The 115,343-nt window shown below is 60.9% G+C and carries 95 protein-coding genes and 3 pseudogenes (2 of these 98 running past the window's edge); 35 read left to right on the forward strand and 63 right to left on the reverse strand.

The window, feature by feature from the left end:
- Positions 1 to 1,425, forward strand: the 3' portion of a protein-coding gene (gene glgB / locus E4T63_RS13295) for a 1,4-alpha-glucan branching protein GlgB (protein ID WP_135295708.1). Its footprint begins 807 nt before the window's first position; the window shows 1,425 of its 2,232 coding nt (coding positions 808-2,232); its start codon lies beyond the left edge, outside the window; the stop codon is at positions 1,423 to 1,425.
- A gap of 150 nt (positions 1,426 to 1,575) precedes the next feature.
- On the opposite strand, the gene E4T63_RS13305 is transcribed toward glgB, so the two are convergent.
- The gene (locus E4T63_RS13305) at positions 1,576 to 2,358 is read right to left on the reverse strand and encodes an endonuclease/exonuclease/phosphatase family protein (RefSeq protein WP_098963919.1); all 783 of its coding nucleotides are present in this window, start codon (positions 2,356 to 2,358) and stop codon (positions 1,576 to 1,578) included.
- 614 nt (positions 2,359 to 2,972) lie between these two features.
- Between E4T63_RS13305 and E4T63_RS13310 the strand changes: the two genes are divergently transcribed.
- Together E4T63_RS13310 and E4T63_RS13320 are read left to right on the forward strand one after the other, a co-directional pair.
- A complete protein-coding gene (locus E4T63_RS13310) occupies positions 2,973 to 3,344 on the forward strand; it encodes a DUF6124 family protein (RefSeq protein WP_135295709.1) in 372 nt (123 codons plus the stop codon).
- Positions 3,345 to 3,499: 155 nt separating this feature from the next.
- Complete coding sequence (locus E4T63_RS13320; protein ID WP_135295710.1) at positions 3,500 to 3,859, forward strand: DUF6124 family protein; 360 nt, start codon at positions 3,500 to 3,502, stop codon at positions 3,857 to 3,859.
- Positions 3,860 to 4,053: 194 nt separating this feature from the next.
- Here the strand turns inward: E4T63_RS13320 and E4T63_RS13325 are convergent, their stop codons facing one another.
- From E4T63_RS13325 to E4T63_RS28950, 18 genes and pseudogenes are all read right to left on the reverse strand, one after another.
- The gene (locus E4T63_RS13325; protein ID WP_135295711.1) at positions 4,054 to 7,179 is read right to left on the reverse strand and encodes a hypothetical protein; all 3,126 of its coding nucleotides are present in this window, start codon (positions 7,177 to 7,179) and stop codon (positions 4,054 to 4,056) included.
- Between the two features lie 255 nt (positions 7,180 to 7,434).
- Positions 7,435 to 8,193 (reverse strand): PIG-L deacetylase family protein, encoded by a 759-nt coding sequence (locus E4T63_RS13330; protein WP_095135586.1) that lies wholly within the window; start codon positions 8,191 to 8,193, stop codon positions 7,435 to 7,437.
- A 157-nt stretch (positions 8,194 to 8,350) separates the two neighbouring features.
- On the reverse strand, positions 8,351 to 9,037 hold the full coding sequence (locus E4T63_RS13335; protein ID WP_135295712.1) for a glycosyltransferase: 687 nt from the start codon (positions 9,035 to 9,037) through the stop codon (positions 8,351 to 8,353).
- A complete protein-coding gene (locus tag E4T63_RS13340) occupies positions 9,034 to 9,633 on the reverse strand; it encodes an SAM-dependent methyltransferase (RefSeq protein ID WP_049827864.1) in 600 nt (199 codons plus the stop codon). Before E4T63_RS13340 ends, E4T63_RS13335 begins: the two co-directional genes overlap by 4 nt.
- The gene (locus tag E4T63_RS13345; RefSeq protein WP_135295713.1) at positions 9,630 to 10,403 is read right to left on the reverse strand and encodes a PIG-L deacetylase family protein; all 774 of its coding nucleotides are present in this window, start codon (positions 10,401 to 10,403) and stop codon (positions 9,630 to 9,632) included. The genes E4T63_RS13340 and E4T63_RS13345 overlap by 4 nt, the downstream gene beginning before the upstream one ends.
- On the reverse strand, positions 10,400 to 11,398 hold the full coding sequence (locus tag E4T63_RS13350; protein WP_098963926.1) for an acyl-CoA dehydrogenase family protein: 999 nt from the start codon (positions 11,396 to 11,398) through the stop codon (positions 10,400 to 10,402). Before E4T63_RS13350 ends, E4T63_RS13345 begins: the two co-directional genes overlap by 4 nt.
- A 1-nt stretch (position 11,399) precedes the next feature.
- Complete coding sequence (glgX, locus tag E4T63_RS13355) at positions 11,400 to 13,559, reverse strand: glycogen debranching protein GlgX (RefSeq protein ID WP_135295714.1); 2,160 nt, start codon at positions 13,557 to 13,559, stop codon at positions 11,400 to 11,402.
- Positions 13,560 to 13,808: 249 nt separating this feature from the next.
- On the reverse strand, positions 13,809 to 14,144 hold the full coding sequence (locus tag E4T63_RS13360) for a DUF2934 domain-containing protein (protein ID WP_027612042.1): 336 nt from the start codon (positions 14,142 to 14,144) through the stop codon (positions 13,809 to 13,811).
- Between the two features lie 27 nt (positions 14,145 to 14,171).
- On the reverse strand, positions 14,172 to 16,940 hold the full coding sequence (locus E4T63_RS13365; RefSeq protein ID WP_135295715.1) for a malto-oligosyltrehalose synthase: 2,769 nt from the start codon (positions 16,938 to 16,940) through the stop codon (positions 14,172 to 14,174).
- Entirely contained in the window at positions 16,937 to 19,015 is a 2,079-nt protein-coding gene (gene malQ / locus E4T63_RS13370; RefSeq protein ID WP_135295716.1) for a 4-alpha-glucanotransferase, read from the reverse strand. Before malQ ends, E4T63_RS13365 begins: the two co-directional genes overlap by 4 nt.
- The gene (gene treZ / locus E4T63_RS13375; RefSeq protein ID WP_135295717.1) at positions 19,012 to 20,814 is read right to left on the reverse strand and encodes a malto-oligosyltrehalose trehalohydrolase; all 1,803 of its coding nucleotides are present in this window, start codon (positions 20,812 to 20,814) and stop codon (positions 19,012 to 19,014) included. Before treZ ends, malQ begins: the two co-directional genes overlap by 4 nt.
- 18 nt (positions 20,815 to 20,832) lie before the next feature.
- A complete protein-coding gene (glgA, locus tag E4T63_RS13380) occupies positions 20,833 to 22,419 on the reverse strand; it encodes a glycogen synthase GlgA (RefSeq protein WP_027612038.1) in 1,587 nt (528 codons plus the stop codon).
- A gap of 595 nt (positions 22,420 to 23,014) precedes the next feature.
- Positions 23,015 to 23,968, reverse strand: coding sequence for a D-2-hydroxyacid dehydrogenase family protein (locus E4T63_RS13385; protein ID WP_135295718.1), 954 nt, complete (start codon positions 23,966 to 23,968; stop codon positions 23,015 to 23,017).
- Between the two features lie 13 nt (positions 23,969 to 23,981).
- Positions 23,982 to 25,034 (reverse strand): alpha/beta fold hydrolase, encoded by a 1,053-nt coding sequence (locus E4T63_RS13390; RefSeq protein ID WP_135295719.1) that lies wholly within the window; start codon positions 25,032 to 25,034, stop codon positions 23,982 to 23,984.
- Between the two features lie 86 nt (positions 25,035 to 25,120).
- Positions 25,121 to 25,555, reverse strand: coding sequence for a YqaA family protein (locus E4T63_RS13395; RefSeq protein ID WP_135295720.1), 435 nt, complete (start codon positions 25,553 to 25,555; stop codon positions 25,121 to 25,123).
- A complete protein-coding gene (locus E4T63_RS13400) occupies positions 25,555 to 26,001 on the reverse strand; it encodes a DUF411 domain-containing protein (protein ID WP_135295721.1) in 447 nt (148 codons plus the stop codon). Before E4T63_RS13400 ends, E4T63_RS13395 begins: the two co-directional genes overlap by 1 nt.
- Before the next feature lie 164 nt (positions 26,002 to 26,165).
- Positions 26,166 to 26,693, reverse strand: a pseudogene (locus E4T63_RS28945) (methyl-accepting chemotaxis protein); the annotation flags it as partial.
- A 381-nt stretch (positions 26,694 to 27,074) separates the two neighbouring features.
- Positions 27,075 to 28,157: pseudogene (locus E4T63_RS28950) on the reverse strand (cache domain-containing protein); the annotation flags it as partial.
- 382 nt (positions 28,158 to 28,539) lie between these two features.
- Between E4T63_RS28950 and E4T63_RS13410 the strand changes: the two are divergent.
- Complete coding sequence (locus tag E4T63_RS13410) at positions 28,540 to 29,067, forward strand: hypothetical protein (RefSeq protein WP_098963937.1); 528 nt, start codon at positions 28,540 to 28,542, stop codon at positions 29,065 to 29,067.
- Between the two features lie 48 nt (positions 29,068 to 29,115).
- Here the strand turns inward: E4T63_RS13410 and E4T63_RS13415 are convergent, their stop codons facing one another.
- From E4T63_RS13415 to E4T63_RS28820, 6 genes are all read right to left on the reverse strand, one after another.
- On the reverse strand, positions 29,116 to 30,039 hold the full coding sequence (locus E4T63_RS13415) for a GNAT family N-acetyltransferase (protein WP_098963938.1): 924 nt from the start codon (positions 30,037 to 30,039) through the stop codon (positions 29,116 to 29,118).
- Complete coding sequence (locus E4T63_RS13420) at positions 30,039 to 31,328, reverse strand: phenylacetate--CoA ligase family protein (RefSeq protein WP_135295723.1); 1,290 nt, start codon at positions 31,326 to 31,328, stop codon at positions 30,039 to 30,041. The genes E4T63_RS13415 and E4T63_RS13420 overlap by 1 nt, the downstream gene beginning before the upstream one ends.
- 49 nt (positions 31,329 to 31,377) lie before the next feature.
- Positions 31,378 to 33,780 (reverse strand): aldehyde dehydrogenase family protein, encoded by a 2,403-nt coding sequence (locus E4T63_RS13425; RefSeq protein ID WP_135295724.1) that lies wholly within the window; start codon positions 33,778 to 33,780, stop codon positions 31,378 to 31,380.
- A 1-nt stretch (position 33,781) separates the two neighbouring features.
- Entirely contained in the window at positions 33,782 to 34,912 is a 1,131-nt protein-coding gene (locus E4T63_RS13430) for an acyl-protein synthase (protein ID WP_135295725.1), read from the reverse strand.
- Positions 34,909 to 36,165: an MFS transporter gene (locus E4T63_RS13435; RefSeq protein ID WP_135295726.1), complete on the reverse strand. Its 1,257-nt coding sequence runs from the start codon at positions 36,163 to 36,165 to the stop codon at positions 34,909 to 34,911. The genes E4T63_RS13430 and E4T63_RS13435 overlap by 4 nt, the downstream gene beginning before the upstream one ends.
- A 264-nt stretch (positions 36,166 to 36,429) precedes the next feature.
- Positions 36,430 to 36,564 carry a hypothetical protein gene (locus E4T63_RS28820; RefSeq protein ID WP_280818744.1) on the reverse strand — a complete coding sequence of 45 codons (135 nt, stop codon included), beginning with the start codon at positions 36,562 to 36,564 and terminating at the stop codon, positions 36,430 to 36,432.
- 157 nt (positions 36,565 to 36,721) lie between these two features.
- Here E4T63_RS28820 and E4T63_RS13440 point away from each other — a divergent pair, with 157 nt between their 5' ends.
- Entirely contained in the window at positions 36,722 to 36,910 is a 189-nt protein-coding gene (locus tag E4T63_RS13440; RefSeq protein ID WP_007961862.1) for a hypothetical protein, read from the forward strand.
- 18 nt (positions 36,911 to 36,928) lie between these two features.
- Here the strand turns inward: E4T63_RS13440 and E4T63_RS13445 are convergent, their stop codons facing one another.
- Positions 36,929 to 37,306, reverse strand: a complete 378-nt coding sequence (locus E4T63_RS13445; protein WP_027612026.1) for a fe2+ zn2+ uptake regulation protein — start codon at positions 37,304 to 37,306, stop codon at positions 36,929 to 36,931.
- 277 nt (positions 37,307 to 37,583) lie between these two features.
- Here E4T63_RS13445 and E4T63_RS13450 point away from each other — a divergent pair, with 277 nt between their 5' ends.
- On the forward strand, positions 37,584 to 39,929 hold the full coding sequence (locus tag E4T63_RS13450) for an acylase (protein ID WP_135295727.1): 2,346 nt from the start codon (positions 37,584 to 37,586) through the stop codon (positions 39,927 to 39,929).
- Positions 39,930 to 40,018: 89 nt separating this feature from the next.
- Here the strand turns inward: E4T63_RS13450 and E4T63_RS13455 are convergent, their stop codons facing one another.
- Positions 40,019 to 41,026 (reverse strand): FecR family protein, encoded by a 1,008-nt coding sequence (locus E4T63_RS13455; RefSeq protein WP_135295728.1) that lies wholly within the window; start codon positions 41,024 to 41,026, stop codon positions 40,019 to 40,021.
- Positions 41,027 to 41,178: 152 nt separating this feature from the next.
- Here E4T63_RS13455 and E4T63_RS13460 point away from each other — a divergent pair, with 152 nt between their 5' ends.
- On the forward strand, positions 41,179 to 41,448 hold the full coding sequence (locus E4T63_RS13460; protein WP_007961867.1) for a PepSY domain-containing protein: 270 nt from the start codon (positions 41,179 to 41,181) through the stop codon (positions 41,446 to 41,448).
- A 54-nt stretch (positions 41,449 to 41,502) separates the two neighbouring features.
- On the opposite strand, the gene E4T63_RS13465 is transcribed toward E4T63_RS13460, so the two are convergent.
- Complete coding sequence (locus E4T63_RS13465) at positions 41,503 to 46,329, reverse strand: hypothetical protein (protein ID WP_432431702.1); 4,827 nt, start codon at positions 46,327 to 46,329, stop codon at positions 41,503 to 41,505.
- 233 nt (positions 46,330 to 46,562) lie between these two features.
- On the opposite strand from E4T63_RS13465, the gene E4T63_RS13470 reads away from it, so the two are divergent.
- Positions 46,563 to 47,603, forward strand: coding sequence for an Ldh family oxidoreductase (locus E4T63_RS13470; RefSeq protein ID WP_098963945.1), 1,041 nt, complete (start codon positions 46,563 to 46,565; stop codon positions 47,601 to 47,603).
- Between the two features lie 142 nt (positions 47,604 to 47,745).
- On the opposite strand, the gene E4T63_RS13475 is transcribed toward E4T63_RS13470, so the two are convergent.
- Positions 47,746 to 48,063 carry a DUF883 family protein gene (locus E4T63_RS13475; protein WP_007961870.1) on the reverse strand — a complete coding sequence of 106 codons (318 nt, stop codon included), beginning with the start codon at positions 48,061 to 48,063 and terminating at the stop codon, positions 47,746 to 47,748.
- A gap of 153 nt (positions 48,064 to 48,216) precedes the next feature.
- Between E4T63_RS13475 and E4T63_RS13480 the strand changes: the two genes are divergently transcribed.
- Entirely contained in the window at positions 48,217 to 48,471 is a 255-nt protein-coding gene (locus E4T63_RS13480) for a hypothetical protein (protein WP_003224595.1), read from the forward strand.
- An 8-nt stretch (positions 48,472 to 48,479) separates the two neighbouring features.
- Here E4T63_RS13480 and E4T63_RS13485 read toward each other — a convergent pair whose 3' ends face one another.
- Positions 48,480 to 49,394: a LysR substrate-binding domain-containing protein gene (locus E4T63_RS13485; RefSeq protein WP_135295730.1), complete on the reverse strand. Its 915-nt coding sequence runs from the start codon at positions 49,392 to 49,394 to the stop codon at positions 48,480 to 48,482.
- 84 nt (positions 49,395 to 49,478) lie between these two features.
- On the opposite strand from E4T63_RS13485, the gene E4T63_RS13490 reads away from it, so the two are divergent.
- The gene (locus tag E4T63_RS13490) at positions 49,479 to 50,402 is read left to right on the forward strand and encodes a carbon-nitrogen hydrolase family protein (RefSeq protein WP_135295731.1); all 924 of its coding nucleotides are present in this window, start codon (positions 49,479 to 49,481) and stop codon (positions 50,400 to 50,402) included.
- Between the two features lie 133 nt (positions 50,403 to 50,535).
- On the opposite strand, the gene E4T63_RS13500 is transcribed toward E4T63_RS13490, so the two are convergent.
- The 3 genes from E4T63_RS13500 to E4T63_RS13510 all read right to left on the reverse strand — a co-directional run bounded on the left by E4T63_RS13500 (position 50,536) and on the right by E4T63_RS13510 (position 53,699).
- Positions 50,536 to 51,009, reverse strand: coding sequence for an LEA type 2 family protein (locus E4T63_RS13500; RefSeq protein WP_086791096.1), 474 nt, complete (start codon positions 51,007 to 51,009; stop codon positions 50,536 to 50,538).
- Between the two features lie 65 nt (positions 51,010 to 51,074).
- Positions 51,075 to 52,541 (reverse strand): nucleobase:cation symporter-2 family protein, encoded by a 1,467-nt coding sequence (locus E4T63_RS13505; protein WP_135295732.1) that lies wholly within the window; start codon positions 52,539 to 52,541, stop codon positions 51,075 to 51,077.
- A 264-nt stretch (positions 52,542 to 52,805) separates the two neighbouring features.
- Complete coding sequence (locus E4T63_RS13510) at positions 52,806 to 53,699, reverse strand: LysR family transcriptional regulator (protein ID WP_135295733.1); 894 nt, start codon at positions 53,697 to 53,699, stop codon at positions 52,806 to 52,808.
- Between the two features lie 99 nt (positions 53,700 to 53,798).
- Here E4T63_RS13510 and E4T63_RS13515 point away from each other — a divergent pair, with 99 nt between their 5' ends.
- The 5 genes from E4T63_RS13515 (at position 53,799) to E4T63_RS13535 (ending at position 58,858) form a co-directional block, all read left to right on the forward strand.
- Positions 53,799 to 54,890 carry a polyamine ABC transporter substrate-binding protein gene (locus E4T63_RS13515; protein ID WP_135295734.1) on the forward strand — a complete coding sequence of 364 codons (1,092 nt, stop codon included), beginning with the start codon at positions 53,799 to 53,801 and terminating at the stop codon, positions 54,888 to 54,890.
- Between the two features lie 16 nt (positions 54,891 to 54,906).
- Entirely contained in the window at positions 54,907 to 55,866 is a 960-nt protein-coding gene (gene speB, locus E4T63_RS13520) for an agmatinase (protein ID WP_135295735.1), read from the forward strand.
- A gap of 668 nt (positions 55,867 to 56,534) precedes the next feature.
- Positions 56,535 to 57,653, forward strand: a complete 1,119-nt coding sequence (gene zapE / locus E4T63_RS13525; protein WP_135295736.1) for a cell division protein ZapE — start codon at positions 56,535 to 56,537, stop codon at positions 57,651 to 57,653.
- A gap of 17 nt (positions 57,654 to 57,670) precedes the next feature.
- Positions 57,671 to 58,252, forward strand: coding sequence for a DinB family protein (locus tag E4T63_RS13530; RefSeq protein WP_098963951.1), 582 nt, complete (start codon positions 57,671 to 57,673; stop codon positions 58,250 to 58,252).
- A 108-nt stretch (positions 58,253 to 58,360) separates the two neighbouring features.
- On the forward strand, positions 58,361 to 58,858 hold the full coding sequence (locus E4T63_RS13535; protein ID WP_098968408.1) for a GNAT family N-acetyltransferase: 498 nt from the start codon (positions 58,361 to 58,363) through the stop codon (positions 58,856 to 58,858).
- An 84-nt stretch (positions 58,859 to 58,942) separates the two neighbouring features.
- Here E4T63_RS13535 and E4T63_RS13540 read toward each other — a convergent pair whose 3' ends face one another.
- Positions 58,943 to 59,152 (reverse strand): hypothetical protein, encoded by a 210-nt coding sequence (locus tag E4T63_RS13540; RefSeq protein WP_097089648.1) that lies wholly within the window; start codon positions 59,150 to 59,152, stop codon positions 58,943 to 58,945.
- Positions 59,153 to 59,357: 205 nt separating this feature from the next.
- The gene (locus tag E4T63_RS13545) at positions 59,358 to 61,604 is read right to left on the reverse strand and encodes a TonB-dependent siderophore receptor (protein WP_135295737.1); all 2,247 of its coding nucleotides are present in this window, start codon (positions 61,602 to 61,604) and stop codon (positions 59,358 to 59,360) included.
- On the opposite strand from E4T63_RS13545, the gene E4T63_RS28530 reads away from it, so the two are divergent.
- Both E4T63_RS28530 and gorA read left to right on the forward strand, forming a co-directional pair.
- Positions 61,591 to 61,761, forward strand: coding sequence for a hypothetical protein (locus E4T63_RS28530; RefSeq protein WP_167797076.1), 171 nt, complete (start codon positions 61,591 to 61,593; stop codon positions 61,759 to 61,761). The genes E4T63_RS13545 and E4T63_RS28530 overlap by 14 nt on opposite strands.
- A 40-nt stretch (positions 61,762 to 61,801) precedes the next feature.
- The gene (gene gorA, locus E4T63_RS13550; protein WP_047602277.1) at positions 61,802 to 63,160 is read left to right on the forward strand and encodes a glutathione-disulfide reductase; all 1,359 of its coding nucleotides are present in this window, start codon (positions 61,802 to 61,804) and stop codon (positions 63,158 to 63,160) included.
- Here gorA and E4T63_RS13555 read toward each other — a convergent pair.
- Positions 63,157 to 64,173 (reverse strand): DNA-binding protein, encoded by a 1,017-nt coding sequence (locus tag E4T63_RS13555; protein ID WP_103368981.1) that lies wholly within the window; start codon positions 64,171 to 64,173, stop codon positions 63,157 to 63,159. The genes gorA and E4T63_RS13555 overlap by 4 nt on opposite strands.
- A 177-nt stretch (positions 64,174 to 64,350) precedes the next feature.
- Here E4T63_RS13555 and E4T63_RS13560 point away from each other — a divergent pair, with 177 nt between their 5' ends.
- The 3 genes from E4T63_RS13560 to ahpF all read left to right on the forward strand — a co-directional run bounded on the left by E4T63_RS13560 (position 64,351) and on the right by ahpF (position 67,684).
- The gene (locus E4T63_RS13560) at positions 64,351 to 65,289 is read left to right on the forward strand and encodes a site-specific integrase (RefSeq protein WP_135295738.1); all 939 of its coding nucleotides are present in this window, start codon (positions 64,351 to 64,353) and stop codon (positions 65,287 to 65,289) included.
- 136 nt (positions 65,290 to 65,425) lie between these two features.
- A complete protein-coding gene (gene ahpC / locus E4T63_RS13565; protein ID WP_003224621.1) occupies positions 65,426 to 65,989 on the forward strand; it encodes an alkyl hydroperoxide reductase subunit C in 564 nt (187 codons plus the stop codon).
- A gap of 132 nt (positions 65,990 to 66,121) precedes the next feature.
- Positions 66,122 to 67,684 carry an alkyl hydroperoxide reductase subunit F gene (gene ahpF, locus E4T63_RS13570; protein WP_135295739.1) on the forward strand — a complete coding sequence of 521 codons (1,563 nt, stop codon included), beginning with the start codon at positions 66,122 to 66,124 and terminating at the stop codon, positions 67,682 to 67,684.
- A gap of 176 nt (positions 67,685 to 67,860) precedes the next feature.
- Here the strand turns inward: ahpF and gloA are convergent, their stop codons facing one another.
- On the reverse strand, positions 67,861 to 68,382 hold the full coding sequence (gloA, locus tag E4T63_RS13575; RefSeq protein WP_135295740.1) for a lactoylglutathione lyase: 522 nt from the start codon (positions 68,380 to 68,382) through the stop codon (positions 67,861 to 67,863).
- 139 nt (positions 68,383 to 68,521) lie between these two features.
- On the opposite strand from gloA, the gene E4T63_RS13580 reads away from it, so the two are divergent.
- Entirely contained in the window at positions 68,522 to 69,040 is a 519-nt protein-coding gene (locus E4T63_RS13580; RefSeq protein ID WP_135295741.1) for a DUF4946 domain-containing protein, read from the forward strand.
- Between the two features lie 217 nt (positions 69,041 to 69,257).
- Here E4T63_RS13580 and E4T63_RS13585 read toward each other — a convergent pair whose 3' ends face one another.
- Both E4T63_RS13585 and E4T63_RS13590 read right to left on the reverse strand, forming a co-directional pair.
- The gene (locus tag E4T63_RS13585; protein ID WP_003224630.1) at positions 69,258 to 69,623 is read right to left on the reverse strand and encodes a histone-like nucleoid-structuring protein, MvaT/MvaU family; all 366 of its coding nucleotides are present in this window, start codon (positions 69,621 to 69,623) and stop codon (positions 69,258 to 69,260) included.
- A gap of 234 nt (positions 69,624 to 69,857) precedes the next feature.
- Positions 69,858 to 71,393, reverse strand: coding sequence for an EAL domain-containing protein (locus E4T63_RS13590; protein WP_135295742.1), 1,536 nt, complete (start codon positions 71,391 to 71,393; stop codon positions 69,858 to 69,860).
- A gap of 459 nt (positions 71,394 to 71,852) precedes the next feature.
- Here E4T63_RS13590 and hppD point away from each other — a divergent pair, with 459 nt between their 5' ends.
- Positions 71,853 to 72,929, forward strand: coding sequence for a 4-hydroxyphenylpyruvate dioxygenase (gene hppD / locus E4T63_RS13595; RefSeq protein WP_135295743.1), 1,077 nt, complete (start codon positions 71,853 to 71,855; stop codon positions 72,927 to 72,929).
- A gap of 178 nt (positions 72,930 to 73,107) precedes the next feature.
- Here the strand turns inward: hppD and rarD are convergent, their stop codons facing one another.
- From rarD to E4T63_RS13620, 4 genes are all read right to left on the reverse strand, one after another.
- Complete coding sequence (rarD, locus tag E4T63_RS13605; protein ID WP_027611999.1) at positions 73,108 to 73,989, reverse strand: EamA family transporter RarD; 882 nt, start codon at positions 73,987 to 73,989, stop codon at positions 73,108 to 73,110.
- Positions 73,990 to 74,275: 286 nt separating this feature from the next.
- Positions 74,276 to 75,289 (reverse strand): aldo/keto reductase, encoded by a 1,014-nt coding sequence (locus tag E4T63_RS13610; protein ID WP_135295744.1) that lies wholly within the window; start codon positions 75,287 to 75,289, stop codon positions 74,276 to 74,278.
- 69 nt (positions 75,290 to 75,358) lie between these two features.
- Positions 75,359 to 76,258 (reverse strand): LysR family transcriptional regulator, encoded by a 900-nt coding sequence (locus tag E4T63_RS13615; protein ID WP_135295745.1) that lies wholly within the window; start codon positions 76,256 to 76,258, stop codon positions 75,359 to 75,361.
- 176 nt (positions 76,259 to 76,434) lie between these two features.
- Positions 76,435 to 77,745: an MFS transporter gene (locus E4T63_RS13620; protein ID WP_135295746.1), complete on the reverse strand. Its 1,311-nt coding sequence runs from the start codon at positions 77,743 to 77,745 to the stop codon at positions 76,435 to 76,437.
- Positions 77,746 to 77,917: 172 nt separating this feature from the next.
- Between E4T63_RS13620 and E4T63_RS13625 the strand changes: the two genes are divergently transcribed.
- The 3 genes from E4T63_RS13625 to E4T63_RS13640 all read left to right on the forward strand — a co-directional run bounded on the left by E4T63_RS13625 (position 77,918) and on the right by E4T63_RS13640 (position 82,266).
- Positions 77,918 to 79,036 (forward strand): sugar diacid recognition domain-containing protein, encoded by a 1,119-nt coding sequence (locus E4T63_RS13625; RefSeq protein ID WP_135295747.1) that lies wholly within the window; start codon positions 77,918 to 77,920, stop codon positions 79,034 to 79,036.
- A 215-nt stretch (positions 79,037 to 79,251) separates the two neighbouring features.
- Entirely contained in the window at positions 79,252 to 80,394 is a 1,143-nt protein-coding gene (locus E4T63_RS13635; protein ID WP_135295749.1) for a glycerate kinase, read from the forward strand.
- A 246-nt stretch (positions 80,395 to 80,640) separates the two neighbouring features.
- Positions 80,641 to 82,266 (forward strand): methyl-accepting chemotaxis protein, encoded by a 1,626-nt coding sequence (locus E4T63_RS13640; RefSeq protein WP_135295750.1) that lies wholly within the window; start codon positions 80,641 to 80,643, stop codon positions 82,264 to 82,266.
- 68 nt (positions 82,267 to 82,334) lie between these two features.
- On the opposite strand, the gene E4T63_RS13645 is transcribed toward E4T63_RS13640, so the two are convergent.
- Positions 82,335 to 83,066 (reverse strand): hypothetical protein, encoded by a 732-nt coding sequence (locus E4T63_RS13645; protein ID WP_098963962.1) that lies wholly within the window; start codon positions 83,064 to 83,066, stop codon positions 82,335 to 82,337.
- A gap of 232 nt (positions 83,067 to 83,298) precedes the next feature.
- Here E4T63_RS13645 and E4T63_RS13650 point away from each other — a divergent pair, with 232 nt between their 5' ends.
- The gene (locus E4T63_RS13650; RefSeq protein ID WP_135295751.1) at positions 83,299 to 84,486 is read left to right on the forward strand and encodes a pyridoxal phosphate-dependent aminotransferase; all 1,188 of its coding nucleotides are present in this window, start codon (positions 83,299 to 83,301) and stop codon (positions 84,484 to 84,486) included.
- A gap of 143 nt (positions 84,487 to 84,629) precedes the next feature.
- Here the strand turns inward: E4T63_RS13650 and E4T63_RS13655 are convergent, their stop codons facing one another.
- From E4T63_RS13655 to E4T63_RS13690, 8 genes and pseudogenes are all read right to left on the reverse strand, one after another.
- Positions 84,630 to 85,607, reverse strand: a complete 978-nt coding sequence (locus tag E4T63_RS13655) for a 2-hydroxyacid dehydrogenase (protein WP_098963964.1) — start codon at positions 85,605 to 85,607, stop codon at positions 84,630 to 84,632.
- Between the two features lie 21 nt (positions 85,608 to 85,628).
- A pseudogene (locus E4T63_RS13660) lies at positions 85,629 to 86,920 on the reverse strand (MFS transporter); the annotation flags it as partial.
- Positions 86,921 to 87,016: 96 nt separating this feature from the next.
- A complete protein-coding gene (locus tag E4T63_RS13665) occupies positions 87,017 to 88,024 on the reverse strand; it encodes a sugar kinase (protein ID WP_135295753.1) in 1,008 nt (335 codons plus the stop codon).
- Positions 88,017 to 88,799, reverse strand: a complete 783-nt coding sequence (locus tag E4T63_RS13670; protein WP_098963967.1) for a sugar phosphate isomerase/epimerase family protein — start codon at positions 88,797 to 88,799, stop codon at positions 88,017 to 88,019. Before E4T63_RS13670 ends, E4T63_RS13665 begins: the two co-directional genes overlap by 8 nt.
- 154 nt (positions 88,800 to 88,953) lie before the next feature.
- A complete protein-coding gene (locus E4T63_RS13675; RefSeq protein ID WP_135295754.1) occupies positions 88,954 to 89,979 on the reverse strand; it encodes a LacI family DNA-binding transcriptional regulator in 1,026 nt (341 codons plus the stop codon).
- A 165-nt stretch (positions 89,980 to 90,144) separates the two neighbouring features.
- Complete coding sequence (locus tag E4T63_RS13680) at positions 90,145 to 90,786, reverse strand: DUF1345 domain-containing protein (RefSeq protein WP_027611985.1); 642 nt, start codon at positions 90,784 to 90,786, stop codon at positions 90,145 to 90,147.
- A 371-nt stretch (positions 90,787 to 91,157) separates the two neighbouring features.
- Positions 91,158 to 94,256: an efflux RND transporter permease subunit gene (locus E4T63_RS13685; protein WP_135295755.1), complete on the reverse strand. Its 3,099-nt coding sequence runs from the start codon at positions 94,254 to 94,256 to the stop codon at positions 91,158 to 91,160.
- Positions 94,257 to 94,271: 15 nt separating this feature from the next.
- Positions 94,272 to 95,429 (reverse strand): efflux RND transporter periplasmic adaptor subunit, encoded by a 1,158-nt coding sequence (locus E4T63_RS13690; RefSeq protein ID WP_135295756.1) that lies wholly within the window; start codon positions 95,427 to 95,429, stop codon positions 94,272 to 94,274.
- A gap of 276 nt (positions 95,430 to 95,705) precedes the next feature.
- On the opposite strand from E4T63_RS13690, the gene E4T63_RS13695 reads away from it, so the two are divergent.
- Both E4T63_RS13695 and E4T63_RS13700 read left to right on the forward strand, forming a co-directional pair.
- Positions 95,706 to 96,407, forward strand: a complete 702-nt coding sequence (locus E4T63_RS13695; protein ID WP_003224662.1) for a response regulator transcription factor — start codon at positions 95,706 to 95,708, stop codon at positions 96,405 to 96,407.
- A 4-nt stretch (positions 96,408 to 96,411) separates the two neighbouring features.
- Positions 96,412 to 97,713, forward strand: a complete 1,302-nt coding sequence (locus E4T63_RS13700) for an ATP-binding protein (RefSeq protein ID WP_027611982.1) — start codon at positions 96,412 to 96,414, stop codon at positions 97,711 to 97,713.
- 113 nt (positions 97,714 to 97,826) lie between these two features.
- Here the strand turns inward: E4T63_RS13700 and pncA are convergent, their stop codons facing one another.
- From pncA to E4T63_RS13720, 4 genes are all read right to left on the reverse strand, one after another.
- Positions 97,827 to 98,453, reverse strand: coding sequence for a bifunctional nicotinamidase/pyrazinamidase (gene pncA / locus E4T63_RS13705; RefSeq protein WP_135295757.1), 627 nt, complete (start codon positions 98,451 to 98,453; stop codon positions 97,827 to 97,829).
- Positions 98,454 to 98,502: 49 nt separating this feature from the next.
- Positions 98,503 to 99,261 carry a transcriptional regulator gene (locus E4T63_RS13710; RefSeq protein WP_135295758.1) on the reverse strand — a complete coding sequence of 253 codons (759 nt, stop codon included), beginning with the start codon at positions 99,259 to 99,261 and terminating at the stop codon, positions 98,503 to 98,505.
- Positions 99,258 to 99,716, reverse strand: a complete 459-nt coding sequence (locus tag E4T63_RS13715) for a sigma-70 family RNA polymerase sigma factor (RefSeq protein WP_245223462.1) — start codon at positions 99,714 to 99,716, stop codon at positions 99,258 to 99,260. Before E4T63_RS13715 ends, E4T63_RS13710 begins: the two co-directional genes overlap by 4 nt.
- Before the next feature lie 90 nt (positions 99,717 to 99,806).
- On the reverse strand, positions 99,807 to 100,340 hold the full coding sequence (locus E4T63_RS13720; RefSeq protein ID WP_135295759.1) for a tetratricopeptide repeat protein: 534 nt from the start codon (positions 100,338 to 100,340) through the stop codon (positions 99,807 to 99,809).
- A gap of 175 nt (positions 100,341 to 100,515) precedes the next feature.
- Between E4T63_RS13720 and E4T63_RS13725 the strand changes: the two genes are divergently transcribed.
- The 3 genes from E4T63_RS13725 (at position 100,516) to nudC (ending at position 103,158) form a co-directional block, all read left to right on the forward strand.
- The gene (locus E4T63_RS13725) at positions 100,516 to 101,289 is read left to right on the forward strand and encodes a class I SAM-dependent methyltransferase (protein WP_135295760.1); all 774 of its coding nucleotides are present in this window, start codon (positions 100,516 to 100,518) and stop codon (positions 101,287 to 101,289) included.
- A gap of 219 nt (positions 101,290 to 101,508) precedes the next feature.
- Complete coding sequence (locus E4T63_RS13730; protein ID WP_098963974.1) at positions 101,509 to 102,321, forward strand: crotonase/enoyl-CoA hydratase family protein; 813 nt, start codon at positions 101,509 to 101,511, stop codon at positions 102,319 to 102,321.
- A gap of 6 nt (positions 102,322 to 102,327) precedes the next feature.
- Entirely contained in the window at positions 102,328 to 103,158 is an 831-nt protein-coding gene (gene nudC / locus E4T63_RS13735) for an NAD(+) diphosphatase (RefSeq protein WP_135295761.1), read from the forward strand.
- Here nudC and E4T63_RS13740 read toward each other — a convergent pair.
- A complete protein-coding gene (locus E4T63_RS13740) occupies positions 103,126 to 103,905 on the reverse strand; it encodes a TSUP family transporter (protein ID WP_027611974.1) in 780 nt (259 codons plus the stop codon). The genes nudC and E4T63_RS13740 overlap by 33 nt on opposite strands.
- A gap of 331 nt (positions 103,906 to 104,236) precedes the next feature.
- On the opposite strand from E4T63_RS13740, the gene sfnG reads away from it, so the two are divergent.
- Positions 104,237 to 105,319 carry a dimethylsulfone monooxygenase SfnG gene (gene sfnG / locus E4T63_RS13750; protein ID WP_135295762.1) on the forward strand — a complete coding sequence of 361 codons (1,083 nt, stop codon included), beginning with the start codon at positions 104,237 to 104,239 and terminating at the stop codon, positions 105,317 to 105,319.
- A 122-nt stretch (positions 105,320 to 105,441) separates the two neighbouring features.
- On the opposite strand, the gene E4T63_RS13760 is transcribed toward sfnG, so the two are convergent.
- Both E4T63_RS13760 and E4T63_RS13765 read right to left on the reverse strand, forming a co-directional pair.
- Positions 105,442 to 105,921 (reverse strand): DUF1348 family protein, encoded by a 480-nt coding sequence (locus E4T63_RS13760; protein ID WP_135295764.1) that lies wholly within the window; start codon positions 105,919 to 105,921, stop codon positions 105,442 to 105,444.
- A gap of 56 nt (positions 105,922 to 105,977) precedes the next feature.
- Positions 105,978 to 106,541, reverse strand: coding sequence for a TetR/AcrR family transcriptional regulator (locus E4T63_RS13765; RefSeq protein WP_135295765.1), 564 nt, complete (start codon positions 106,539 to 106,541; stop codon positions 105,978 to 105,980).
- Between the two features lie 215 nt (positions 106,542 to 106,756).
- Between E4T63_RS13765 and pssA the strand changes: the two genes are divergently transcribed.
- Positions 106,757 to 108,100: a CDP-diacylglycerol--serine O-phosphatidyltransferase gene (gene pssA / locus E4T63_RS13770; protein WP_135295766.1), complete on the forward strand. Its 1,344-nt coding sequence runs from the start codon at positions 106,757 to 106,759 to the stop codon at positions 108,098 to 108,100.
- Positions 108,101 to 108,222: 122 nt separating this feature from the next.
- Here the strand turns inward: pssA and efeO (E4T63_RS13775) are convergent, their stop codons facing one another.
- The 4 genes from efeO (E4T63_RS13775) to efeU are packed head-to-tail and all read right to left on the reverse strand — an operon-like array spanning position 108,223 to position 112,451.
- Positions 108,223 to 109,047: an iron uptake system protein EfeO gene (gene efeO / locus E4T63_RS13775; RefSeq protein WP_027611970.1), complete on the reverse strand. Its 825-nt coding sequence runs from the start codon at positions 109,045 to 109,047 to the stop codon at positions 108,223 to 108,225.
- Positions 109,048 to 109,072: 25 nt separating this feature from the next.
- The gene (gene efeB / locus E4T63_RS13780) at positions 109,073 to 110,371 is read right to left on the reverse strand and encodes an iron uptake transporter deferrochelatase/peroxidase subunit (protein WP_135295767.1); all 1,299 of its coding nucleotides are present in this window, start codon (positions 110,369 to 110,371) and stop codon (positions 109,073 to 109,075) included.
- 17 nt (positions 110,372 to 110,388) lie between these two features.
- The gene (gene efeO / locus E4T63_RS13785) at positions 110,389 to 111,588 is read right to left on the reverse strand and encodes an iron uptake system protein EfeO (RefSeq protein ID WP_135295768.1); all 1,200 of its coding nucleotides are present in this window, start codon (positions 111,586 to 111,588) and stop codon (positions 110,389 to 110,391) included.
- A gap of 8 nt (positions 111,589 to 111,596) precedes the next feature.
- Positions 111,597 to 112,451: an iron uptake transporter permease EfeU gene (gene efeU / locus E4T63_RS13790; RefSeq protein ID WP_135295769.1), complete on the reverse strand. Its 855-nt coding sequence runs from the start codon at positions 112,449 to 112,451 to the stop codon at positions 111,597 to 111,599.
- Between the two features lie 290 nt (positions 112,452 to 112,741).
- On the opposite strand from efeU, the gene E4T63_RS13795 reads away from it, so the two are divergent.
- Positions 112,742 to 113,758 carry an AraC family transcriptional regulator gene (locus tag E4T63_RS13795; protein WP_135295770.1) on the forward strand — a complete coding sequence of 339 codons (1,017 nt, stop codon included), beginning with the start codon at positions 112,742 to 112,744 and terminating at the stop codon, positions 113,756 to 113,758.
- Positions 113,759 to 114,111: 353 nt separating this feature from the next.
- Positions 114,112 to 115,343, forward strand: partial view of an AMP-binding protein gene (locus E4T63_RS13800; protein WP_135295771.1) — the 5' portion only. The gene runs 433 nt beyond the window's last position; the window shows 1,232 of its 1,665 coding nt (coding positions 1-1,232); the start codon lies at positions 114,112 to 114,114; its stop codon lies off the right edge, out of view.

Here is a 115,343-nt window from a genome sequence, read left to right on the forward strand (position 1 = left end):
GAACTGGACGATCTGGGCGAAGTCGCCCGCCAGTACACCTGGCCGGAACTGGCCGAACGGCTGATCCCTTACGTCAAGGAACTGGGTTTCACCCACATCGAACTGATGCCGATCATGGAGCACCCGTTTGGCGGCTCATGGGGTTATCAGTTGCTCTCGCAATTCGCCCCGAGTGCCCGATACGGCACGCCAGAGCAGTTCGGTGAGTTCGTCGACGCCTGTCACCGCGCCGATATCGGCGTGATCCTCGACTGGGTGCCGGCGCATTTCCCCACAGATACTCACGGTCTGGCGCAGTTCGACGGCACCGCACTGTACGAATATGGCAACCCGCTGGAAGGCTTTCACCAAGATTGGGACACGCTGATCTACAACCTCGGGCGTACCGAAGTTCACGGCTACATGCTGGCGTCGGCCTTGCACTGGTTGAAGCATTTCCATATCGACGGTCTGCGCGTTGATGCGGTGGCCTCGATGCTTTATCGCGACTATTCGCGCAAGGCCGGCGAATGGGTGCCGAACCGTCACGGCGGGCGCGAGAATCTCGAGGCGATCGATTTCCTTCGTCACTTGAATGACGTGGTCGAGCTGGAGGCCCCGGGGGCGCTGGTGATCGCCGAGGAGTCCACCGCATGGCCGGGCGTCAGTCAGAGCACCCAGCAGGGTGGTCTCGGTTTCGCCTACAAATGGAACATGGGCTGGATGCACGACTCGCTGCACTACATCCAGCAGGATCCGGTGTACCGCGCGCACCATCACAACGAACTGAGTTTTGGTCTGGTCTATGCCTGGTCCGAGCGCTTCATCCTGCCGATCTCCCACGACGAAGTGGTGCACGGCAAGCACTCGCTGATCGACAAGATGCCCGGCGACCGCTGGCAGAAATTCGCCAACCTGCGCGCCTATCTGAGTTTCATGTGGACCCATCCGGGCAAGAAGCTGTTGTTCATGGGCTGCGAATTCGGCCAGTGGCGCGAGTGGAATCACGATCAGCAACTGGACTGGTACCTGCTGCAATACTCGGAACACAAAGGCGTGCAGAAACTGGTCGGCGACCTCAACCGCCTGTACCGCGAAGAACCGGCGCTGCACGATCAGGACGATGCGCCGCAGGGTTTCCAGTGGCTGATTGGCGATGACGCGATCAACAGCGTGTACGCGTGGCTGCGCTGGAGCAAGGACGGCAAACCGGTGCTGGTGGTGGCCAACTTTACTCCGGTGCCGCGTCAGTCGTACCGGGTCGGGGTGCCGTTTGCCGGGCGCTGGGCGGAGTTGCTCAACAGTGATGCCGACACTTACGCCGGGTCCAACTATGGCAATGGCGGCGGGGCATTTACCGAAGAGGTGCCGAGCCATGGCCAGTCGTTGTCGCTGGAGCTGAATCTGCCGCCGCTGGCGGTGTTGATTCTCAAGCCGGAGGGTTGATCCAGACACCGCTAACCCTGTGGGAGTGAGCTTGCTCGCGAAGAGGTCGGAACATTCAACATCATCTGTGTTGCCTGATCCGCCGTCATCGCGGGCAAGCCTGCTCCCACAGGCGTTTTCGGTGATCCGGGGATCGCTGCCGCAGCAGGATTACAGGTGCACTTCCACCGCCAGCGGCAAATGATCCGACAAGTGTGTCCACGGCTTGTTGCCGAGGATCTGCGGGTCGTGGCTGCTGGCATTGCGCAGGTAGATGCGGTCCAGGCGCAGCAGTGGAAAACGCGCAGGGTAGGTCTTGGCCGGGCGGCCGTGGTGGCGTTCGAAGGCTTCGTGCAGGTAATCGCGGCGGGCGAGGGCGGCATTGCCCTGCAGCTGCCAGTCATTGAAGTCGCCGGCAATGATCACCGGTGCATCGTCGGGCAATGATTCGAGCAACTGGCAAAGCAGCTGCAACTGCAATTGGCGGTGGCTTTCCAGCAGACTCAGGTGCACGCAGATCGCGTGCACTTCGGCGTGGCCCGGTACGTCCAGCACGCAGTGCAGCAGGCCTCTGCGCTCGGGGCCGGTGATCGACACGTCGAGGTTGCGGTATTCGCGGATCGGGTATTTCGACAGCAGGGCATTGCCATGATGACCATCGGGGTACACCGCGTTGCGCCCGTAGGCAAAGTCGCTCCACATGCTGTCGGCGAGAAATTCGTATTGCGAGGTTTGCGGCCACTCGTGGTAGCGATTGGAATGTCGCTCGTGTTCGCCCACCACCTCCTGCAGAAACACCAGATCAGCCGAGGTGCTGCGCACCGCTTCGCGCAGTTCCGGCAGGATGAAGCGCCGGTTGAGGGCGGTAAAACCCTTGTGAGTGTTGACCGTCAACACGCGCAGGCGATGGATGACGGGTGCGTCGACGGCGTGACGCTTGGGATCGCTGGACACGTTCACTCCTCTGAAAAAACGGCTTCCTGTTCATGCGACTGGTCTGTGAGCGGGCAGTTCCTTCCAGATGCCTCAGGCCGTATTACAAATCACCAGAGCCGCCAGAAAACCTGTGGGAGCGAGCCTGCTCGCGAAAGCGGCCTCCCGATCGACCAATCTCTGACTGAATGCACTCGGTCAAACTGTGGGAGCGGGCTTGCTCGCGAAAGCGGCCTATCAGACAAAATCAAAACAACAGGGCAAACCCCGCAAATAAACATAACCCCGCAACCACGTTTAAAATACACGAACCGTTACGCCATAACGGCTACAACGCCTTGCGCCGTTACCTACGCGTACGCCAGAATCCGCCGGCTTACACGGCTATGCGTTGGGCTTATCGTTTCCCTGTCGCTGGAAAACAGTGATCGGGTTTGGTAGCCCATTTCGGTACGGTCGTATGGCGTCACCTTATGCAGCCTCTTTTTGGGGCTCAGTTTTATGGTGGACATGCGTGGGGCTCATTCGTGAGCGCCGGGTTCCGTATCGACCGGTCTACCAACCCGCGCATGGCCGCCACCCATCGTTTGGTAGCGAGGGTGATGGCTCCTATTTCTCGATACGGAGTTTCATCCATGTTCAAAGCCACACCCAACCCCCCGGATACCTCAATCCCGTACGACCCAGCCCTCGACCCGCAGAAGATAAAAGCGGCAACCGACCGCGCCATCAACTTCTACCTCAACCCCGGCGCATTGAAGATCTCGATCCCTTCAACCTCGTCATGCAAGGCGAACAGAATCTTCCTCATCGACCCCACCGTGGACGAAGAAACGTTGCTCGTCGAAGCCTGCGAATCATTAGCCGCCGCCAGCGACATGGCCCGCGATATTGGCGACGTCGTCGACCACCCACAGCGCCGGGCGATGCTGATGCTGCATCAGGTGATCATGCTCAGTGAACTGATGGTCAACCGGGTACTGGACGGCCGCCGCGTGCCGAACTAACTGCCCGATCCCCCTGTAGGAGCTGCCGAAGGCTGCGATCTTTTGACTTTGTTTTTTAAAAGCAACCTCAAAAGATCGTCCGAACGCGGCCCGAACCTGCGGCAGCGCCTACAGGTCATCATCCTTTCAAAGTACCTCGATCGGAGTTCCATCTGATGCCCGAACCCAAGCCCAACCCACCGACCACAGACCCGCTATCCCCCTACGAATCCCTCAACTCCAGAAAGCTCCACGAAGCCGCCGAACGCGCCCTCGACCACTACCTCGCACCCGCGCAAATCATGGCGACGCCATACACCCCCAGCAGCATGTTCCTCGTCAATCCACAAACCGACACCGAATCCCTGCTGGCCAACGCCTGCGAATCCCTGGCCTCGGTCACGGTCATGCTCGGTGACTTCGCCGGGACGCTGGACGGGCCCAGTCGCAATACGGCGCTGGGCATTGCGCAGGTAGTGATGCTGGGGGAGTTGGCGGTGAATCAGGCGCTGGATAATGTTGTGCCAAAGGAATAGCCGACAGCAGTAATGGCCTCTTCGCGAGCAAGCCCGCTCCCACAGTGGATCTGCGTTGGTCACTGGTTAAGTGCCCGGCAAGATCCATTGCATGAGCGAGCCTGCTCGCGATTGCCATCAGATAAATCCCTATCCTTATCCGTTGTATTCAGATTGTCCTGAATAGGTGACGGTTACGGGGTATCAAGCCCGGATTACCTGATGCCGTACCCGTGCGCCGTGTCGCCTCCAAAACCCAGATCTCTTAAAACCTTCGCTTCTCCTGTGGCCGGATAAATCGCCCAGCGTTTGCCAAGGCCGGCCGAATCAGCCGCCCAGCACCATACATGGTCTGTCGCTAAGCCCGCATAGGTGCTGATATATGAACGCCACTCCGCCAAGGACGGAATTCGCCCACGCTGATTAGCCGCCGCATTGCTGCATTGGGTATAGGTATTGAACGCGCCGGTTCCAAAGATTCGATATACGTTCGAGACTGAAACAGGGTAGGACACCGTCTGGTTTGCACTATCGCGAACCGTAATGACAGCGGTACCGTTGCCTTTGGAAATCACCCGACCATTGGTGATATTCACTTCTGCGGCCGCTGAGTTGCTTGATGAGTATTGATAGGGTGGGACGCCCCCGCTTGCCTGCCTGTCGACAAAACTGCCACCCGGAGGATTTGTGGGAGTGTGATCGGAACGGAAAATCCAGCCGCCAAGCGATACAGGCTCGGTATTGATAACCAGAGCAAGAGCCGCTTTGATCGTGTAAGTGCGCGCTGGAAACTCCACCGCCTCACTCTCCACCGTGCTCTGCCCAAGCGCCGCTTTAAACACCAGTGCCAGGCCGCTGCCATCCTGCAGAGCTTTGAGCTCATCGACTGGAAGCGAAACAGTGAAGAACCGGTCAGCGATCCAGTCGGGGTTGGTGCCGGCCGTCGGCGCGCTCCAGATCTCGCGCACGTAGGCGCTGCCGTCGGCATTGGTCCCGTGCAGGCGCAACCAGACGTATTGGTTGAGGGCGATCAGCGGCCAGTCACCCATGCGTACGGACGCTTCGGTCAGGTTGCCGGTATGCAGTTCCGGGCCGGCGCCGTTGTTGTCGGCCTGCTCGATGGTGGGGCCGGCCAACGCGCTCTGCGGCATTACTTGCACCGTCAGGTCAAATTCCCGGGACGGTGTTGGATGACCATCAATGATGACGACGTAGGAGATTTTTACCTGCTTACCCAGATTGAACGCCACCACGCTGTTGGGGATCGCAAACTCAAGCCCTTCGCTTACCGCGCGCGGCACTGAGGTGTGCGACCCGTCGGCCGGTGTGCCGTCAGCGCCAGTCCAGGTGACGCTGATTTCATGGTTTGGCAGCAACGCGCTGTTGTCCGGCACCACGATGGTCAAGGTGTCCCTGACCAGCAGCGGGTTGAGTGCGCTGTCGCCGTTGTTCTCCTTGATCGAGGGGGCGAGCAGTTCCAGCGCGACGCCCACGGTGAACACCAATGGATTCGAAAGGCTGGTCTCATCTGTGGCATGGCGCCAGAGCTGGTAGCGGACGGTGATCTTGCTGCCGCGGTTCGGTTCGATGTGCTGGGCGACGAAGGCGGCGTCCAGGTTGATGACCCAGTCTTGTTGGGCGGTTACGGCATTGAATGTGCGGGACCCGGGTTCCTCGCCGGAGATGTCGCCCACCCACTTCCAGGTGGCCTCGTCGTTGGCTACCCATGGCTTCACCACAGGCCTGGGGATGGTCAGTTTACTGGTACCGCCGGGCAGTGTGGCCGGGTCGAGGAAGCCGTTCGCCACCCCGAGGACAATGGGGGCGTCCAGCTCGAATTTCGGTTCACCCACATTGAGCAATTTCGTGTGCAGCGACTCCCGTCTGAGGATCTCGTCGCCTTCGGCTATCAGCAGGTCGTACCACCCCTTCAGGGTTCCGCCGTCAAGGAGCTTGAGGTTGTAGTCATTGACGGTGATGACAAAACCTTCGGGATTCTCGACTTCATCCTCCTCCGGAATGTGCCACTCCAACTCAGGCAGGAAGGTGCTGCCGTCCGGGCTTTTACCCAACAGGAACAGCTCAATGCCCATGCCGTACTCGATGGCCGGATCGAACGGAATGCGGACGTTGATGGGGGTCTTCGTGGGATCGATGAAGTCACCCTCGGCTTCTTCGATGATCGGTGCGGCCAGGCGGTGGGCTGCGCCGGTGACTTGTACAAACTGCCTTTTTGAGCCTAACGGGTCACTGCTGCCGCTGCGTTCCAGCCGATAGAAGAAACTGACCTGGGTATTGACCAGTTTACGCACGGCCGCAATGGACAGCTTGAACTCGTAGTTATGCGGGATATTGTCGACGGTCTGGGGCAGGGCGGTGACTTCGACTTTTTCGCCCTCCGTGGTGGTGCCGAACATGGTCAAGTGAATGATGTCATTCATCTCGAAGTCTGGTCGGTCGGCCGTGACATGCACCGTGATGTCGTTATCGCCCTGTTTATCGGCGTCGAGCTTGTTGTTGACGGCTTCCTGAACAATCGGTGCGGCCAGCAGGTCGATGCCGGTGGTGACGACGATGCGGGTTTCCTTGCACCAGTCTTCCGATTCATTGCCGACGATGTCGCGCACCTTGAAGGTGACCGCCAGACCGAAGAGGTCGGTGTCACCAGCCTCTTTAATAGTGGCTTTGGAGACCGTGATTAATATCGGGTTTGCCGCTGGATCGTTGATCTGCTCCAGGGTCACCGGTGTGGAATACTCAAAAAAGCCACCCCAACTGAGATGAATGACGTCGCCCTCCGCGATGTCAGGGTAAGGCAAGCCGCCGGCCGCGGACCTGATGACAATCGGCACCCCCGCTTCGGCAACGTCTTTGTCCACCCCGCCGTTGACGATTTCCGGGGGAATGTACATGTACAGGTTGGAGTGACCAGGGTCCGGGTCGATGTCCTGGCCACCGGGGAGTTCCAGTTTGACGAAGAGGTTGAGGGGCTTGTCCGGACGCTCTTCTTTTTGATTGAGCTGTTTGATTTCGTAGGTGAGTTGGTAAGGACCTGTCTGCAGATGACGGGGAGCCACCCACAAGAGGGTCGGTTGCTTGAGCTCTGCCTCGTCAATGATGGAACGTCCGTCGACCTCACGGCCATTGAGCAGCAGCTTGGCGGTGTCGCCGACAGCCTTGTTGGCCCAGACGGGGATCACGACAAGCAGGCCGAGGTCGGGAAAAGTGAACACCGCCGCCCGGTTGATCCCCCACTGGCCGGAAGGCAGGAGGCGCCCGAGCACTATCGGGTCCAGCAATGAATGGGGAGCAGAGATTTTCTTCTTGGGCTGAACGAGCATGGACGGAACTCCAAGCGAACTGTCGGGAGACAAAGGGCATGGAGTTATTCAGCGCTGAAGATGACGGCTCTGGCTACTGTCAGAAATTACAGGTAGGGAGGTATTTGCGATGAACGGTCGTGAGCCATAGCCACTGGCTCGCCGCATATCAATGTGGGAGCGGGCTCGCTCGCGAATAGGCCGGCACATTCAACATCACAGGTGACTGAACCGACGCTTTCGCGAGCAAGCCCGCTCCCACAGGGGATGGGTGTGTCAGATGAAGACAATTTCGTAGGGCAGGCGCATCCGCTCGAGGATCACCGGCGGCAGCATCGGCGCGATGCCGATCGCGGGTTCGCCCTTGAGCTGGCTGGCATAGGCGTGGGTGGCGTGGCTTTTGCGCGCCACGGTCCAGGTGTCGAGGCGCAGTTTGCGTGCACGATCCCAGGGGATCAGGCTCTGCTCGCGCTCCGGCCAGTGCCAGGCCCAGACCGCCACGTCGTGATAGGTGGCTCCGGCTTGCGCCGCCGCTTTGGCACTCGCACGTCCGACCGCTTCGTGGTCGTCGTTGCCGTCGTTGCGCCAAGTGCTGAACACCACGTCGCCGGGGCGCAGATAACGCGCGATGAAGCTGGTGATTTCGGTCTCGCGTTCGAGCAGCGCGTTGTCGGTAAATCCGCCTCGCACCCATTTCAGACTGTGCATCGGCAGGCCGAGCCGACGCAGGGCTTCGACGCTTTCTTGCGGACGGAATACGCTCAGGCGTTTTTCCGACCACTGTCGCGAGCCGGGATGGCTGGCGCTGCCGTCAGTGATCGACAGCAGTTGCAGCGGATGGCCAAGGCTGGAGAGCAATTGCAGGAGGCCGCCACAGGTCACCACTTCATCACCCGGATGCGGGGCGACGACGACGGCGCGAGCACCGCGGGGAACGAGGCTATGGGTGTTGATGACGGGAATGTTGTCTAGCTGCGGGGCACTGTTCCAGATCTGTACCGGCGGCGGGTTTTCGTTGAGGAATAACGGTTTCATGGGTGCTACGTCCTTGTCGAGTCAGGCCCTCAGCCGAATCTGCACCGTGCAAAAGCAGGTGCGCTCGACCCGTGAAGGCGAATGGATTGCTGTGCGACGCTCCCAACCCTGGATTGCCGCGCAGCAGAGTATTGCTCATGAAAACCGGTTCGTCGCGTTACAGATCAATCTGATCCGCTTTTTTTATGTCTAACTGTACCAATTTTCGCAGGTAGTCCCCGAAACCGCCCCGGGCACGGCTGTCCAGACGGGCGCTGGTGTGCACTTGCGGGCGATGGCTCCAGGCGATGTCGGCACCGAGCAATTCCAGTTGCCGCACCAGTTGCACGTCCTCATCGCAGGTCAAGGGGGCGAACCCCCCGGCCCAACGATAAGCATCGGCACTGACCCCAAGATTGGCGCCGTGGATATGGCGATGCCCGTCCCGCGCCTGATAGTGACTGTGATAACGGATTTGCGCGCTTTCGTCGAATGACGGATCCCAATGTTCGACGGTCACCGTGCCGCAGACCGCATCCGCACCCAGCCCCAACTGTGCCACCAGCCAGTCCTCGGCCACACGGCTGTCGGCGTCGGTGCAGGAGATCCAGCGCGCGCCACGCTCCAGCAACACCTGCGCGCCAGCGGCTCGGGCTTGGCCAACGTTACGCGCGTCGATGTGCAGACTCAGTACCGGAAAGCCGCTGACAATCTGCGCCGAGCGATCGGTGCAGCTGTCGAGCACCACCAGCACTTCGACCGGTTCGCCGGCCAGCAGCCCGTGTTTGCTGGCGCGTACGGCGGCGCTCAGGCACTGTTCGAGCAGGTCTTGCTCGTTGTGCGCGGGAATCAGAATGCCGATCATCGCAGGCCCTCCAATGCGGCCACCGAGCGCGGCTCACGGCTCCAGACTTCAAGAATGAAGTCGGCTTCCTGATGCAGCGCCAGACGCGGTAGCGGTAATTGCTCGTGAATCAGGTCATGTACCTGCCGCGCGTTGAGCGGGCAGCCATCGATGGGCGGGCGCCAGTGGCAGGCCAGCAACTGGCCGTCAGCCGTCAGGGATTCACTGATGCGGCGGATCACTTCTGTCAGATCCTGGGCATCGAGGTAGTAGCCGATTTCGCTAAATACAATCAGGTCGAATTTTTCCTCCGGCCAGTCACCGGGCAAGCGACTTTGGCGCACCTCGGCATGGTCAAACAGGCTCAATCGGGTACGCGCCAGATTCACCGCGGCACTGGCGGTGTCGCAACACAGCAGGCGGTCGCAGCGCTCGGCGAGCTCGGCGCTGAGTTCGCCATTGGCGCAACCGGGTTCGAAGATCGCCCGATAATGCGCGCGAGGCAGGGCGGCGAGGGTGATAGCGCGTTTGCGCTGTTCGTACCAGCGCTCGCGGAAGGCCCAGGGATCATCGTTAGCGCTGAATAATCCGTCGAAGTAACGATCATCGACACTCATAGGAACACCACTTCAAACGGTTGCAGCAGACGATCCAGCACGTACGGCGCCAATACCGGTTGCAGCCCGGCTTGCGGGTCGCCTTCCAGCTGACTGGCAAAGGCATGCACCGCGTGGCGTTTGCGCGCCACTTGCTCAGGGGACAACAGAATCTTGCGCGCGCGCTGCCACGGCACCGAAGCGTCTTCGGGGGAGGCCCAGTGCCAGGTCCAGACCGGCAATTCGTGGCAGGTTGCGCCGACCCGCCGCGCAGCTTCGATACTGGCGCGGCCGGCAGCTTCGTGATCGCAGTGGCCGTCCTCGCACCAAGTGCTGAACACCACGTCGCCGGGGCGCAGGTGGCGTTCGATGAACGCGACCAGAGACGGCTCATCTGCTGCGACCTGGCTATCGCTGAAACCGCCGCGCAGCCATTTCATCCGGTGCAACGGCACGCCGAGGCGGCGCAGGGCTTCGGCCGATTCCTGCGGCCGCACCACGCTAAGGCGTTCTACCGGCCAGCGCTCGGAGCCGGGATGACTGGCGCTGCCATCGGTGACCGAGATCAGTTGCAACTGACGCCCGGCGGCGGCCAGCAACTGCAACATCCCGCCGCAACCGAGCACTTCGTCGTCCGGGTGCGGGGCGACAATCACCGCCCGCGCGCCCGGTGGCACCAGGCTGAGGACATCGACGCTGTCCAGCGCCGCCAGGTGCCGGGAATGTTGCCATTGCAGCAGCGAAGTGCCTTGGTGGCCGATGATCGGATCGGGTTTGTGCACGGCATTCATAGCGTCCAGGCCTCCTCGGGGTGTTCAGCCAGCGTTTGGCCAAGGGCCGCCAGATCACGCTCGGCATGGCTCTGGCGCAGGAACACCGGCAGATCGGCGCTCAACCGGGCGAAGTGCCGATCCTTGCAGAACGGAGCGGCACCCAGTGCCCGACCGGTCTCGCGCATCACTTGTTCAGCCGATTGCTCGACCACGGCGCGGGCACGCCGGGCCAACAGTTCGGCATCGGCTTCGGGATGCGCATCAATGTGCAACGCACTGAAACGCAGCACATTGGCCGCTGCGTACAGCGCCGCATCGACCGCACCGAGGTGGGCGAGGGCATGCGGCTCCTGACGTTGCGCGCAGTGTTGACGTAGCGCCTCGGAGATCTGCCGCGCCGCGCCGTACCAGCACGCGGCAATGCCGATCCCGCCTTGCCAGAAACCCGGACGATTCAGGTAGTCGCCGGGTTCGCCGATGGCCTGGGCCTCGGCGCCGTCGAACAGCACTTCGACGCTGCCGGTGGCGCCCATGCCGACCGCTTGCCAGCCCTGATCGGTAATGTTCACTCCCGGTTGATCCAGCGCTACTGCCACCAGTTGCTGACGGTCTTCGGCGTCCCACGCGGTGAGCAGCGCATGGCTGAGCACCGCCGCCCCGGAGCACCAGGCCTTGCGCCCGTCGAGGCGCACCATGTGCCCGGCCGGGCGCACCTGCACCCGCGCCTGCGGTGGTTCAGCCGCCCACATGCCCCAGGTGCTGCCCGGCGTGGGCGAACCACCGAGTTGTTCGATGATCGCCAATGCGTCGGTGTGGCCTTCGTAGAGTTTGCACAAGCCCAGATCATGTCCGCCGACTTCAGCCAGACGCTGAAAACGCTCCAGCGTGCGGCCGCTGCCCGGTAACGGCAACTGATCCAGACCGGCCTCGACCAGCGCCCGCAGGCAATGGCCGAGTGCGGCGGTGTCGTGATAGTCCGGCGGGCGGCGCGCCAGATAACTGTGCAGGTCCATATCAGTCTTCTTCTTCGCGTTGCAGTTCGAACAGCAGCAACGAACGCCCGGTGACCGAATACTCATGGCCGAACTCGAAGCGTTCCTGACCGCGAATCGATGGCTGATTGGTGTCGATCATGCAGGTCCAGAAACTGCCTTCCGGCACTTCCGGCAGGCTGAAGTTGACGATGTCGTGATGGGCGTTGACCACCAGCAGCAGCGTCGCATCGGCACCTTTGCGGCGGATCCCGGTTTCCTGCGCGCGACCGTCGAGCAGCATGCCCAGGCAACGGTTGTGCGCGTCATGCCAGTGTTCGGTGGTCATCTCGGTGCCGTCCGGCGCCAGCCAGGTGACGTCCTTGACGCCGATGTCCTCGTTGTACTCGCCGACCAGGAAACGGCCCCGGCGCAGGATCGGATAAGCCATACGCAACTTGATCAGGCGTTTGACGAATTTGAGCAGCGCCTTGCCGTCCTCGCTCAGGTCCCAGTTGACCCAGCCGATCTCGCTGTCCTGGCAATAGGCGTTGTTGTTGCCGTCCTGGGTGCGGGCGAATTCGTCGCCGGCGACGATCATCGGTGTGCCTTGCGATAGCAGCAGCGTGGCGAAGAAGTTGCGCATCTGCCGATGGCGCAGCGCATTGATCTCCGGGTCGTCGGTCGGGCCTTCGACGCCGTGGTTCCATGACAGGTTGTTGTTGCTGCCATCCTGGTTGTTCTCGTCGTTGGCTTCGTTGTGCTTGTCGTTGTACGACACCAGATCGTTGAGGGTGAAACCGTCATGCGCGGTGATGAAGTTCACCGACGAGTACGGCCGCCGCCCGCGCTGGTTGAACATCTCGCCGGACGCGGTCATGCGGCTGGCGAAGTCGGCAACCTGGCCGTCGTCGCCTTTCCAGAACGCGCGCACGGTGTCGCGGAATTTGTCGTTCCACTCGACCCAGCCCGGCGGGAAGTTGCCGACCTGATAGCCACCGGGACCGCAATCCCACGGCTCGGCGATCATTTTCACCTGACGCAGCACCGGGTCCTGACGGCAGGCGACGAGGAAGCTGTGGCGCTCGTCGAAACCGTCGTGATAGCGCCCGAGAATGGTTGCCAGATCGAAGCGGAAACCGTCGACGTGCATCTCGCTGGCCCAATAACGCAGCGAGTCGGTGACCATCTGCAGCACGCACGGGTGACTGAGGTCGAGGGTGTTGCCGGTGCCGGAATCGTTGATGTAGTAGCGCTTGTCGTCCGGCATCAGGCGATAGTAGGAGGCGTTGTCGATGCCGCGCATCGACAGGGTCGGGCCTTGTTCGTTGCCCTCGGCGGTGTGGTTGTAGACCACGTCGAGGATCACTTCCAGATTGGCCTCGTGCAGGTGCGCGACCATCTCCTTGAACTCGGCGATCTTGCCGCTGGCCAGGTAACGCGGATCCGGGGCGAAGAAGGCGATGCTGTTGTAGCCCCAGTAGTTGGTCATGCCCTTGTGCAGCAAATGCTGGTCGTTGACGAAGGCATGGATCGGGAGCAATTCCACACTCGACACGCCGAGTTTGCGGATGTGCTCGAGCACGTCGTCGACCATCAACCCGGCAAAGGTACCGCGCACGTTCTCCGGCACCGATGGGTGACGCATGCTGATGCCGCGTACGTGGGTTTCATAGATGATGGTTTTGTCCCACGGCACGCTGACGCGGTGGTCGTTGCCCCAGGTGTGCGCCGGGTCGATGACCTTGCACTTGGGCACGAACGGCGCGCTGTCGCGCTCATCGAAACTGAGGTCGGCGTCGGGGTGGCCGATGGTGTAGCCGAACAGCGCCTCCGACCATTTCAACTCGCCGACCAGTTGTTTGGCGTACGGATCGATCAGCAGTTTGTTGTGGTTGAAGCGATGGCCGTTCGCCGGGTCATACGGGCCATACACGCGGTAGCCGTAGATCAGCCCCGGATGGGCATCGGGCAGATAGCCGTGGTAGATCTCGTCGGTGTATTCCGGCAGTTCGATGCGCTCGAGTTCGACTTCGCCGGCATCGTCGAAGATGCACAGCTCGACCTTGGTGGCGTTGGCGGAAAACAGCGCAAAGTTCACCCCCAGACCATCCCAGGTGGCGCCGAGCGGGAAGGGCAGACCTTCACGGATTCTGGACGGCTCAGCGTGCGCTGCGGGCTCGGCTTTTTTTGGACTGGACATGATTGCTCCTGCAAAACGGGTTGGTTCGAATAACGGATCAACTGTGGGAACAGAATCTGTGGTGAGGGGATTTATCCCCGATGGGTCGCGCAGCGGCCCTGCGACTGCTTCGCAGCCGATCGGGGATAAATCCTCTCACCACAGACATCTGTCCCTGACAGGGGGTGTTTGAGGTTTCCTGAGGACGAGTTGTCCCTGTGTGGCGAGCGAACCCGCCACACGGTCATTCAGTTCAATAATCCGGGTGTGTCAGTTGGCCGGGGGCTTGCGTGGGGCGCGCGGCTTTTTCTCGGCGGCTTTTTCGCCCGGTGGAATCACTTTGGCGGCGCTGGAAGGCTTGGCTTTGGCGTCGGCAGGCGCCTTAGGCTTGGCCGCCGGGGTCTTGCTTTCGCTGGCTTTGCCGGTCGCAGTCTTGCCGGCGGTTTTACTGCCCGCAGCCTTTGGCGACTTCTTCGGCGCGAGGGCCTCGGCTTCGGCCAGTTTGCGCGCCATTTCCCAATGACGCGCTTCATGACCTTCAGGTTTGCCCTCCGATTCCCAGATCTGATAGGCGAACTCGCGGATGCGTTTATCGTCGGTACTCATCGCAATGCTCCTGAACTGAACTCGTCGTTACGTAAAGAGTTGGGTAAACAGATTGACCGGGAAATCCCCCAGCGCGGCGCTGACGTTCAGCTCCCTGTTTTTTGTGACTGCGCTGCTGTGAAAAAGTCCCTTCAGGTTTGTGTCAGAGGCGGCGAACGGTAAAACCACCCGTGTATCGCCCCAGCGCAGCGCATCCACCTGTGGCTCGGCACTGTTTTCCAGCAACGTCGCGCAGCGGATCGGCACGATCACGATGGCGTAGCGGCCCTCGTGCTCACGCGCGAATGCGAGCACGTTGTGCGCCTGCTCGCCCAGCACCTCCAGGGCCTGATACGTGCCCCGGCGAAACAGCTCGGCGTGTTCGGCGCGCAGGTTCAACACCTGGGCGATCAACGCTTGCTTGATGCGCCCGTCACGCCAGTTCGCCAGCAGCTCCGGGAGCGGCGCGCGTCCGTCCAGAGCTTGCGCGCGCGCGGCGTAATCCACCGGCCGGCGGTTGTCCGGATCGACCAGGCTGAAGTCCCAGAACTCGTTGCCTTGATACAGATCCGGTACCCCCGGCACGGTCATGCGCAGCAAGGTTTGCGCCAGACTGTTAAGGGCGCCGGCTGCCGCGATGCTGTTGACGGTCTTGCTCAGCGCGGCGCGCAGCAGCTCGCCTTCTGCACCGGTGAGCAGGCGTTGGGTGAACGTCTGCGCAGCGTTTTCGTAGGCCTCGTTCGGCGCGCTCCAGCTGCTTTGCAACTTGGCTTCGCGCAGGGCTTTCTGTTGCCACTGCCAGATGCGCTCGGCGTAGTCTTTGAAACCCGCCTGATCGTCATCGCTCAGTTGCAGCGGCCAACTGCCGAGCAACGCCTGATACAGGATCAGTTCATCACCGGACGACGGCACTTGATCATCGTCGCGCAACGGCCGGGCGAGGGCGCGCCACAACTCCACCTGCTCGGCATACCAGTGGCTGCGTTCGCTGAGCACTGCCAGTCGTGCACGGGTGTCTTCGCCACGTTTGTGGTCGTGGGTGGCAGTGGCCAGCAAGTTGTCGGGGAACGCGTCCAGGCGTTGCTGATTGACCGCATGGAAGTCGCTGACCGGTGCGCTGAACTGCTCGGTGTTGTAGCCGACGTCATTGCGCGACAGCAGCACCGCCGAGCGATACAGCGCGGTGTCTTCCACGGCTTTGGCCGCTGCCGGCGACGTCAGTTGCTGGAAACGCACGCAGGCGTGCTTGAGGATCTTGCGCGAGCGCCCGCGCGGCTTGTGCCGCCATGGAGTGCCACCGAGCCAGGCCGCCACACAATCGAGCACCGGCCAGTCGCCTTCGCCCAAGGTCTGGCGGGCACCGTCCATGGCCTGCTGGAAAAACTGTTCATCCTGCGCCGCGCGCCCCAGCGCATTGATGTAAGTGCGATACACCGGGAAATGCACGATCAGCGCCTGCAACACCCGGCGGATCGCGCCGAGGGTCAGGTCACGGGTCATCAGGTCATCGCGGGCCACTTGCAGCAGCGCCTGGGCGACGCTTTCAAAATCGCTGGCCAGCGAGCCGTTGAGGATCTGCTGGCGTGCCAGTTGCGCTTCTTCGATGAACGCCGCCGGACGCTCGGTGCGTCGCTGCCAGAGGTCGCCGAGTACATGTTCGCCATCGGGGTCGTGTTGCAGCAACGACAGCTGATTCATGAACTCGTAACCGGTGCTGCCATCCACCGCCCAATCGGTACGCAGGGTTTCGCCGGCACCGAGAATCTTCTCGACATAGATCGGCAAGTGCCGATCCGGCGCAAGCAAGTCGAGGCGCCGCCGCAGTTTGCGGCAATAGCCACGCGGGTCAGCGAGACCGTCGATGTGGTCGATGCGCAAGCCGTCGACCAGGCCTTCGGCGATCAACTGGAAAATCTTGCCGTGAGTCGCTTCGAATACCGCCGGGCGTTCGACACGCAGGCCACCGAGCTCGTTGATGTCGAAAAAGCGCCGCCAGTTGATGTCGTCTGCTGCGGTGCGCCAACTGGCGAGACGGTAGCTCTGGCGTTCGAGCAACTGATGCAGCTTGTCGAAGCCTTCTGCTGTCGTGGAGTCGTAATGCGCGAGACTTTCCTCGATCGCGGCGAGAATCTGCGGATCGCTTGCCAGCTCTTTCAGTTCAGCCTTGAGCGGCATCGCCAGCGCATGCGCGTCGGTCTGGTAGCTGAGGGTGCTGAAACGATCGGCCAGGGATTTCAGCGCTTCGAGCGGTTTGAGCAACTCGCCGTAGTCATTCGGGCAGATCGGGAAGTGGTGCTCGTAATGCTCGACGTGGAAGCGACCTTGCTGCGCATCGAAGCGCAGTTTCAGCGTGCCTTCCTGCAGCGCGACGCCGTAATCGCTGCCGAGAAACGGCAGCAACAATTGGCCTTCCATCAACGGGTCCGGCGAGTGCCACTGGATGTCGAAGAACTCGCCGTAAGGGCTCAGTCGGCCCCACTCCAGCAGATCGAGCCACCACGGGTTGTCACCGCCGCCGACGGCCATGTGGTTGGAGACGATGTCGAGGATCAAGCCCATGCCGTGTTCGCGCAGGGTGCTGACCAGACGCCGCAGCGCCGGTTCGCCGCCGAGTTCCGGATTGACTTGCGTCGGGTCGACCACGTCGTAGCCGTGCATCGAGCCGGCGCGGGCCGCGAGCAGCGGTGAGGCATAAATGTGGCTGATGCCGAGGCGGGCAAAGTACGGCACCAGCGGCACCGCCTGTTCCAAAGTGAAACCCTTGTGAAATTGCAGGCGCAGGGTGGCACGCAGGGGTTGGATAAGGGTCTGGTTCATTGGTCACGCTCGGCAGCTTGCAGGCGGGCGCAGGCCAGCAGTTCCAGGCGGCGCGCGGCATCGGCGCCATCAAGCAAGGCTTCGCTGTTGCCGGGCAGGCGTCGCGACCAGTTCGGGTGGCTGTCGATGGTGCCCGGCAGGTTGGCCTGCTCGTCGATGCCCAGCGCATCTTCCAGCGGCAGCAACACCAGCGGTGCACGGGTGTGGCCGAGGAAACGCACGCTGGCATCGACCACTTGATCGGCTTCGTGGGACTCTTCGCGAAAGTTTTGCGGGTCCTGACTCAAGGCCCCGCGCAGGCCTTCGCGCTCGCGCTGGCGATGGCGGCGCCATTCGATTTCACCGTTGGCGTCGACAAATTCCAGACGCGCATTCCAGTCGATATCGCGGCCATGCCACCAACCGTTGAGCGTCGGCAGATCGTGGGTGCTGGTGGTCGCCAGCGCGTTGTCCGGCCAGTCGAGGATCGGTTTGAAATACGTGTTGTCCTGTTCGAACAGCAGCACGCGCATGCCAAGAATCGCCCGCGCACTGAGTTTTTCCCGCAGACCGTCGGGCACGGTGCCGAGGTCTTCGCCGAGGACGATCGCCTGATGTCGATGGGACTCAAGGGTCAGCAGGCGCAGCAGATCGTCAAACGGGTAATACAGATAAGCGCCATCGGCCGGGGCCGCGCCATTGGGGATCACCCACAGGCGTTGCAGGCCCATGACATGGTCGATGCGCAGCCCGCCAGCGTGGGCGAAGTTGGCGCGCAGCATGTCGATGAACGCACGAAAGCCGTTGCGGATCAGACCTTCGGGGGAAAACGCGGAAATCCCCCAACCCTGACCGGAGCGATTGAGAATGTCTGGCGGCGCACCCACGGTGAGCGAGGCGAGCAGTTCGTCCTGAAAACTCCAGGCCTGGCTCCCGGCGCCGTCGGCACCGACCGCAAGGTCAGCGATCAGGCCGATGCCCATGCCGGCGCTGCGCGCAGCCGTTTGCGCGCGCTCCAGGCAGCGGTGGATCAACCACTGGCAAAAGGCGAAGTAACTGATGCGTTCGGCGTATTCCTCGGCAAAGGCTTCGAGGGCGGCGCCGCGCGGGTCATGCCAGTGTGCCGGCCATTCGCGCCAGTCGAGGCTTTCGCCACGGGCGGCGCGCATTTCCTGAATGGCTTCGAAACGGCAGTGGTTTTCCAGGGCTTCGCCACCGGCATGGCGGAAACTGGCGAAGTCCGGATGCAACGGGTGCTCGCCCGCGACGAAACCGTCGTACAAGGCTTGCAGCAATTTCTGTTTGGCGTCGGCGGCGGTGGGCCAGTCGATCAGCTTCAAGTCTTCCAGTTGCCGGAATTGCTCGGCCAGACCGCTGGCGTCGATCGCATCACGCAGGGCGCGTTCGCCAAGGATGGCGCCCGGTGCGGCATACAAGGCGTTGAGAAACAGGCGGCTGGACGGCGAATACGGGCTGTAGCGCCCGGTGTCGGCGCTGAACATCGCATGCAGCGGACTGATTGCCAGCGCATCGGCACCGCGCTCGCCGGCCACCCGCACCAGTTCTTCCAGCGCTTGAGTGTCGCCAAAGCCGCAATCGCCGGGGCGGCGCAGACTGTACAACTGCGCGCTCAACCCCCAGACGCGAGGGATCGGGTTGTCTACCGCATCGCCGACGCTGAAGCAGCGCTCGGGGGCCACGGCCAGAGTGAAATATTGATCGGCGATGTGCACCTGTTGATAGCCGACCGGGATCAACCCCGGCAGTCTGGCTTCGGCATCGAGTTTGAGGTTAAGGCGTGAACCGTCTTCAAGGTGGATTTCGCAAGGGGTTTCAGGCTCGAAATAGCGGGCCAGATCAACGCTGATTCCGACATCTGCGGTCAACAGCGGCGGCAGGTGGCGATCCTGTTGCACCTGTTGCAGTTGCAGCAGGCTGGCGTCGATTTCCTGCGCGGTATTGGCTGGATGACCCAGGCCGGTGAGAACATTGCGCAGCACCGCCGGGGCGACTTTCTGCGGGCGGCCGTTGGCGTCGATCCAGTCGACGGCGAGGCCGGCGCGGCTTGCGAGTATTTCCAGTTGCGCATCGCTCATAGGCGCTCTCCATCCAGAGGTTGCAAGGGGGTTGCGGCCGTGAGGCTGACAAGCGCGCAATACGCGGGCAGTACGCCCGGTTCCGACAGGGCAACGGCGGGGGGCTGTTGAAACAGCCACACGGCGTCGGTCTGTGCAGGGTTGACCACTGGCGTATCGCTGAGGTTCAGGTCAATTCGCAGCTCACTGCCATCGCCCAGGCGCCAGCGTGCACTGACCGCACCGAAGCCGAGCATGTGCGCCCCAAGCGCCTGGGTGCCGGACAGATTGGGAATGATGTAGCGGTGGCGCAATTGCAGCAGTTGCCGGTACAGCGCGAGGGTTTCCTGCTGTTTTGCGCTGCCGCTGCCGACCAGGCGAGGCTGCGAGGCGTGGAAGGTCTGGTCGGCATTCGGATCGGGAATTTTTTCGCGTTTGTGCGGATCGGCGAAGGCGCTGAACCCGGCGAATTCATTGCGCCGACCTTCGCGCACCAGATCCGCCAGTTCACCGTGATGGCTGGTGAAAAACAGGAACGGCTGCTCGGCCGCGTACTCATCGCCCATGAACATCAGCGGAATCATCGGTGACAGCAGCAACAGCACGGTGGCGGCCTGCACGGCGCGTGGATCGGCCAGTTGATGCAGACGTTCGCCGAAGGCGCGGTTGCCGATCTGGTCGTGGTTCTGCAGGAACAGGATGAAAGCGGTCGAGGGCAGGTGTTCGCTGGGCTCGCCGCGCGGTTCGCCGTGGCGGGTGATGTGGCCCTGAAACACGAAGCCCTGACTCAAACACCGCACCAGTTGCTCGGTGGGTTGCAGCGCATAGTCAGCGTAGTAGGCGTCGGTTTCGCCGGTCAGCAGCACGTGCAGGGCGTTGTGGCCGTCGTCGTTCCACTGCGCGTCGTAATCCTCTTCGAGCAGGCTCGACTGGTTGAGCTCGTTTTCGACGGTCAGCCAGACGTGGCGGCTTGGATCGATCTGCTGACGAATACGCTGCGCCAGTTCGGGCAGGAAATCCGGGCTTTCGATCGCGTGCACCGCGTCCAGACGCAGCCCGTCGAAGCGGTATTCGAGCACCCACATCAGCGCGTTTTCAATGAAGAAGTCCCGCACCTCACGGCGGCGGAAGTCGATCGCCGCGCCCCAGGGCGTGTGCTTGTCTTCGCGGAAAAAACCTTTGGCGTAGCGCCCGAGGTAATTGCCGTCAGGGCCGAAGTGGTTGTAGACCACGTCGAGAATCACCGCCAGACCATGGCCGTGGGCGCTGTCAATCAGGTGTTTGAGTTGTTCCGGGGTGCCATAGGAGGCTTGCGGGGCGAATGGCAGCACGCCGTCATAACCCCAGTTGCGCGTGCCGGGAAACTGCGCCAGGGGCATCAGTTCGATGGCGGTGATGCCCAGCTCGACCAGACGCGCCAGATGCTGCTCGACTTCGGCAAAGCCGCCGAGCGCGCCGACGTGCAGCTCGTAGATCACCGCTTCGCTCCAAGGCCGGCCGTGCCAGGTGGTGTGGCGCCAGTCATAGGCCAGCGGATCGACCACCACACTGTGGCGGTCAAGGTCGCCGTCCTGGGCGCGGGAGGCCGGGTCGGGCACCTCCAGTTCACCATCGATGTTGAAGCGGTAGCGGGTGCCCGCCGGGCACCGGGTCTTGATCACGAACCAGCCATCGGCCTGCGGTAACATCGGCAAGGACTGGCCGTCTTCAAGTTCGACACTGACGTAAAACGCATCCGGTGCCCACAGCGCAAACTGAGTGTGTTCGGCGTCCTGCATGATCGCGCCGTGGGGCCAGTTTTCTTGGGTCCGTAACGGCATTGTGAAAAGCTCCCTGAGTTATTTGTGGCCGGCTTTACCCAGCGCCTTGGCGACCAGTTGTTCGTAGAGTTCGGCGTAGGGTTCGACCGCTTTGCACCAGTTGAACGGCGCGGCCATCGCTCTGCAGCGCATGGCGTTGAGCAGGTCGGGGAAGGCGAATACCTTGAACGCGCGGCTCAGGGCTTCGCGGTAGCTCTCGACAGTGGACTCGTCGAAGAGGAAACCGGTGACACCGTTTTCGATGGTGTCGGCCAGGCCGCCGGTATTGCGCGCCACGGGCAAAGAGCCGAAGCGCTGGGCGTACATCTGGCTCAGGCCGCAGGGTTCATAACGCGACGGCATCAGCAGGAAATCGCTGCCGGCAAACATGCGGCGGGCGTCGGTTTCATTGAAGCCGATGCGCACGCCGATCTGCCCGGGAAAGCGCAGCGCCAGTTCACGCATGGCCTGTTCTTCTTCCGGCTCGCCACGGCCGATGATTGCGATCTGGCCGCCGTTCTGCACGATGTATTCGGAGACGGCTTCAGTCAGGTCCAGACCTTTCTGATAAACCAGACGCGAGACCACGGCGAACAGCGGGCCGCTGGAATCGTTCAAGCCAAACAGTTCACGCACATGGGCGGCATTGATCGCTTTGCCTTCCCAGTCGCCGATGGCGAACGGCGCGAACAGGTGTGGATCAGTGGCCGCGTCCCAGCTCTCATCGATGCCGTTGGGGATGCCGCTGAGCAAGCCTTGCTGGGTCTTGGCGGCGAGAAAACCGTCGAGACCGCAGCCGAAATCCGGGGTGGTGATTTCCTGCGCGTAGGTGGCGCTGACCGTGGTGATGTGGCTCGAATAGGCCATGCCGGCCTTGAGGAACGACATCTTGCCGTAGAACTCCATGCCTTCCTGTTGCAGGGCGTGGGTCGGAATACCCAGCTCCGGGCACGAGCCGAGGCTGGTCACACCTTGATAGGCGAGGTTGTGAATGGTGAACAGGGTTGGCGTGCGCTGCCCGCGCCAGTGCATATAGGCAGGGGCCAGACCGGCGGGCCAGTCATGGGCGTGCACCAGATCCGGGCACCAGTGAATTTGTGCGAGGTTGGCGGCGATGTCGGCAGCGGCCAGGCCCAGGCGGGCGAAACGAATATGGTTGTCCGGCCAGTCGCGGCCGTTGTTGGCACCGTACGGCGAGCCTTCACGCTCATACAGCTCGGGGCAGATCAGCACGTAGATCACCAGCCCGTCCGGCATGTCCATGCGCCCGATCTTGCACGGAGGCAACGCGGCATGGCCACCGAGTTCGCCGATGATGTGGATCGGGTTCTCGCTGTGCATCACCTGCGGGTAACCGGGGATCAACACGCGCACATCGTGCAGGTGCGCCATGGCGCGGGGCAGGGCGGCGGAGACGTCGCCCAGACCACCGGTCTTCACCAGATCGGCGATTTCCGAGGTGACGAACAATACTTTCTTCTTGTTGGGATTCTGGCTGGCGACCGGCGTCAGCGTTTTGGTGCCCGGGACGTTGATCGACCGGCTGCCGGGAAGACTCACCGTGCTCGATTCACCAACCGCCTGCTGAGCACGCTCTCCCTGAATATCCAATGCCGCACTGATCATATGAATCTCCCGTGTCGTTGATCTGATTCTTGTATCGAACAAGCTGTGGCCAAATCCTGTGGCCGGGCGCAAACGCGCCACGCATCGGTGAGCAAACGCTACCCAACACGTGCAAGCAGAATGGGTGAAGGGGCCGTTGCAAGGATTGCACCAGTCGCGTTGACCCTGCCTTTCAGATGACCCGCCGCCATCTGCAAAAGTTTCGACAATTTTTCGGGTTTGTGACTGGCCGGTTTTAATCCGCGAAAGTCAGTCTAGGCCAGATCCTAGAGCGGGCGAGAGCAAACGGGTAAATTGTTCGACAATCGGTTTGCAGGCAGCGAAATCCGTGGTGTGCAAGCAGGAACGCACCGACGAAGGGCAGGTTTTTTTGAGGGAGAGGGCTAAAACGGTGACTAGTTGGTCACGATTTTGTGCTAGTGGAGAGGCAGGGCGCACTGTTGTGGTGCGGGCAGTTTGTTGATGTGTTGTCTATTCAGGCCCCTTCGCGAGCAAGCTCGCTCCCACAGTTGATTCGGGTACGACACATTTCCAATGTGGGAGCGGGCTTGCTCGCGAAGGCGTCAGTCAATTCACCGCAGTCGAATAGTTGTGATCAATTCAACAGGCGCAGCGGGCTCCCGGCGGCCCAGCCTTGAATATCCTCGATCATCTGCGCAAAGAACTGCGCATAGTTCTGTCGGCTTACATACCCCACATGTGGCGTGGCCAACACATTCTCCAATGTGCGAAACGGGTGCAGTTCAGGCAGCGGCTCCTGATCGAACACATCCAGCGCCGCGCCGGCGATCTTCTGTTTCTGCAACGCCTTGATCAGCGCCGCCTCATCGACGATCGGCCCGCGGGCGGTGTTGACCAGCAACGCGGTGGGTTTCATCCAGTCCAGCGCCTGTGCGTCGACCAGCCCGCGGCTGCGCTCGCTGAGTACCAGATGCACCGACAGCACATCGGCCTGTTCGAACAGTTGCTGCTTGCTTACCCAGGTCACCCCGGCTGCTTCAGCGCGTTCAGCGGTGAGGTTTTCGCTCCAGGCAATCACGCGCATGCCAAACACCTGACCGAATTGCGCGACCTTCTGGCCGATGCTGCCCAGACCGAGAATGCCCAGGGTCTTGCCGTGCAAATCACCGCCCAGCCCTTGCTGCCAGCCACCAGCGCGCAGGGAGTTGGCTTCGTTCAGCAGATTGCGCGTAGCGGCCATGATCAGCGCCCAGGTCAGTTCCGGCGCCGCGTGTTTGTAGCTGTCGGTGCCGCAGACCTTGATCCCGAGGCCAGCGGCGGCCTGCATGTCCAGCGCCGCGTTGCGCATGCCGCCGGTGACCAGCAGCTTGAGGTTCGGTAGACGCTGCAGCAGGTCCTGATCGAAACGCGTGCGCTCGCGCATCACGCAGATCACCTGGTACTGGCCCAGTCGCTCGGCCAGTGTGGCGTTGTCCGCCGGGTAGTCATGCACAAACGTCACGTCGCCGATGCTGTCGAGCACCGACCAGTCGACCACGTCCCGTGCCACGTCCTGCCAGTCATCGATCACTGCAATCTGCACCGCCATCAGCTTTACCTCATCAACGAACGGGATTGGTGTTGTTCAGCCAGCCGAGCAAGGCCTGGTGAAACTTCGCCGGTTCTTCCATCTGCGGCGCGTGGCCCATGCCGGGAAACTCCACCAGCGTCGATTGTGGAATCAGCTTGGCGACCTGCTTGCCGAGCACCTCATAGTGGCCGATTTTCGCCTTGACCTCGGGGGACGCGAGATCCTTGCCGATGGCCGTGGTGTCGGCCGTGCCGATCAACAGCAGGGTCGGCATCTTCAGGTCCTTGAACTCGTAGTACACCGGCTGGGTGAAGATCATGTCGTAGATCAGCGCCGAGTTCCACGCCACCTGGGTTTTGCCCGGGCCGTTGCTCAGGCCGGCGAGCATGTCGACCCAGCGGTCGAATTCGGGTTTCCAGCGGCCGTCATAATAGGTGTTGCGCTCGTAGTCGCGAATGCCTTGGGCGGTGACTTTGAGTTCGCGCTGATACCACTGATCAACGGTGCGGTACGGCACGCCGAGGGCTTTCCAGTCTTCCAGGCCGATCGGGTTGACCAGCGCAAGTTGTTCGACCTGATCCGGGAACAGCAGCGCGTAGCGAGTGGCGAGCATGCCGCCGGTGGAATGGCCGAGCAGGGTGGCTTTCTGGATGCCCAAGGCCTTGAGCAACTGTTGGGTGTTGGTCGCCAGTTGCTGGAAGCTGTACTGGTAGTGATCGGGTTTGCTGGAGGTGCAGAAGCCGATCTGATCCGGCGCGACGACCCGGTAACCGGCCTCGCTCAAGGCCTTGATCGAACTGTCCCAGGTGGCGGCGCAAAAATTCTTGCCGTGCATCAGCACCACGGTGCGCCCGTTGGCCTTGCCGTGGGCGGCGACGTCCATGTAGCCCATCTGCAGGGATTTACCCTGGGACTGAAAGGCAAAGTGTTTGAGCGTGTAGGGGTATTGGAAACCTTGCAGCTCCGGGCCATAGGTCTGGCCATCGGCGGGTGCAGTTTCAGTGGGCGCTGCAGCGTGGGCAAACAGCGGCAGCGCAGCGCTGAGGAACAGGCCGGGCAGCCAGCGGGATAGCGTGACGGACATAAGGGCAAACTCCATGGAAATCGGCCGATGCTGGAACGCCCGGATTAGGGCGATGTTAACCACAGGCAACATCGTGACCGGAATGTTCAACCGAGCCAGCCGAGGGTGATCATCGCCACCACGGCGTAACGCGCGCCTTTGGCCAAGGTGACGATCAGCAGAAAGCGCCCGAGCGGCTCGCGCATGACGCCGGCGATCAGGGTCAGCGGATCACCGATCACCGGCAGCCAACTCAGTAGCAGCGACCAGTGACCATAGCGCTCGTAGTGTTTGCGCGCGGTGGCCATGTGGTTGGGGCTGACGGGGAACCAGCGTCGATCCTGAAAGCGTTCGAGGCCGCGCCCCAGCCACCAGTTGACCAGCGAACCGAGGACGTTGCCCAGCGTCGCTACGCCCAGCAGGCCCCAGAGCCAGTAACGGTCGCTGGCAATCAGCCCGACCAGCAGCGCTTCGGATTGCAGCGGCAACAGCGTCGCAGCGCCGAACGCCGCCGCGAACAGCCCGACGTAACCGGCAGCCATCAGTGGGCCGGGTAGTCTGCCACCACCACATCCGTGCCGTCCTTTTTCAGGCCGATCACTTGATAGGCATCGCTCATGCCGTCCATTTCCATGCCCGGTGACCCCATGGGCATGCCCGGCGCGGCGATACCCAGCAGATCGTCACGCTTGCTCAAGGCCAGCACCTGTTCAGGCGGCACATGGCCTTCAACGAACTTGCCGTTGATCAGCGCGGTATGGCACGAGCCCAGGCGCGGTGGCACGCCGTGTTGCTGCTTGAAGCTGCTCATGTCGCTTTCGACATGGTCTTCGACTTTGAAGCCGTTGGCTTCGAGGTGGCTGATCCATTTCTTGCAGCAGCCGCAATTGGCGTCGCGGTGCACTTCGATCGGGATCAGCTCGGCGGCCTGGGCCAGGGAGGACAGGAGCAGGGCGCTGAGGGCGGCCAGTCGCAGGGATGTTCGCATGGTGGGCTCTCGACAAGGATGACGGTCAAAAAGGAAAGTATTTTGACCGGATTATCCTGCCGGGCATCAACGGAGTGTTTCAAGTTGATACAAGGCAGGCTGGCAGGATGATCATGGATCAAGCCTGACAGCCTGCTGAGCGGGAGATTACAAATCTGTCAGGCTCAACGAACCTTGAACCGCCCCATGATCGCGCTCACCCGGTTGTTGGCTTCCAGCAACTGGCGGGTGTTGAGTTCGCTGGCCTGGCCGCTGTGCACCAGTTCTTCGACCATGTGGCGGATCTGCACCATGCTGCGGTTGATCTCTTCGGTGACCGCACTCTGCTGTTCGGCAGCGGTGGCGATCTGGGTGCTGAGGCTGTTGATGTGGCTGACCGAACCGGCCATTTCATCCAGACCGGAGTTGACCCGCGCCGTGGCGTCGGCGGCGGACTGGCAGCTGGCCTGAGTGTTTTCCATGGCGCTGACCGACGAACTCACGCCTTGGGTCAGGCGGGTCAACATCTCGTTGATTTCCGAGGTGCTGGCCTGGGTGCGAGCGGCGAGGGCGCGGACTTCGTCGGCGACCACGGCAAAGCCGCGACCCTGTTCACCGGCCCGGGCGGCTTCGATGGCGGCGTTGAGCGCCAGCAGGTTGGTCTGCCCGGCGATTGCGCCGATCACCCCGAGAATCTCGGTGATGCGCTGCGCGTCCTGCTGCATGTTCTCGACTTTCTGGGTGGCGCTGGCCACTTCGTCGATCAAGGCCACCACGCTGTTGGTCGCTTCACCGACCACCACCCGTGAGCGGTCGGCGTTTTCGTTGGCGCGCTGGGTGAACGCTGCGGTTTCAGCGGCGTTCTGCGCAACGCTTTCGGCTGTCGAGCTCATTTCGGTGATGGCGGTAACGGTCTGATCGGTTTCCGAAGCATGGCGCAGCAGAATCTGGCTGGTGTTGGCCGACGTACGCTGCAGGTCATCGAGGCTCGAGGCCATGGCGCCGGTGGCCTGCGTCACTTCACCGATCATGTTCTGCAGGTAGGCAATGAAGGTGTTGACCGAGTGGCCGATGGCGCCCAGTTCGTCTTCGGCACGGATGGTGATGCGCCGGGTCAGGTCGGCATCGCCGCTGGACAGCAAGTCGATGTTGGCTTTCAGCGCTTTCATCCGCGACACCAGTTGGCGGATCGCATACACCTGCAACAGCACCAGCAGGATCACCAGCGGAATCTGCAGCAGGCTCAGGCTGCTGAGCACGTCGTCACGCTGGGCGGTGAGCATTTTCGTTGGCAGGGCAGTGGCGAGGAACCACGGCGTGCCTTCGATCGGGCGCATGAAGAAGGTGCTGGCTTCGCCGTTGTTGTCGAACTCGACGCGTTGCGCCTGATCGCGGTTCTGCAGGCCGGCCTTGACCTGACTGGCGAAGGTCGAACCGGCGGCCAGTTCGCTGATGTTCTTCAGTACGATCGGGCCGCTGATGCGCGAGCTGTTGCTGATGATCTTGCCGTCGGCCTCGACGATCAGCATTTCGGCGTTGAGGTCTTTTTCCTTGCGCGCCACCAGATCGTTGAAGAAGCCCAGCGTCACGTCAATGGTCGACACGCCCCACGCTGCACCGTTTTTCTGGATCGCCATGGCGCAGTTGGTGCGCGGCTCGGCACTCGCGTCATCTTTATAGGCAGCGGCCCAGGCGCACTGGCCGCGCGGGGTCTGCATGCCGCCCTTGTACCAGCTCTGGTCGTAATAGTTGGGCGCCGCGTCGCTGTTCCAGAAGGTATTCACCGCCAGTTTGCCCGAGGCGTCGCGGTGCCAGAACGTGCTGAACTTGTTGCGCCCGGCCTCACGCTGACCCGGCAGTGGCCAGATCCCGCCACCGAAGACTTTCAGCTCGCCGTATTGATCCACCAGGCCCGGCAACACTGTGTCGATGGCCGCGCTGTCGAGCAGGGGAATGGTCTGGGTGATGCTGCGCTGTTGCGCCTGGACTTTGTTCAGTTCGCCCTGAATCTGTTCGGCGACTTCGGCAATCCGGTTGAGCACCACCTGTTCTTCGGTATGCCGCAGCTTGGGCGCGACCAATTGGCTGATACCGACCACGGTCAGCACCGACAGCAGCAGGATGAACAGAACCAGAAATAACGTGTAGCGAGCCTGAATGGTGCGGAGTGCGGGCATGGATACCGGTCCTTGAGCTGCGATTCTTATTGTGGGGTCGAGGGAAAAACGGCGGGGTCACACCAGCGTATCGTCGGCGAACGGGGAAGCTTTAAGTACTTTGGTGCAAGAAAGTGTCGGGCTGACGGAAGGGGCGTGTCGACTCCGATACAAATGGATCGACCCTCCCGTCAGCCAGCGCAAAAAAAAGCTTCGCGAGCAATCGTCAAACTGCCATGAAACCGCGGCACCGTGAGCTTCTGGCAATTTGTATCGAGAATGTACAAAAATTGTAAGCGGCTGCACTAAAAGGGTTGGTGCCACCAGTTCGCCGGTAGATACTTCCCGGCATTCAAGTAGTCCAGCAAGGACATTTCATGGTTATTTCACAGGGAGTCTTCTCATGACGATCGGCATTGTCGGCGGCTGGGAGAGCAAGGCAGGGGTGCTGGTTCGCAATACAGGCGCGAAGAAGGAGGTCAAGCAAAGCCTCAAGGTGCAGCAGATGCTCGCCAAGGTCGGCACCAATCCTAACGCGCTGAACACAGCCGAAATGGACAAGCAGGGCCTGCGCAAGAACATCAAGGGGTTCGATCCGGCGAATGTCTCGGTCAAGCAACTGAGCAATCTGAGTGTTTTTCTGCGTGAACGCGGGCTGATTTCCGACATCACCTCCTTTACATTGCTCAATGCCGGCGACAAGTTCGACCGTTTCGGCGTGACCAAAGACCCTGATGCAAAATTCAATGCGCTGGAGTATTTCGCCACCCAGCTCGACGCCATTCAGAACAATGGCCTCAATGGCAATGCCTACGGCAAGAACCTGATCCCCGAATACAAAAAGGCGATCTACGTGCTGCAGAACCTGAAAACCTACGGTGAAGGCAACGCGGCGAAACCTGTCGATCAAGGCGTCAAGTCCAAGGCCTGAGCCGGTCACCCACGGCCCACCCATTGATTGGGTGGGCCGTTTTCGTTTTTAGTCCTGATACCTTTCGCCGGCCTGCTGCGCCTGATCCTGCAGATGCTGCATATGTGGACAGTGCAGGCTCAGCGTGGAGGCCTGGTAGCCACGATGAAACAGGGCCAGCCAGCCGTCGCTGTGGTCATCGGGGACAATCCCGGTGAAAGCGAAACCGGCATCGGCCAGTTTGCGCAGCGCGCTGGAAAACCCTTGGGCGAGTCTGAGTCTGATCGAAATCAGCCAGTGCGCCGGCAGTTGTCCCAATTGCTCGAGCAGGTTGTCATCGAGGGCCTTGAGCAGCAGGTCGTAGCGCCCGGATACGTGATCGAAGCGGATCTTCGGGCCTTTCCATGGCACGGTATGGTCGGTGGTACCAAACACCGCCTCCAGACGCGACATCAGCTCGCGGCAATCCTGCGGCCAGGCGAGTGCCGGCAGCGGGCGCCGATGACCGTCGATGCTGCAGTGACCCACAACAATCGTCTCCCGCCCGGTTCCACCGAACGGCGAAGGCGCGTAATCGGGCAACAGACCACAGCTGTGAAACCCCAGGCCGGCGGCCATGCGCTGCGTATACGGGTGATGCGTGACCTGCTTGATCGTCACGCCTCGGCAATCCAGCGCCTGGGCATGAATCAGCAACTGCTGGCCCAACTGGGTGGCGATGTTTTGCCCGCGAGTGTCCGGGTGCACCACGGTCAGTGCCAGCTCCGCCAGTGCGGTTCGGCCAGATTGGCGAAACAACGTGGCATGCCCGCAGATATGCTCGTTTACCACCGCCACCAGCGAGTGCCAGCGACCGACACTGTGGTTCTGGCTGATCATCCAGGGCAAATACACGTGGGGTTGAGGATAATGAACGCCGTAGATTTCTTCGAACAGGCGGCTGACTGCCGGCGCATCGGCGACGCGATAGCGGCGGATGGTTGTCGTGTCCATCACGCTTGCCCCTGCTGCGGATGGTCATAAAGCCGTCGATCCACGACCCGCTGATGTTTGCCGGAGCGTGGATGACAGGTCAGTTCATCGTTCGCACAGGCGATCACGTTCAGCTCCAGCAATTGATCGGACTGCAGTTTCTCGATCAGCGGGTATTGGTTGATCAGCGCACGGCGCAGGGTTGAGCTTGCCTGGCTGATGTCAGCCGTTCGCGTGCAGGGTACCCACTTGAGGCTCAGCAGATCTTTGCTTGCTCGCTGTTCGATGAGCAGTTGCCAGCCATCGCTGGCGGCGATCTTGCGCACCAGCTCGCCGATGTCACCGGTATCCAGACTCAACACGCTCACCCGCACGCGCTGGCTGTTCATGCTGCGGCCCATCAGGGCGAACTTGCGCATCGGCGTCCCCGCCGGTTCACGCCAGCAGGCGAGGTCGCCGACCGGATAGCGGATCACCGGCATCAGGCGCCGGGTGAGATTGGTCAGGACCAGCCTGCCGTTACGGTTGCACTCTTCGATGACGGCACCGCTCACCTCATCGATGATCTCCAGCACGCTGTGCCGCTCCAGCATCCGGTGTTCGCCCAGGGCGCAATCGCGGGTGCTGACGCCGATCAGTCCGGCATCGACACTGGCGTAGCCGATAGAGGCAATGCGTGCGTTCGGGAACACCCGCTGGAGCGTTTGCAGCTGGGCGGCGAACAGGCTCTCGCCGCCGTAGAGCAGGGTTTCGACGCCCTCCAGGATCCGTGACTGGCGCTCAAGCCAGGCGGCGAATTTGAGCATTTGCGCCGGCAGACCGGCCAGCACATTGATCCGGTACGCAACGATCGACTCGGCCAGTACGGCGCTGTCGACGGCCCCGGTGAAGGGAAACTCGCTGACGGGGGTCTGGACATGGGCCAGCGCGTCGTGAAGAAAAATGAAGCTGGCATACAGGTCGCCGACGAAGAACAGATTGGCGACCCGGTCGCCGGGGTTCAGTTGCGCCGTGAGGTGGCTGCCGAAATCGCGTACCAGGGTTTGCCATTCTGCGCGGGTGAACAGCGAGAGTTTTCCTGAGCCGGTGGTGCCCCCGGTCTTGAAGACCATCGCGTCTTCCAGCGGGCCTGACAACACTGGCCATTGGTGCGGATGCTGACTGTCACGCCAGTATTGTTCAGGGTCGATCAGGGGGAGTTCAGTCAAAGCGCTGATGGGTGCCGCGACATCTTTGAAGTGTTCGCGGCAATAGGCCGAATGTTGGCGGGTGTAACCGAGCAAATTGTTCAATTCAACGATCGTGTTCATGATTTTTTCTTGTATGAAGTGGCGATGGGCCGCGTGCAGATAGCTGCTGTCAGCGGCGCGTATCAATCAATAGGGGCGTCTTGCCGCTGTGCCGGTTTCGGGCGAACTGCTCGACGGCACACTGCTCGACGTCGAGCGTGAGCAAACCGGTCTGCACCAGCGTGATCAGCGTCGAATAATTCTGCAGCTGTCGATGGGCCTCGGCCGGCTCCAGAGGGCAGTGCAGGCGCATGCGTTCCAGGCCGTCAGGGCCGTGGTCGAGGACCAGTTGAAACGGCACCTGAAGGTGCTGCTCCAGGATCGCCAGCGAAATGAAATCGGTGCCGATGCGCAGCAGGTTGCCGTGGCGTTGCAGCAGTTCGAAGCGCGGCGAAGTCAGACCGCAGGCACACGGGCCGGGTAACCAGCGTCCGCTGTCGCCAATGTCATAGCGCTGCACGGACTGACCCTGACGCTCGCGGGAGGTCACCAGCAGACGACCGGATTCGCCGTCACCGACCGGCACGTCATGCTCGAAATCGACAATTTCCAGGTGCTGGATGTCGCTCATCAGATGGAAAACGCCATCTGCCGTGGCCCGGCAGGCATGGCCCAGGGGGCCGGCATCAACGCTGCCGTAAATCGCCGAGCGGATCAGGCTGACGCCGCAACTTTGCAAGAGCTCGCGGGTTTGCTCACTCAGGTGTTCGCCACCGAGAAAGACCTTGGCGACGCCACCATAGCGCCGCAGTATTTGTTGTTCGTTGATAAACAACCGGTGCAGGGTGCCGGGCATGCCGATCAGCACGGTGATCCGTTGAGCCTCGATCATCTGCGCGATCTCGTGGTAATCGTCGTCCGCCGGTGCGCCCATCGGCCAGTGTCGGGCCTGCAGTTGTTCCAGCACTTTGGCAAAACTGGAAAAGCCGCCGTACAGCCCGCCGCTGAAAAACAGGTTCATGACCCTGTCCTGGGCCGGGTCCATTCCGGCTGCGAGCAAGCCATCGGCGACCGCCTGCATCTGGCGCTGGAAGTCGTGGTAACTGAAGCCGGAAAGCACGGGTGCGCCACTGCTGCCGCCGGAGCGAAAGAACAGCTGCGCCGCTGAATCCGGCGGCTGGCGGACGAACTGTCCCTTGTCCATGATCGCCAGTCCGGTCAGTGGTGGTGGGGCAGGCAGCTGATCAAGCGTGGAATGGCCGGTCAGCACGTTCGTCGGCAGACTGACCGATACGCGTCGACTCAGGCGCTGCAGCGCATAAACACCGTCGTGGGGTTCGCCGGCGTAGCCATCGTGAATAGTCTCGATCGGGGTAATGCGCGTCACACCGGCGGCAATCAGCGTTTGCGCCAGTTCAGCGATCTGCGCCTCGGGGCACAGCAAGGCGCAGCTCTGCAGCACGTTGCGCCAGGGCAGCAACGTGGCGCTGAGCCGCTCGCGGGGCATTGGTTTGAGCAACAGGCTGCGAAACAGCGCAGAAGGTTCGAGCTGGCGATCATGGCTCCAGATCACCCGCCAGCCCGGGGCACTCCAGACCCGGCCGGTCTGCCCGGCAAAACTCTGGGCCAGCCGGGCCATTGTCGTGCAGGTGGTGATTTGCGAAGCCTCTTCAAGCGTCGGTGCAAGGGCAGGCCATTGACCAGCACGGCGCTCGAACGCGGCGGCCAGTTGTGCCCCGATTTCGTTCAGTACGCGCGCGTCGTCGCTGTCCACCAACAACCATTGCGGGCTGGAGCAGGCTTGCTGATCGAGGCGGCAGACTTCATCGACAATCGCATCGAGGACGGCGGGCGATGCGGCGTCCGGGGTCAGGTAGGCGAAGCTGATGCGGTGCCCCCAGTCGATCCAGCGACAGCCTGGCGGGATCTGCTGGCGGATGGCTTGCAGCGCGGTTTCACCACCCCACGCCGCGACACCGTTGGCGTGCCTGCACAACTGACCGATCTGTTCGGTGCGGGTCGGCAGCACCGCCACGTAACCATTGAGTTGTCCGCTCGGGTCGCATGCAACCAACGCCTGAAGCAGGCGCGCGGTGAAGCCAGCGTCACTGCTGCTGGGGCGCAGCCAGTTGACGTTGCCGCTCAGCAGACTCTCGATCACCGCACAGAACGCCAGCAGCGGCGCGTTGGCCGGAGTGATATGCACCACCAGGCCCAGCGGAGTCCAGCGCTCGAAGCGTGACTGTCGATAGTCGATACGGCGCAGAGATTCCGGGCGCAAGCCCAGTTCACGATCCAGCTTGGCTTGCAGGGCGGCAGGCTGGCAGAAATCGATCAGTGCCTCGCGCTGACCGGGAGCCAGTGGCAGTTCCGTTTCTTCTTGTTGCAGACGTTCGGCGAAGGCCTGGGCAGTGGCAAGCAGTGTGCTGGTTTGCAGTGGAATCTGCAGCCTTCGTGGCAACTCCAGCTGAAGTTGGTGCAAGGCGCTGTCGAGGCTGCACTCGGTGTGCAACTGACCGTTGATCAGGTACATATCAGTGCCTCCCCAGCAGTTCGGACGCGGCCATGGCACAGCTCCTCGCGGCCGTGGTGCCGGCGCGGCCATGCAACTGGAACCAGTCGCTGGTCAGGCCGCAGGCACAACGGGTGCCCGGATGCAGCGTGGCCAGATCGCTCATGACCACGGCATGGGCCGGGCTTGAGGAAATGTAGGGTGAGACCAGGTTCAGCAGGCCGCGCTGGCCATAGGGCAGCACCGAAAAATCCACCGGGCTGCGTACATACACTTTCGCGTAGACCGGTACATGAAAGTGATGGTGGGCACATTCGACGTAAGGCACCGCGTGTTCGACGGCGCCGTAACCGTCGCGACAGTCTTGGGTAGCGATGCCCAGTTGTTGCTGGATCCGTGCATATAAGGCTTGTCTGGGGACTTCTTCGGCGGCGCGGGTTTTCCAGCCGCCGCCGAAAAATGCCAATGATCCGGCCGGCAGTTGCAGGTCCGCCACGCCGGTGGCGCGCATGCGTTGCAGGGTTTCCCAGAGAAAGGCGGGAAAGCCGAAGATGCGCACCGGCAGACCTTCTTCGGCAAAGGCCTGCAAGGCGCTGATCACGCCGAACAGATCAAACTGGTGGCCGTCACCATTGCGACGCAGGGCGTAAACCACCCGATTGGCGGGAGCAAAACCGCACAGGAATTGATCGGTGAAGGATGTGCCCAAGGTGTTTTTCTGCTCCGGCTCATAGCCGAGCAACAGGTAGTTGCACGGGGCATGCGGGGCAATCCAGCCATATTGGGCGAAAATCCGTTCGACCATGTACTGCGCGGCGCCGAGGCTGCGCGCGTCGTAGCGCATGCGGCTCTTCTGCCCGCTGGTGCCGGAGGAAGTCAGTTCCAGGGCGTCTTCGCCCGTCGGACTGAGCAGCATCTGTTGCTTGAAGAAACTGGCGAAAATCGGTGGCAATTGCGACCAGTCGTCGAGCTCGTCCAGGTCATCGACAGCGATTGCATGGGCGTTCAACCAGTGGCCATAACCGGGCGTGTGGTGAGCGTGAAACCGGGTGATTTCGCGCATGGCCATATTGAACAGCCCTTTGGGGACGGCCTCCTGGCAATAGGGCTGCGGCAATGCGCAAAGCGCATCGCTGTGGGGGAACAGAGTCATCGAATATCCTTATTGATGTGTGGTGGGCGCGGCGGGTGCCGCAGAAGGCGGTAGAGCAGGGGCAGGCACAGCAGGCCGCCGAGGCCGGCGAGCAGGGAAAAGGATTGCAGGTTCGAGCCACCGCCGATGATGGCGATGAGCGAGCCGCCGCTGCCCATCACGGCAATCGACAGCATGCCGATCATGGCCGAGACCAGCCCCTTGCCCGCATCGCTGGAGAACAGCGCGAGGCGGTACAGCGCGGCGTTGCTCATACCAAGCCCCAGTGCATACACGGCCAGTGCGCAAACGGCCAATGGCAGCGCAGCCGAACTCAGGGCAGCAGCGATCAGCCCCAGCAGTCCGAGGCAAAACGGCCACAGGGCCAGACCGATCACCTGGGCGAGCGTGTGCCCGACGAGCAATCGATCCAGTAGTAAATTACCGAGGATCACCGCCGCAAACACCGGGATCTGCCACAGGCCATATACCAGCGCAGACAGCTCAAGGCGTTGCATGAGCAGCACCGGCGCCAGTCCGATCCAGGCAATCAGCGGCAGGCTCATCAGGCCCAGTGTCAGACTGGCGCCGATGAATCGGCGGTTGCGCAGCAGCGCGAGGTAACCCAGGCCGATCTGCCTGAGCGAAAACGCCACTGGAGCCTGTCGCTGGCCGTCACGGCGCAGGACGTCGATCGTTTCCGGCATCCAGGCAAACAGAGCGAGCCAGACAACCACACTCGTTACCGCCAGCCCCAGAAACATCTGTCGCCAGCTCAGCCATTCCAGCAGCAGGCTGCCGAGTAAAGGGCCGAGCAGCGGCGACAGCAGCGCCACGTTGCCCAGTAATGCCATGAGGCGCACGGCATCGGCCTCGCAGAACACTTCCTGCAGGGTCGGGTAGCTGACGGCGACCACAAAGCCCAGGCCCATGCCCTGGATCAGGCGCAACGCATTAAAGGCTTCAATGCGCTGCGTTATGACTGCGGCGCTGCACGCCAGGCCGAACAGCGCACAACCGAGCAACAGCAAGCGACGCCGGCCGTAACGGTCGGAAAGGGGGCCGATCAGCCATTGCAGGCATACGCCGCCAATCAGATACATGTTGAAGGCGTTGGCTACATGCCGGGTATCGGCGTTGAACTCGCCAGTCACCGTCAACATGGCCGGCATGATCATGTCGCTGGCCATATAGGTGAGCAGTTCAAAAGCGGTAATGGCCAGGCAGAATCCGATAATCTGCACGGGCGTCATTACGATCAAGGTTCTCTGCATAAACATCCCTGTTTCAGTAAGCGAGAAAAGTTCGCAGAGACTAGAGGCAGAGTTGTCGCGGCAGCCAATCCTTTGCTGCGACATGAAATTTCAAATACTTACAGCGTATTTACTGACCCCCGCAGGCTGATCGAAAAGGCATTTGCGAGGCACAGGCGCGCCAACAAAAATGCCCGCTGGCGGGCGGGCATGGTTGGCATTGAAAAGGCTGGTGAGGTATCCCGACCGGTATTTCAGGCGCACCGGCGGGCGAACGATCCTGTTCTATCGATGGTAATAACCGGGGCCTTCCTGATAACGATGGTGGCCATCATGCCAACCGCCGTGGGGGAAAATGATGCAGCCGCTCAAGGTCAGTACGGCAAGGAATGGAATCAGCCAAGTGATTCGACGGAACATTTCAAAGATCCTCATGGTTACGCCGTCATGAAGCCAAAACTCTTCATCGGCTGTAACATGAGACCGCGTTCGGCCAAGCCCATCCCCGCAACACGGTATGTGCATGGCATGCAACCGGATACAAACCGGATACATTTGAAAGTTTCAGGAACCTGCAATGACCCAGAAGCAACGTTTGAAATACTCGATCCTGATCGCCCTGTCGGTGCTGGCGATCATGCTCGGCCTGTCCTGGCTGCAAAATGCCGGGATGATCAGTCAGAAGATGTTCCAGTACATCGCCATGGGTGTAGCGGTGGTCGTGGTGGTGATCAACGGGGTGATGCGCCGCAAGGTCAAGCCCTGACGGCGATCGCGGGACGCTTCAATCGTGATTGAGCACTGCAGCAGCCTGTGGATGCAGGCTGTAACTCTTGTCCGGGTTGAAGGTGACCACACCTTCGGCGCATAGACGCTTCAACACTTCGCGCACGCTGAGAAAGGACAACGGAATATCCAGGTCCAGCAGTTGACTGTGCACGCCGCGCACGCCCAGGCGTCGATCACTTTGTGCGGCGACCAGCAGGGCGTCGATGACTTTCAGACGAATCAGACTGGTGCGCAGGCCGAAGCTTTTCAGCAACAGACGAATACGCTCATTGCCCTGACGCTCGGGGCTGGGGGCGAAGCTGCTCGCGCGGGAACTCATGGAAGCTCCTTGTGACGCCTGGCTACCATCCATTGGTAGTTGCGAGTTGTACATGGGGTTACTCCTTTTCAGAGCCCGATCAGGAAACGTTTTGACTGCTCTCAGTAAACAAGACGTTTCAGCACGACAAATCATGAAAGGAAATATGTAGAAATTTTGTCGGTTATTCGTTGTTTTCCCGTAATCAGTGAATTTCACCTTCCTCAATCGGGCTAAATTTTTTTTCTCGCATTCGTTTCCTGAACAGCCGTCTTGCGCCCAGGCGCATGAATCAATTTCAGAGTGGATCCGGCGCAAGCGCCGATCCTTGTCTTGTCGTTCAGGAGCGAGTGTGATTATTTCCCGACAGTTAACCGGACTGGCCCTCGCCGGTGCGTTTCTCGGACTCAGTCTGTCCGCCCATGCGTTCAGTCCCGCTGCACAAGCCAGTGCCGATATCCGCCGCACTTCCTTTGGTGTGCCGCACATCCGCGCGGAAAATGAGCGCGGACTGGGTTTCGGCATCGGTTACGCCTACGCGCAGGACAACCTGTGCCTGCTGGCCAACGAGATCGTCACGGTCAATGGCCAGCGCTCGCGTTATTTCGGGCCGGAGCAGTTCACCGTCGAACAACGCGAGAATCGCGTCAGCGACCTGTTCTTCACCTGGCTCAACACTTCCGCAGCGGTGAAAGCCTTCTGGGACGCGCAACCGGCGCAGGTGCACGATCTGGTGGAAGGTTATGCCGCGGGCTATAACCGTTATCTCGCCGAACGCCGCCAGCAGGGTCTCCCGCAACAGTGCCAGGGTGAGTGGGTGCGTGATATCAGCGCCGAAGATCTGGTCAAACTCACTCGGCGCCTGCTGGTCGAGGGCGGGGTCGGACAGTTCGCCGAAGCCCTGGCTGGCGCGACGCCGCCGCAGGCCACGGCGCAGCTCGGCAGCGATGCCCGGGCCTATCAGTTGGCGGACGCGCGCCTGCAGCGCTTCGCTCTGGATCGCGGCAGCAATGCCGTGGCGGTCGGCAGCGAACGCTCGTTCAACGGACGCGGCATGCTGCTGGCCAACCCGCATTTTCCATGGGTTGGCGGCATGCGCTTTTACCAGATGCACCTGACCATTCCGGGCAAACTCGACGTCATGGGTGCAGCCTTGCCGGGGTTGCCGATGATCAACATCGGTTTCAATCAGCATCTGGCCTGGACCCACACGGTGGATTCATCCAAACATTTCACCCTGTATCGTCTGCAACTCGACCCGAAAGACCCGACCCGCTACCTGCTCGACGGCAAGTCGCTGCCGTTGAACAAGCAGACGGTCACTGTGCAGGTCAAACAGGCGGACGGTCAGGTGGTGCCGGTCTCGCGCGATGTCTACAGCTCGCAGTTCGGCCCGATCGTGCAATGGCCGGGCAAACTCGACTGGGATCATCAGTACGCCTACAGCCTGCGCGATGCCAACCTGGACAATGATCGCGTGCTGACGCAGTGGTACGCGATGAACCAGGCGTCGAGCCTCAAGGCTCTGCAGGATTCGGTGCACAAGCTTCAGGGCATCCCCTGGGTCAACACCTTGGCTGTGGATGACAAGGGACAGACGCTGTACATGAACCTGTCGGTGGTGCCGAACGTCAGCGCCGACAAACTGGCCAAGTGCAGCGACCCGCGCATCGGCTTGCAGATGATCGTGCTCGACGGTTCCAACAGCGCTTGCGCCTGGGATATCGATCCGCAAGCTGCGCAGAAGGGTATCTATGCCGCCAGCCAGCTGCCGCAACTGTTGCGCAAGGACTTCGTCCAGCATTCCAACGATTCGGCGTGGCTGGCGAACCCGGCACAACCGCTGACCGGGTTCTCGCCGCTGATCAGTCAGGACGGCCAGCCGCTGGGCCTGCGATCAAGATTTGCGCTGGAGCGTCTGAGTGCTCTGGGCAAAAAAGGGCCGCTGGCGGTGAAGGATCTGCAACAGATGGTGATGGACGACAACGTCTATCTGGCGACTCAGGTGCTGCCCGATCTGCTGAAGTTCTGCGCTGCGGATCTGGGCGCGGACGCGGCCGCGTTGAAGCCGGTTTGCGCCAGTCTCAAGGGTTGGGATGGCCGGGCGAATCTGGATTCGGGCATTGGTCTGGTGCATTTCCAGAACATCATGCAGGCGCTGCAAGCGTCGCCGGATGTCTGGCGTGTGCCGTTCGATCCAAAAGACCCGCAACACACGCCACGCGGGTTGGCGATCGAGCAACCGGCCGTGAGCAAGGCACTGCGTGAAGCGCTGCTGGCGTCGGCTGCCACTGCACAGAAAATGGGTCTCAAGCCTGAAACCCGCTGGGGCGATATTCAGGTGGCGAGCAGCGGCGCTCAACAAACCGCAATTCACGGCGGGCCGGGAACGCTGGGGATCTACAACGCGATCCAGAGCGTGCCGCGTGAAGACGGCAAACTCGAAGTGGTCAGCGGCACCAGCTACCTGCAAGTGGTGACCTTTGACGACAAAGGCCCGCACGCTCAAGGGCTGCTGGCGTTCTCGCTGTCGAGCGACCCTGAGTCGAAATATTCCCGGGATCAGACCGAGGCGTTTTCGAAAAAGCAGTGGAGCGTGTTGCCGTTCACTGAGCAGCAGATCGCTGCCGATCCGCAGTATCAGGTGCAAACGGTTCGCGAGGTGGCGGGCAAGGGCACCGAGGTGGTTGCACAGTAAGTCAGGCTGAACGAAAAAGCCGCTGCTCCTTGACGGGAACAGCGGCTTTTTTGTTGCCCTGAGTTAACCGTGGCAGGTGGTGCCCGGTTTCAGGTTTTTGGTGGCTGCCGCGGCATCGAGTTGATCACCGGATCACCCTCGGTATTGCGCGTAAGGTAGACCGGCAGCACCTTGGGCAGGGTTTTGACGAGGCCGCCGAGCTCTTTGATGTTGTAGACACCGCCGACACGGATTGCGCCGGTACTGGCGTCGGCCAGTTTCAGCGGTTTGCTCAGGTAGCGATTGATCAGCGGCAAGGCTTCGTTGAGTGCCAGGTTGTCGAGCACCAGTTTGCCGCTGCGCCAGGCCAGTGCGTTGTCGTTGGCGTAGGTCTGGCTGATCTGTGGCGTGTAGTCGCCATGCCGGTACTGCGCCTGCATGGCCGGGCCCAGGCGCAGGCCGTCGCCGGGCAGGGCGGCGTTGCTGGTTACCAGCACCGAGCCTTCGATCAGGTTGACCCGCACTTGATCTTCGTAGAGCCAGACATTGAAGCGGGTGCCGGTCACGCGGATCTTGCCTTCGCCGGCCCTGACCACGAACGGGTGGGAGAGGTCATGGCTGACTTCGAAAAACGCCTCGCCTTTTTTCAGGGTGACCCGCCGTTCATCCTTGTAATTGCTGAAGGTCAACTCAGTATTGAGGTTGAGCTCGACCTGACTGCCATCCTTCAAGGTGACCTGACGGACATTGTCGGTGGCTGCGAAATGCTGATAGCTGTTGGGCAACCAGCCCAGATTCCAGCCACCGTACGCCGCCAGTGGCAAGGCCAGGGCGCAGACGCTCGCGGCAATTGCGTAGCGCCGCCAGGCGGGCACCGCAGCGGTCAGCGGCACATTGAGCGTTGGGGGTAGCGGCGGACGCGGCAGATGTTCGGCAACGTCCCAGATCTCCAGCATCGCTTCGTATTCGAATGCATGCAGCGGATGCGCATCGCGCCATTGCTCGAAAGCCAGACGCTCCTCGGCGGAGCAGTCTACGGCGTGCAGACGCATGCACCAGTGCGCGGCGGCATCGGTGATCGCATCGTATTCGGCTTCCGAGAGGGATTCTTGGGTCATTGACTCGTCCTGATTTGCTGCATTCTAACCTTGCGGGCGTTGCGCCGAGAACATCCGTCATGGCAATTGCCCATCAAAGTGGAACTTATTTTTCCGTCAGACGCCCAAAAACAGGACATCAGAGGAACATCATCCACAAATGGAGTGAAAAAATGATCAAAAAAACCTTAGCCGCTGCAATCGCCACCGCCGCTTTGTTCAGCGCCGGTGCCGCCATGGCTGATCGTCCCGGTGCGGGCTGGGTCACCATCGAAAAGGCTATCGAGATCGTGAAAACCAAGGCCGGTTACGTCGAAGTCTATGAAATCGAGGCCGACAATGACGGCTACTGGAAAGGCGAGGGCCGCAAGGCCGACGGTTCGGTGTATGAATTCCGCATCGATGGCGCCTCGGGCAATGTATTGCGTGACCAGAAAGACTGAGTTCACCCAGCGATGAACCATGCGCAGGCCAACCGCCTGCGCATTTTTTTTATCTCAGTTGAGCCCTCCGTGAGGTTGGGTTACCGGATCCAGCTGGCGGCCCATTTCGCAAATCAGAAAGGCGATCGAATCGGCATTGCGCAATATGGTGTCGATGCGTGGATGCGGGTTGGTCGGGCTGAGAAATGCCGTTCGCGCGTCCTCGAGATTCCTCGTCCCCGTGGTCTTGAGAACTTCCCTGCGCACATGTTCCATGCCCTCAAACTCGTCGATATCGAGCCACTCCTGAAGGTTGTCGCTCCAGCGCGAAAACAGCTCTTCACGGCGCGTGGACAGTGACAGTGCTTCGCGCTGAAATCGTGTCTGTACCTGTTTGCGGGCAGCTCCGTAACCGGTCACCGTAGCAATCAGATCAGCAAACGGGCGCCGCGCTTCCAGGGAGGCAATGTCGACGGTCTTGCTGAATTGATGGGAAAACTCGTGGATCAGCGTCGCTGCCCGTGCATGCCCGTCAACATTGAACGGTTCGGTCAGGCCTGTGTTGTACCAATCCAGCCCTTGATTGAAGAACTTTTCGGTGAAATGGACTTTCTTGAGTAAATCGCCACCCAGCACAAAGGCGATTACACCCGAGCTGCTGTGTCTGTTCGAGCCGACCACAAAGCGACTGGTGTTCAACAGGTCTTCTGTTGGATCGACCAAGGCATCACAGATCGGCACGATGGCCTGCTTCAGCTTGTCGAGAATGTCGGCATCAATCCGTTGCACGTCAAAAAAAGACTTGAGAAAAGTATCGAGGCGGGTGCCCGGCACATAGTTTCTCAGCTGCGCAAGATTGTGCAGGCTGTTGAACGCGTAATGCCGGGCCAGATCAATTGCCTCGATCAACATGCGGGCTTTTTCCGGATGGCGGGCGCGGATTTCTTCCATGCCTTGCGCTTCGATATTCAGCATGTACCGCGCCTGGCGATGGGTGGCGTAATGGTTGAACATCGTCGACATGGCCTTGCCGAAATGCACGGTATGGCGATCCGGGTCCAGCACCAGTTGCCGGGAAGCGGTGTGTTGCAACACCGGGCCTGGCTGCTCGGCGCCTTTGATCTGCCAGACGGCTCCCGGCCGCTCCACGGGATAGACTTTGCCGGCGGTAGGGGCGTAAGTCGCTTTGGTTGTCAGATCCTGATACGTGCCCTCGGCAGCATCGTGAGTCAGATCCTTCAGGGCGATCGTCGGAGCTTCGAATGTCTGCAGCGAGGTGCGCAGCGGATCGGTCGGCTTTGTCTGCGCAAGGACGGGGGCGCTCAGCGTGGTTGGCTGCGGTGGTTGCGGCGCTGCCACGGCTTGAGACTCCAGACGTGACTCCAGCGCCAGTCGCCCGAGACTGATCATCTCCGCTGCGCCGGCGACAAAGGTTTCCAGCGCACGTTTCCAGTGGTGATCCTGCAACGCTTCGGCCGAACCCATGAAGTCCTTGTAGCTTTGCCAGAGAAACTGCACATAGGCGAGTTTGCCCGGCAGCAGGCCCCGGATCTGCTGGATGCCGGAACTGAACAGGTGCTTCGCGGCGTCCCAATCCGCCTGCGCCGATGGCAGCGAATGGCTGCCCAGCAAGTGTGGCAACAAGGCCAGATTGTCGTCGAACAACTGCAGCAGCAAGTTGCCGTTGATCGGGGTGGTGGCCAGGGTCATCTCGCTCGTCTGGCCGCTGCTCGCCTTGAACAACGCGCTGAAGATCGAACGCTGACCTTCCGGCAAGCGGCGCAGCAGTAGATCCTGCAGTGAGCCCGGCGTATTCAGCGCGGCGATCACTGCTGCCTCGTCCTCGAACTCACTGAATGCGTGCTCTCCATGGTAGGGCGCATAAAGCACCTGAGGGCCGGATTTTTCCGCAGGGCCGATCAAGTACAGCCCCAGCGCCTTGATCGCGGATGCCCCGGCGGTCTTGATCAGCGCCAACGGCCGGACAATCGCATCGGCCCCTTGCACGGTCGCACGAGCGACGGCATCGGGCATGTCGAGCACCTGTGAAATCAAGTCGAAGGCTTTTGTCGACAAGCGTTGTTGCAGTTGTAACTGATGGGCATGTTGCAGCAGTTGCCAGGGTAGTTGCTGGATGAAACGCAGCTTGCGTTGTTCGGCGTCGACGTCATTCGCGGACAACACCGTGGTGATTTTATTGGCAAATGTTGTCGCAACGTTCAAGGACAACAGCAGGCTTCTGACCGCTTGCTGGTCGAGTCCCGTCGGCAGCGCCCGGTCGGTGCTCGAGCTGAGGGTGAATGCAGTGTCCTGGGCAATATGCGCATGGTTCAAGGCGAAATCGGTCAGGCTCATTGCAGACCCGATCAGGCTCAGCGCGGGAGTGACGGTGATCTGTTCGGGGTCGAGATCCTGCCTGTGCAAGCGGGTGCTCAGCAGCGTTTGAAGGGTCTGCCGGATGTAATCACGCAAGGTTGGCAGCGCGTGGAGATAATCCTCATCGTCGATGACGCTGTGACGCCACTGTTCCAGCAGTTCCAGATGCAACTGCTGATCGTCAAGCCTGGCCATTCCCAGCCAGGCAGGCAGTGAATGCTGTTTAGCGAGGGCCTGCGCCAGAGCGCTGGCGCGTTGCAGATTGGTCTCAACGACTTGCTCACTCAACGTCTTGAGGATCTGATGTTCCCGTGGCTTTGGCCAATGGCGGCCCCGCACCTGTTCACAGCGCTGGAGAAAATGTTCGATCGTTGATTCGGTGCGATCCTGCAATACATTGCCGCTGATCAGCTGTAACCGTCCTAGTGTGTAGTGTTGATGGAACCTCTGGTGCAGGGGTGAAAGGTTTTCCAGCAGCGCCACGCGTTTTTGCGGATCCAGCAGCCGCTGACTCAAAACCTGTCTGGCGTGCTCGATCGAGCGGAAGACTTCCAGGCCCAGAGCCGGGGTCCACAAAATCGCGCGTCCGGAGTGCTGCGTATCGAGGCCACCGCGTTCCGTGAGCAGGACGCAGTTGGCCAGCGGCAGCACTTCGCTCTCACCGGCGACCTGTAACGTCAATGACCAGGCATCCGGCCGAATCCCGTTGAGTGCCTTGCGGCGGCTGCGATCCGGGTGATCCGGATTGAACACGGTGTCGACCAGGGTTTGCGCATGACGGCTTAGCGTTCCGTCCAGGACTCTCAACCGTGCTTCGCCATTGATGCCGACAGACAGGGCGTGCGCCAGCTTCGCTGCGATACCTTGCAGGTAGGTACGCTGCAGCGCTGTGACGGTCAACGGCTGGGCGGCGAAGTCTGCGGCGATGGTTGGCATGATGCTGGCGAACTTGCGCACTTCGGCTGCGGCGGTGTCCGCCAGCACCCTTGAAGGCAATGGGTGGCCGGTGAGCATCGGCCGGGTGCTCCAGCGCCCGCGAGCATCCAGGGTGACAAGGCGCTCGTGGAGCATCGAGCGGATGTCCAGGGCCTTATCGAACAGTGCGCGGATATCCACGACGCCGTCGCTGTGCCGGTACAACTGCAAGGCATAGTCGATGTTCTGTCGTTGCTTGGTGATGATCAATTCGAGCAGTACGCTGAACACGTCTCCGGCGATCGATTTGCCGGAAACCTGCGGCCGGTCGAAACCGAGGAAGCGCTGGCGCTCGTCGAGACTCAGCAGACCATAGAGTTCGTCTTCGTGCCCGGGGCTGGCGAACTTGCCGAGCAGCATGGATTTTAGATCTGCGTAGTCCTTGAGCACTTGCAAACCGTGCGTCGGGGTATACAGGCAGCTGTCGGAGTGGCTGATCATCAGCGCACCGGCCAGTTCCACGAAGTTTGCCTGGTGCTCCCATAAACGCACGGTTTCCACGGCCGCGCGAGGTGCCAGACTTTCACTGAAACCCAGCGACGTCAGCAGGCTGTCGAATTGGCGCTGATCGATGATGCCAGCCTCGCGTTTGAGCAAAAAGTCCGCCAGCGCCTGCTGCCGAATGATCTGCGCCAATACGTCGCGCCGCGAGGCCCCGTTAGCACTGGGCCCATTCCAGTAGCGCTCCATTTGCTGGTACAGCAACACCAGCAGTTTGCCTGATGCCGTGGTGACGGCTGTCTCCCAGTGTTGCTGATCACTGGCCAGGAATGTCCGACTCGGGTGCGAAAACTCATGGGTCTGGCCAACCGGCCATCCGGTGTGGCGATAGTGCAACAGCAGCGCATCGCCAAGCGACAGCGCTTCAAGCCCGTGCCGCGAAGCGAGGTCTGCCGATGCCGGGCCGGTTGCGGTCGTGGTCGCGTACAGGTTCACGCGCGTGTGTGTCTGGTCGACGCCGCGCATCGTCGGCGTCAGAAGTTCGTCGGTAATGGTCTGAAGCAGGCTGCCAAGTTCGGGCAGTTGCATCAATTCATCAAGCATCGCTTGCGTGTTGAGCTGCTGGCAATGCTCGATGGCGGCGCGTTGATCCTCGAAGATATCGCCCTCGACAAGCTCGTAGGTCACGCTGATGCCGTGCCGTTCTGCCAGTCGTTTGCGTTGGGAAAGGGCAAGCAGGGCCAGCAGCCGATCGTCCTCACGGGCGCTGTTCAGATGCTGTTCCAGATGCGCGGTGAGGGCGGTGAGGCTGGCGTGTTTTTTCAGCCCGGCGAAAGGTGTGTACAACAGGATCCCGTGATCATCCGGGGTGGCACTGAGTATGAAACTGCCGGCTAGAGGCACCGCTGGCGCACCATTGGTATTGAGCAGGATGCGCTGGGCAAGCATGGGCGGGGTCTGCTGACTGCGCAGTGCGTGGGTCGCCAGTTGCACGTGACTCAACCATTGGAAGTCCGCGCTGGACAAGTGATGGAGATTGCCGAGTTCGCGCCACGATCCGGGGGAGTTGAGGATGGGCTGGAACAGCAGGGGAGGAATGGGAGCAGGCATCATCGGGTCTCGTTCAGGGCACCGTCCGGTGCACCGGTAAATTGAGACACGAGACTAAAGACCGGATCGATAACAGAGGTGGTACATAGTTACCGCACCAGCGGCAGCGCAATGTGCTAGCCGCGACAAGCCGGCACCACAACGGTTGACAGCACCCGTACCGGGCGTGGTTAATCGCTGGGCAAGCTGTTCGTACGCTGTTGTTCCCTCCAATAATTAGTCTGGAGCTTCAGATGTCTGCGCCACACGATTCCGTGTCTTCCCCCGTTGCGTCCACACTCTCGCTCGAAGCGCTGACGCAATTGCTTGAAAAAATTTTCCTGCGCCACGGTACGTCGGCGTCCGTCGCCCGCACTCTGGCTGCCAACTGCGCCGGTGCCGAACGCGACGGTGCGCACAGTCATGGCGTGTTCCGTATCCCCGGATATGTTTCGACCCTAAATAGCGGTTGGGTCAATGGACAGGCTGTGCCGCAAGTCGAGGACGTAGCCTCGGGTTTCGTGCGAGTCGATGCCGGCAACGGTTTCGCCCAGCCAGCGCTGGCCGCTGCTCGTTCGTTGCTGGTGGAGAAGGCGCGTAACGCAGGAATTGCGGTGTTGGCAATTCGCAACTCGCATCATTTTGCGGCGCTGTGGCCGGACGTCGAGCCGTTTGCCGAAGACGGGCTGGTGGCGCTCAGCGTGGTCAACAGCATGACCTGCGTGGTGCCGCATGGCGCTGATCGGCCGCTGTTCGGCACCAACCCGATTGCCTTTGCCGCGCCGCGGGCCGGTGGTGCGCCGATTGTCTTCGATTTGGCGACCAGCGCCATCGCTCACGGTGATGTGCAGATCGCGGCGCGCAAGGGCGAACGTCTGCCCGCCGGAATGGGCGTGGATGGTCTCGGTCAGGCGACGCAGGATCCGAAGGCCATTCTTGAGGGCGGCGCACTGTTGCCGTTTGGCGGGCATAAGGGGTCGGCGCTGTCGATGATGGTCGAGCTGCTGGCGGCGGCGTTGACCGGGGGCAATTTCTCCTTCGAGTTCGACTGGTCGAACCATCCCGGGGCCAAAACTCCGTGGACCGGACAACTGCTGATCGTCATCGACCCGAGCAAGTCCGCCGGGCAGAGCTTTGCCGAGCGCAGCGAAGAGCTGGTGCGGCAGATGCATGGGGTGGGGTTGAAGCGCTTGCCGGGTGATCGTCGGCATTTGCAGCGCGCGCGGTCGCTGGCCGAGGGGATTGTGCTGGATGAGCAGACGCTGGCGCAGTTGCGCGAATTGGCCGGGGAATAACTGTTAGAACGTAAATGTGGCGAGGGAGCTTGCTCCCGCCGGATTGCGAAGCGATCCCCTTTTATCTGCTTGAGAATAGGGGACTGCTGCGCAGTCCAGCGGGAGCAAGCTCCCTCGCCACAGGTTTTTTGTCAGACGTCGATCAACGACGACCGAGCAGCAAACCCACCACCAGACCGAAACCGGCGGAAATCGCTACGGTCTGCCATGGATGGCCGCCAATGTAGCTCTCGGTGGCCTCGACCGCCGGTTTGGTGCGCTCACGCACGCTCGAAACAGAATCCAGCGCCTGTTGCAGTTTCAGGGCGATTTGTCCGCGCAGGGTCTCGGCTTCTTCGCCCACCAGTGAGGCGCTGCTCTTGAGCAGTTTGTCGGACTCTTCGATCAAAGCCTGAAGTTCGCTGAAGGCTTGATCCTTGATTTGGTCTTCGACGGCTTGCACGCGGGATTTGCGGGCCATTGGGTGACTCCTTGCAGATGGATGAACAGTGATCAATGGAGTGTGGCGCTGACTGAAAAGTTGCACTGATTTTAGGTGCGAAAGAAAAACCTGCGCGGGAGATTTCCCTTGAGCGTGTAAGATGTCGCCATTTTACGCAGCAGGTATTTCCCCATGAGTTTCAATCTGGCCGACAAATCCCTCGCCGAGCGCGCAGCGCTGGAAGACGAGAAATCCCGTCTGTTCGAACTCTGGCAGAACAATCTGGGCAAAGCCAAAGGCGAAGCCGCGCGGTTGTTTGGCGAACGCTCCAAGCGCAAGGGCAAATGGGCCGAGTGGGTGCGCGCCGAGCTGGATGGCATGTCCCCGCCGGAATTCGCCAACATGGTGCGCAGTGAGGTCAATCGACTGATGGCAGCCAACAAGTAACACCCGCCTCAGTCCGCATTGAAACATCCGACAATCGCCTCACGCACCTTGATCACCACCGGATCGATCTGCGTGCTGGTGCGCCAGCCCAGTTCGATCGGGTAACGCGGCAACGCCAGCGGGCAGGGCAGCAGCGCCAGCCCGCTGAGCTCGGCAATGGCCTGAGCGGCATGGCGGGGGATGGTTGCCACCGCGCCGCTGCCCTTGAGCAGATGCGGCAGCGCCGCAAAGTGCGTGGTCGAGGCGCAGACCCGCCGGCTCAGGCCCAGCGCCGCGAGGCCTTCATCGGTGATGCCGATAAAGCCGCCCGAGGACACCAGAATGTGCTCGCGGGCGACGAACTCCGGCAAATCGATGTTCTGCTGGCCGGGCGCCAGACTGCCCGGATCGACCAGACACGCATAATCCCCTTCACCCAGCACCTGACGACTGAGCAGACGCTCGGCGAACCCACCGGCGGTGATCGCCAGGTCGATGCTGCGCTCCATCAGGGCACGGGCGACGATCTGGCTGTGGGTCTGGCGGAAGATCAGGCGTAATTTCGGCGCACGGCGGGCAATATCTTCGATCAGGCGCCGGCCAAAAGCGATTTCGAAATCATCCGACAGGCCCACGGTGACTGATCGGCCGTCATAGTGGTGGGCCGCCGGATCGACCATCGCCAGGCTCTGCCGGCATTTGTTCAGTGCCTCGCTGACCACCGGCTTCAGTTGATTGGCCTTGAGTGTCGGCGCCAATCCGCGCCCGGTGCGTACGAACAATTGATCGCCATATACCTCACGCAATCGACGCAATGCTGCGCTGACCGCCGATTGCGTCACGCCCAGACGCAGCGCCGCACGGCTGGCGCTGGACTCCTCATGCAAGGCTTCGAAGACTTTCAGCAGGTTGAGATCGACGGTTGCGATATTCATTTGGCTCATATCATTCAGCAGTGAATCGGTGTTTATTCATGATCCCGCGCCGCCGCAGAATCGGCAACACTTGAACCCGATGGAGTGACCGCAATGCCCAAATCAATCGTCGCCGCCCTGCAGATCGGCGCCTTGCCCGGTGGCAAGGGTGAAACCCTGGAACAGATCCTCAGCTGGGAAGCCGCGATCAGCGAGTCCGGCGCGGCACTGGTGGTGATGCCTGAAGCGTTGCTCGGGGGCTATCCGAAAGGTGAGGGCTTCGGCACGCAGTTGGGCTATCGCTTGCCCGAGGGGCGTGAGGCCTACGCCCGCTACTTCGCCAACGCCATTGATGTGCCGGGGGCAGAAACCGAGGCACTGGCCGGTTTGTCGGCGCGCACCGGGGCCAATCTGGTGATCGGCGTGATCGAGCGTGCCGGCAGCACGTTGTATTGCACGGCGCTGTATTTCGATCCGCAGGCAGGGCTGGTGGCCAAGCATCGCAAACTGATGCCGACCGGCACCGAACGGCTGATCTGGGGCAAGGGTGATGGCTCGACGCTGCCGGTGCTCGACACACAGGTCGGCAAACTTGGTGCGGTGGTGTGCTGGGAAAACATGATGCCGCTGCTGCGCACGGCGATGTACGCCAAAGGCATTGAAGTCTGGTGCGCGCCGACCGTGGACGAGCGCGAGATGTGGCAGGTCAGCATGCGTCACATCGCCCACGAGGGCCGTTGCTTTGTGGTCAGCGCCTGTCAGGTACAGGCCTCGCCGAACGAGCTGGGCGTGGAGATTGCCAACTGGCCGGCGGATCGGCCGCTGATTGCCGGGGGCAGTGTGATTGTCGGGCCGATGGGCGATGTGCTGGCCGGGCCGCTACGTGGCGAGGCCGGGTTGCTGACGGCTGAGATCGATACTGATGAGCTGGTGCGGGCGCGGTACGACTATGACGTGGTCGGCCACTATGCGCGGCCGGATGTGTTTGAGCTGAGTGTCGATGAGCGGGCCAAACCCGGCGTACGCTTCACCGCGTAACTTCCGCGCCGACACAAAACCTGTAGGAGTGAGCCTGCTCGCGATGGCGTCAGATCAGCCAACACCTTTATTGACTGACATGACGCTATCGCGAGCAGGCTCACTCCTACAGGAGACTTGTGTGTTTAGTGGGTTACCACGTCGCAGCAGTGGCCTTCGGCAAACTCAGCTTGCCACTGTCGACAAATCGCATGGTGCCGAACACGCCGCCCGCGAGTTTGCCGCGCAGCACGTAGGGCAGGTTGTCGAGGGTTTGTGTCTGGCTCAGGCCGAGGGTCTGGCGCAGTACCGAGAACGCGGAAACGCTGACCGGCACGCTGACCACGGTTTCCGAGAAGCGCGGGATCGAGCCGGTCTGATCGCTGACGCCCGAGGCCAGTGGACGGCCATTGACCTCCAGATCCAGGGCGATGCCGTTGTAATCGATGGCCGTCTCATTGGGGTTCTGCACCCGCAACTTGATCGCGAAACGCACTTCCAGATCCTGGCTCGGCAACGGTTCGAGGCCGACCACGTTGATGTTCACCGGATCGCGGTTGGGAAACAGCGCGCAGGCGCTCAGGGACAACAGCAGCAGGGACAGGATGACGGCGTGGACGCGGCGCATAAACAGTCTCTCAACGAAAAAGGGCTGAACCGTTGTCGGCTCAGCCCTTTTTTCATGGCGCAGCGTCAGCGGTTCAACTGTGCGACCGCCGCTGCAGAAGCAGGTTCAGCTTTGGCCGGCAGATCGGGGTTTTCCATGACCTGCAGAATCGACGCTTCCGGATCGAAATCGTCTTCTTCCAGCTCAATGAATTCTTCCGGCAGGAAGATATTCAGCACGATAGCGCACAACGCACCGACGGTGATCGGCGATTCGAAGATGTTACGCAGCGCTTGCGGCAACTCGCGCAGCACTTCCGGCACGGCGGCGATGCCCAGGCCCATGCCCACGGAGATCGCCACGATCAGCATGTTGCGCCGATGCAGGCCGGCCTCGGCGAGGATTTTGATCCCGGCCACGGCCACGGTGCCGAACATCACCAGTTCAGCGCCGCCGAGCACCGGTTTAGGCATCAGTTGCAGCACCGCGCCGATCATCGGGAACAGCCCCAGCAGCACCAGCAGGCCGGCGATGAAGAACGCCACGTAGCGGCTGGCCACGCCAGTCAACTGGATCACGCCGTTATTCTGCGCGAACGTGACCATCGGCATGCTGTTGAACACCGCTGCCATCGCCGAGTTGAGGCCATCGGCGAGCAGACCGGATTTGATTCGGCGGATGTACAGCGGACCCTTGACCGGTTGCCGCGAGATCATCGAGTTGGCGGTCAGGTCACCGGCCGCTTCCAGCGGCGAAACCAGGAAGATCACCGCCACCGGCACGAACGCCACCCAGTCGAAATTGAAGCCGTACTTGAACGGCACCGGCACGCTGACCAGCGGCACTTCGGGCATCGAGGCGAAATCCACCGTGCCCATCAGCCAGGCGACCATGTAGCCGAGAGTCAGGCCGATGACAATCGCGCCTAGGCGCAGAAACGGCACGTCGACGCGGTTCAGCACAACGATAGTGCCGATCACCAGCGCGGCCAGAAACACATGGCTGGCGGCGCCCAGATCGGGTGCGCCGAAGCCGCCGGCAATGTCGGTCATCGCCACTTTGATCAGCGACAGGCCCATCAAGGTGATGATGGTGCCGGTGACCACCGGGGTGATCAGCATCCGCAGTTTGCCGATGAACTGGCTCAGCACCACTTCGATGAACGCGGCGAAAAAGCACACGCCAAAAATCGTCGAGAGAATTTCATCGGTGCCGCCGCCCCGGGCCTTGACCATGAATCCGGCGCTGAGAATCACGCTGATAAAGGAAAAACTGGTGCCTTGCAGGCACAGCAGACCGGAACCAACCGGGCCGAAACGCTTGGCTTGAACGAACGTGCCGAGGCCTGAAACGAACAGCGCCATGCTGATCAGGTACGGAATTTCACTTTGCAGACCGAGGGCGCCGCCCATGATCAGGGTCGGGGTGATAATGCCGACGAAGCTCGCCAACACGTGTTGCAGCGCAGCGAAGACGGTGGCGGTGAGGTGCGGACGGTCGTTGAGGCCGTAGAGCAGATCGTTGTTGCGCGGGACTTTTTCAGAGGCGGTCATGGTGTTTTGCGCGCCGTGAGGCGGGGCCGGGTCAGAAAATGGAGGCGCAGGATGCCGGAAGAGGACGGCGAGGGCAACGAGCAAAAATTGCCTGAAAGGTCAAGAAATACGGGGTTTGAACTGGTTGCTGTTTCTGTGGTGAGGAGATTTATCCCCGATGGACTGCGTAGCAGGCCCAGCTCCTGAATACCAAAGAGCCGGGCCGCTTCGCGCCCATCGGGGATAAATTCCCTCGCTACAGGGTTATTTGCTGGCAGAAATTTTTCAGGTGAAGGCTGCGAGCAAATCCTCCTCAAACGCCTTCTGCGCATCACCTGGCACCTGCGCGCGATGCCGGGCCAGATGAAACGCCACTTCGAAACTCAATTCCCCAGGCCGCAGCGCGCGCAGCAAGCCCTTGTCCTCCCAGACGCGCGCGTAGTGATCGGGCAGATAATCGACATGCTTGCCGGAAAGAATAAAAGCAAGGGTGCCCTCGACCTGCTCCGAACGCGCGGAAAAGCGCTTGTCCGGGAACGGCTCGCCCGTGCGCATGAACCGATACGGATGATCCACCCGGTCGCAGGCCCGCAACGCCGCGTCATCCGGCTCATCCACGCGGAACAGCGGATGCCCCTGCGCGCAATACAAATGCTGGGTTTCCCGGAACAGTTCGCGGTAATCGAACGCGCTCTGCACTTGAGAGAAATAACCAATGGCCAGATCCAGTCGCTGTTGCAGCAGCAGGCGCTCCATCTCGCCGGGCATCGCGCTGATCAACTCGATGCGCACCGACTCATCGCGCTCGCGAAAGCGCCGGATCGCGTCCGCCACCCGCAGCAGCACCGACTGATCAACTGCCTCGGACAGGCCCAGCCGCACCTCACCGATCAGCCGTCCAGCGACGCCGTTGGACTGATGCCGGAAAGTCTCGATGGACTGGAACAGTGCACGAATCGCGATCAGCAGTTGCTCACCCTTGGGCGTGACGTTGAAACCGCTTTTGCCGCGGCTGCACAGGCGATAACCGAGGCGGGTCTCAAGCTTGGCCATTTGCTGACTGATGCTCGACTGACTCAGGCCCAATTCACCTTGCGCCGCGCTGAAGCCGCCACATTCCACGACCCGCACAAACAGGCGCAGCAACTGCAAATCGACGTCGTGAAGCTGACCGAGCATTGCATTACTCCGGGATAAAGTCAGGTTAACAAACTTGATATTTCTGCAATGTATCCGACGGCGCATCCTGCCACCACTTCCTCCGGTCAGGTGTTCGTCATGGCTCCCGTGTTCAAGCTGTGTTTTCCCGCGCTGTTGTTGTCCGTAGTCATCCAGGCACAGGCCGAGGACAAGACCCTCAATCTTTACAGCTGGGCCGATTACGTGCCGGCGCAGACGCTGCAGCGTTTCGAGCAGGAGACTGGCATTCATGTGCGCTACGACACCTTCGATACGTCCGAGGTGCTGGAAACCAAACTGCTGACCGGCGGCAGCGGTTATGACGTGGTGGTGCCGTCGTCCAGCGTACTGGCCCGTGGCTTGGCAGCAGGCGCGCTGAAGGAAATCCCGCATGAAGGCCTCAAGGGTTACGCCAATCTTGATCCCGATCTGCTGGAAAAACTCGCCGCCGTCGATCCCGGCAATCGCTACGCTGTGCCCTACACGTGGGGCACGCTCGGGCTGGGGTTGAACGTCGAGGCGGTGAAAAAGCGCTTGCCGGACGTGCCGCTGAACAGCCTCGATCTGCTGTTCAAACCCGAGTACGCCAGCAAGCTCAAGGACTGCGGGATTGCCGTGCTCGACTCGCCGCAGGAAGTCATCGGTCTGGCGCTGCACTACCTCGGCAAGGATCCCTACAGCACCGACAAGCATGATCTGGCCGCCGCCGAAACCTTGTTGCAGAAACTCCAGCCGTCGGTGTTGTACGTCGCCACCGGCCGGCAGATCAACGATCTGGCCAATGGCAGTGTCTGTCTGGCGCTGACCTACAACGGCGACGTGAGCATGGCTGCCGATCAGGCGCACAAGGCCAACAAACCCTATGAAGTCGCGTACCGGATTCCGCACGAAGGTACGTTGATCTGGCAGGACAATCTGGCCATTCCCAAGGACGCGCCGAACCCGCAGGCGGCGCGCGCTTTCATTGAGTTCATGCTGCGCCCCGAATCGGTTGCCGAACTGACCAACACGCTGTTTTTTGCCACCGCCAATCAGGCCGCGACGCCGCTGGTGGATGAGGCAGTCCGTAACGATCCGGACATTTACCCGCCCGCCGAAATACGCGAGCGCTTGTACGCCGACCGCAGCATGAGCCTCAAGGACATGCGTCAGCGCACGCGTCTGTGGACCACTTTCCGTAGCCATCAATAATAAAAGGAGCACACCGATGGACGTGCCGATGCTCAACGACCAAGCTATGACCCGCGACAGCCTGTACGGCACGAGTGCGGAAAGCACCTACGCCGGGATCACCAGTTTCATGCGTCGCCGCTACAGCCGTGATTTGCGCGGCGTCGACGTGGCAGTCAGCGGGGTGCCGTTCGACACCGCCACCAGCAACCGTCCGGGCGCACGCTTCGGGCCACGGGGGATTCGCGCCGCGTCCACCGGGATTGCCTGGGAACGGCATTGGCCGTGGGCATTCGATCCGTTCGATCATCTGGCAGTGATCGACTACGGCGATTGCGACTTTGATTACGGCTCGCCGCACACCATCCCGGAAAGCATCGAGGCTCACGCCGAACGCGTTCTTCTAGCTGGCAGCGCCATGCTGACGTTTGGCGGCGACCACTTCATCACCTATCCGCTGCTCAAGGCCCATGCGCGCAAACATGGTGCGCTGTCGCTGATCCACTTCGATGCGCACAGCGACACCTGGCCGGACGAGGGCGGCAAGCGCGTCGATCACGGCACCATGTTCTGGCATGCGGCCAAGGAAGGGCTGGTGGATCCGTCGCGTTCGGTGCAGATCGGTTTGCGCACCACCAATGACGATCACCAGGGTTTTGCGGTGCTCGATGCCCGACAAGTGCATCGACGTGGCTGCGAGGCGATTGTCGAGGCGATTCGCGCACGGGTCGGCGATCACCCGGTGTACCTGACGTTTGATATCGATTGCCTGGATCCGGCCTTTGCCCCGGGCACCGGCACTCCGGTGTGTGGCGGGTTGAGCACGCTGCAGGCGCTGGAAATCCTCGGCGGTTTGCGCGGGATCAATCTGGTGGGCATGGACGTGGTGGAAGTGGCGCCGGCCTATGACCATGCGGACGTGACGTCGCTGGCAGCGGCCACTCTGGCAATGGAAATGCTCTGCCTCTACGCCGCCCGACACAAAGTCGACCGCTGACACCCCACAAAGCCCATGTGGGAGTGGGCTTGCTCACGAATGCGGTGTGTCATTCAACGGTGATGTTGGCTGCCCCGGCCCCTTCGCGAGCAAGCCCGCTCCCACAGGAGGTTGTATTCCAGGCAGTTGCTGCACGCTGTTTTGAGGTCGCGAGATATACAGTCGATCTTCGACTCCCCACAGAACCCATGTGGGAGTGGGCTTGCTCACGCAAGCGGTGTGTCATTCAACGATGATGTTGGCTGCCCCGACGCCTTCGCGAGCAAGCCCGCTCCCACAGGAGGTTGTATTCTAGGCAGTTGCTGCACGCTGTTTTGAGGTCGCGAGATATACAGTCGATCTTTGCCCCCCACAAAACCCATGTGGGAGTGGGCTTGCTCACGAATGCGGTGTGTCATTCAACGGTGATGTTGGCTGCCCCGACGCCTTCGCGAGCAAGCCCGCTCCCACAGGGGGTTGTATTCCAGGCAGTTCCTGCACGCTGTTTTGAGGTCGCGAGATATACAGTCGATCTTCGACTCCCCACAGAACCCATGTGGGAGTGGGCTTGCTCACGAATGCGGTGTGTCATTCAACGGTGATGTTGGCTGCCCCGGCGCCTTCGCGAGCAAGCCCGCTCCCACAAAAGGGCACCTGTTTTTCAGGGACATCGTGGCATACTGCCGCGCATGACTTTCGACTCTCCTTTAAGCGCCTGGCAACACGCCATCGAGCACAAGGGTTTCATCCAGGATGAAGCCCAGGAGCATGCGGTCTGGGCCTTGCAAAAATGCCATGAAGCCTTGCATGCCGGTGCCCGTTCGGTCACCGGCGTGTACTTGTGGGGCCCGGTCGGGCGCGGCAAGACCTGGTTGATGGATCAGTTCTATCAGACTTTGCGGGTGCCGGCCCGACGGCAGCACTTTCATCACTTCATGGGCTGGGTGCACCAGCGCTCGTTCCAGTTGACCGGCATCGCCGACCCGCTGCGAGCGCTGGCCAAGGAGCTGGCGGCGGAAGTGCGGGTGCTGTGTTTCGACGAGCTGTTCGTCAACGACATCGGCGATGCGATCATTCTCGGGCGGCTGTTTCAGGTGATGTTCGACGAAGGCGTGGTGGTGGTCTGCACCTCCAACCTGCCGCCGGATGAGCTGTACGCCGACGGCTTCAACCGTGATCGTTTTGTCCCGGCGATTGCCGCGATCAAGGCGCATATGCAAGTGGTGGCGGTGAACGGTGCCGAGGATCATCGCCTGCATCCGGGCGCGGGTCAGCAGCGCTATTTTGTCGCTGCGCCGGGACAGGGCAGTGCTCTGGAGCAGGTCTTCCAGTCACTCAACGCCGGGCAGCCCGCCAGCGTCGAGCCGGTGCCCGTCGGCCATCGTGTGCTGAACGTGGTGCAAGCCAGTGCGACGGTGCTCTGGTGCCGCTATGCCGATCTCTGCGAGCAACCATTTGCCGCGATGGATTTCATCGCACTGTGCGACAACTATCGGTCTATTCTGTTGAGCGACGTGCCGAACCTCAGCGCGCAGAAACGAGAAGGGCGCATCGCTCGCGGCACCGAGGACGGCTCGGCGCAGGTGGTGGCCGGTGACCGTGAGTTGCCGCAACTGTCGGTGCACGACGACGGCGTGCGTCGCTTCATTGCCTTGGTCGACGAGTGTTACGACCGTAAGGTGCCGCTGTACATCGAGGCCCAGGTACCGATGGAGGCGCTGTACACCGAGGGTTATCTGGAATTCCCGTTCCGGCGCACCCTCAGCCGGTTGCAGGAGATGCAGTTGCAGCGTTTTGCCGAATCCTGAGCGAAGAGGGCGCGAGTATGAGCCAACCGCTGTCGCATCATTTACTGACCATGGCCTACCAGAACGCGTGGGCCAATCATCGCCTCGGCAAAGCCTGGAATCAGCTCGACGCCACTGAGCTGGCGGCGCCGCGAACGAGCTTCTTTCCGAGTATCCGCCTCACCCTCAATCACATACTGACGTGCGACTGGTTCTACGTCGATGCACTGGAACGCGAGTTGCGCGGTGACGAACCGCATCCTGATTGCTATGTGTTTTTCAACCATGACGAGCCGTTTACCGAGGCCGCAGCGCTGCGTGAAGAGCAGGCGCACGTCGATCGTCGACTGATCGCTTATTGCGAACAACTGCGCGATGCCGATCTGGGGCGGATCGTCACCATCGCCCGGGAAACGCCGCAGCATGACAGTCGCTTGCGTATGCTGTCGCACCTGTTCGAGCACCAGATTCATCATCGTGGGCAGGTGCACGCGATGCTCAGCGCGACCACGGTGAAACCGCCGCAACTGGATGAGTTCTTCTGCGCCGGCGAGAGCGGGTTGCGTGCTCAGGATTTTGCCGAGTTGGGCTGGACCGAAGAGCTGATCTGGGGGCGCTGAAGCCTGGAAATCAAAAGATCCGGTTGTGGCCCGCAACATCCTCGCGGTAAGGTCGAACAGCCTTTCAGGTGCGCACTTTGCACGCCGGGGCCATGATCGGGGATGGAAATGGATTCCGCAGAAATTCTTGTGCTGCAAGCCAGTTACACCAATCCACTGCACGCCGAAGCCATCGGCATCGTGCTCAATCATTACGCAGAAGATCCCATGGGCGGCGGCCATTCGCTTGACCCGGAACTGTTGCGTCGCGTGCCGGAAGAACTTGCGCGCAGGCCTCATGCGTTCAGTGTGCTGGCGTTCGTCGGTGGCGAGCCGGCAGGGCTGGTGAACTGCTTTGAAGGTTTCTCGACGTTTGCCTGCAAGCCGCTGGTCAATGTCCATGACGTGGCGGTCGTGAGCAAATTTCGCGGCCTCGGCTTGAGTCAGAAAATGCTGCGCAAGGTCGAGGAAATCTGCCGTCAGCGCGGTTGCTGCAAGATTACCCTGGAAGTGCTCGAAGGCAACGAGGTGGCACAGAACTCCTACCGCAAATTCGGCTTCGCCCCCGGCATGTTCGACCCGGAACATGGCCGTATGCTGTTCTGGATCAAGGATCTGCAGGCATAAAAAAAGGCGCCCCGGACAGGGCGCCCAACTGTCGTCTCCGAGGCCAGAGCGGAGCCATCGGAGGTCCATCGGTTGCTCGGTGAATCAGTCGCGATAAGACTCGGTGACTTGCGCGGTCTGATCGTTCGGAACCTTCAGTTCCGCTGCTTTGCTATCGGTCGGCTGTTCGCTTGGCGCGTGGTGGACCGGGAAGTTGTCGTAGTAATGCCGCATGCGTTCGGCGCCGCCCTCGGCAAAGGCGCTGGCGGAACCGAGGGCGAGTAGCCCGGCAAGAATGGCGGTGGTGGTTTTCATGGTGCCTCCTACTGAAAAACGTGGGAGCCGTTCGTCCATGAAGCAGATCTCGGGGCACAGTGTCCCGGCGGGGAATTAACTCGGGGTTAACAGCGGTGGCGAGGGGATTTGGTGACGCATTGCGCGTCACCGAGAGAGTGGGGCCGCTTCGCGACCCATCGGGGATGAATCCCCTCACCACAGGGGTTTTGTTTGCGTTGATTGGTCAGAGCTTCCAGTCCAGGCTCAAGGTCACCGTGCGCGGATCGCCCCAGTACACGCCGTTGTAGAAGCCGACGTTGTCGTAATACTTCTTGTCGAACAGGTTATCGACGTTCAGCGACGCCGACAGATGCCTGTCGAACTCATAGCGCGACATCAGCTTGACCACGGTGTAGGCCTCCTGGTTGATCCGCGCCGGTTCGGTGATGATCCGGCCGTTGGCGCCGCGCCCGACCGGGCGGTTGGCCGCGCCATAGACGTCGCTCTGCCAGTTCACCGCGCCACCCACGGTCAATGCGTGCCAGTTGCCCGGCAGACGATAGGCCGTGGACAGCCGCAGCATGTTCAGTGGTTGAGCGGTGTTGCTGCGCTGTTTTTCGCCGTCGACGGAATGGGTGTAGGTGTAGCCGGCGGTCATGTTCCAGCCGCTGAGAATTTCCCCGGACACTTCGGCCTCGAAGCCATTGACCTTGTTACCCTTGCCGCCGGACTTGAAAAACTCCTCGCCGCTCACCGGGTCCGGGGGTACCGAGTTGTCACGCTCGGCGACGTTGTCCTGTTTGCTCCAGAACACTGCCGTCGCCAGGTTCAGGCGTTCGTCGAACAGGCTGCCTTTGAGCCCGACTTCGTAGTTGCTGCCGATCACCGGGTCGAGGTAATTGCGGTTGCTGTCGCGCTTACTCTGCGGTTTGAAAATGTCGGTGTAGCTGGCGTAAACCGTGTACTCCGGAGTCAGGTCGTAAAGCAGGCCGGCGTAGGGTGTCCAGATATCATTCTGGCGTTGATGGGTGGCATCGGTGCTGGTCAGTTTTTGCTGCGCGTCATAGTAGTAATCGGTGCTGGATTCGTCCCAGCTGCCATAGCGGCTGCCGAGTACTGCATGCAGCTCATCAGTCAGGCTCAGACGGGTCGCGAGGTAACCGGCCTTTTGCCGAGTGATGCCTCGCGCGCCCCGCAGGCTGGTGACAGTGTCGGCGAATTTGCCGATGTCACCCATGTATTTCCAGTCGCGGATCTTGCCGTAGTCGGCGGCTTGGGGACTGTTGAAGGCGTAGGGCGAAGTCGAGCGGTTTTCCGCCTCGCCGTAGCCGAACATCATCTCGTGTTCGCGGCCGAACAGCTGGTACGGCCCCGACAGGTTGAAGTCGTACACGCTCATTTTCTGCGTGCCGAGCATGTGCCCCATGTAGGCCGTCATGCCGCTGCGGTCGGCCTCGGGAAAACCGGAGCCGCCGTAATAGACCTTGCCGTCGGTATCACTTTCGCGGTGGGTGTAGGCGGCCTTCAGCTTCCAGCCATCACCCAATTGCTGGTCCAGGGTAACGAACGCGGTCTTGTCCTTCAGCGGCCAGGAACTCCAGGATGTCGCCATGTTCGTCGACCGGCCGAGCCCCGCCTTGCTGCCGTCGGCGTTCCAGTACGGCACGGTGCCCCAGGACGTGCCTTGCACCTGCTTGTCCTGATAGTCGTAACCGACGGCAAGCACCGTGGAGTCGGTCAGATCAGCTTCGAGAATGCCGTAGCCGACCTCGCGCTGCAGCGCGTATTTGTCGCGGAACGACTGGCTGTCGCGATAGGCCAGCACCGTACGCCCGCGCAGCCGACCATCGAAGGCCAGCGGCCCGCCGACATCGACATAGCTGTAGTAGTTGTCGTAGCTGCCGCCACTGACCCCGGCCAGTGCCTGCCACTGGGCAGTCGGGCGCTTGCGCACCATGTTGATCGTCGCTGAAGGATCACCCGCGCCGGTGGTCAGGCCGGTGGCGCCGCGTACGACTTCGATGCGATCGTAGATGATGGTGTCCGAGTCTGACTTCATGCGCCCGAAGGTGTTGAGCATTCCGTCGATCTGGAAATTGTTGATCGGGTAACCCCGCGCCGAATAGCTGACCCGATCCGAGTCGTTGTGTTGCACGACGATGCCGGTGGTCTGGCGCATGGCTTCGGACAAGGTACCGAGTTTGAAATCATCCATCTGCTGGCGCGTGACCACGGACACCGATTGCGGGGTTTCCTTGATCGACAGGTTCAGCCGCGTCGCGGTGCTCATCGCGCCAGTGGTGTAGGAATCAGTGTTTTCAGTGTTAACGCCGAGGCCTTCGGCGCTGACGCTGGTGGCGTCCAGTTCCAGCGCCTGGGCGGCGGATTGTGGCGCTGTTTCAGGATCGGTTTCAGCCAGCAGATCGGGACTCAACGCCATGCTGAACAAGCCGACAGTCAGGGTCATGGAACGGGTAATGGGCGCGAACATCGCAGCCGACTCCTTGTCTTCGAGGGAAAAAATCCATTGGTTCAAAGACGAGACGCAGCACGACGATTTAGTAACAAACAAGAAATATTATTATTTGGAGGTATTTCCCGACTTCGCCGAGACGGGCGAAAAGCTGCTCACGGCGCTTGCCCAATAGACGGCGGCGGGTATGCTGTTGGCCTGCCGAGGAGATAACAATGGCCTACGATTTTGACCTTTATGTGATTGGTGCCGGTTCCGGCGGTGTACGTGCAGCGCGCTTCGCCGCCGGTTTCGGCGCGAAAGTGGCGGTGGCCGAGAGCCGTTACCTGGGCGGCACCTGCGTCAACGTCGGCTGCGTGCCGAAGAAACTGCTGGTGTACGGCGCGCATTTCGCCGAAGACTTCGAACAGTCGTCCGGTTTCGGCTGGAGCCTGGGCGAAGCGAATTTCGACTGGGCGACCCTGATCGCCAACAAGGACCGCGAGATCAATCGCCTCAACGGCATTTATCGCAACCTGCTGGTCAACAGCGGCGTGACCTTGCACGAAGCTCACGCGAAGATCGTCGGCCCGCACGAGGTCGAGGTCAACGGTGAGCGCTTCACCGCGAAAAACATTCTGATTGCCACGGGTGGCTGGCCACAGATTCCGGAAATCCCGGGGCACGAACACGCGATCAGTTCCAATCAGGCGTTTTTCCTCAAAGAGCTGCCGAAGCGGGTACTGGTGGTCGGTGGTGGTTACATCGCGGTCGAGTTCGCCGGGATTTTCCACGGTCTGGGCGCGAACACTACACTGCTGTATCGCGGTGATCTGTTCCTGCGTGGTTTCGATGGCTCGGTGCGCAAGCATCTGCAGGAAGAGCTGACCAAGCGCGGCATGGATCTGCAATTCAACGCCGACATCGCGCGCATCGACAAACAGCCTGACGGCAGCCTGAAAGCGACCCTCAAGGATGGCCGCGTGCTGGAAGCCGATTGCGTGTTCTACGCCACGGGCCGGCGTCCGATGCTGGACAACCTCGGGCTGGAAAACACCGATGTGCAGCTCACCGACAAAGGTTTCATCAAGGTTGACGAGCAATACCAGACCAGCGAGCCGTCGATTCTGGCGCTGGGTGATGTGATCGGTCGGGTGCAACTGACGCCAGTGGCACTGGCCGAAGGCATGGCGGTGGCGCGGCGCTTGTTCAAGCCTGAGCAATACCGTCCGGTGGATTACAAGATGATCCCGACCGCCGTGTTCAGTCTGCCGAACATCGGCACTGTCGGCTTGACCGAAGAAGAGGCGCGGGAAGCGGGGCATGAAGTGGTGATTTACGAGAGCCGCTTCCGCCCGATGAAGCTGACGCTGACCGAGTGTCAGGAGAAAACCCTGATGAAGCTGGTGGTCGACGGCAAGACCGACAAGGTGCTCGGCTGCCACATGGTCGGCCCGGACGCGGGGGAGATCGTCCAGGGGCTGGCGATCGCGCTGAAGGCTGGCGCGACCAAGCGTGACTTCGACGACACGATCGGGGTGCACCCGACGGCCGCCGAAGAGTTCGTCACCATGCGTACGCCGGTCGGCGCTTAAGCGTCCTTCGCTTTGGCTGTGTCTGGCGCTGCCGCAACGGTAGCCGCCAGACGCAAGCTGTCCTCGAGGCTGGCCTGAGTCTTGGTCAGTTCCTTTTCCAGTGACTGATTGAGCTGCCGCTGTTCGTCGGCATCCTGTTTCAGCGTCTGACTTTCCAGCAGGGCCACGCGCAGGCGTTCCTGGAGGAGGGTGCGTTCGTTGTCGACGCGAGTGGCTTGCTCCAGCAACTGATCCTGACGCTGGTTGCTGTGCTTGAGCTGATCCTGCATCAGGCTCAGCTCGCGCTGGGTGCCACGGTTTTCCGTGAGCAGGCGTTCGTTGTCGCGATGCAACTGAGTGATCTCGTCCTGACGCACCAGTGCACTTTGTTGCGCCTGGCGCAATTCCATCTGCAACTGCTGCAGCTGTCCTTCGTGACGGGCCTGCTCCTGCTCGCGCTGCTCTTTGGTGGCGTTGCGGTAATGCTCAAGCGCATCACGGGCGTGCAGGTGTTTTTCTTCCAGCGAGCGGATCTGCTCGTCCTTGTCCTGCAGGCGCAACTCGAAATCAGCCAGCGCCTGATTGAGTCCGGCGTTACGGGTTTGCTCGGTCTGCAGCATTGAGCGGGTTTCTTTTAGCGCTTCGGATTCCTTGGCCAGCGCCGCGCCTTGAATGTCGTGCTGTTGTTCCAGTTGCTCAAGTGCCTGGCGCACCTGCTTGAGTTCCGCTTCCAGGGTTTCGCGCTGCTCCTCGAACTGCTCGCGCGCTTGTTCGATCGGCTCTTGCGCCTGTTCTTTCAGGCGCTGGGCGAGACGCGAGACCAGTGCGGTCAGTTCGTCATTGATCGGTTCCGCGGACGCTTCGACCGGTTGGCTGCCGTCATCCAGCTCTTTCAGATAGCGATGGATCGTGGTTTTCGAACCGGTGTTGCCCAGTTCGATGCGTACTGCATCGATGCTGGGGTGTTCGCCTCGGGCCAGAATCGCTGAGCGCGCGATCTGCACCACTGCTTTGTTAACGCCACCACGGGCCATTTTAACTCCTACCATTACGTACTGTGGTACATGCCACCAAAGTACGCAGTGTACCACGCTGAAAATAAAGTTAAATGCTTGATTAATCACAGGCGGGATATACTGGTATTACCCAATGTCATACCCCTGAATCGGTTTTTTCATCCAGCAATCAGTACGCCTGCGAGAACACTGCCCATGAGCGAGATCGATCGCTATCTGCAAGCCGCCACCCGTGACAACACCCGCCGCAGCTATCGTTCTGCGATCGAGCATTTCGAAGTGAAGTGGGGCGGCTTCCTGCCAGCGACCGCCGACAGCGTGGCGCGGTATCTGGTCGAGCATGCCGGGGTGCTGTCGATCAACACACTGAAACTGCGGCTGTCAGCGCTGGCGCAGTGGCACAACAGTCAGGGTTTTGCCGATCCGACCAAGGCGCCGGTGGTGCGCAAAGTGTTCAGAGGCATTCGCGCACTGCATCCGGCGCAGGAAAAACAGGCCGAACCGTTGCAATTGCACGATCTGCAGCAAGTAGTCGACTGGCTGGAGCAGGAAGCCAGTAGCGCCAGGCAGAATCAGGATCGTCCGCAGTTGCTCAAGGCCTATCGCGATCGGGCGCTGATTTTGCTGGGCTTCTGGCGTGGCTTCCGCAGCGACGAGTTGTGCCGCTTGCAGATCGAGCATGTGCAAGCGCACGCCGGCAGCGGCATCACCCTCTACCTGCCGCGCAGTAAGGGCGATCGCGACAACCTCGGGCAGACGTATCAGGCGCCGGCGCTGCTCAAGCTGTGCCCGGTGCAGGCTTATATCGACTGGATCACCGAGGCAGCGCTGGTACGCGGCCCGGTGTTTCGCGGCGTTGACCGCTGGGGCCATCTGAGCGATGAGGGCTTGCACGCCAACAGCATCATTCCGCTGTTGCGTCAGGCGCTCGAGCGCGCCGGCATCCCGGCCGAGCGTTACACCAGCCATTCCTTGCGCCGCGGCTTTGCCACGTGGGCGCATCAAAGCGGCTGGGATCTGAAATCGCTGATGAGTTACGTCGGCTGGAAGGATATGAAGTCAGCCATGCGCTATGTTGAAGCCAGCCCCTTTCACGGGATGGCCCGGATTACGGATAAACCGGCTTCGTCGTAGATATGGTTTTCTTCTATTAATACAGTCCGCTAATAGCGAAAACAAATCAGCAGCATCAGGTTTGCCAATGAGCCATCCGTCGAGTGAGTGGGTAGGATTCACCCATCGAATTCACAACCCTGACGGAGAGTCATCAATGCCTATCATCAACAGCCAAGTAAAACCGTTCAAAGCTACCGCATTCAAAAACGGCGACTTCGTACAAGTCTCGGACGCTGACCTGAAAGGCAAATGGTCCGTAGTGTTCTTCTACCCAGCCGACTTCACCTTCGTGTGCCCAACCGAGCTGGAAGACCTGGCCGACAACTACGCTGCATTCCAGAAACTGGGCGTGGAAATCTACAGCGTTTCGACCGACACCCACTTTGCTCACGCTGCCTGGCACAACACCTCGCCAGCGATCGGCAAAATCGAATACACCATGATCGGCGACCCGACCCACGTCATCTCCCGCAACTTCGACGTGCTGATCGAAGAAGCTGGCCTGGCTGACCGTGGCACCTTCGTGATCAACCCTGAAGGCCAGATCAAAATCGTTGAACTGAACGATGGCGGCGTTGGCCGTGACGCTTCCGAGCTGCTGCGCAAGATCAAGGCTGCTCAGTACGTTGCTGCTCACCCAGGCGAAGTTTGCCCGGCCAAGTGGAAAGAAGGCGAGGCCACTCTGGCTCCGTCCCTGGACCTGGTCGGCAAGATCTAAGTCTGTGACGCACGCAACACAGGGCGGGACTCCGCACCTACTTCAGTAAGCTGCACCGCCCATTGAAAAAGCCCGGGCGAGATTCGCTCGGGCTTTTTTTCGCCTCGAATAAAGACACAGGAGATCGCCCGTATGTTGGACGCCAATCTTAAAGCCCAGTTGAAATCGTACCTGGAACGGGTTACCCAGCCGATCGAGATCGTTGCTTCCCTCGACGACGGTGCGAAATCCCGGGAAATGCTTGACCTGCTGAAAGACGTTGCCAGTCTTTCGAGCCAAATTACTCTGATCGACAGCGGCACCGATGCCCGCAAGCCGTCGTTCTCGATCAATCGCCCGGGTGCCGACATCAGCCTGCGTTTCGCCGGCATCCCGATGGGCCATGAATTCACCTCGCTGGTGCTGGCCCTGTTGCAAGTCGGCGGCCACCCATCGAAAGCCAGTGCCGAAGTGATCGAACAGATCCGCTCGCTCAAGGGTGAGTTCAGTTTCGAAACCTACTTCTCGCTGTCGTGCCAGAACTGCCCGGACGTGGTCCAGGCGCTGAACCTGATGGCCGTGCTGAACCCGAACATCCGTCACGTCGCCATCGACGGCGCGCTGTTCCAGGACGAAGTCAACGATCGCAAGATCATGGCCGTGCCGAGCATCTATCTTAACGGTGAAAACTTCGGCCAGGGCCGCATGGGCCTGGAAGAAATCCTCGCCAAACTCGACACTGGCGCCATCGAGCGTCAGGCCGAGAAAATCAGCGCCAAACAAGCCTTTGATGTGCTCGTAGTTGGCGGTGGCCCGGCCGGTGCGTCGGCCGCGATCTATGCCGCCCGTAAAGGTATCCGCACCGGTGTTGCGGCTGAGCGCTTCGGCGGTCAGGTGCTCGACACCATGGCCATCGAGAACTTCATTTCCGTGCAGGAAACCGAAGGCCCGAAACTGGCGACGGCGCTGGAAGAACACGTCAAGCAGTACGACGTCGATATCATGAACCTGCAGCGCGCCGACAAGCTGATTCCCGGCAAGAACGGCGAGCTGCACGAAGTCCACTTCGCCAGCGGTGCGACCCTGAAAGCCAAGAGCGTGATCCTGGCGACCGGCGCACGCTGGCGTGAAATGAACGTGCCGGGCGAGCAGGAATACCGTAACAAGGGCGTGGCGTACTGCCCGCACTGCGACGGCCCGCTGTTCAAAGGCAAGCGCGTGGCGGTGATCGGCGGCGGTAACTCCGGCGTTGAAGCGGCCATCGACCTGGCCGGTATCGTTGCCCACGTGACACTGCTGGAGTTCGACGTGCAACTGCGTGCCGACGCGGTGTTGCAACGCAAACTGCACAGCCTGCCGAACGTCACCGTGATCACCAGTGCGCAAACCACTGAAGTCACCGGTAATGGCGAGAAGGTCAACGGCCTGCGTTACAAGGATCGCAATACTGACGAACTGCGCAGCGTCGAGCTGGAAGGGATTTTCGTACAGATCGGTCTGCTACCGAACACCGACTGGCTCAAAGGCACCATTGAGCTGTCGCCGCGTGGTGAAATCATCGTCGACAACCGTGGCGAGACGTCGATCCCGGGGTTCTTCGCGGCCGGCGACGTGACCACTGTGCCGTACAAGCAGATCGTGATTGCGGTGGGCGAGGGCGCGAAGGCTTCCCTCAGCGCGTTCGATCACTTGATCCGTACTTCGGCGCCGGCGTAAAACGGCAGTCGCTGAAACGAAAAAACCCATGAGCGATCATGGGTTTTTTTATGCCTGACACAATCCAATTGTAGGAGTGAGCCTGCTCGCGATGGCGGCTGCACATTCAAAACATCATGGCCTGACACACCGCTATCGCGAGCAGGCTCACTCCTACAGGAGAAATTTGCAGTGAGTTACAGGGGCGCAGGCTGGATGATTTCAACCCAGTAGCCATCCGGGTCCTTGATGAACGCCAGGCTTTTCATACGGCCATCAGTCAGGCGCTTCTGGAAATCACAGCCCAGCTCTTCAAAACGTGCGCACGCGGCAACGATGTCTGGCACCGAGATGCAGATATGACCGAAACCGCGTGGGTCGGTGTTGCCATTGTGATAGGCGAAGTCAGCGTCGTTTTCGGTGCCGTGGTTGTGGGTCAGTTCCAGAATGCCGGGGATCGACTTCATCCATTCGGTGCGGGCGGCGGCGTCGGCCGGGATCTGCGCCTTGTCGACCAGCGCGAGGAAGTACAGGCTGAATTCGGCTTCCGGGAAATCACGCTTCTCGACCAGTGAGAAACCCAGTACGCGGGTGTAGAAGTCCAGCGACTTGGTGATGTCCTTCACACGCAGCATGGTGTGGTTGAAGACGAAGTTGTGGGTTGCGCTGTCTGGAGTGGCGGTGACGCCGGGGAAAGTGTTCAGTTCGTGCAGGCTCATAGGCCCTCCGTAACAATGGGGCGAGTGAATGGGCGCAATGATACGCATGCGGGGCGGCATCGCCAAACCGAATGCGCGGCTTGCTCTGTGAGCGGCCGGGCCTCAGACTTTGCTGCTCAATCTGCGAGTGCCTCTGGTAATGATCCGACCGTTCAAAGCGCTGTTCGTTTGCCTTTTCTCGTCTTTGCTTGCCGCTCCTGCGCTGGCGGACCAGCCGAGCATCACTTGGCCTGCTGGCTGGGAAGTGGAGGCGCTACCCGATCAAGCCCCTCAGGTTTCGCGCCAGCGCGCGGTGAAAACCGACACCGACGGCAATCAGGTGATGGTGATGGAGTTGACCATGAGCCAGGTTGAGGCAGGCCATCAGGTCAATGTGCAGGGTGTCCTGCTGGAAATGCGCAAATCTATTCAGAAAGACTTCTTCCAGGGCGGCTATCAAAGCGTTTGCAACAAGATACATCCGGCAAAACTCGCCGCTCTGGATGCACTGGAGACCACCTGCACGATCACCGAAAACGGCCGTCATGTGTTGTCGCAAACATTGGTTGCTGCGGTCGCGAAGGATAAGGCTTATGTACTTTCTTACGCGGGTCAGGCTGAGGTTTATACGGCGAGCGCCGAGGAAATAGTCGCAGTGAGAAACAGCTTGAAACTTTAAGCGTCTGTTTGCACCGCTACGGGTTTAGATACCCGAAGGAATTAAGCACAAAGTTTAGCGGTCGTTGCGGTTGCAACATCCCGGCGCAAAATGTTTAGCCTCACGGCTTGTGGGTGTTAAAGCAGATTGATAATTAGCGTGGCGGAAATCGTTGCTTTTGTTAGATATTGTCGAAAAAAAGCCCTGCATAGAGCAGGGCTTGTTTGTTGACGCAAGATTAACCGCGCAACCAGGAATCGACGGTGGCAGCACCGTACTGTTCTTTCCAGGCTTTCAGGCCGCGGTGATTGCCGCCCTTGGTTTCGATCAGTTCACCGGTGTGCGGGTTCTGATAGACCTTGACCACGCGAGCGCGGCGGGTTTTCGGTGCGGCAGACACTTGCAGGCCGGACTTGGACGGGTTCGGATCGAGGATGGCGATGATGTCTTTCAGGCCTTTGCCGTAGGTTTTCATCAGCCCCTGGAGCTTTTCTTCGAATTCGATTTCTTTCTTGAGCCCGGCATCGTTCTTCAGCGATTCCAACTGCTTGAGCTGTTCCTGAAGGGCCTTTTCAGCTGCACGAAATTCAGCGAGTCTGGACAATATCTTTACTCCAATAGTGTGTTTGGCTGATACCAACCGCAAACAAAGCTATAAGCCAAGAGCCTTGAAGCGACTCGGTGATAATGGCTCACCTGCCAATCTTGCACAGGCTGAAAAAATTGTAGTAGTTAATGCGCCAAGAGTAAATCCTGATCTTGTCGTCATGTAACAACAGTGGTGTTTTGTATCAATTTGGTGCGTCCGTTCGCAGCGCCGGGCTTAATTTATTTTTAGTTAATGGTGACTTAATGCATCGATGAAGTCGGCGCCAGGCATGGGTTTTCCGAACAGATAGCCTTGCAGGAAGTTGACGTGGTGTGCGGTCAGATAGTCAGCCTGAGCCTGAGTTTCTACACCTTCGGCAACAATACCCAAATCGAGCTTGGCCGACAGTTCGATAATCGTGTCCAGAATATGCCGCGACAGCGCATCAATGCCGATCATCGCGACGAAACTCTGGTCGATCTTGAGAAAATCGACATTGAATGTTCGCAGGTAGCCCAGACTTGAATGGCCGGTACCGAAATCGTCGATGGCGATCATCACCCCCAGCGCGTGCAACTGCTCGAACAATAGGTGCGTGACATCGGTTGGCTCAATCAGCTCGCGCTCGGTCAGCTCCAGCACGAGGTTGATACTGCCGGGGGCAAAAGCAGCGAGAAACCCGCGACAGTCTTCGACCAGTTGCAGATCCTGGCAATGGCTGGCGGTGATGTTGATGCCGATGTGGAACGGTTTGTCGAACTCCGCCGACAACGGGCCGAGCAGGGCGGCTGTCTGCTGCATCAGCGAACGAGTCATGGGCACGATCAGGCCTGAATGTTCGGCAAACGGAATGAACAGATCCGGACGCACCAGACCCTCCTTGGGGTGATTCCAGCGCATCAGCACTTCAGCGCCGGACCACTTCCGGCTGTCGCCATGCACCACCGGCTGGAAGTAGGGAATGAATTCGCCAGCCTCCAGCGCGCGCAGCATCTCATGGCTGGGCGAAGTGGCGCGCCGTTGCAGGACATGGGCGATAGCGCCCGCGATCACCCCGAAAAATATCAGCAGACTGAACAGCGGCGGGTATTCGCCGGCCATGTAGCGCCACGTTTGCCCCTGCGGGAAGCCTGCGCTGACACTGAAGGCATAACGCGAAGACACCAGCATGCTTTGCGCCACCGGCAACGGCGGCAGGGCGCCTTGATGTACCTTGCCATCGGCTGACAGCCAGTTATTGCCAACCTGCAGCAACAGCAGCGTCTGCCGGCCGATCAGGCGCAGGACGTTACTCAGATGATAGCCGTCGAGCGTGGTCAGCGCGCCGCCGCGACCTTCGCTGAGGCGATACACCAACAGCGCGGTGTTGGGCGTCACGGGATTGCCGTTCATCAACCACAGCTTGCCCTGAGTGTAGTCGCCCGGGTTCACGGCCTCCTTGTACTCCCCGAACAGCGAGCTGCAATAGAGGTTGTTGTCCCACACCAGATTGGTCGAGCGTACGAAGGGGCGACGCGTCACCTGCTCACGCAACGCCAGTTTGATGCTGTCGCAGGGTTGTCCAGCCAGGGGCAGCAGTTCGCTGGCGGCCTGGGCGGTGTTGTCGAGCATCAGTTCAAACTGGCGCAACGCCTCCTCGGCGGTATTTTGCGCGCTCTGTTGCAAGGTGCGTTCGGCTTGCAGATACAGAATCCCTGTGCCCAAAAGCACCGGCAGCAGGCTGCAAAGCAGGGTCACAATCATCCGCACGCTACGTTTGCGGCGGGTTTTGACAGTCAAGGGCATGGACGCATCCTGTTGCGATGGAGTGAAACTCTCGAATGCAGGCTGGCAACGGCGCGCCTGTGAAAAACAGCGGAGTCAAAACGCATGATAGATGGCCGTTGCCGCTTGTGCCGCTTACAGGCGATTGATCTGCGGGGCGAGTGCGATACAGGCTCAGCTTGTTTACGTGCGCAACAAAACCCTTGCACCGATGCGAAAAAGGCGGATTTTATAGAGAGGGCAGACAACCCTATTTACGCTGTGTAGAATCGGGTTACGCATACAATAATAAACGTCTTCTGGCAGCAGAAGCCTCGCCCGCAAGAGCCTTGGGTCGACAATGAAGATATTCGGGTTTCAACTGATCTACGGTGACTTCCTCGCCCGCAGTGTGCGAGGCATCTCCTGCGCACCTCCCGCCGGTCTCAGCATTACTGACAAATAACTCTGGTTAATTGATAAGAATGATGAGGCGTCACCATGGCAGATTTATACGAAAACCCAATGGGCCTGATGGGCTTTGAGTTCATCGAGTTCGCATCGCCGACTCCTGGCACCCTGGAGCCGATCTTCGAGATCATGGGCTTCACCAAAGTCGCGACCCACCGCTCCAAGAACGTGCACCTGTACCGTCAGGGCGCGATCAACCTGATCCTCAACAACGAACCGCGCAGTGTGGCCTCGTATTTCGCGGCCGAGCATGGACCGTCGGTGTGCGGCATGGCGTTCCGCGTGAAGGATTCGCAAAAGGCCTACAGCCGCGCACTGGAACTCGGTGCTCAGCCGATCCACATCGAAACCGGCCCGATGGAGCTGAACCTGCCAGCGATAAAGGGCATCGGCGGCGCGCCGCTGTACCTGATCGACCGTTTTGGTGAAGGCAGTTCGATCTATGACATCGACTTCGTGTTCATCGAAGGCGTTGATCGCAACCCGGTCGGTGCCGGTCTGAAGATCATCGACCACCTGACCCACAACGTGTACCGCGGCCGCATGGCCTACTGGGCCAACTTCTACGAGAAACTGTTCAACTTCCGCGAGATCCGCTATTTCGACATCAAGGGCGAATACACCGGCCTGACCTCGAAAGCGATGACCGCACCGGACGGCATGATCCGCATCCCGCTGAACGAAGAGTCGTCCAAGGGCGCCGGGCAGATCGAAGAGTTCCTGATGCAATTCAATGGCGAGGGCATTCAGCACGTGGCGTTCCTCACCGACGACCTGGTCAAGACCTGGGATCAGTTGAAGAAGATCGGCATGCGCTTCATGACCGCACCGCCGGACACCTACTACGAAATGCTCGAAGGCCGCCTGCCGAACCACGGCGAGCCGGTGGACCAACTGCAATCGCGCGGCATCCTGCTCGACGGTTCGTCGAACCCGGACGACAAGCGCCTGCTGCTGCAGATCTTCTCGGAAACCCTGATGGGCCCGGTGTTCTTCGAATTCATCCAGCGTAAGGGCGATGATGGTTTCGGCGAGGGCAACTTCAAGGCCCTGTTCGAATCGATCGAGCGTGACCAGGTGCGTCGTGGTGTGCTCGCAACCGAGTAATCCGCCACCAGAATGAAAAAATCCCGGCTTGCAGTCATGCACAGCCGGGATTTTTTTTGCATCAGCAAAACTGTGGGAGCGGGCTTGCTCGCGAATTCGGTCTTTCGTTCAAGGTCTTTGTTGACTGAGCTGACGCTTTCGCGAGCAAGCCCGCTCCCACAGTAGTTTTGTGTTGCTTTTAAGAGCGGCGTTGTCGCATCAGGTGTTTGAAGCCTTCGAAGATCAGCACCACAACGGCGAGCCAGATCGGAATGTAGGTCAGCCACTCACCCGCCTTGATGCTTTCACCGAGCAACAGCGCCACGCCGAGCAGCAACACCGGCTCGACGTAACTGAGCAAACCAAACAGGCTGAACGGCAGCAAGCGGCTGGCAATGATGTACACCACCAGCGCCGAAGCACTGATCAGACCGAGCAGCGGAATCAGCCAGAGCAAGCCCGGATACTGATCGAACACGGCGAAACCTTGCTCACCACCGCGCACGAACCAGTACGCCACCGGCAGCATCAAGGTCATGTCGACCCACAGACCGCCCAGGTTGTCGGTCTTCAGGCGTTTGCGCAGGACGAAATACAGCGGGTAACCGACCACGACCACCAGGGTCGCCCAGGAAAATCCGCCGACCCGATACAGCTCGTTCGCCACGCCGAGAACGGCAAAGAACACTGCGATTTTCTGCAGGTACGACAGGCTGTCGCCGTACACAATGCGCCCGGTCAGTACCATCGCCAGCGGCAACAGGAAATAACCCAGCGACACATCGAGGCTGTAGCCGTTGAGCGGCGCCCACATGAACAGCCACAACTGCACGCCGAGCAAACCCGACGAAACAATCAGACCGCCAATCAGCTTTGGATAGCCCGCCACCTTGCGCAGCAACTCCAGCACCCGCCGCCATTCACCCGAGACCAGCATGAACACGGTCATGCACGGCACAGTCAGCAGCATCCGCCAGCCGAAGATTTCCACGCCGCTCAACGGAGTGAGCAGCGAGGTGTAGTAATACATGACGGCAAACAGCACCGAAGCTGAAACCGATAGAGCGATACCTTTAGACAAACTGTCCTCGCGGATGGGTGATCAAACAGGGCGCGCAGGATACGTGGTTTTTGTGCTGAATATTGGCCGGGGCGGTCAATATTTTCTACATGAACCCAAAAGCCCCTCACCCTAACCCTCTCCCAGAGGGAGAGGGGACTGACCGTAGGGTCTCGCGACATTCAGCGATGTGAAAGTCCGAGTCGATTATGGATTCAACACAACAGCTTCAGGCAAAAGCGTAGCTTCAATATTCCCCGATCGGTTCCCTCTCCTCCGGGAGAGGGCTAGGGTGAGGGCGGGGGGCTCACGTCGAACGCGGTTTACGGCCCGACACAAAATGGCTCACATCGTTAAACCCCGGCGTCGAAGCATGCCCCGGCGTCACCAGCGAGTCGATAAACGCTTCATCCTCCGCCGTGATCTGCACCGCCTGCGCCTTGGTATAAGCATCCCACTGTTGTTCGGTGCGCGGCCCGACAATCGCCGAGGTCACCGCGCTGTTGTTCAGCACCCAGGCAATCGCGAATTCGACAATCCCGACGCCACGGCCCTGGGTGTACTGCTGAATCTGCTGGGCGATGCGCAGCGATTCCACGCGCCATTCGGTTTCCAGAATGCGTTTGTCCTGACGCCCGGCGCGGCTGTTGGCGTCGGGAGTGGCGTCGGGTGCGTACTTGCCGCTGAGCACGCCGCGGGCCAGCGGGCTGTAAGGCACCACGCCGAGGCCATAGGTTTGCGCGGCGCTGATCTGCTCGGTCTCGGCCTGGCGGTTGACGATGTTGTACAGCGGCTGGCTGATCACCGGGCGGTCGATACCGAGCTTGTCAGCGATGCGAATCACCTCGGCGATGCGCCAGCCGCGATAGTTCGACAGGCCCCAGTAACGGATCTTGCCCTGACGAATCAGGTCGCCGATCGCCGACACCGTGACTTCCAGCGGCGTGTTGTGGTCTTCGCGGTGCAGGTAATAGATGTCGAGATAGTCGGTGCCAAGACGGGTCAGGCTGGCCTCCAGACCATTGAAGATGTGCTTGCGGCTCAAGCCGCTGCGGTTCGGCACGCCGTCCGCCGGGCCGAAACCGACCTTGGTTGCCAACACCCATTCGTGCCGATGGCGGGCGATCGCCTCGCCGACGATTTCTTCCGAGCGGCCGTTGGTATAGACGTCGGCAGTGTCGATGAAATTGATGCCCTGATCCCAGGCCTTGTCGATGATGCGCAGCGAGTCCTCGGCGCTGGTTTGCTCGCCAAACATCATCGTGCCGAGGGTGAGGGTGGACACCTGCAACCCCGAGTGCCCCAGTGTGCGGTAGCTCATGCCGAAATCCTTTTATCGGGTGGGAAAACTCCAATCAAATACCAGAAGCATCCGATGGGGCAAAGTGAATTATCGGCTGAGCGCTGCGCAACGCGTCTGCAAAAACGCCTGCAACACCCGAACGCGTTCGGACACCTGCACCCGATGCGGACACAGCAGATTGAACGGCACGCTCTCGCCATGCCAGTCATCGAACAGCGTCAGCAGGCGTCCGCCGCGCACATCCTCGGCGACGTCCAGCCAGGCTTTGTAGGCAATGCCATGCCCGGCCAGGGCCCAGCGCCGCGCGACTTCGCCGTCATCGCTGAAGTAATCGCCGTGGACTTCCACTTCCAGCGTTTCGTCCTCGCGACTGAAATGCCAGGTGTTGTAGGGCCGACCATTGCGCAGGTAGAGCAGGGCGCTGTGTTCGCGCAGTTCGCCGGGATGTTGCGGTGTGCCATGGCGGGCGAGATAGTCCGGGCTGGCGCAGGCAACACGGCGATGCGCCGGCAGAATCGGCAACGCGACCAGGGTCGAATCACTGGGCACACCAAAGCGCAGCGCGACATCCACGGTTTCGCGGAACAGATCGGCGTGCCGATCGTTGAGCAACAATTGCAGTTGAATATTCGGGTGTTCACGTTTGAAGTCGTCCAGCCACGGCAACAACACGTTGCGCCCGAAGTCCGAGGGCGCCGCCAGTTGCAGCACACCGCTGAGACCTTCGCCGTGTTGCTTCAGTGCCTGCTCACCTTCGGCCAGGGCGGACAGGGCAATGCGTACGCTGTCGAGATAACGCCGGCCTTCTTCGGTCAGGCGCATGCTGCGGGTGGAGCGCGCGAGCAGGCGGATACCGAGGCGGGTTTCCAGGCGCTTCAAGGCGATGCTTGCGGCGGCCGGCGTCAGTTCCAGCGCGCGGGCAGCGGCGGAGATGCTGCCGGAGTCGGCCACGCGGACGAAGATCTCCAGATCGAGAATCGAGCTCATTGGTAAAAATCCTTTAAAGATTCGTGCGTTTTTGCGGGATTTTTCCGTGATTGGCAAGTTCGGGCGTTGCAATCAGTGAGCAAAAAAAGATCGCAGCCTGCGGCAGCTCCTACAGGGAAACGCGTATTTCCGTGCAGGCGCTGCCGCAGGCTGCGATCTTTGATCTGGAAGCGTGATTACGCGCGCAGCGTCCGCGTCATGCGCAACGCCAGCAAGCTGCCGCCGACAATCACACCCGCCAGCAGATACAACGCCGCATCGGTTGAACCGGTGCTGTCCTTGACCCAACCCACCAGGTACGGGCTGAGGAAACCGGCCATTTGCCCCATCGAGTTGATCAACGCCAGACCACCGGCCGCGGCGCCCGCGCTCAACAGGGCAGTCGGCACTGGCCAGAACATCGGCAGACCGGTCAGCGCGCCCATGGTCGCAATGGTCAGGCCGAGAATGGCGATGGCCGGGTTGGCGGCGAAGTTCACCGCGATCAGCAGACCGAGCGCGCCCATCAGCATCGGTACGACCAAGTGCCAGCGACGCTCTTTGCGCAAGTCCGCCGAACGCCCCACCAGCAACATGAACACCGCCGCCAGCAGGTAAGGAATCGCACTCAGCCAGCCAATCACCAGGTTGTCGCTGAAGCCTAGGTTCTTGATGATCGACGGCAGCCAGAAGTTGATCGCGTACACGCCGCTCTGGATGCAGAAGTAGATCAGGCCAAAGGCCCAGATCGCCGGGTTCTTGAACACCGCGAGCAGTGAGTCGGAAGTGGTTTTCGGTTTGTTCGCCAGGTCTTCGGCCTGATCCGCCTCAAGCACCGCGCGCTCATGCGGACTCAGCCACTTGGCATTGGCGAAGTTGTCGCTGAGCAGGAAATAGGCGAGGGCGCCGAGGATCACGGTCGGAATACCTTGCAGCAGGAACATCCACTGCCAGCCGGCCAGTCCGCCTTGCCCGGCGGCGAAGTGATTGAGGATCCAGCCGGAGAACGGGCTGCCAAGCAGGCCCGAGACCGGAATTGCCGACATGAACAGCGCCATGATCCGTCCACGGCGGAACGTCGGGAACCACTGCGAGAGGTACAGCACCACACCCGGGAAGAACCCGGCTTCGGCCGCACCGGTGAACAGGCGCAGGGTATAGAACTGGGTCGGGGTGGTGACGAACAACAGGCAGGTCGACAGCGTGCCCCAAGTGATCATCATCAGCGCGATCCAGCGTCGCGGGCCGAATCGGGTCAGCGCCAGGTTGCTCGGCACGCCGCACAGCACGTAGCCGATGAAGAAGATCCCGGCACCGAGGCCGTATACGGTTTCACTGAACTTCAATGCGTCGAGCATCTGCAGTTTGGCGAAGCCAACGTTGACCCGGTCGAGGTAGTTGAACAGGTAGCAGATGAAGATGAAGGGGATCAAACGCAGGGTGATGCGTTTGTAGACGGCGTTTTTACCGTCGTCGATGGTCTGGGTAGCTGCGGCGCTCTGCGACATAGCGGCTCTCTCTTTATTATGATTTTTTGCGATGCACAGGTTAACGTTGATCGCCCCGAGAGTCTCGGCCACCTGTGGCCGGATTGTCTTTGTGCCTGAGCACAGGGTTTGCCGCCAGACCCTGTGCGGGTGAACAACCGTCCGCCGCCGCTGCTTAAGGATTTTGCCGATCATGTTCGAACTCGATCACGACCTCGCTCAGGATATCGTCGACCGGGCCATGGCCATTTTGCCCTACAACGTCAACGTCATGGACAGCCAGGGCCTGATCCTTGGCAGCGGCGAGCTGGAGCGCATCAACACCCGTCACGAAGGTGCGCAACTGGTGCTGGCCAACGGGCGGGTGGTAGAGATCGATGCACAAACCGCCGTGCACTTGAAGGGTGTGCAGCCGGGCATCAACCTGCCGCTGATGCTCGATCAACGCCTGATCGGCGTGCTCGGTATTACCGGCGAACCGGAGCAACTGCGCACCTACGCCGAACTGGTGCGCATGACCGCCGAAATGCTCGTCGGTCAGCGCAACCAGCAGGCCGAGCAGCAATGGCGGCGCCAGCGTTGCGATGACCTGTTGGCGTTGCTGTTGAGCGAAGCCGGCGACTCGCCGCGGCTGGTCGATGAGGCGCAGCAACTGGGGCTCAAGCCGCAATTGACTCGGGTGCCGTATCTGTTCGAACTGGGTCTGGAACATGGTCCGGGGCAGACCGTCGAGGCGCTGAGCGCGTGGTTGACCTCGCGCTATCCGGACAGCTGGTGCGTCAGTTCGGCCAAGTCGTCGCTGCTGTGGTGCCGACCCGCAAGTCAAACGGTTGAGCATGATCGCCTGCTGGAAAAACTCGATGGCCTCGGCTGGAACATTCTGCGCATCGCTGTGGGTGGGCAGGCGGATGGGCTGGCCGGGTTACGCCGCTGTTATCGGCGGGTTGGCGATCTGCTGGCTTATGGCCGGGAAGTGCTGCCGAATTCGCGCTTGCTGACGCTCAATCGCTATCGCTTGCCGGTGATGCTCTGGCGCCATCGCAACGATGATGCGCTGGATGAGTTGCTCAAACCGTTGCGCAAAGTCATCGCCAAGGACAGCAACGGCCAGTTGCTCGCGACCCTGCGCAGTTGGTGTGAACACGACGGGCAGAGTCAGGCCTGCGCCGATGCGCTGGGCCTTCATCGCAACAGCTTGCGTTATCGGATGGAGCGGATTGCTGAGTTGAGCGGGGTTGATCCGCTGAAACTCGACGGGATGCTGGCGCTATATCTCGGGGTGCAATTGCTGCCGCAGATTGATCCGGGCTGATCGGATGTTTTCACCGACGCCTTCGCGAGCAAGCCCGCTCCCACATTTGGAATGCATTCCCCTGTGGGAGCGAGCTTGCTCGCGAAAGCGTCGGTACATTCGACACAGGCTTTTGTAGAAATGAACAATAAACGCCCACCGCACTTGTGCAGCGGACAGGCGTCAAGGCGCAGGCCGACTGGCAGCATGAACGGCATTGGAACTGGAGAATTCGCATGAAGATCGTCATCGCCCCCGATTCGTTCAAGGACAGCCTGAGTGCCCAAGGCGTTGCCGAAGCCATTGCTCTGGGGTTGGCGCAAGTCTGGCCGCAAGCAACACTGGTCAAATGCCCGATGGCCGACGGCGGCGAGGGCACGGTGGAATCGATTCTCGCCGCTTGCGAGGGTGAACTGCGCCGCACCCGAGTACGCGGGCCGCTGGGTGCGCCGGTCGACGCCGCGTGGGGCTGGTTGCCACACAATCACACCGCGATCATCGAAATGGCCGAGGCCAGTGGTTTGCAATTAGTGCCTACGGGGCAACGCGATGCATGCATCACCAGCACCTTCGGCACCGGCGAACTGATTCGCGCCGCGCTGGATGCCGGCGCGCAACGGGTGATTCTGGCGATTGGCGGCAGCGCCACCAACGACGGCGGCGCCGGCGCGATGCAGGCGCTTGGGGTGAAATTGCTCGATGCGCAGGGTCAGCCATTGGTGCCGGGCGGCTTGGCGCTGGCACAACTGGCGCGACTGGACTTGAGCGAGCTTGATCCGCGTCTGGCCCACGTGCGCTTCGACATCGCCGCCGACGTCAACAACCCGCTGTGCGGCCCGCACGGGGCCTCGGCGATTTTCGGCCCGCAAAAAGGCGCGTCACCGGCACAAGTGCAGCAACTGGATCAGGCGCTGGGGCATTTCGCCGAGCTCTGCGCGCAAGCGTTGGGCAAGGACGTTCGCGATGAGCCGGGCAGTGGTGCGGCGGGGGGATTGGGTTTTGCGGCCAAGGCGTTTCTCGGTGCGCAATTTCAGGCCGGCGTGGAAGTGGTTGCCGAACTGGTGGGCCTGGCCGAAGCGGTCAACGGCGCCGATCTGGTGATCACGGGAGAAGGGCGCTTCGACGCGCAAACCCTGCGCGGCAAGACCCCGTTCGGCGTGGCGCGGATTGCCAAACAGCACGGCGTGCCGGTGATCGTCATCGCCGGCACCTTGGGTGAGGGTTATCAGGAACTCTACGAGCACGGCATCGACGCCGCATTCGCCGTCACCAGCGGCCCGATGACCCTGGAGCAGGCCTGTGCCGAAGCTCCACGCTTGTTGCGCGAACGGGCGACTGACATTGCCCGCGTCTGGCAGATGGCCAAACTCAATGACTGACTTCCTGAAGATGTTGTGGAGAGGGGATAAATCCCCTCGCCACAGGGGGTTAGTGTCAAGGTGTTTCAGCGCTGAAACACCTTGAAAAATATTTTCGCTTTACACGAAATCTTCCTAAAGCGCCGCCGATACAGAGATCAGGCGCACACAGATTCCCTCGAACAGTGACGCCTGACTGGTCCCGCCCCCAAGGGCCAGTGATGACGGCACGGACGCTCGCAGCTACCTCTATCCGAGAGTCCAACCATGTCCTTGCGTAACCTGAATATCGCGCCCCGTGCCTTCCTCGGTTTTGCCTTTATCGCCTTGCTGGTGATTGTCCTTGGTGTGTTCGCCGTCAACCGCATGTCGACCATTCGCCAGGCTTCCATCGACATGGAGACCAACCAACTGCCCAGCGTCACCTACCTTGGCGTGGTCACGGAAAACGTTCTGCGCCTGCGGATTCTGTCGTTCCGGATTCTGGTCAACCGCGACCCGGCAGGCCTGCAAGAAGCGCAAACGCGCATCGGCGTGCTGGTGGACAAGGTGCGCAGTGCTCAGGCCAGTTACGCCGCGTTGCCGGCAGAGAGCGAAGAGCGTGCGTTGTATCAGACGTTCGCGACCACGCTCGACAACTACCTGCAAGCGCAAAACCAGATGATGGAGCTGTCGCGTCAGGACAAGGTCGACGAGATGCGCACCTTGATCAACACGCGAATCAAGGACGGCACCGACCAGATGGGCGAGCAACTCAACAAGCTGATCGCGATCAATGCGGCGGGAGCGAAAGTCGCCTCCAATCAGGCCGGTGAACATTACGACAGCGCCATTACCGGCATCATCGTTGTTGCCGTGGTCGCCGCGCTCGCCACGGTACTGCTGGCCCTGTTGCTGACTCGCAGCATCGTCACCCCATTGAATCGTGCCGTACAGGCTGCGCAAACCATCGCCGGCGGCAACTTGACCCAGTCCATCGAAGTCGATGGCAAGGACGAAGCCACACAGCTGTTGCAAGCGTTGGCCACGATGCAGACCAACCTGCGCAAAACCATCGAACAGATCGCCGGTTCCGCCACGCAACTCGGCGCCGCGGCCGAAGAGTTGAGCGCTGTCACCGAGGAGGCTTCCCGTGGCCTGCAACAGCAGAACAACGAGATCGAACAAGCCGCCACCGCCGTCAACGAAATGACCGCCGCTGTGGAAGAGGTGGCACGCAACGCGGTGTCGACGTCCGAAGCGTCGAACCAGTCGACCCAGGCCGCCCGCGAAGGTCGTGACCAAGTGGTGAAAACCGTCGACGCGATCCAGACCATGACCCATGACGTGCAGAGCACCGCGCAAATGATCGAAGGCCTCGCCGCGCAGGGTCGCGACATCGGCAAGGTGCTGGATGTGATCCGCGCCATCGCCGAACAGACTAACCTGCTGGCCCTCAACGCGGCGATCGAAGCAGCGCGTGCCGGTGAGGCCGGACGCGGTTTTGCGGTGGTAGCGGACGAAGTTCGCGCATTGGCGCATCGCACTGCGCAATCGACTCAGGAAATCGAAAAAATGGTCGCTGGCATCCAGAACGGTACCGGCGAAGCGGTGTCGTCGATGCAGCAAAGCAACCAGCGCACCCAGACCACTCTGGAAATGGCCCGCGCTGCGGGTGTGGCGCTGGAGCAAATCACCCAGTCGATCCACCAGATCAACGAACGCAACCTGGTGATCGCCAGTGCCTCGGAAGAACAGGCGCAGGTCTCGCGTGAGGTCGACCGCAACCTGGTCAACATCCGTGATCTGGCCACGCAGTCCGCCGCCGGCGCGAATCAGACCAGCGCCGCAACCCATGAACTGTCGCGTCTGGCGGTGGATTTGAATGCCATGGTGGCGCGGTTTGTGATTTGAGAAATACGCAGTTGCCTGATGTGGGCCGAACCAGATGAGTGTTCGGCCCACCTCGAAGAGTCAGCGCTTCAAGACAGGTCCACTTTGACTTGCTTAAACGAAGACTGTTGCCCAAGGTTTCCTGCACGATCGCGCAGCCTGTAAAACGCGAACATCGTGCCGGAACCTATCTCACGGATAATCGCGCCACTCAGTTTGATAACGGTACGTGAAGTTGCGTCATGCACCGTTTCAATGATGACTGGCTCCGCCGCAAGTGAGCCAAAGTGAAATTCGATGCTGTCGCAGGCTCGCTGCTGCATATAGATGGCAATGGTTACCAGAACTTCATCATTGTGGGCGGCGAGATACTGCGGTGTGATCCCCTCACTGTCGATTTCTGGTGGAAATTGCGGAGGTTCTCCCGGATTGCCGAAGTTGGGAGCCGTTAGATCGACCGTAATCGGCGTGCTCGCGGCCATGTCTTCATTCCCGCCAATATCGAGGATGTATGAAACCTCATATACGCCTTCTTGTACCAGGTGTGCCTCAGGAATATGGGCCTCGAATGGGAAAAGCGCCGGGTCGATGGGTGTCGTAAAAGGATAGTCCGCCACCCTATTCCCGTTTAACAACAGCCTTAACAGTACGGGCACGCCTGGATCAGAAGGTGAACTATACCATTCTGGAATTAACACTTTCAGAGGAGATACCAATGCACTCAATGGCAACAGGTTAACCTGACTGCCAGGGAAATTGGGTAGCGCATCGGGGATTTCCGGTGCGTCCAATAAGAGGATTTTTTCATTCAGATTCGTCATCGTTTCAACACTCCGTCGTTTCGATTAGAGGGGGCCGCAGTTGTTTCCTCATGTTGATTAAGCGAGCGTTTGTGAAGTGGGTCTACTGTCAACTCTGACAGGTAGTCAGTCGACTGCTAATCGACCACTGTACGAAGTTCTTCTTTAAATTCATCCAAAGGACAAAGCGGCTGGCGCGGTTTGTGATTTGACCTAGGGTGAAGGCTGGAGACCGCGCAATCAGGAGACGTGCATGCGCTATTCAGCCTTGACCCAACGCATCGCCGGGGAGGGAGCCGCTGCCTGGCAGATTCATGACCGAGCGCTGGAGCTGCGCGCCGAGGGCGTCGATATCCTGCTGCTGAGCGTGGGGGATCCGGATTTCGATACGCCGCTGCCGATCATTCATGGCGCCATCGACAGTCTGCTGGCCGGCGATACGCATTATTCCGAAGTGCGTGGTCGCTTGGCGCTGCGCAAATTGATCGCCGCCCGCCACCAGCGGCGCAGCGGTCAGGTGGTGGATGCCGAGCACGTGATCGTGCTGCCCGGCGCGCAATGCGCGGTGTATTCGGTCGCGCAATGCCTGCTGGATCCGGGTGACGAAGTGATCGTCGCCGAGCCGATGTACGTGACCTATGAGGGTGTGTTCGGCGCGTGCGGCGCGACAGTGGTGCCGGTGCCGGTCAGGCCGGAGAATGGCTTTCGCGTTGACCCCGCCGATGTCGCCGCGCGGATCACGCCGAAGACCCGCGCGATGTTGCTCAACAGTCCGAATAATCCTTCCGGCGCGAGCCTGTCGCTGCTGATCTGGCAAGAGCTGGCGGCGCTGTGCGTGCGCCACGATTTGTGGCTGATCAGCGACGAGGTCTACAGCGATCTGCTGTACGAGGGCGAGCACATCAGCCCGGCGAGCCTGCCGGGCATGGCCGAACGCACGGCAACCATCAACAGCCTGTCGAAATCCCATGCCATGACCGGCTGGCGCATTGGCTGGTCGATCGGGCCGAAGGTGCTGGCCGAGCATCTGGTGAACCTGTCGTTGAGCATGCTGTTCGGTCTGCCGGATTTCGTGCAGAAAGCAGCGGAGGTCGCGTTGGCAAGCGATCTGCCGGAGGTGACGCAGATGCGCGACGAATACCGTTTGCGCCGCGATCTGGTGTGCGAGCGTTTGCGCGGTTGCCCGGGGTTGCAGCCGATCCGGCCCGATGGCGGGATGTTCGTGATGGTCGATGTGCGCCAGACCGGGTTTGGCGCGCAGGGGTTTGCCGAGCGCTTGCTGGAAGGTTATGGGGTCTCTGTGCTGGCTGGCGAAGCGTTCGGGCCGAGTGCGGCGGGGCATATTCGCATCGGGCTGGTGCTGGATCGGGTGCAGCTGGCGGATGCCTGTGCGCGGATTGCGTTGTGTGCGGTGCAGCTGTTGCAGGCGCGTATTGCCTGACAGTGTTGTGTTGCCTGAACTGGCCTCTTCGCGAGCAAGCCCGCTCCCACAGTGGATGGGTGTGTACATAATGTTATCTGTACACATCGAACCCTGTGGGAGCGGGCTTGCTCGCGAATGCAATCTGCCATTCAGCGCATTTTTCAGCCCTGCCAAGCCACCGGATTCACCAGATTCACCGGCTTCTCCCCAGCCAAAGCCGCCAGCAGATTGTCCACCGCACACCGCGCCATCGCCTCCCGCGTCTCATGCGTCGCCGAACCCATGTGCGGGGTTGCCACCACATAGTTCAACTGCAACAACGGCGAATCATGATTCAGCGGTTCACGCTCGAATACATCCAGCCCCGCTGCGCGAATCCGCTGGTGGCGCAACGCGTCGATCAGCGCCGCTTCATCCACCACTTTGCCGCGCGAGATATTGATGAAGATGCTCTCGGGGCGCATCAGCGCAAATTGCTCGGCGCCGATCAGGCCTTCGGTCTGCGCAGTCAGCGGCAGGGTCAGGCAGATGAAATCGGCCTCTTGCAGCAGCGCCTCAAGGCTACGGTACTGCGCGTCAAAACGCGCCTCGACCGCCGGTTTACGCGACTGACTGTGATAGAGCACCGGCATGCCAAAACCGAAATGCCCGCGCTGCGCCAGCGCTTCGCCGATGCGGCCCATGCCGATGATGCCCAAGGTCTTGCCGTGTACATCGGTGCCGAAATGCGCCGGGCCGATGTTGCGATGCCACTGGCCGCTGCGCACCATGTTCGCCAGTTCCACTACGCGCCGGGCCGTGGCGAGGATCAGGGCGAAACCGGTGTCGGCGGTGGTTTCGGTGAGCACGTCCGGGGTGTTGCTAAGGAGGATCTTGCGCCGGGTCAGGTAGTCGATGTCGTAGTTGTCGACACCCACTGAGACACTGGCGATGGCCTCAAGCTGCGGCGCCAGATCGAGCAGCGCGGCGTCGAGTTTCAGGCTGGCGCCGAGCAAGCCATGGGCGCCGGGCAGGGCGTCACGCAGCTTCATCAGGCCGTCGGCGTCGAGGCTTTCGATCAACGTCACTTCACACTGTTGCTGCAGACGCGTCATCAGCGCTGGCGAGAGTTTCTTGTACAGCACGACTTGCTTTTTCATGGGCAAAAATCTCTTCAGGAATGCGCCGGCACGGGACGCGTGACTACGGCTTTGGCCACGACACGATCACTGGCGCCAGGCTTGAGAAAAATCGTCAGCACCACCGACAGCAGCAACGCGCCGCTCATCAGCAGGTACGAAGCACCGGGCGAACCGGTGGAGCTGTTCAGGTAGCCGACCAGGTACGAGCCGCCGAACGAACCCAGCGCGCCCATGCTGTTGATCAGCGCCATGGCACCGCCGGCGACGTTGGCCGGCAGGATCTCCGGAACGATGGCGAAGAACGGCCCGTAAGGTGCGTACATGCAGGCACCGGCGATCACCAGCAGTGTGTACGACCACCAGAAATGTTCCGCGCCCAAGGCGTAGGAACCGTAGAACGCAATGGAGGCGATCAGCAGTGGCGGCCAGACGAAGCGTTTACGCTTCTGCAGTTTGTCCGAGCCCCACGACACCGCGAGCATGCCGATCACCGCCGCCAGATACGGCAGCGCCGACAGCCAGCCGGCCTCGATCATGTCCATTTGCGCGCCGGCCTTGAGGATCGACGGCAGCCACAGCACGAAGCCGTAGACGCCGATGCTCCAGCAGAAAAACTGCAGCGCCAGAATGATCACCTTCGGCGAGCGGAACGCTTCGGCGTAGTTCTTCACCGCTTTGATCCCGACCTGTTCGGCGGCGAGAGCGCTTTCCAGGTCGTGCTTTTCCTGTTCGCTCAGCCACTTGGCCTGAGCAGGACGATCATCGGCCAGCTTCCACCAGATAAACGCCCAGATCACCGCCGGCAAACCTTCGATGATGAACATCCAGCGCCAGCTGAAGTGCTGCACCAGATAGCCCGAAACCACCGACATCCACAGCATCGTTACCGGGTTGCCGAGGATCAGAAAGGTGTTGGCCCGCGAGCGTTCGGCGCGAGTGAACCAGTGGCACAGGTAAACCAGCATCGCCGGCATCACCGCGGCTTCTACCACACCGAGCATGAAGCGAATCACGATCAGCCAGTAGGCGTTCGACACCACGCCGGTCAGGGTGGCGAGGCCGCCCCAGAAAATCAGGCTGAAGAAGATCAGCTTTTTCACGCTGTGCTTCTGCGCGTAGATCGCTCCCGGTACCTGGAAGAAAAAGTAACCGAGGAAGAACAGCGCCCCGAGCAATGACGACAGGCCCGGGGTGATCATCAGGTCGGCAGCCATGCCGGAGGCGGCGGCGAAGCCGTAGTTGGCGCGATCCAGATACGCCAGGCTGTAGGTGATGAACACGATCGGCATGATGTACCACCAGCGGCGGGCGGCGAGGGTTACGGTTTTCATGGTGTTGCTCCTGAGCTTGTTGTTTTTGTCGCAGCAGGTTCAATTAGCGGGTTGTCTTGGCGGGCCTCATCGCGAGCAGGCTCACTCCTACAAGGGTTATGTGTTTGCCGCTGCAGCTGTGACTGGCGGAGATCCACTGTAGGAGTGAGCCTGCTCGCGATCAGCGGCCTCGAATTCAGCGACGAGCTCAGACCGGGTCGGCAACCCCTCCATGTCCCCGCGACTCTGCACCGCCCGACTGCCAATCCAGTTCGCGCGGTGCACCGCCTCGGCAAAACTCTGATGCTCCAGCAGGGCACTGATCATGCCAACCGCAAAGCCATCACCCGCACCCACGGTGTCGACCACGTTGGCCACCGGCACCCCGGCGACAAAACCCTGATCCAGTTGCGTGCGGTAATAGGCACCTTGCGGCCCAAGCTTGATCGCCACGGCTTCGGCGCCCTGATCGAGATAAAACGCCGCGATGTCCGCCGGGTCTTCGAAGCCGGTCAGCAAGCGACCTTCGCTCAAGCCCGGCAAGACCCAATGGGCGAGGGCGGCGAGGCGGTTGATCTCGCGGATCATCTCTTGCTCGGTGGCCCACAGGCTCGGGCGCAGATTGGGGTCGAACGACACGCTGCGCCCGGCATGACGCATGCGTGTCATCAGCTCGAACGAAATTTCCCGCGCACTGGCCGACAGTGCCGGTGGAATCCCGGTGGCGTGCAGGTGGCGGGCACTGAGCAAAGTGTCGCTGATCGACTGCACGGACAGATGACTGGCCGCCGAGCCACGGCGGAAATACTCGACCTGCGGGTCGCTGCCGTCGTCGTTACGCGACTTGAACTGGAAACCGGTCGGGTGCTGGTGATCGACCGCGACGTGACTGCAATCCAGACCTTCCTTGATCAAGGTCTCGACCACGAAACGTCCGAGGGAATCGGCGCCGACCCGGCTCAGCCACGCCACATTGAAACCCAGGCGCGACAGGCCGATCGCCACATTGCTGTCGGCGCCGGCAATGCGCCGGTGGAAGTGTTGGACTTCGGCCAGATCACCGGTCTGCTCGGCGACCAGCATCGCCATGGTTTCGCCGAACGACAGAATATCGATGTCAGACATGGGCAGGCTCCAGACGCGATTGGCCAAGGCGGGCGAGGGCGGCGACGTGCTCGGTGGTCAGCGCCACCAGGTCATCGCCCTGCAACGGGTATTCGGCGGCACGCATAACGCCTTGGGCCATGTGCCGCAGCAGTTGTTCCCACAAATGCAGGTCGCTGACGGCGGGCGGCACGGCGACCAGTTTGCCGTCGGCGCGGCGGGCCACGGCTTTGCAGTGCACGTAGCCGACGTGGCGTCCGAGCAGACGTGCGGCGTTGGCGGCGGACTGGTCTTGCCACTGCCAGTTGCCGATGTCGAAGGTCATCTTGATCGGCAAATCATGCTGCTCCACCGCCGCGAAAAAACGCTGGAACGGCTCGATGCGGCCGCCCTGCAAGGTCTGGTCGTTTTCCACCAGCAGCTGCACCGGGCTGGCGCCGAGCAGCTGTTTCAGCGCCTGCAAATCACAGTTGTCGGTGAAGTAACCGAGCGAGACTTTCAACCATTTCGAGCCAAACGCTTCTGCATGTTGCAGGGCGTTGATCAGCTCGGGATTGGGCCGCGCCTGACCGGCGAGCCACAGTTCGCTCGGCGACGAATAGATGCTTTGCAGTCCCTGCGCCCGAGTGGCGGCTTGCAGTTGCTCGGGCACTTCGCGAGTCAGCAGCTCTTCGCGCCATTCGATGCGATCAGCGCCAGCGGCGGCCAGCACATCGATGAAGAAGTCCTGCCCGCGTTGGCGCACAAGCTCGGCGCCGTAGCTGGACAGGCTGATGGAAACGGCAGGTTTATTCATTGTTATCTACCTCTGAAACCGGTTTCATTTTTGTTCAAAAAAATCTGATTGATCTTCGTCGGGCGTTCGGGCGCCATCGCGAGCAGGCTCACTCCTACATTTGGAATGCGCTCCCCCTGTAGGAGTGAGCCTGCTCGCGATGGCGCCATAACATTCACCGCAAAGATCCTCGGGTAGACCCGCGCTCAATCAGCACCGGCGCAAAATCCACTCTGCGCGCTACCTCGACATCCCCCCGCAAACGCTTGAGCAAACACTCAAACGCCCGCGCGCCAATCTCGGCTGTGGGCTGGGCGAGGGCGGTAATTCCGCTGCCGACCAACGGGTACCAATCCAGATCATCCAGGGCAATCAGCCCGACATCCTCGAACAATCGGCAACCGATTTCACGCAAGGCCAGGGTACAGGTCAGCGCTGCCACACCGTTGGCGCAGAACAGTGCTTTCGGCCCGGTCGCCGGTGTGTCCAAAAAGATTTGAAGATGAGTAGCGAGTGCGTCGCCGGTTTCCAGCACCGCCCCGGTCAACCCGGAGCGCTGGGCAATCTGCGCCTGAAAACTGCTGACCCGCTCGATCCGCGAACTGGTGCCGTCATAAGGCTCAGTCACCAGCAACACATCGCGATAGCCGCGCTGTTCCAGGTGCTTCAGCGCCATCTCAACAGCTTGCGGATTGTTCAGCCCAACCATGTCGCTGTCGAGGCCATCGACCTTGCGGTCCACCAGCACCAAGGGCATTTCCCGGTGCAACTCGTGGAGTTCGTCACGGTGATGGCCAAGGGTGTTCACGATCAGCCCTTCGATGTTGTACGAGCGCAACAACGCCAGGTGTTGGCGTTCCTGCTCGTCATCGCGGTCGGTGTTGCACACCACCAGGCTGTAGCCGTGCGCACGGCAGGCGGTTTCCACCCCGTGCATCACGGCAATCGAATAAGGGTTGCGGATATCGGCCACCAGCATGCCGATCAGGCGCGTGCGCCCGCGTTTCAGACCACGGGCCATCTGGTTCGGGCGGTAACCCAGCTCACTGATCGCCTGCTCGATACGCAAGGCGATGGCATCGGAGAGCAGGGCGCGGTCGTCGCCGATGAAGCGCGAGACGCTGGCCTTGGATACGCCGGCGCGTTCGGCAACATCAAGCATGGTCACGCGGCTGCGCTGGGCGGCGGAGAAGTCGTTCACGGTCTGAAACCTATTATTGGATTTATTCGTTTCATGCGCCTCGATGGCGCTGAAACCGGTTTCAGGAAACACCAGAAGCTGACGCTCCGTCAAGTGAATGCGCGTGGTACTTCAACTTGGTGCCGACGGGCGGTGTTCAGCGTTACTGAAGTATCTGCGCAATGCTCAGCCAAACAGGCCGGCAGCAATATTGATCGAAAAGCCCAGAATCGCGGTGTTGAACACAAAACCGATCAATGATTGCGCCAGGACGATCTTGCGAATGTCGCGGGTAGCCACGCCGACATCGGCAGTCTGCACTGCTACGCCGATGGTGAAGGAGAAATACAGGAAGTCCCAATAATTGGGCGTGGTCAGACCTTCAGCGAAACGCAGGGCCGGTTCCTTGCCATCCCAGGTGTAAAACAGGCGCGCGTAGTGCACACAGAAGATCACCCCGATCACCAGCCAGGAACCTACGACGGTGACGGCGGTGAACGCGTAATGCAGAAGTTTGTGATGGGTATCCAGATCCTTGGTGCCGGCCAGTTCCAGGGTGATGGCGGCCAGGCTGGCCAATGCTGCGATACACACCACGAACAGCACCAGTCCGGCATTCTCGTCTTCGACGACGGCGATGCGTTTGACGTCCGGTGCCTTGGCCCGGGTGGCGAGCCAGAACATCAGGATCAGGTAAGTCCAGACGCCGGCGTTCCAGCCGATGAGGATTTTGCTGACGACGGAGTCGGCAGGGACCAGCAGGCCGGTGGCAAGGCCGACCAAAGCGGCGGCGGACAGGCGAGGGTGGGTGCGGGCGAGAAAGCGCATGGGGACTCGATGGGCCAGGATGTTTTTACACCTTAGCCCAGCGACGTCTCGGATGACCACTGACTTGACTGTTCGAATGACCTTGTGGGAGCGGGCTTGCTCGCGAAAGCGGTGTGTCAGCTACATGAATGCTGACTGACACGATGCCTTCGCGAGCAAGCCCGCTCCCACAGGGATCAGTGGTGTTTAGTGAGGCGTTGAACGAGCTTCATCACTACCACAAAGAACAACGGCACGAAAATCACCGGATGACCACTGACGTGACTGTTCGATGACCTTGTGGGAGCGGGCTTGCTCGCGAAAGCGGTGTGTCAGCTACATGAATGCTGACTGACACGATGCCTTCGCGAGCAAGCCCGCTCCCACAGGGATCAGTGGTGTTTAGTGAAGCGTCGTACGAGCTTCATCACTACCACAAAGAACAACGGCACGAAGATCACCGCCAGCGTTGCCGTGATCATCCCGCCGATCACTCCGGTGCCGATAGCTTGCTGGCTTGCCGAGCTGGCGCCAGTGGCGATGGCCAACGGCACCACGCCGAGGATGAACGCCAGCGAAGTCATGACGATCGGCCGCAGACGCAGGCGCGCGGCTTGCAACGTCGCGTCGATCAGGTCGTGACCTTCGTCGTAAAGGCTCTTGGCGAACTCGATGATCAGGATCGCGTTCTTTGCCGACAGACCAATGATGGTAATCAGCCCGACCTTGAAGAACACATCGTTGGGCATGCCGCGCAAGGTTACCGCCAACACTGCGCCGAGCACACCTAGCGGCACCACCAGCAGCACCGAGGTCGGAATCGACCAGCTCTCGTACAGCGCCGCCAGGCACAGGAACACGATCAGCAACGACAGGCCGAGCAGGATCGGCGCCTGACTGCCGGACAGCCGTTCCTGCAACGACAGCCCGGTCCATTCCTGACCCAGACCTTTCGGCCCTTGAGCGACCAGCCGTTCAATCTCCGCCATGGCCTCACCGGTGCTGTGGCCTGGCGACGGTTCGCCGGAAATCGCAATCGCCGGATAACCGTTATAACGGGTCAGTTGCGCCGGGCCTTGCATCCATTTGGCCTGAACGAACGCCGACAGCGGCACCATGTGCCCGGCGTTGTTGCGCACGTGCATTTTCAGCAGGTCATCAACCTGACTGCGCTGATCGCCTTCGGCCTGGACCACCACCCGCTGCATGCGCCCCTGATTGGGGAAGTCGTTGATGTAGGAAGAACCCACGGCAGTGGACAACACGCTGCCGATGTCGGCGAACGACACGCCCAGCGCATTGGCCTGCTTGCGGTCTACCTCCAGTTGTACCTGCGGCGCTTCGGCCAGCGCGCTTTCGCGCACGTTCATCAGCACCGGGCTTTTCTCGGCGGCGGCGAGCAGTTCAGTGCGCGCCTGCATCAATGTCGCATGACCGAGACCGCCGCGATCCTGCAGACGGAATTCGAAACCGCTCGACGTGCCGAGGCCGTCTACGGGCGGTGGCAATACCGAGAACGCCATGGCGTCCTTGATCTGGCTCAGGGCGATGTTGGCACGGTCGGCAATCGAGCTTGCCGCATCATCGCTGCTGCGCTGCGACCAATCCTTCAGCGTGGAAAAGGCCAGCGCCGCGTTCTGCCCGCTACCAGAGAAGCTGAATCCGAGAATCACCACACTGTCACTGATACCGGGCTCGCCAGCGTTATGCGCTTCAAGCTGCTCGGCGACTTGCACCGTACGGTTCTTGGTGGCCCCGGGTGGCAGTTGAATATCGGTGATGGTGTAACCCTGATCCTCAACCGGCAGGAACGAGGAGGGCAGACGCGCAAAGCACAACCCCATGCCGATCAGCAGCACGCCGTAGATCAGCAGATAACGCCCGCTGCGCTTCAGCGCGTAGCCGACCCAGCCTTGATAGCGATCGGCCAGTTGCTCGAAGCGGCGGTTGAACCAGCCGAAGAATCCGCTTTTCTCGTGGTGCTCGCCCTTGGTAATTGGCTTGAGCAGCGTGGCGCACAGTGCAGGCGTCAGCGTCAGGGCCAGAAACGCCGAGAACAGAATCGATGTCGCCATCGACAGTGAGAACTGCCGGTAAATCACGCCCACCGAACCCTGCATGAACGCCATCGGGATGAATACCGCCACCAGCACCAGAGTAATACCGATGATCGCCCCGGTGATCTGTTTCATGGCCTTGCGCGTCGCCTCTTTCGGCGACAGGCCTTCAGTGGCCATGATCCGTTCGACGTTCTCCACCACGACGATGGCGTCGTCCACCAGAATGCCGATGGCCAGGACCATGCCGAACATGGTCAGTACGTTGATCGAGAAACCCAGCGCGAGCATGGTGGCGAAGGTGCCCATCAGGGCCACCGGCACCACCAGCGTCGGGATCAGCGTGTATCGGATGTTCTGCAGGAACAGGAACATCACCGCAAACACCAGCAGCATCGCTTCGCCCAAGGTGTAAACCACTTTGGTGATCGAGACTTTGACGAACGGCGAGGTGTCGTACGGAATCTTGTATTCGACGCCGGCCGGGAAGTAGCGCGACAGTTCGTCCATCTTCGCCCGGATCAATGTGGCGGTCGCCAGCGCATTGGCCCCAGGCGCCAACTGCACGCCGACGGCGGTGGACGGCTTGCCGTTCAAGCGCGTGCCGAACTGGTATTCCTGACTGCCGACTTCGACCCGTGCCACATCGCCGATGCGCACGGTGGAGCCGTCGGCATTGGCCTTGAGCACGATGTCGGCGAACTCTTCCGGCGTCGACAACTGCCCCTTGACCAGAATGGTCGCGGTGATTTCCTGCGAGGATGGGTTGGGCAAGTCGCCAATACTGCCCGCCGAAACCTGCGCGTTTTGCGCGACGATGGCGGCGTTGACGTCAGCCGGGGTCAGATTGAAACCGATCAGCTTCTGCGGATCGATCCAGATCCGCATCGCCCGTTCGGCGCCATACAGCTGCGCCTTGCCGACGCCGTCGATGCGCTTGATTTCGTTCATCACGTTACGCGCCAGATAATCACTGAGCGCTACGTCATCAAGCTTGCCGTCGCTGGAGGTCAGGGTGATCAGCAACAGGAAACCGGCAGAGACTTTCTCCACCTGCAGGCCTTGCTGATTGACTGCCTGCGGCAGGCGTGACTCGACCACTTTGAGACGGTTCTGCACATCCACCTGCGCCAGCTCCGGGTTGGTGCCCGGCTGGAACGTCGCTTTGATCGTCGCGCTGCCGAGGCTGCTCTGCGATTCGAAGTACAGCAGGTGATCGGCGCCGTTGAGCTCTTCTTCGATCAGGCTGACCACGCTTTCATCGACGGTCTGCGCCGAGGCGCCAGGGTACACCGCGTAGATTTCGATCTGTGGCGGCGCGACATCGGGGTACTGCGCCACCGGCAATTGCGGAATGGCCAGCGCACCGGCCAACAGGATGAACAGGGCGACAACCCAGGCGAACACCGGGCGATCGATAAAGAACTGCGGCATATGAAAGCGTCCTGCTTACTGACCAGAGGTCTGGGCAAGTGGAAGAGGGGTGTCGTCGATCTGCACTTTTTCGCCTGGACGGGCGTGTTGCAGGCCTTCGATGACAATGCGGTCGCCGGGCTTGAGGCCGCCGCTGACGATCCAGCGGTCGTTTTGCACCGCGCCCAGTTGCACCGGCTGCTGGGCCACGCGCATCTGCTCGTCGACAGTCAGCACCTGGGCGATACCCGCGCTGTCACGCTGCACCGCACGTTGCGGCACGGTGATGCCGTTCTGCACGGTGGCTTGTTGCAGACGTACACGGATGAAGCTGCCCGGCAGCAGGTCGAGATCGGGATTGGGGAACTCGCTGCGCAGAATGATCTGGCCGGTGCCCGGATCGACGCTGATGTCGCTGAACAGCAATTTGCCCGGCAACGGATAGAGGCTGCCATCATCCTGAATCAGCGTGGCCTTGACCTGATCCTGACCGACTGCCTGCAACTGCCCGGAACGGAACGCGCGACGCAGTTCGTTGAGTTCACGGGTCGACTGAGTAAGGTCGGCGTAGATCGGGTTGAGCTGCTGAATCAGCGCCAGCGGCGTGGTTTCGTTCTGCCCGACCAGCGCACCTTCAGTGACCAATGCACGGCCGACCCGCCCGGAAATCGGCGCGGTGACGGTGGCGTAGCCGAGGTTCAGCTTCGCGCGTTCCACTGCAGCTTTATTGGCCGCCACATCGGCGGCGGTTTGCCGGGCATTGGCGCGGGCGTTGTCGTAATCCTGAGCGCTGATGGCCTTGTCGTCGATCAACTGCGCGTAGCGTTGTTCCTGCAGCCTGGCCTGGAAGGCATTGGCCTCGGCCTTGCGCAACGCGGCTTCGGCGCTATCGAGATCAGCCTTGAACGGTGCCGGGTCGATGCGAAACAGCACGTCACCCTTTTTCACGTCGCTGCCTTCACGGAAGGTCCGTTGCAACACCACCCCGGCCACTCGGGCACGCACTTCAGCGATGCGCGGGGCGGCGATACGCCCGCTCAGTTCGCTGCTGATCGACAGGGGGCGGGCCTCGATGGTCTCGATGCGCACGGTAGCTGGCGGCGCTTCTTCTTCGGCCTTCGAGGACGAATCACAGGCGCTCAGCAACAGCGCAGCGGCGATCAGGCCGAGCCCGGCCAGAAGATTTTTTGACATGTACCACCCCCAATATTGAAGCCCGCATCCTAAGGCCAGACGCCGAGGGTAGCGGTGAAGCTTTGTAGGCGCTGTGTGAAATTGTGTAAGGGTTTTACTCAGGGACGGGCGAGGGCGTATATCCTTTACGCCTTGAAATTTATTGCGACAGATAAACCGCCATCGCGAGCAGGCTCACTCCTACATTGGAACTGTGCCAGACACGAACCTTGTAGGAGTGAGCCTGCTCGCGATGAGGCCCGAACAGTCGCCACTGCACTTTCCTTGGAACACCCCATGCCCAACATCCTCCTGGTCGAAGACGACACCGCCCTCGCCGAACTGATTTCCAGCTACCTGGAGCGCAACGGCTATTCCGTCAGCGTGATCGGCCGTGGTGACCACGTGCGCGAGCGGGCACGGATCAATCCGCCGGATCTGGTGATCCTCGACCTGATGCTGCCGGGCCTTGACGGCTTGCAAGTCTGCCGCCTGCTGCGGGCCGATTCGGCGACGCTGCCGATCCTGATGCTGACCGCCCGCGACGACAGTCACGATCAGGTGCTGGGCCTGGAAATGGGCGCCGACGATTACGTCACCAAACCCTGCGAGCCACGGGTTTTGCTGGCCCGGGTGCGTACGTTGCTGCGGCGCAGCAGCCTCGGTGAACCGATGACGGTCAATGACCGCATTGTCATGGGCAATCTCTGCATCGACCTGTCCGAGCGCACCGTGACCTGGCGCGAGCAACCGGTGGAACTGTCCAGCGGCGAATACAATTTGCTGGTGGTGCTGGCCCGGCATGCCGGGGAAGTGCTGAGCCGCGATCAAATCCTGCAACGCCTGCGCGGCATCGAGTTCAACGGCACCGACCGCTCGGTGGACGTGGCGATTTCCAAGCTGCGGCGCAAGTTCGACGACCATGCGGGCGAGGCGCGCAAGATCAAGACGGTATGGGGCAAGGGCTACCTGTTCAGCCGCTCCGAGTGGGAATGCTGAGCTGATGTTCAGAATCCTCTTTCGCCTGTATCTGGTGACGATCGTCTCCTACAGCGCGGCGATCTATCTGGTGCCGGATCTGGTGATCATGGCGTTCCGCGAGCGCTTCATCACCTACAACCTCGACTACTCGCGCGGCCTGCAATCGCTGATCACCCGGCAGTTTCACGCGGTGCCGCAGGATCAGTGGCCGGCACTGGCGCAGTCGATGGACAAGGACTTCCAGCCGCTGCACATCGCTCTGGCGCGCATCGACGACGCCGGGTTCACCGCCCCCGAGCAAGTGCGCTTGCGCGCCGGGGAAAACGTGGTGCGTATCGGCGATTGGGGATGGCGCACCTTGGCGGTCACGCCGCTGAACGATGACGTTGCCGTGCAGATGGTAGTGCCGCCGGATCCGCTGGACGTCAATCTGTTGTACTGGAGCATCAACGTGCTGATCGGTGCGAGCATGCTCGCCTGCCTGCTACTGTGGATTCGTCCGCACTGGCGCGATCTGGAGCGCCTCAAGGGCGCCGCCGAACGCTTCGGCAAGGGCCACCTGAACGAGCGCACGCAAATCCCCGCCAGTTCCAACATCGGCAGCCTGGCCAACGTGTTCGACACCATGGCCGGCGATATCGAAAATCTGCTCAACCAGCAGCGCGACCTGCTGAATGCGGTGTCCCACGAATTGCGCACGCCGCTGACCCGTCTGGACTTCGGTCTGGCCCTGGCGCTGTCCGATGATTTGCCGGCGACCAGTCGCGAGCGCCTGCAAGGACTGGTCGCACACATTCGGGAACTGGATGAGCTGGTGCTGGAACTGCTGTCCTACAGCCGCCTGCAGAACCCGGCGCAGTTGCCGGAACAGGTCGAGGTTTCGCTGGATGAGTTTATCGACAGCATTCTGGGCAGTGTCGATGAAGAACTGGACTCGCCGGACATCGTCATCGATGTGCTGCTGCACGGTCAGCTCGAACGTTTCACGCTGGATCCGCGCCTGACCGCCCGAGCGATCCAGAACCTGCTGCGCAATGCCATGCGCTATTGCGAAAAACGCATTCAGATTGGCGTGCAGGTCAGCCCCGATGGTTGCGAGATCTGGGTCGACGACGATGGCATTGGCATCCCGGATGATGAGCGTGAGCGGATTTTTGAACCGTTTTATCGACTTGATCGCAGTCGTGATCGGGCTACCGGCGGCTTTGGTCTGGGCCTGGCCATCAGCCGTCGGGCGCTGGAGGCGCAGGGCGGGACCTTGACGGTTGAAAGTTCGCCGCTGGGTGGGGCGCGGTTCAGGTTGTGGTTGCCTGACATGACTTGACCCGAAACCTGTGGGAGCGGGCTTGCTCACGAAGGCGGAGTGTCAGTCGACATAAACTAATCTGACACACCGCTTTCGCGAGCAAGCCCGCTCCCACAGGGGTTTTGTGTTGGTCAGATCAGTTGGTTTGATTGAATCAAGCCAACCCCGGCCGTCTGCATCCGCTCCATCGCCGCTGCCAGTGACCCATCCCTGTCAATGGCACGACAGGCGTCCAGCACCACGAACGCGTTGAACCCCGCCGCCCGAGCATCCAGCGCGGAAAACATCACACAGAAATCCAGCGCCAGACCGACCATGTACACCGTGTCGATACCGCGTTCTTTCAGGTATCCGGCCAGACCGGTGGTGGTGCACCGGTCCGCCTCGAGAAACGCCGAATAGCTGTCGATGTCCGGATTACAGCCCTTGCGGATGATCAGTTGCGCGTGCGGCAGGTTCAGCTCGGGGTGAAACTCGGCACCGGATGTGCCTTGCACACAATGCTCCGGCCAGAGTACCTGCTCGCCGTAGGGCAACTGAATTACCTCGTAAGGCTGGTGTCCGGGGTGGCTTGAGGCAAAGGACGCGTGGCCGCTCGGGTGCCAGTCCTGGGCAATCACCACCTGTTTGAACAGGCCACCGAGGCGATTGATCAGCGGCACGATCTGATCGCCTTCGGGCACGGCCAACTGGCCGCCGGGGATGAAGTCGTTCTGCACGTCAATGACCAGCAGGGCGGTGCGGGGTGAAATCTGCATCGGGGCTTCCTCCTTGGATAATCACCCGCTCAGCATAGTGGAGCGGCACTCACGCGCCCAGCTTGTCGACCAGGTGTTTTGCCAGGTCTTCCAGCGCCGGCGCCGGGTTGTGCCCGATCAACATCCACGCATGCTCACCTTCGGTCCAGTACACCACGTTCATTTCGTGGCGCCGTTCGTGCGCCAAAGGCTGGCTGCCACTGTTGGAGCGAGTCACGCACAAGGCCAGCGGCCCGTGTTTCGCATCGAGATAGGTCAGTTGCGCAATCGGCACACCGTCGTACTCAAGCATTTGTGCACGCTTGAGTTCGGCGCCCGGCAACCTCACCAGTGCCGGCGATAGATTCAGCCCCAAGCGTGCATCTACCGCACGCAGTTGCGATCGCTGGCTGGCTTCGTCACTGGGCAGGTGATCGAGGGTTTGCGGCACATACAGTGCCATGTAGTCGCCCACCAGGGCGCGCCAGTTATGCGTTTGCTGCGTTTGCCAGGCGAGAAACAGGCGATCGGCCAACACGCCGCCCGCCAGCAGACTCGCGGCGGCCGCACCGATGAACCAGCGTCGACTCAGGCCAGGCCGCTGGGGGGAGGGGATGGCATCGAGGCGCGCCTGCAAACGTTCCAGCGGTGCCTGTAGCGCCAGTTCGTCATAGGCATCCTTGTACGGCAGGCTGCTGCGTTCGAACCATTGCACGCGCAGGCTGAGCAACGGGTCGTCGGCAATCGCGCTGTCGAGTTGGGCGCGATAGGCTGGGTCCAGCTCGTCGTCGAGGTAGGCCACCAGTTGTTCGTCGGAGGGCTTGTTCATGGGCGGTCACCTCCGGTGGTTTTCGGCACGGCTTGCAGGGGCGGGTATTCGGCCAGTTTCAGGCGCGCGGTGGCCAGACGGCTCATCACCGTGCCGATCGGCACCTGCAGGATCTCGGCGACTTCACGGTAGGACAGGCCTTCGACATAAGCCAGATACACGGTTTCGCGCTGGGTTTCCGGCAACGCATCGACCCGGCGAATCACTTGCGCCGCCATCACATGAGTCTGCGCGGCGTATTCGCCATCGAAGGCCAGTTGCGCGTCGGCATCGACCTGACCGGCGCCCTGACGCACCCGACGCGCGCGCACTTCGTTGAGCCAGATTGAATGCAGGATGCTCAGCAACCAGCGATCCATGCGCGTGCCGGCCACATATTGGCCGGCACGCTCCAGCGCCCGTACACACGTGGCCTGCACCAGATCCTCGGCCACGTGACGATTGCGCGACAGCAGCAGGCCGTAGCGCCACAGCCGCGCCAGATGCTGTCCGAGTTCCGCTCTGAATGCCTGATCGCTGACGATGATGGCGTTCCTTTATCTATGTCAGGTTTTCGATGAATCGTTGATGGCTTCAGCCAGGTCCTGGTATTCCTCGCAGGCGGTGCCGCAAATCGATTTGATCTGCTGCAATTGCTCCTGCGCCAGGTCGACGCGGCCTTTGATCACATAGGCTTCGCCGAGGTATTCACGCACTTGCGCGTACTGCGGATCGAGTTTCACCGATTGCAGGTAATAGCCGATGCCTTCATCGGTACGTCCCAGTTTTCGCGTGGCGTAACCGCGATAGTTGAGGGCCTTGGCGGTGTTCGGTTGTTTCAGGGTGTCGAGCAGGGCCAGGGCCTCTTCGTAGCGACCGTCCTTGGCCAATCGGTAGGCATAGTCGGTGCGATCGGCATCCGGTACGGCGCTACTGGTCTGCAGCACGCATTTCTGCGATTTGCTGTCCCAGACCTGGCCTTTGGGGCAGTTGGGCTTCTGCACGGGCGCACTTTCATCACCGTTGGCAAACACCATTGACGCAGACAACGCGGTGACCAGCAGCAACGGGGCGGCGAACATAACGGAACGGATAGTCATGGGCAAGGCTCCACAGAGGGTTATGTTTCACTTTGAACACCACAGCCCGGCATTTTATTCATCGCTTTGTCAGGCTCTGTTCAAGGTACGCGCAAATGGCGGCGTTATGCTCGGGAACGCCTGCCGTCCATCCAGCGCTTTGCCATGCCCCGGCGCTGCCACACGAGGAACTGCCATGAAAGATCAGGTCCATCACTCCGCTGCTGCCGGCTACAAGACTGCTGCCGACACCTACATCAAGGGCCGCCCGGACTACCCGCCGCAGGTAAGCCAGTGGTTGACCCAGACGTTGGGTCTGGACAGTCACAAGACTGTCATCGATCTGGGTGCCGGCACCGGCAAGTTCACCGGCCGGCTGGCGGCCACCGACGCGCAGGTGATCGCCGTGGAACCGGTGGCGCAGATGCTGGAAAAACTTTCCGCTGCCTGGCCGCAGGTGCTGGCGGTGAGCGGCACCGCGACCGATCTGCCACTGCCTGACGCGTCGGTGGATGCAGTGGTCTGCGCGCAGGCGTTCCATTGGTTCGCCACCCCGGAAGCCCTGACGGAAATCGCCCGCGTGCTCAAGCCTGGCGGCAGACTCGGGCTGATCTGGAACCTGCGCGATACACAGGTCCGCTGGGTGCCGAAACTCGACGCTATCGTGAATGCGCTGGAGGGGGACACGCCGCGTTACTACACCGGCCAATGGCGTCAGGCGTTTCCGCATCCGGCGTTCGGGCCGTTGCAGTCGCAGCAGTTTCATCATGGGCACACCGGCTCGCCCGAGGACGTGATCTTCAATCGGGTGCGCTCCACCAGTTTCATTGCGGCCTTGCCGCAGGCGCAGCGCGACAAGGTTGATGAGCAGATTCGCGCGTTGATTGCCTCGGAACCGGCGTTGCGTGGGCGGCATGTGCTGACGGTGCCTTATGAGACGGCGGCGTATGTGGCAGTGAAGGTTAGTTAGATCGGCGGTGAGCCTATCGCGGGCAAGCCACGCTCCCACAGGTCTTGGGTGGATCACAAAGTCTGTGATCAAACCTGACCCTGTGGGAGCGGGCTTGCTCGCGAAGAGGCCAGCCCTGTCACCCCATTTCTCGAAGCAGTCCCGCATTTGGCCGAACCGCCATCGTGATGCCTTGTTATAGTTCGGGCCTCATTTTCAGCCCGGTAAAGGATCACTGCCATGACTCAATACACCGCCTTCAGCGTCGAACTGGCCGACAACATCGCGCATGTGCAGATCAATCGCCCGGAAAAGATCAACTCGATGAACGCCGCGTTCTGGAGCGAGATCGTCGAGATTTTCCAGTGGATCGATGACACCGATGAAGTGCGGGTGGTGGTGCTGAGTGGCAACGGCAAACACTTTTCCTCGGGTATCGACCTGATGATGCTCGCCGGCGTCGCCAATGAACTGGGCAAGGACGTCGGCCGTAACGCGCGCCTGCTGCGGCGCAAGATTCTCACCCTGCAAGCCTCGTTCAATGCTGTCGACAACTGCCGCAAACCGGTACTGGCGGCGATTCAGGGCTACTGCCTCGGCGGTGCGATCGACCTGATCGCCGCCTGCGACATGCGCTACGCCGCCGAAGACGCGCAGTTCTCGATCAAGGAAATCGATATCGGCATGGCCGCCGATGTTGGCACTTTGCAACGGTTGCCACGGATCATCGGGGACGGCATGCTGCGTGAACTGGCTTACACCGGGCGCACTTTCGGCGCAGATGAAGCGCGCAGCATCGGCTTGGTCAATCGCGTATATGGCGACAAGGAGCTGCTGCTCGACGGCGTCATGGACATTGCCCGTGACATCGCCAGCAAATCGCCAATTGCGGTGACCGGCACCAAGGAAATGATCAGCTACATGCGCGACCATCGCATCGATGACGGCCTCGAATACGTTGCCACCTGGAACGCCGCCATGTTGCAATCCACCGACTTGCGCGTGGCCATGGCCGCCCATATGAGTAAACAGAAACCCGAATTTCTGGATTGAGAAACCATGACAGCTCGCTGGACCACTGCAGTACTGGACACCGATCAACCCGGCGGCTGGGCCGTGGCGCGCAGCCCCGAAGGCTTTCTGTTCGATGACAACGGCGCGCTGTTCCCGCGGGAATGGCTCAAGCGTCAGGAGTTGTCGATTCTCACCGAACACGGCATCGGCCATCTCGATGGCGAGCCGGTGTATCTGCTGGAGCTGCGCAGTTCCAGCGACGTGCCGGGCTGCAACTGGAAAGGTCTGCGGGCGTTCATGCTCGATGGCGATCACACTGTCTACAAGGTGCTGGGTTATGCCGCGCAGATCGGCACCTGGGCGCGTGAACATCGCTTCTGCGGCAACTGTGGGCAGGCGATGACCCAGGTGCCGCGCGAGCGAGCGATGTATTGCCAGCCGTGCGACCTGCGCAGTTACCCGCGGATTTCGCCGAGCATGATCGTGCTGGTGACCCGTGGCGACGAGATCCTGCTGGCGCGCTCACCGCGTTTCGTCACCGGGGTCTACAGCACGCTGGCCGGGTTCGCCGAGCCGGGCGAGTCGGCGGAGGATTGCCTGATTCGCGAAGTACGCGAGGAAGTCAGCATCGAAGTGAAGAACATCCAGTACATGGGCAGCCAGTGCTGGCCGTTCCCGCATTCGATGATGCTCGGCTTCCATGCCGAATACGCCGGGGGCGAGATCGTCTGCCAGGAAGACGAGATCGAAGACGCCCAATGGTTCAACGTGCACGATCTGCCGCCGTTGCCGGCGTCAAAATCGATTGCCCGTTACCTGATCGACGTCTACGTGGCCCGCCGCTTAGGCCACGCTGAACCAGTGTTGCCAGGCTAGGCGCACGGTCAAACCCAATACCACGGTGATGAACACCGGACGAATGAACTTGGCGCCGCCGCTGATCGCGGTGCGCGCCCCGAAGAACGCGCCGACCATCACCGACAGGCCCATGCTCAGGCCGATGATCCAGTCCACTTGCCCGGAAAACACGAACACCGACAGCGCCGCGATGTTGCTGACGAAGTTCATGCTGCGCGCCACACCGCTGGCCTTGACCAGGTCGATCGGGTAGAGCAGCAGGCTGCTGACGGTCCAGAACGCACCCGTGCCAGGGCCGGCCACGCCGTCGTAGAAACCGAGGCTGAAGCCTTGGGTCGATTGCCATTTCTTCTTGATCGGCGCGTCGCTGTCCAGCGGCGCTTTGGGCGTGCCGCCGAACAACAGATACAGGCCACAGGCGAAGACGATCACCGGCAGCATCTTGTTCAGCCATTCCGCCGGCAGGTAGTGCGCGACGATGGCACCGGTGAGCGCGCCGACCAGGGTGCCGACGATCGCGTGCATCCACTGCCGAGGGTGGAACAGTTTGCGTCGGTAGAAGGTGAAACTGGCGGTGGCCGAGCCGAACGTCGAACTGAGTTTGTTGGTGCCCAGCACCAGGTGCGGCGGCAGGCCGGCAGTGAGCAGCGCCGGGGTGGTCAACAGACCGCCGCCGCCAGCAATGGCGTCGATGAAACCGGCAATGAAAGCGACAAGGGCCAGAACGGCCAGGGTGGTGAGGTCAACGCTGAGTTCGAAAGGCATGGAATCGGCTTATTCGGCAGGGCGCAGAAGGGCTGCGGGAGGTCGGTCATGTTACCTGTATCCGGCTTTTGCGGCGACCCGTCGGACGCCTTCGCGAGCAAGCCCGCTCCCACATTCTGGAATGCATTCAACCTGTGGGAGCGGGCTTGCTCGCGAAGAGGTCGGCTCAGGCACCGCCTATTCAACTGTTGCCCACCCAACACCTCGACAACAAATCACCCTCCAACAATGCAACTCCATCAGCCTCAAGCCCAATAAAACCGGCCCTCTGGACGCTGGCACGCTTGCTGCTCTGTCCCATTGACCTTCCCAATGTCCCGAGGACACGCCAATGAGCAAGCAAGCCGTGAAATTCGCCTACTGGGTGCCGAACGTCAGTGGCGGCCTGGTGGTCAGCAAAATCGAGCAGCGCACCGACTGGGGCATCGACTACAACCGCAAACTCGCGCAACTCGCCGAAGCGGCCGGGTTCGAGTACGCCTTGACGCAGATCCGCTTTACCGCCGGTTACGGTGCCGAGTTCCAGCATGAGTCGGTGGCGTTCAGTCATGCGCTGCTGGCGGCTACCACCAGGCTCAAGGTGATCGCGGCGATTCTGCCGGGGCCATGGCAGCCGGCGCTGGCAGCCAAGCAACTGGCGACCATCGATCAACTCACCAACGGCCGGATTGCGGTGAACATCGTCAGCGGTTGGTTCAAGGGCGAATTCCAGGCCATCGGCGAACATTGGCTGGAACACGACGAGCGCTATCGGCGTTCCGAGGAATTCATCCGCTCGCTGCGCGGGATCTGGAGCCAGGATAACTTCAGCTTTCGCGGCGACTTCTACCGCTTCGACAATTACAGCCTCAAACCGAAACCGCTGGGCCGCCCGGAGATCTTTCAGGGCGGTAGTTCCCGTGCGGCTAGGGACATGGCGGCGCGGGTCTCGGACTGGTATTTCACCAACGGCAACAGCGTCGAAGGGATCAAGGCGCAGGTCGATGACATCCGGGCCAAAGCGGCAGCCAACAATCACTCGGTGAAGATCGGCGTCAACGCCTTCGTGATTGCTCGCGACACTGAAGAAGAAGCGCGTGCGGTACTGGCGCAGATCATCGACCAGGCTGACCCGGACGCGGTCAACGCTTTCGGTGACGCCGCGAAGCAGGCGGGCAGGGCGTCGCCGGAGGGTGAGGGTAACTGGGCGAAATCGACGTTCGAGGATCTGGTGCAATACAACGATGGCTTCAAGACCAACCTGATCGGCACGCCACAGCAGATTGCCGAGCGGATTGTGGCGCTGAAAGCGGTGGGGGTGGATCTGGTGTTGGCGGGGTTTCTGCACTTTCAGGAGGAGGTGGAGTATTTCGGCAAACGTGTGTTGCCGTTAGTGCGGGAACTGGAGGCTGAAAAGACTGCCGCAGTAGCCTGAAACACCACAAAAACCTGTAGGAGTGAGCCTGCTCGCGATTGCGTATGAACAGTCAATATTCAGGCTGACTGACACACCGCTATCGCGAGCAGGCTCACTCCTACAATTGGAACTATGTGGACTTAGAGGCCTAGATCGGAGAGCCACGGATGATCATCCGGACGCCGACCCAGCGGCCAATGGAACTTGCGCTCGCTTTCCTTGATCGGCATGTCGTTGATGCAGGCATAGCGCTGGAACATCAGGCCGTGCTCATCGAACTCCCAGTTTTCGTTGCCGTAGGAGCGGAACCAGTTGCCCGAATCGTCGCGCCATTCATAGGCATAGCGCACGGCAATCCGCGTGTCCGAATAGGCCCAGAGTTCCTTGATCAGGCGGTAGTCGAGTTCCTTGGCCCATTTACGGGTCAGGAACGCCTTGGCTTCCTCGCGGTTGTTGGCGAACTCGGCGCGGTTGCGCCATTTTGTGTCGAGGGTGTAGGCCAACGACACCTTCTCGGGATCGCGAGAGTTCCAGCCATCTTCGGCCAGACGTACTTTTTCGATAGCCGATTCACGGTTGAACGGCGGTAAAGGCGGACGCACTTGGGCAGCAGTCGACATTTTCAGTCTCCCGATCTAATTAACGATTAAACAACGGTTGAGGCTTATTTAAGGCGTTACAGGTCCAATAACTTACGCGCCATGCATTGCGCATTATCAGCGGCACTGTGATCACCCATCACAAGCGCTACGGTAATGGCGCCGTCAATCAGGATCAGCAACTGTCTGGCCAGACGTTGCGGGTCCTCGGTGCCATGTTCGGTACACAGCTCGCACAGGTAGTCGAGCAGCTTCTGTTTATGGTCTTTGGCGACCTGGCGCACCGGGTCTTCAGGATCGCCGGTCTCGCCACTGGTATTGATGAAGGCACAGCCACGGAAACCTTCCGAGGCGAACCAGCTTTTGAGTACGGTAAACAGGTGGAGCAGGCGGTCGGCCGGGGTTTCGGCCTGATCGACGGCGCTGCGGTACCAGTGCATCCAGCGCACATCGCGGCGTTGCAAGGCAGCGACGGTCAGCTCCTCCTTGTTGGCGAAGTAGCGGTAGATGCTTTTTCTGGAGACGCCGGCGGTTTTCACCAGAAGATCCATGCCGGTGGCGGCGATGCCACTTTTGTAGATCAGCTTTTCGGTGACATCCAGAATGATGTCGCGGGTTGAGGTGTCAGTGATTTCGTTCATGTGGCGAACAGTAGAACGATCGTTCTCCTTGGTCAAGCAGTTATTTTTGTGTCTGCGATACCGCTTTCGCGAGCAAGCCCGCTCCCACATTTGAAATGTGATCCACTGTGGGAGCGAGCCTGCTCGCGAAGGGGGCATTACAGACAGTAACAAGACCCGAACCGGTTGATGGTGTAAGCTCTCGGGTTCTTCGGATTCGACCCATTGCGAGCCCTATGCCGTTGCTTTTCAAACGCTCTTTGCTGCCCAAACTGCGCAGCTTTCCGCTGACTGCCGAGGCCGTGACCATTCTGTCCGGCGCCGCCGAGTTCCGTCGTTGCCTGCTGGAGAAAATCGCCGAGGCGACCCGGCGCATCTACATCGTTGCGCTGTATCTGCAGCACGACGAGGCCGGTCAGGAAATCCTCGATGCCTTGCACGCCGCCAAGCTCAAGCGCCCGGAGCTGGAGATCGTCGTGGTGGTTGACTGGCTGCGCGCCCAGCGCGGGTTGATCGGTGCCGGCAAACAGCCGGGCAACTCGGCGTGGTACCAGGAAATGACCCGCACCCATCAGAGTGAAGTGCCGGTCTACGGCGTGCCGGTGCAGACCCGCGAACTGTTCGGCGTCCTGCATCTGAAAGGCTTCGTGATCGACGATTACGTGGTTTACAGCGGTGCGAGCCTGAACAACGTCTACCTGCACAAGTTCGACAAGTACCGTTTCGACCGCTACCACGTGCTGCACAGCCGCGAACTGGCGGATTCAATGCATCACCTGGTCAAGCACGGCCTGATCGAATCCAAGGCTGTGCATCGCCTCGACCTGCCCAACCTGCCGACCACCCGCAGCCTGCGCAACGACATCGGCGATCTGCGCAGTCGTCTCAAATATGCGGCGTACGACACCAGTGCCGGCAGCACCGCGCATACCGGCCTGTCGGTCAGTCCGTTGCTGGGCGTGGGCAAGAACAACCCGTTGAACCGGGTGATTGTCGAGCTGATCGCCAGTGCGCAACAGCAACTGACCATCTGCACGCCGTACTTCAACCTGCCGCTGCCGATCATCCGCGAGGTCAACCGTGCGCTGGCCCGTGGGGTGAAGATCGACATCGTGGTCGGCGACAAGACGGCCAACGACTTCTACATTCCGCCCAGCGAGCCGTTCAAGGTGATTGCGGCGCTGCCGTATCTGTACGAAATCAGCCTGCGGCGTTTTGCCAAGCGGCATCAGCGCAACATCGACAGCGGCCAGTTGAACCTGCATCTGTGGCGTGACGGCGACAACAGCTATCACCTCAAGGGCATGTGGGTCGACCAGCGCTATACGCTGCTGACCGGCAACAACCTCAATCCACGGGCGTTCCGCCTCGACCTGGAAAACGCGCTGTTGATCGATGATCCGCAAGGCGAGTGGCTTGAGCCACGGGCGAAGGAACAGCAAGAGATTTTCCGCAACACCACGCGGATCGCCAGCTTCCAGAACCTGGAAACCTTGCCGGAGTACCCGGCGGGGGTGGCGAAGTTTCTCAAGCGGGTGAGTCGGGTTCGGATCGAGCGGTTGCTCTACCGGATTTTGTAACCCTTCAGATTATTCGGTGCGGTTAAACCGCTATCGCGAGCAGGCTCACTCCTACAGGGGAATGCATTCCAACTGTAGGAGTGAGCCTGCTCGCGATGGGGCACTTAAGGCCTCTACATCAATCAGTTCAGACCGAGCTTGCCACGCAATGTGGACAGGTCTTCCGCCAAGGTATTGACCGGCCCGACCAGTGCTTTGCGGTCGTTATCCTTCACTTTGTCATAAGTCTCGAAACCACCGTCCTTGGTCTTGTACTTGGCAAGGATCTTGTCCACGGTAGCGAAGTTCTTGTCGACTTTGGCAACGAACGCCTTGTCCTGCTTCTCGATCTGCGGTCGGAACAGGTCGACGATCTTCTTCGCGCCGTCGATGTTGCCCTGGAAGTCATACAGGTCAGTGTGACTGTAACGGTCTTCTTCACCGGAGATCTTGGTCGCGGCGACTTCTTCCAGCAGCGCGGCCGCACCACCGACGACTTTCTCCGGCGGGAAGGTCAGGCCGGCGACGCGGGTCTGCAGGTCTTTCACGTCGCTATCGAGCTTGTCAGCCAGAGCGGTCAGGCCTTCAGTGGTTTTCTCCGAGAACAGCGAATATTCAATGCGGTGAAAACCGGTGAAGTCTTCAGCCTTCACGCCTTTTTCGTGGTCGTCGACGCGCGAGTCGATGGACGCATCAAGGTCACTGAACAGCTCGGCAATCGGCTCGATCGACTCGTAGTAGACGCGGGTCGGCGCGTAGAGCTTTTGCGCGGTGGCCAGATCGCCTTTCTTCACCGCATCGGTGAATTGTTTGGTGTGGCTGCCCAGTTCATCCAGTTGCTCGGTGACGTAGATCTTGTAGTCCGACACCGGGCCGACCAGATCCAGTGGCGCCGTCGCGGCGAACGCCGACAGCGGGGTGTTGAGCAAACCGAGGGTCAGCAGTAATGCGAGTGGCGACTTTTTCATGGAGCGGCTCCGAGGTTTTTTATGGTTAGGCAGCTGTTTTGGGTTGTGTGGCGTTGAGCAGCGAGCGACCGATGAAATCCTTGTCGCCGGTGACACCCGGAAGGGTGAAGAAGTAACCGCCGCCGACCGGTTTGAGGTATTCCTCAAGCGGCTCGCCGTTGAGCCGGGTCTGCACGGTGATGAAGCCTTTTTCCAGATCGGCCTGGTAGCAAATGAACAGCAGGCCCATGTCGAGCTGGCCGTTCTTGTTCACGCCGTTGGAGTAGTTGAACGGCCGGCGCAGGATCAGGTTGGCCTGGCTCGCGGCGGTGCGCGGGTTGGCCAGGCGAATGTGTGCGTCGAGCTTGGTCAGTTTGCCTTCCGGGTCTTTGCTGTAATCCGGGACTTCGGTTTCATGGTTGGCGCCCATCGGTGCACCCGTGGTTTTGACCCGGCCGATGATGCTTTCCTGTTCCTGCAGCGGCGTACGGTCCCAGCGCTCGACGAAATTGCGGATGATCCGCACCGCCTGATAGCTGCCGTGGGCCGCCCAGGCCGGCTCATCGCTGCCCGGTTGCACCCAGACAATCTTGTCCATGGCCTTGGCGTCGTTGGAATCGGGGTTGGCCGAGCCGTCCCGGAAACCGAGGAAGTTACGCGCCGATTGCGCCGGCACCCCCGGTTTGGCCGGGGCTTGTGGCGGCACGCTGCCTTCCTGTTTCCAGCGCACCAGCAGCAGGTCCGGCAGGTTCTTGACGATGTCGCGCAGGGCGTGAATGTTGGTGTCGGCGGTGTTCGAGCAGAATTGCAGGCTCAGGTCGCCGTGGCAGCAATCGGCTTCCAGCGCATCGTTGGGGAAACCGACCATGCGTTGCAGGCGCTTGGGTTTGGCTGCGGCCAGACCGAAGCGCTCGTCGAATAACGATTCGCCTACGGAGACGGTGATGGTCAGGTTGTCCGGGGTCACCACCGGCCCGAGAATGCCGGAATCCGGCGGCGGCAGTTTCGGGTCGATCTGTGCCACCGGGCCGCCCTTCATCAGGAACGCGATGCGCTCGTTGAGGGTGCGGAACAGCCGCTCCAGGTCTTCGCGATCACTGGCCAGTACGTCGAACGACACGAACATGCCGGACGCCGGACGCGGGGTGACGATGCCGGTCTGGTGCACGCCGTGGAAATCGTGGCGGTCTTCGGTCTTGTCGCTGCTCGGCGCTTCGGTGACTTGCGCCGGCGCTGCCGCCATGGCCGGGCAGCTCAGGGCCGAACCGGCCAAGGCGACGCCGGCGACACCCATGCCCATCAGCAGGCGGCGACGTTGCAGATCGAGGTTTTGCAAATCTTTCATCGGTATTCGTCTTCTGCTTACAGGCCGGAAAGGCCGAGGGCGGGATCGATGCCATCCAGAGCGTCAGCCAGGGCCTGAGCCTTGTCGGCGATCTGTTTGCGTTGTTCGCCACTGACCATGTCGTAAGTGGCGTAGCCGTCCTTGACCTTGAAGCTATTCAGTACGCTGTCGAAATCGCTCAGCGCCGCGTCGATTTTCGGCAGCAGATCCGGCGCCGATTTGGTCAGCATTGGCCGCAGCAACTCGACGACCTTGTGTGCGGTTTGCAGGTTGCCGGCGAAACCGTTGAGGTCGCCGTGGCTGTAGCGTTCTTCTTCACCACTGGCGGCGCGCACGTCGGCCAGGGTGTTGAGATTGCGCACCACGATGTTCACCAGTTGCTCCGGTGGTAGTGATTGGGCCAGCAGTTGCTGTTTGAGCGTGGTGACATCGGCCAGCAGGCGCTCGGCGACCGGCGTCAGGCTGTCGAGACTGCGTTGCTGGAACAGCGCGTATTCGACCCGGTGGAAACCGACGAAGGCCGGATCCTGCTCACGCTTTTCGAAATAATCGGCGCGGGCATTGATGCTGTTGTCCAGTTCCGCCAGGCGTTGCGCGGCTGGGGCCAGGCGCTGGTAAGCGGCACGCGCCGGCAGGTACAGCGTCTGCGCCTGGGCCAGATCGCCGCCGGCAATTGCCTGATTCAGCGCGGTCACGGCTTTGATCAGCGCGCTGCCTTGCGTCGCCAGATACACGCGGAACTCCGACAGCGGCCCGACGAAAGCGACCATCGACGGCTTGGCCTTGGCGGCAGCATCGGAAGCCGCTGTCGGCGTCACGTGCAGCACGCCGCGAGGGTTGCTCAGCAGACCGCAAGTGATCGCATAGTCGCCGGGTTGCAGGTTGGCGTTGATCACCTGGCTCAGGCCCGGCGCGATGTTTTCGCGCTCTTCGATCACCAGCACGCCGTCCAGAATTTCCCATTCCACCGCCCGGTCGGAGCGGTTGACGATGCGGAAACTGGCGCGACCAGCGGGAACCGTCAGCTCGTTCGGATCGCAGCTGTGCGCGTTGATGTTCACCACCACTTCGTCATGGTTGTGCTGCCGCTTGGCCGCGGCCATTTTCGAGGCGTAGTAGAACAAGCCACCGGCGGCGATCATCACGACCACCGAACCGGCCACCGCCCAGCGCAAGGCGCGGGGAGGCGAGGCCTGAGGAGTATTAGGCTTTGACATGGAGGCCCTTATTGGCTGGAAACGGAAGACGATTTGCCGGCGGCGTCAGCGCTGGAGGCCGGCGCGGCGGGGTAGAAAAACATCACCAGCGCCAGCACCAGATAGATCAGGTACGCACCGAGAGTGCTGACGGTCGGCGCATCCTGATACCCGAACATGCCGGCCAGCACCGAACCCAGCGGGCCGTCCATCGGCAGCGTCGCGCTGAAGTCGAACAGCACGGTCTGCAGGTGATTCCACACACCGGCTTCATGCAGAGCTTGCACCGAATTGGCGAGGATCCCGGCGGCGACCACCAGAATGAACAGCCCGGTCCACTTGAAGAACGCCGACAGGTTCAGGCGCATGCTGCCGCTGTAGATCAGGAAGCCGACAATGATCGCCAGCACCAGGCCGAGCAGGGCACCGATTGGCGCGCCCGGGCCTTCGCTCTGCTGGAACACGGCGAGCAGGAAGAACACAGTTTCCAGGCCTTCGCGAGCCACGGCGAAGAACACCATGGCGATCAGCGCGATTACCTGGTGCTTTGACGAAGTCAGAGCGTGATCGAGCGAGGCTTGCAGCGAATGCTTGATCGAGCGCGCAACCTTGCGCATCCAGAACACCATCGAACTGAGAATGCCCACCGCGACGAGTCCGACAATGCCTTCAAACAACTCCTGCTGTTTCTGTGGGAATTCGGCGCTGACCAGTTCCAGGCCACCGCCGACCAGCAGCGCCAGCGCAGCGGCGAGGAAGACGCCGATCCACACTGCCGGCATCCACTGGCCACGACCGGTCTGTTGCAGGTAGCTGGCGATGATGCCAACGATCAGCGCGGCTTCAATGCCTTCGCGCAGCATGATCAGAAAGGGAACGAGCATTCGGTGTCCACTAAGTCATTCGAAGAAGTTACAAGTTGTAACATAATGACAACCATTCTCACATGACAATGATTGACATAAACCTGAACGCAAGCTGAACAACCTGTTTTTTGCCACGCACAAATCCCGGTGGGAGCGGGCTTGCTCGCGAAGGCGGCGTGTCAGTCGATAAGGATGTTGCTGACACATCGCCTTCGCGAGCAAGCCCGCTCCCACAGGGGATTCGTGTTGAATTCGCATCCTGCGTTAAGATGCCGGTCACTCGAAAACAACAAGGTCTGCCTCGCTCCATGTCGGAAAAAGACACCATTGCCGTTCAACTGGTGCGTGAAGCGCTGCTGCAAAGTTGTGCCCCGGGCGCGGCCACGGATGAAGTCTTGAACAAGGTCGGGATTGCTCCGGCGCTGCTGCATAGCGAGCAAGGCCGGGTGCCGGCCTCGCAATACGCGAAACTCTGGCGCTTGCTGGCCCGGCGTGGCGATGACGAGTTCTTCGGTATGGATCCACGCAAGCTCAAGTCCGGCAGCCTTGAGTTCCTTTGTCGAAGCGCCATGGCGCAACCGACCCTGGCCGTCGGCCTGAGCATGGGCCTGAATTTCCTCTCCTTGATGCTGGAAAAAATGCCCGCGCAATTGGCGCATCAGCAGAGCTTGGCGGAAATCGTCCTGCTCGAAGACGATCCCGAGCCGCGCCGGGCGTTTACCTATTTCACTTACTGGATGATCGTCCACGGCGTGGCCTGTTGGCTGGCGGGGCGGCGGATTCCGATTCTGGCGATCGAACTGCGCTGCGCCGAGCCGGATTTCTGCGACGACTACCGGGTTATGTTCTCGGAAAACCTGCGCTTCGAGCGTCCGCGCACGCGGATGATCTTTGCTGCTGATTGTCTCGATCTGCCGATCAAGCGTACGGCCGAAGAACTGAAACGCTTTCTGGCCCATGCGCCGGCGAATATTCTGGTGAAATACCGCGACCCGGAAAGCCTGGCCAGCCGGATCAAACAGGACCTGCGGCAGCTACCCGCAGAACAGTGGCCGGAGACCGAGGCGCTGGCGCAGCAACTGTGCATGTCCGCCTCGACCCTGCGCCGGCGATTGTCCGAGGAGGGGCAGACCTATCAGGGGCTCAAGGACAGCGTGCGCAAGGAACTGGCAATCAGCTGGCTGGCGGAGCCGTCGATCAGCTTCGTCGAAATCGCGACGCGGCTGGGGTTTGCCGATGCGAGCTCGTTCTACAAGGCGTTTCGCAAATGGTCGGGGTCCAATCCTGGGCATTACCGCACGCTGATCCTCAACGAAGCCGTCTGATCCGGATTGTCAGTCGCCTGATCGGGCCTCTTCGGGAGCAAGCCCCCTCCCACATTTGAAATGCATTCTTCCTGTGATTGCAGCCTTCCTGGTTTTCACAGGTGGAGCATTCTTTGAAATGCAATCTTCTGTGATTGCAGCTTTCACAGTGATCCCCCCTTTGCAATGCAATTCCCTTGTGGGAGGGGGCTTGCTCCCGAAGGCGCCAGTCCAGGCGGCACATCTCTGGAATCTTGGCCAAACCAATCAGCCAGATTGACAGCTTTGACCATTGCCGCTTCAGCGCCGCAGCGCGACTATCCCTGTGTTGTTTACGGTTCCCAGCCTAATAAAAACACCGAGGGATTCTGGCAATGCGCGATTACTTGTCTGCCACCGAACAGTTCAACTATCAGCACACCGTGGACGCTGCGCTCAGCGGCACGCTGGAGGCGCTCAACGCCTGCGTCGAATGTTGCGACCGCCACGCCTTGCCGGGGCGCATTGCGTTGTTCTGGGAGGGCCGCGACGGCGCGAGTGCCACGTACACCTTCAGCGAGCTGCAAGACCAAGCCGCGCGTTTCGCCAATTTCCTTCGCGAACAAGGCGTGCAGAAGGGCGACAAGGTCGCCGGCCTGCTGCCACGCAACATCGAATTGCTCATCACCGTATTCGCCACCTGGCGCATCGGCGCGGTGTATCAGCCACTGTTCACCGCGTTCGGCCCCAAGGCCATCGAACATCGCCTGAACAGTTCCGGCGCCAAAGTGGTGGTCACCGATGCGGTCAACCGGCCGAAACTCGCTGAAGTCAGCGAATGCCCGACCATCGTCACCGTCGGCGGCGCCAAGGGCCAGGGCATCGTCCGTGGCGATTTCAGTTTCTGGGCCGAACTGGCCAACTATTCCAATCTCTGCGAGCCGGTGCTGCTGAGCGGCGAAGACCCGTTCCTGCTGATGTTCACCTCGGGCACCACCGGCCCGTCGAAAGCACTGTCGGTGCCGCTCAAGGCCATCGTCGCGTTCCAGAGCTACACCCGCGACGCGGTGGATCTGCGTCCTGAAGATTCGTTCTGGAACGTCGCCGATCCGGGCTGGGCCTACGGCATCTATTTCGGCGTCACCGGCCCTATGTCGATGGGTCACCCGATCACCTTTTACGATGGCCCGTTCACCCTCGAAAGCACCTGCCGGGTGATCAACAAATACGCCATCACCAACCTCACCGGTTCGCCGACCGCGTATCGTCTGTTGATTGCCGGCGGCAACGAGTTCGCCAAGTCGATCAAGGGCAAGCTGCGCATCGTCAGCAGCGCCGGCGAGCCGCTCAATCCGGAAGTGATCCGCTGGTTCGCCGACAACCTCGGCGTAGTCATTCACGACCATTACGGCCAGACCGAACTGGGCATGGTCCTGTGCAACCACCACGGCCTGGAACACCCGATCCACCTCGGCGCCGCCGGTTTCGCCTCGCCGGGCCATCGCATCGTGGTGCTCGACGAGCAGTACAACGAGCTCGGTGTCGGCCAGCCGGGCATCCTCGCCATCGACCGCACCCAGTCGCCGATGTGCTGGTTCGGCGGCTACGAGGGCGTGCCGACCAAAGC

The organism is Pseudomonas fluorescens, assembly GCF_004683905.1.
Classification (GTDB): domain Bacteria; phylum Pseudomonadota; class Gammaproteobacteria; order Pseudomonadales; family Pseudomonadaceae; genus Aquipseudomonas; species Aquipseudomonas putida_A.

Coding starts and splice junctions, on each gene's coding strand:
- E4T63_RS13310 (WP_135295709.1), top strand. CDS start 2,973: ATGTTCAAAGCCACACCCAACCCCCCGGATACCTCAATCCCGTACGAC.
- E4T63_RS13320 (WP_135295710.1), top strand. CDS start 3,500: ATGCCCGAACCCAAGCCCAACCCACCGACCACAGACCCGCTATCCCCC.
- E4T63_RS13325 (WP_135295711.1), bottom strand. CDS start 7,179: ATGCTCGTTCAGCCCAAGAAGAAAATCTCTGCTCCCCATTCATTGCTG.
- E4T63_RS13330 (WP_095135586.1), bottom strand. CDS start 8,193: ATGAAACCGTTATTCCTCAACGAAAACCCGCCGCCGGTACAGATCTGG.
- E4T63_RS13335 (WP_135295712.1), bottom strand. CDS start 9,037: ATGATCGGCATTCTGATTCCCGCGCACAACGAGCAAGACCTGCTCGAA.
- E4T63_RS13340 (WP_049827864.1), bottom strand. CDS start 9,633: ATGAGTGTCGATGATCGTTACTTCGACGGATTATTCAGCGCTAACGAT.
- E4T63_RS13345 (WP_135295713.1), bottom strand. CDS start 10,403: ATGAATGCCGTGCACAAACCCGATCCGATCATCGGCCACCAAGGCACT.
- E4T63_RS13350 (WP_098963926.1), bottom strand. CDS start 11,398: ATGGACCTGCACAGTTATCTGGCGCGCCGCCCGCCGGACTATCACGAC.
- glgX (WP_135295714.1), bottom strand. CDS start 13,559: ATGTCCAGTCCAAAAAAAGCCGAGCCCGCAGCGCACGCTGAGCCGTCC.
- E4T63_RS13360 (WP_027612042.1), bottom strand. CDS start 14,144: ATGAGTACCGACGATAAACGCATCCGCGAGTTCGCCTATCAGATCTGG.
- E4T63_RS13365 (WP_135295715.1), bottom strand. CDS start 16,940: ATGAACCAGACCCTTATCCAACCCCTGCGTGCCACCCTGCGCCTGCAA.
- malQ (WP_135295716.1), bottom strand. CDS start 19,015: ATGAGCGATGCGCAACTGGAAATACTCGCAAGCCGCGCCGGCCTCGCC.
- treZ (WP_135295717.1), bottom strand. CDS start 20,814: ATGCCGTTACGGACCCAAGAAAACTGGCCCCACGGCGCGATCATGCAG.
- glgA (WP_027612038.1), bottom strand. CDS start 22,419: ATGATCAGTGCGGCATTGGATATTCAGGGAGAGCGTGCTCAGCAGGCG.
- E4T63_RS13385 (WP_135295718.1), bottom strand. CDS start 23,968: ATGGCGGTGCAGATTGCAGTGATCGATGACTGGCAGGACGTGGCACGG.
- E4T63_RS13390 (WP_135295719.1), bottom strand. CDS start 25,034: ATGTCCGTCACGCTATCCCGCTGGCTGCCCGGCCTGTTCCTCAGCGCT.
- E4T63_RS13395 (WP_135295720.1), bottom strand. CDS start 25,555: ATGGCTGCCGGTTACGTCGGGCTGTTCGCGGCGGCGTTCGGCGCTGCG.
- E4T63_RS13400 (WP_135295721.1), bottom strand. CDS start 26,001: ATGCGAACATCCCTGCGACTGGCCGCCCTCAGCGCCCTGCTCCTGTCC.
- E4T63_RS13410 (WP_098963937.1), top strand. CDS start 28,540: ATGACGATCGGCATTGTCGGCGGCTGGGAGAGCAAGGCAGGGGTGCTG.
- E4T63_RS13415 (WP_098963938.1), bottom strand. CDS start 30,039: ATGGACACGACAACCATCCGCCGCTATCGCGTCGCCGATGCGCCGGCA.
- E4T63_RS13420 (WP_135295723.1), bottom strand. CDS start 31,328: ATGAACACGATCGTTGAATTGAACAATTTGCTCGGTTACACCCGCCAA.
- E4T63_RS13425 (WP_135295724.1), bottom strand. CDS start 33,780: ATGTACCTGATCAACGGTCAGTTGCACACCGAGTGCAGCCTCGACAGC.
- E4T63_RS13430 (WP_135295725.1), bottom strand. CDS start 34,912: ATGACTCTGTTCCCCCACAGCGATGCGCTTTGCGCATTGCCGCAGCCC.
- E4T63_RS13435 (WP_135295726.1), bottom strand. CDS start 36,165: ATGCAGAGAACCTTGATCGTAATGACGCCCGTGCAGATTATCGGATTC.
- E4T63_RS28820 (WP_280818744.1), bottom strand. CDS start 36,564: ATGTTCCGTCGAATCACTTGGCTGATTCCATTCCTTGCCGTACTGACC.
- E4T63_RS13440 (WP_007961862.1), top strand. CDS start 36,722: ATGACCCAGAAGCAACGTTTGAAATACTCGATCCTGATCGCCCTGTCG.
- E4T63_RS13445 (WP_027612026.1), bottom strand. CDS start 37,306: ATGTACAACTCGCAACTACCAATGGATGGTAGCCAGGCGTCACAAGGA.
- E4T63_RS13455 (WP_135295728.1), bottom strand. CDS start 41,026: ATGACCCAAGAATCCCTCTCGGAAGCCGAATACGATGCGATCACCGAT.
- E4T63_RS13460 (WP_007961867.1), top strand. CDS start 41,179: ATGATCAAAAAAACCTTAGCCGCTGCAATCGCCACCGCCGCTTTGTTC.
- E4T63_RS13465 (WP_432431702.1), bottom strand. CDS start 46,329: ATGCCTGCTCCCATTCCTCCCCTGCTGTTCCAGCCCATCCTCAACTCC.
- E4T63_RS13470 (WP_098963945.1), top strand. CDS start 46,563: ATGTCTGCGCCACACGATTCCGTGTCTTCCCCCGTTGCGTCCACACTC.
- E4T63_RS13475 (WP_007961870.1), bottom strand. CDS start 48,063: ATGGCCCGCAAATCCCGCGTGCAAGCCGTCGAAGACCAAATCAAGGAT.
- E4T63_RS13480 (WP_003224595.1), top strand. CDS start 48,217: ATGAGTTTCAATCTGGCCGACAAATCCCTCGCCGAGCGCGCAGCGCTG.
- E4T63_RS13485 (WP_135295730.1), bottom strand. CDS start 49,394: ATGAGCCAAATGAATATCGCAACCGTCGATCTCAACCTGCTGAAAGTC.
- E4T63_RS13490 (WP_135295731.1), top strand. CDS start 49,479: ATGCCCAAATCAATCGTCGCCGCCCTGCAGATCGGCGCCTTGCCCGGT.
- E4T63_RS13500 (WP_086791096.1), bottom strand. CDS start 51,009: ATGCGCCGCGTCCACGCCGTCATCCTGTCCCTGCTGCTGTTGTCCCTG.
- E4T63_RS13505 (WP_135295732.1), bottom strand. CDS start 52,541: ATGACCGCCTCTGAAAAAGTCCCGCGCAACAACGATCTGCTCTACGGC.
- E4T63_RS13510 (WP_135295733.1), bottom strand. CDS start 53,699: ATGCTCGGTCAGCTTCACGACGTCGATTTGCAGTTGCTGCGCCTGTTT.
- E4T63_RS13515 (WP_135295734.1), top strand. CDS start 53,799: ATGGCTCCCGTGTTCAAGCTGTGTTTTCCCGCGCTGTTGTTGTCCGTA.
- speB (WP_135295735.1), top strand. CDS start 54,907: ATGGACGTGCCGATGCTCAACGACCAAGCTATGACCCGCGACAGCCTG.
- zapE (WP_135295736.1), top strand. CDS start 56,535: ATGACTTTCGACTCTCCTTTAAGCGCCTGGCAACACGCCATCGAGCAC.
- E4T63_RS13530 (WP_098963951.1), top strand. CDS start 57,671: ATGAGCCAACCGCTGTCGCATCATTTACTGACCATGGCCTACCAGAAC.
- E4T63_RS13535 (WP_098968408.1), top strand. CDS start 58,361: ATGGATTCCGCAGAAATTCTTGTGCTGCAAGCCAGTTACACCAATCCA.
- E4T63_RS13540 (WP_097089648.1), bottom strand. CDS start 59,152: ATGAAAACCACCACCGCCATTCTTGCCGGGCTACTCGCCCTCGGTTCC.
- E4T63_RS28530 (WP_167797076.1), top strand. CDS start 61,591: ATGGGCGCGAACATCGCAGCCGACTCCTTGTCTTCGAGGGAAAAAATC.
- E4T63_RS13545 (WP_135295737.1), bottom strand. CDS start 61,604: ATGTTCGCGCCCATTACCCGTTCCATGACCCTGACTGTCGGCTTGTTC.
- gorA (WP_047602277.1), top strand. CDS start 61,802: ATGGCCTACGATTTTGACCTTTATGTGATTGGTGCCGGTTCCGGCGGT.
- E4T63_RS13555 (WP_103368981.1), bottom strand. CDS start 64,173: ATGGCCCGTGGTGGCGTTAACAAAGCAGTGGTGCAGATCGCGCGCTCA.
- E4T63_RS13560 (WP_135295738.1), top strand. CDS start 64,351: ATGAGCGAGATCGATCGCTATCTGCAAGCCGCCACCCGTGACAACACC.
- ahpC (WP_003224621.1), top strand. CDS start 65,426: ATGCCTATCATCAACAGCCAAGTAAAACCGTTCAAAGCTACCGCATTC.
- ahpF (WP_135295739.1), top strand. CDS start 66,122: ATGTTGGACGCCAATCTTAAAGCCCAGTTGAAATCGTACCTGGAACGG.
- gloA (WP_135295740.1), bottom strand. CDS start 68,382: ATGAGCCTGCACGAACTGAACACTTTCCCCGGCGTCACCGCCACTCCA.
- E4T63_RS13580 (WP_135295741.1), top strand. CDS start 68,522: ATGATCCGACCGTTCAAAGCGCTGTTCGTTTGCCTTTTCTCGTCTTTG.
- E4T63_RS13590 (WP_135295742.1), bottom strand. CDS start 71,393: ATGCCCTTGACTGTCAAAACCCGCCGCAAACGTAGCGTGCGGATGATT.
- hppD (WP_135295743.1), top strand. CDS start 71,853: ATGGCAGATTTATACGAAAACCCAATGGGCCTGATGGGCTTTGAGTTC.
- E4T63_RS13610 (WP_135295744.1), bottom strand. CDS start 75,289: ATGAGCTACCGCACACTGGGGCACTCGGGGTTGCAGGTGTCCACCCTC.
- E4T63_RS13615 (WP_135295745.1), bottom strand. CDS start 76,258: ATGAGCTCGATTCTCGATCTGGAGATCTTCGTCCGCGTGGCCGACTCC.
- E4T63_RS13620 (WP_135295746.1), bottom strand. CDS start 77,745: ATGTCGCAGAGCGCCGCAGCTACCCAGACCATCGACGACGGTAAAAAC.
- E4T63_RS13625 (WP_135295747.1), top strand. CDS start 77,918: ATGTTCGAACTCGATCACGACCTCGCTCAGGATATCGTCGACCGGGCC.
- E4T63_RS13635 (WP_135295749.1), top strand. CDS start 79,252: ATGAAGATCGTCATCGCCCCCGATTCGTTCAAGGACAGCCTGAGTGCC.
- E4T63_RS13640 (WP_135295750.1), top strand. CDS start 80,641: ATGTCCTTGCGTAACCTGAATATCGCGCCCCGTGCCTTCCTCGGTTTT.
- E4T63_RS13645 (WP_098963962.1), bottom strand. CDS start 83,066: ATGACGAATCTGAATGAAAAAATCCTCTTATTGGACGCACCGGAAATC.
- E4T63_RS13650 (WP_135295751.1), top strand. CDS start 83,299: ATGCGCTATTCAGCCTTGACCCAACGCATCGCCGGGGAGGGAGCCGCT.
- E4T63_RS13655 (WP_098963964.1), bottom strand. CDS start 85,607: ATGAAAAAGCAAGTCGTGCTGTACAAGAAACTCTCGCCAGCGCTGATG.
- E4T63_RS13665 (WP_135295753.1), bottom strand. CDS start 88,024: ATGTCTGACATCGATATTCTGTCGTTCGGCGAAACCATGGCGATGCTG.
- E4T63_RS13670 (WP_098963967.1), bottom strand. CDS start 88,799: ATGAATAAACCTGCCGTTTCCATCAGCCTGTCCAGCTACGGCGCCGAG.
- E4T63_RS13680 (WP_027611985.1), bottom strand. CDS start 90,786: ATGCGCTTTCTCGCCCGCACCCACCCTCGCCTGTCCGCCGCCGCTTTG.
- E4T63_RS13685 (WP_135295755.1), bottom strand. CDS start 94,256: ATGCCGCAGTTCTTTATCGATCGCCCGGTGTTCGCCTGGGTTGTCGCC.
- E4T63_RS13690 (WP_135295756.1), bottom strand. CDS start 95,429: ATGTCAAAAAATCTTCTGGCCGGGCTCGGCCTGATCGCCGCTGCGCTG.
- E4T63_RS13695 (WP_003224662.1), top strand. CDS start 95,706: ATGCCCAACATCCTCCTGGTCGAAGACGACACCGCCCTCGCCGAACTG.
- E4T63_RS13700 (WP_027611982.1), top strand. CDS start 96,412: ATGTTCAGAATCCTCTTTCGCCTGTATCTGGTGACGATCGTCTCCTAC.
- pncA (WP_135295757.1), bottom strand. CDS start 98,453: ATGCAGATTTCACCCCGCACCGCCCTGCTGGTCATTGACGTGCAGAAC.
- E4T63_RS13710 (WP_135295758.1), bottom strand. CDS start 99,261: ATGAACAAGCCCTCCGACGAACAACTGGTGGCCTACCTCGACGACGAG.
- E4T63_RS13720 (WP_135295759.1), bottom strand. CDS start 100,340: ATGACTATCCGTTCCGTTATGTTCGCCGCCCCGTTGCTGCTGGTCACC.
- E4T63_RS13725 (WP_135295760.1), top strand. CDS start 100,516: ATGAAAGATCAGGTCCATCACTCCGCTGCTGCCGGCTACAAGACTGCT.
- E4T63_RS13730 (WP_098963974.1), top strand. CDS start 101,509: ATGACTCAATACACCGCCTTCAGCGTCGAACTGGCCGACAACATCGCG.
- nudC (WP_135295761.1), top strand. CDS start 102,328: ATGACAGCTCGCTGGACCACTGCAGTACTGGACACCGATCAACCCGGC.
- E4T63_RS13740 (WP_027611974.1), bottom strand. CDS start 103,905: ATGCCTTTCGAACTCAGCGTTGACCTCACCACCCTGGCCGTTCTGGCC.
- sfnG (WP_135295762.1), top strand. CDS start 104,237: ATGAGCAAGCAAGCCGTGAAATTCGCCTACTGGGTGCCGAACGTCAGT.
- E4T63_RS13760 (WP_135295764.1), bottom strand. CDS start 105,921: ATGTCGACTGCTGCCCAAGTGCGTCCGCCTTTACCGCCGTTCAACCGT.
- E4T63_RS13765 (WP_135295765.1), bottom strand. CDS start 106,541: ATGAACGAAATCACTGACACCTCAACCCGCGACATCATTCTGGATGTC.
- pssA (WP_135295766.1), top strand. CDS start 106,757: ATGCCGTTGCTTTTCAAACGCTCTTTGCTGCCCAAACTGCGCAGCTTT.
- efeO (WP_027611970.1), bottom strand. CDS start 109,047: ATGAAAAAGTCGCCACTCGCATTACTGCTGACCCTCGGTTTGCTCAAC.
- efeB (WP_135295767.1), bottom strand. CDS start 110,371: ATGAAAGATTTGCAAAACCTCGATCTGCAACGTCGCCGCCTGCTGATG.
- efeO (WP_135295768.1), bottom strand. CDS start 111,588: ATGTCAAAGCCTAATACTCCTCAGGCCTCGCCTCCCCGCGCCTTGCGC.
- efeU (WP_135295769.1), bottom strand. CDS start 112,451: ATGCTCGTTCCCTTTCTGATCATGCTGCGCGAAGGCATTGAAGCCGCG.
- E4T63_RS13795 (WP_135295770.1), top strand. CDS start 112,742: ATGTCGGAAAAAGACACCATTGCCGTTCAACTGGTGCGTGAAGCGCTG.